General features: G+C 72.0%; 102 protein-coding genes, 1 tRNA gene and 6 pseudogenes (2 of these 109 only partly in view). 53 read left to right on the forward strand and 56 right to left on the reverse strand.

The window, feature by feature from the left end; translation table 11 throughout:
- On the reverse strand, positions 1-450 hold the start of the coding sequence (locus ACFYO5_RS30000; RefSeq protein ID WP_388714649.1) for an MFS transporter. Its footprint begins 1,155 nt before the window's first position; 450 of the gene's 1,605 nt are visible here — the first part of the coding sequence; the start codon lies at positions 448-450; the stop codon falls past the left edge of the window.
- 62 nt (positions 451-512) lie between these two features.
- On the opposite strand from ACFYO5_RS30000, the gene ACFYO5_RS30005 reads away from it, so the two are divergent.
- On the forward strand, positions 513-1,661 hold the full coding sequence (locus ACFYO5_RS30005) for a helix-turn-helix transcriptional regulator (protein WP_388714652.1): 1,149 nt from the start codon (positions 513-515) through the stop codon (positions 1,659-1,661).
- Between the two features lie 467 nt (positions 1,662-2,128).
- Here ACFYO5_RS30005 and ACFYO5_RS30010 read toward each other — a convergent pair.
- A pseudogene (locus tag ACFYO5_RS30010) lies at positions 2,129-2,557 on the reverse strand (TetR/AcrR family transcriptional regulator); the annotation flags it as partial.
- Positions 2,558-3,437: 880 nt separating this feature from the next.
- Positions 3,438-4,433 (reverse strand): RNA polymerase sigma factor RpoD/SigA, encoded by a 996-nt coding sequence (locus ACFYO5_RS30015; protein WP_388714655.1) that lies wholly within the window; start codon positions 4,431-4,433, stop codon positions 3,438-3,440.
- 203 nt (positions 4,434-4,636) lie between these two features.
- Here ACFYO5_RS30015 and ACFYO5_RS30020 point away from each other — a divergent pair, with 203 nt between their 5' ends.
- Complete coding sequence (locus ACFYO5_RS30020) at positions 4,637-5,155, forward strand: GNAT family N-acetyltransferase (protein ID WP_388714658.1); 519 nt, start codon at positions 4,637-4,639, stop codon at positions 5,153-5,155.
- A gap of 61 nt (positions 5,156-5,216) precedes the next feature.
- Here ACFYO5_RS30020 and ACFYO5_RS30025 read toward each other — a convergent pair whose 3' ends face one another.
- A complete protein-coding gene (locus ACFYO5_RS30025; RefSeq protein ID WP_356565222.1) occupies positions 5,217-6,026 on the reverse strand; it encodes a class III extradiol ring-cleavage dioxygenase in 810 nt (269 codons plus the stop codon).
- A 157-nt stretch (positions 6,027-6,183) separates the two neighbouring features.
- Here ACFYO5_RS30025 and ACFYO5_RS30030 point away from each other — a divergent pair, with 157 nt between their 5' ends.
- Complete coding sequence (locus tag ACFYO5_RS30030) at positions 6,184-6,693, forward strand: MarR family transcriptional regulator (RefSeq protein WP_356565220.1); 510 nt, start codon at positions 6,184-6,186, stop codon at positions 6,691-6,693.
- Between the two features lie 27 nt (positions 6,694-6,720).
- Here ACFYO5_RS30030 and ACFYO5_RS30035 read toward each other — a convergent pair whose 3' ends face one another.
- On the reverse strand, positions 6,721-8,256 hold the full coding sequence (locus tag ACFYO5_RS30035) for an MFS transporter (RefSeq protein WP_388714661.1): 1,536 nt from the start codon (positions 8,254-8,256) through the stop codon (positions 6,721-6,723).
- Between the two features lie 337 nt (positions 8,257-8,593).
- Positions 8,594-9,241 (reverse strand): TetR/AcrR family transcriptional regulator, encoded by a 648-nt coding sequence (locus tag ACFYO5_RS30040; protein ID WP_388714664.1) that lies wholly within the window; start codon positions 9,239-9,241, stop codon positions 8,594-8,596.
- 385 nt (positions 9,242-9,626) lie between these two features.
- Between ACFYO5_RS30040 and ACFYO5_RS30045 the strand changes: the two genes are divergently transcribed.
- The 3 genes from ACFYO5_RS30045 (at position 9,627) to ACFYO5_RS30055 (ending at position 12,862) form a co-directional block, all read left to right on the forward strand.
- Positions 9,627-10,955 (forward strand): M6 family metalloprotease domain-containing protein, encoded by a 1,329-nt coding sequence (locus ACFYO5_RS30045; protein WP_388714667.1) that lies wholly within the window; start codon positions 9,627-9,629, stop codon positions 10,953-10,955.
- Positions 10,956-11,145: 190 nt separating this feature from the next.
- Entirely contained in the window at positions 11,146-12,726 is a 1,581-nt protein-coding gene (locus ACFYO5_RS30050) for a helix-turn-helix domain-containing protein (RefSeq protein ID WP_388714670.1), read from the forward strand.
- Between the two features lie 60 nt (positions 12,727-12,786).
- Positions 12,787-12,862: transfer RNA gene (locus tag ACFYO5_RS30055), tRNA-Arg, on the forward strand.
- Positions 12,863-12,936: 74 nt separating this feature from the next.
- Here the strand turns inward: ACFYO5_RS30055 and ACFYO5_RS30060 are convergent.
- The 7 genes and pseudogenes from ACFYO5_RS30060 to ACFYO5_RS30090 form a co-directional block, all read right to left on the reverse strand.
- Positions 12,937-14,034, reverse strand: coding sequence for a tyrosine-type recombinase/integrase (locus tag ACFYO5_RS30060; protein WP_388715275.1), 1,098 nt, complete (start codon positions 14,032-14,034; stop codon positions 12,937-12,939).
- A pseudogene (locus tag ACFYO5_RS30065) lies at positions 14,028-14,240 on the reverse strand (IS5/IS1182 family transposase); the annotation flags it as partial. The pseudogene ACFYO5_RS30065 and the gene ACFYO5_RS30060, both read right to left, overlap by 7 nt.
- A 30-nt stretch (positions 14,241-14,270) precedes the next feature.
- Entirely contained in the window at positions 14,271-14,759 is a 489-nt protein-coding gene (locus ACFYO5_RS30070) for a hypothetical protein (RefSeq protein ID WP_388714673.1), read from the reverse strand.
- Between the two features lie 59 nt (positions 14,760-14,818).
- A complete protein-coding gene (locus ACFYO5_RS30075; RefSeq protein ID WP_388715278.1) occupies positions 14,819-16,555 on the reverse strand; it encodes a tyrosine-type recombinase/integrase in 1,737 nt (578 codons plus the stop codon).
- Positions 16,556-16,574: 19 nt separating this feature from the next.
- Complete coding sequence (locus ACFYO5_RS30080; RefSeq protein WP_388714676.1) at positions 16,575-17,072, reverse strand: hypothetical protein; 498 nt, start codon at positions 17,070-17,072, stop codon at positions 16,575-16,577.
- An 83-nt stretch (positions 17,073-17,155) separates the two neighbouring features.
- Positions 17,156-18,226: a tyrosine-type recombinase/integrase gene (locus ACFYO5_RS30085; protein ID WP_388714679.1), complete on the reverse strand. Its 1,071-nt coding sequence runs from the start codon at positions 18,224-18,226 to the stop codon at positions 17,156-17,158.
- 76 nt (positions 18,227-18,302) lie between these two features.
- Positions 18,303-18,508, reverse strand: a pseudogene (locus ACFYO5_RS30090) (transposase); the annotation flags it as partial.
- A gap of 237 nt (positions 18,509-18,745) precedes the next feature.
- Here ACFYO5_RS30090 and ACFYO5_RS30095 point away from each other — a divergent pair.
- The 3 genes and pseudogenes from ACFYO5_RS30095 to ACFYO5_RS30105 all read left to right on the forward strand — a co-directional run.
- Positions 18,746-18,895, forward strand: a pseudogene (locus ACFYO5_RS30095) (GntR family transcriptional regulator); the annotation flags it as partial.
- A gap of 163 nt (positions 18,896-19,058) precedes the next feature.
- Positions 19,059-19,622: an AAA family ATPase gene (locus ACFYO5_RS30100; protein WP_388714682.1), complete on the forward strand. Its 564-nt coding sequence runs from the start codon at positions 19,059-19,061 to the stop codon at positions 19,620-19,622.
- A gap of 741 nt (positions 19,623-20,363) precedes the next feature.
- The gene (locus tag ACFYO5_RS30105) at positions 20,364-20,675 is read left to right on the forward strand and encodes a hypothetical protein (protein ID WP_388714685.1); all 312 of its coding nucleotides are present in this window, start codon (positions 20,364-20,366) and stop codon (positions 20,673-20,675) included.
- 626 nt (positions 20,676-21,301) lie between these two features.
- Here ACFYO5_RS30105 and ACFYO5_RS30110 read toward each other — a convergent pair.
- Positions 21,302-21,730: a type II toxin-antitoxin system VapC family toxin gene (locus ACFYO5_RS30110; protein WP_388714688.1), complete on the reverse strand. Its 429-nt coding sequence runs from the start codon at positions 21,728-21,730 to the stop codon at positions 21,302-21,304.
- Positions 21,727-21,999, reverse strand: a complete 273-nt coding sequence (locus ACFYO5_RS30115; protein WP_388714691.1) for a hypothetical protein — start codon at positions 21,997-21,999, stop codon at positions 21,727-21,729. The genes ACFYO5_RS30110 and ACFYO5_RS30115 overlap by 4 nt, the downstream gene beginning before the upstream one ends.
- A gap of 223 nt (positions 22,000-22,222) precedes the next feature.
- On the opposite strand from ACFYO5_RS30115, the gene ACFYO5_RS30120 reads away from it, so the two are divergent.
- Positions 22,223-22,564 carry a hypothetical protein gene (locus ACFYO5_RS30120; protein WP_388714694.1) on the forward strand — a complete coding sequence of 114 codons (342 nt, stop codon included), beginning with the start codon at positions 22,223-22,225 and terminating at the stop codon, positions 22,562-22,564.
- A gap of 103 nt (positions 22,565-22,667) precedes the next feature.
- On the opposite strand, the gene ACFYO5_RS30125 is transcribed toward ACFYO5_RS30120, so the two are convergent.
- Both ACFYO5_RS30125 and ACFYO5_RS30130 read right to left on the reverse strand, forming a co-directional pair.
- A complete protein-coding gene (locus tag ACFYO5_RS30125; RefSeq protein WP_388714697.1) occupies positions 22,668-24,005 on the reverse strand; it encodes a hypothetical protein in 1,338 nt (445 codons plus the stop codon).
- 289 nt (positions 24,006-24,294) lie between these two features.
- On the reverse strand, positions 24,295-24,663 hold the full coding sequence (locus tag ACFYO5_RS30130) for an amphi-Trp domain-containing protein (RefSeq protein WP_388714699.1): 369 nt from the start codon (positions 24,661-24,663) through the stop codon (positions 24,295-24,297).
- Positions 24,664-24,910: 247 nt separating this feature from the next.
- Here ACFYO5_RS30130 and ACFYO5_RS30135 point away from each other — a divergent pair, with 247 nt between their 5' ends.
- The 12 genes and pseudogenes from ACFYO5_RS30135 to ACFYO5_RS30190 all read left to right on the forward strand — a co-directional run.
- Positions 24,911-25,237 (forward strand): carboxymuconolactone decarboxylase family protein, encoded by a 327-nt coding sequence (locus ACFYO5_RS30135; RefSeq protein WP_388714702.1) that lies wholly within the window; start codon positions 24,911-24,913, stop codon positions 25,235-25,237.
- A gap of 135 nt (positions 25,238-25,372) precedes the next feature.
- Entirely contained in the window at positions 25,373-26,803 is a 1,431-nt protein-coding gene (locus ACFYO5_RS30140) for a DUF2252 domain-containing protein (RefSeq protein ID WP_388714705.1), read from the forward strand.
- Positions 26,804-27,151: 348 nt separating this feature from the next.
- Complete coding sequence (locus ACFYO5_RS30145; protein WP_388714708.1) at positions 27,152-29,878, forward strand: LuxR C-terminal-related transcriptional regulator; 2,727 nt, start codon at positions 27,152-27,154, stop codon at positions 29,876-29,878.
- A gap of 183 nt (positions 29,879-30,061) precedes the next feature.
- Complete coding sequence (locus ACFYO5_RS30150; protein ID WP_388714711.1) at positions 30,062-31,690, forward strand: MFS transporter; 1,629 nt, start codon at positions 30,062-30,064, stop codon at positions 31,688-31,690.
- 18 nt (positions 31,691-31,708) lie between these two features.
- Positions 31,709-32,242, forward strand: a complete 534-nt coding sequence (locus ACFYO5_RS30155; RefSeq protein ID WP_356565196.1) for a hypothetical protein — start codon at positions 31,709-31,711, stop codon at positions 32,240-32,242.
- Positions 32,243-32,399: 157 nt separating this feature from the next.
- Positions 32,400-32,597 (forward strand): hypothetical protein, encoded by a 198-nt coding sequence (locus tag ACFYO5_RS30160; RefSeq protein ID WP_356565195.1) that lies wholly within the window; start codon positions 32,400-32,402, stop codon positions 32,595-32,597.
- A 307-nt stretch (positions 32,598-32,904) separates the two neighbouring features.
- Complete coding sequence (locus tag ACFYO5_RS30165; protein ID WP_388714715.1) at positions 32,905-33,564, forward strand: HdeD family acid-resistance protein; 660 nt, start codon at positions 32,905-32,907, stop codon at positions 33,562-33,564.
- A 279-nt stretch (positions 33,565-33,843) separates the two neighbouring features.
- Positions 33,844-34,038, forward strand: coding sequence for a hypothetical protein (locus tag ACFYO5_RS30170; RefSeq protein WP_388714718.1), 195 nt, complete (start codon positions 33,844-33,846; stop codon positions 34,036-34,038).
- Between the two features lie 68 nt (positions 34,039-34,106).
- Positions 34,107-34,970: a YhjD/YihY/BrkB family envelope integrity protein gene (locus ACFYO5_RS30175; RefSeq protein WP_388714721.1), complete on the forward strand. Its 864-nt coding sequence runs from the start codon at positions 34,107-34,109 to the stop codon at positions 34,968-34,970.
- Positions 34,971-35,145: 175 nt separating this feature from the next.
- Complete coding sequence (locus tag ACFYO5_RS30180; protein WP_356565187.1) at positions 35,146-35,610, forward strand: SHOCT domain-containing protein; 465 nt, start codon at positions 35,146-35,148, stop codon at positions 35,608-35,610.
- 21 nt (positions 35,611-35,631) lie between these two features.
- Positions 35,632-36,120 carry a hypothetical protein gene (locus ACFYO5_RS30185; RefSeq protein WP_388714725.1) on the forward strand — a complete coding sequence of 163 codons (489 nt, stop codon included), beginning with the start codon at positions 35,632-35,634 and terminating at the stop codon, positions 36,118-36,120.
- Between the two features lie 155 nt (positions 36,121-36,275).
- Positions 36,276-36,399 (forward strand): annotated as a pseudogene (locus tag ACFYO5_RS30190) (cold shock domain-containing protein); the annotation flags it as partial.
- Between the two features lie 155 nt (positions 36,400-36,554).
- Here the strand turns inward: ACFYO5_RS30190 and ACFYO5_RS30195 are convergent.
- From ACFYO5_RS30195 to ACFYO5_RS30210, 4 genes are all read right to left on the reverse strand, one after another.
- On the reverse strand, positions 36,555-36,680 hold the full coding sequence (locus tag ACFYO5_RS30195; protein WP_388714728.1) for a hypothetical protein: 126 nt from the start codon (positions 36,678-36,680) through the stop codon (positions 36,555-36,557).
- Positions 36,681-36,932: 252 nt separating this feature from the next.
- A complete protein-coding gene (locus tag ACFYO5_RS30200) occupies positions 36,933-37,310 on the reverse strand; it encodes a helix-turn-helix domain-containing protein (RefSeq protein ID WP_356565181.1) in 378 nt (125 codons plus the stop codon).
- Between the two features lie 52 nt (positions 37,311-37,362).
- Entirely contained in the window at positions 37,363-37,854 is a 492-nt protein-coding gene (locus ACFYO5_RS30205) for a hypothetical protein (RefSeq protein ID WP_388714731.1), read from the reverse strand.
- Positions 37,855-38,052: 198 nt separating this feature from the next.
- Positions 38,053-39,243 carry an MFS transporter gene (locus tag ACFYO5_RS30210; protein ID WP_388714734.1) on the reverse strand — a complete coding sequence of 397 codons (1,191 nt, stop codon included), beginning with the start codon at positions 39,241-39,243 and terminating at the stop codon, positions 38,053-38,055.
- 252 nt (positions 39,244-39,495) lie between these two features.
- Between ACFYO5_RS30210 and ACFYO5_RS30215 the strand changes: the two genes are divergently transcribed.
- The 4 genes and pseudogenes from ACFYO5_RS30215 to ACFYO5_RS30230 form a co-directional block, all read left to right on the forward strand.
- Positions 39,496-40,515 carry an ArsR/SmtB family transcription factor gene (locus tag ACFYO5_RS30215; RefSeq protein ID WP_388714737.1) on the forward strand — a complete coding sequence of 340 codons (1,020 nt, stop codon included), beginning with the start codon at positions 39,496-39,498 and terminating at the stop codon, positions 40,513-40,515.
- Positions 40,512-40,697, forward strand: a complete 186-nt coding sequence (locus tag ACFYO5_RS30220; protein ID WP_388714740.1) for a hypothetical protein — start codon at positions 40,512-40,514, stop codon at positions 40,695-40,697. Before ACFYO5_RS30215 ends, ACFYO5_RS30220 begins: the two co-directional genes overlap by 4 nt.
- 9 nt (positions 40,698-40,706) lie before the next feature.
- A complete protein-coding gene (locus ACFYO5_RS30225; RefSeq protein ID WP_388714742.1) occupies positions 40,707-41,207 on the forward strand; it encodes a glutathione peroxidase in 501 nt (166 codons plus the stop codon).
- Between the two features lie 85 nt (positions 41,208-41,292).
- A pseudogene (locus ACFYO5_RS30230) lies at positions 41,293-41,476 on the forward strand (MerR family transcriptional regulator); the annotation flags it as partial.
- Positions 41,477-41,641: 165 nt separating this feature from the next.
- Here the strand turns inward: ACFYO5_RS30230 and ACFYO5_RS30235 are convergent.
- The 3 genes from ACFYO5_RS30235 to ACFYO5_RS30245 all read right to left on the reverse strand — a co-directional run bounded on the left by ACFYO5_RS30235 (position 41,642) and on the right by ACFYO5_RS30245 (position 44,069).
- Positions 41,642-41,833, reverse strand: a complete 192-nt coding sequence (locus ACFYO5_RS30235; RefSeq protein ID WP_388714745.1) for a DUF397 domain-containing protein — start codon at positions 41,831-41,833, stop codon at positions 41,642-41,644.
- Between the two features lie 324 nt (positions 41,834-42,157).
- Positions 42,158-43,015 carry a helix-turn-helix transcriptional regulator gene (locus ACFYO5_RS30240; protein ID WP_356565175.1) on the reverse strand — a complete coding sequence of 286 codons (858 nt, stop codon included), beginning with the start codon at positions 43,013-43,015 and terminating at the stop codon, positions 42,158-42,160.
- 295 nt (positions 43,016-43,310) lie between these two features.
- Positions 43,311-44,069: a GPP34 family phosphoprotein gene (locus ACFYO5_RS30245; RefSeq protein ID WP_356565173.1), complete on the reverse strand. Its 759-nt coding sequence runs from the start codon at positions 44,067-44,069 to the stop codon at positions 43,311-43,313.
- A gap of 237 nt (positions 44,070-44,306) precedes the next feature.
- On the opposite strand from ACFYO5_RS30245, the gene ACFYO5_RS30250 reads away from it, so the two are divergent.
- Positions 44,307-47,195 (forward strand): D-alanyl-D-alanine carboxypeptidase, encoded by a 2,889-nt coding sequence (locus ACFYO5_RS30250; RefSeq protein ID WP_388714748.1) that lies wholly within the window; start codon positions 44,307-44,309, stop codon positions 47,193-47,195.
- 170 nt (positions 47,196-47,365) lie between these two features.
- Positions 47,366-49,282: an MFS transporter gene (locus tag ACFYO5_RS30255; RefSeq protein ID WP_388714751.1), complete on the forward strand. Its 1,917-nt coding sequence runs from the start codon at positions 47,366-47,368 to the stop codon at positions 49,280-49,282.
- 111 nt (positions 49,283-49,393) lie between these two features.
- Here the strand turns inward: ACFYO5_RS30255 and ACFYO5_RS30260 are convergent, their stop codons facing one another.
- A complete protein-coding gene (locus tag ACFYO5_RS30260) occupies positions 49,394-50,293 on the reverse strand; it encodes a hypothetical protein (protein ID WP_388714754.1) in 900 nt (299 codons plus the stop codon).
- A gap of 88 nt (positions 50,294-50,381) precedes the next feature.
- On the opposite strand from ACFYO5_RS30260, the gene ACFYO5_RS30265 reads away from it, so the two are divergent.
- A complete protein-coding gene (locus ACFYO5_RS30265) occupies positions 50,382-51,167 on the forward strand; it encodes an SDR family oxidoreductase (protein ID WP_356565165.1) in 786 nt (261 codons plus the stop codon).
- A gap of 126 nt (positions 51,168-51,293) precedes the next feature.
- A complete protein-coding gene (locus ACFYO5_RS30270; RefSeq protein ID WP_356565163.1) occupies positions 51,294-52,871 on the forward strand; it encodes a sodium:solute symporter family protein in 1,578 nt (525 codons plus the stop codon).
- A gap of 67 nt (positions 52,872-52,938) precedes the next feature.
- Here ACFYO5_RS30270 and ACFYO5_RS30275 read toward each other — a convergent pair whose 3' ends face one another.
- Positions 52,939-54,057: an ADP-ribosylglycohydrolase family protein gene (locus ACFYO5_RS30275; RefSeq protein ID WP_388714759.1), complete on the reverse strand. Its 1,119-nt coding sequence runs from the start codon at positions 54,055-54,057 to the stop codon at positions 52,939-52,941.
- Between the two features lie 123 nt (positions 54,058-54,180).
- On the opposite strand from ACFYO5_RS30275, the gene ACFYO5_RS30280 reads away from it, so the two are divergent.
- Positions 54,181-54,678: a DUF2165 domain-containing protein gene (locus ACFYO5_RS30280; protein WP_388715282.1), complete on the forward strand. Its 498-nt coding sequence runs from the start codon at positions 54,181-54,183 to the stop codon at positions 54,676-54,678.
- Between the two features lie 34 nt (positions 54,679-54,712).
- On the opposite strand, the gene ACFYO5_RS30285 is transcribed toward ACFYO5_RS30280, so the two are convergent.
- From ACFYO5_RS30285 to ACFYO5_RS30305, 5 genes are all read right to left on the reverse strand, one after another.
- On the reverse strand, positions 54,713-55,288 hold the full coding sequence (locus ACFYO5_RS30285; RefSeq protein WP_356565159.1) for a hypothetical protein: 576 nt from the start codon (positions 55,286-55,288) through the stop codon (positions 54,713-54,715).
- A 74-nt stretch (positions 55,289-55,362) separates the two neighbouring features.
- Complete coding sequence (locus ACFYO5_RS30290; protein ID WP_388714762.1) at positions 55,363-57,948, reverse strand: bifunctional FO biosynthesis protein CofGH; 2,586 nt, start codon at positions 57,946-57,948, stop codon at positions 55,363-55,365.
- 55 nt (positions 57,949-58,003) lie between these two features.
- On the reverse strand, positions 58,004-58,849 hold the full coding sequence (locus ACFYO5_RS30295; RefSeq protein ID WP_356565155.1) for an LLM class F420-dependent oxidoreductase: 846 nt from the start codon (positions 58,847-58,849) through the stop codon (positions 58,004-58,006).
- Positions 58,850-58,968: 119 nt separating this feature from the next.
- Positions 58,969-59,382 (reverse strand): cytidine deaminase family protein, encoded by a 414-nt coding sequence (locus ACFYO5_RS30300; RefSeq protein ID WP_388714765.1) that lies wholly within the window; start codon positions 59,380-59,382, stop codon positions 58,969-58,971.
- A 136-nt stretch (positions 59,383-59,518) separates the two neighbouring features.
- Entirely contained in the window at positions 59,519-59,953 is a 435-nt protein-coding gene (locus ACFYO5_RS30305; protein ID WP_388714768.1) for an ATP-binding protein, read from the reverse strand.
- A gap of 203 nt (positions 59,954-60,156) precedes the next feature.
- Here ACFYO5_RS30305 and ACFYO5_RS30310 point away from each other — a divergent pair, with 203 nt between their 5' ends.
- Both ACFYO5_RS30310 and ACFYO5_RS30315 read left to right on the forward strand, forming a co-directional pair.
- A complete protein-coding gene (locus ACFYO5_RS30310) occupies positions 60,157-61,008 on the forward strand; it encodes a helix-turn-helix transcriptional regulator (RefSeq protein ID WP_356565143.1) in 852 nt (283 codons plus the stop codon).
- 11 nt (positions 61,009-61,019) lie between these two features.
- Entirely contained in the window at positions 61,020-61,253 is a 234-nt protein-coding gene (locus ACFYO5_RS30315) for a DUF397 domain-containing protein (protein ID WP_388714771.1), read from the forward strand.
- On the opposite strand, the gene ACFYO5_RS30320 is transcribed toward ACFYO5_RS30315, so the two are convergent.
- The gene (locus ACFYO5_RS30320; RefSeq protein ID WP_388714774.1) at positions 61,240-62,049 is read right to left on the reverse strand and encodes an endonuclease/exonuclease/phosphatase family protein; all 810 of its coding nucleotides are present in this window, start codon (positions 62,047-62,049) and stop codon (positions 61,240-61,242) included. The two genes, ACFYO5_RS30315 and ACFYO5_RS30320, sit on opposite strands and share 14 nt — an antisense overlap.
- 85 nt (positions 62,050-62,134) lie before the next feature.
- Here ACFYO5_RS30320 and ACFYO5_RS30325 point away from each other — a divergent pair, with 85 nt between their 5' ends.
- Positions 62,135-62,527 carry a nitroreductase/quinone reductase family protein gene (locus tag ACFYO5_RS30325; RefSeq protein ID WP_388714777.1) on the forward strand — a complete coding sequence of 131 codons (393 nt, stop codon included), beginning with the start codon at positions 62,135-62,137 and terminating at the stop codon, positions 62,525-62,527.
- Positions 62,528-62,556: 29 nt separating this feature from the next.
- Here the strand turns inward: ACFYO5_RS30325 and ACFYO5_RS30330 are convergent, their stop codons facing one another.
- The 6 genes from ACFYO5_RS30330 to ACFYO5_RS30355 form a co-directional block, all read right to left on the reverse strand.
- Positions 62,557-64,005, reverse strand: coding sequence for an aldehyde dehydrogenase family protein (locus tag ACFYO5_RS30330; RefSeq protein WP_388714780.1), 1,449 nt, complete (start codon positions 64,003-64,005; stop codon positions 62,557-62,559).
- Positions 64,002-65,732, reverse strand: a complete 1,731-nt coding sequence (locus ACFYO5_RS30335) for an amidohydrolase family protein (RefSeq protein WP_388714783.1) — start codon at positions 65,730-65,732, stop codon at positions 64,002-64,004. Before ACFYO5_RS30335 ends, ACFYO5_RS30330 begins: the two co-directional genes overlap by 4 nt.
- 52 nt (positions 65,733-65,784) lie before the next feature.
- Complete coding sequence (locus ACFYO5_RS30340; RefSeq protein ID WP_356565132.1) at positions 65,785-66,903, reverse strand: LLM class flavin-dependent oxidoreductase; 1,119 nt, start codon at positions 66,901-66,903, stop codon at positions 65,785-65,787.
- 125 nt (positions 66,904-67,028) lie between these two features.
- Entirely contained in the window at positions 67,029-67,799 is a 771-nt protein-coding gene (locus tag ACFYO5_RS30345; protein WP_388714787.1) for an SDR family NAD(P)-dependent oxidoreductase, read from the reverse strand.
- Between the two features lie 9 nt (positions 67,800-67,808).
- Positions 67,809-68,717: a TIGR03619 family F420-dependent LLM class oxidoreductase gene (locus ACFYO5_RS30350; protein ID WP_356565129.1), complete on the reverse strand. Its 909-nt coding sequence runs from the start codon at positions 68,715-68,717 to the stop codon at positions 67,809-67,811.
- Entirely contained in the window at positions 68,714-69,946 is a 1,233-nt protein-coding gene (locus ACFYO5_RS30355) for an amidohydrolase family protein (protein ID WP_356565127.1), read from the reverse strand. The genes ACFYO5_RS30350 and ACFYO5_RS30355 overlap by 4 nt, the downstream gene beginning before the upstream one ends.
- Positions 69,947-70,390: 444 nt before the next feature.
- Between ACFYO5_RS30355 and ACFYO5_RS30360 the strand changes: the two genes are divergently transcribed.
- The 3 genes from ACFYO5_RS30360 (at position 70,391) to ACFYO5_RS30370 (ending at position 74,535) form a co-directional block, all read left to right on the forward strand.
- Positions 70,391-73,357, forward strand: a complete 2,967-nt coding sequence (locus ACFYO5_RS30360; protein ID WP_388714791.1) for a BTAD domain-containing putative transcriptional regulator — start codon at positions 70,391-70,393, stop codon at positions 73,355-73,357.
- 292 nt (positions 73,358-73,649) lie between these two features.
- Complete coding sequence (locus tag ACFYO5_RS30365; RefSeq protein ID WP_356565124.1) at positions 73,650-73,838, forward strand: hypothetical protein; 189 nt, start codon at positions 73,650-73,652, stop codon at positions 73,836-73,838.
- A 244-nt stretch (positions 73,839-74,082) separates the two neighbouring features.
- Positions 74,083-74,535, forward strand: coding sequence for a phospholipase (locus ACFYO5_RS30370; RefSeq protein WP_388714795.1), 453 nt, complete (start codon positions 74,083-74,085; stop codon positions 74,533-74,535).
- A gap of 53 nt (positions 74,536-74,588) precedes the next feature.
- Here ACFYO5_RS30370 and ACFYO5_RS30375 read toward each other — a convergent pair whose 3' ends face one another.
- Positions 74,589-76,211 carry a FadD3 family acyl-CoA ligase gene (locus ACFYO5_RS30375; protein WP_388714797.1) on the reverse strand — a complete coding sequence of 541 codons (1,623 nt, stop codon included), beginning with the start codon at positions 76,209-76,211 and terminating at the stop codon, positions 74,589-74,591.
- A 93-nt stretch (positions 76,212-76,304) separates the two neighbouring features.
- On the opposite strand from ACFYO5_RS30375, the gene ACFYO5_RS30380 reads away from it, so the two are divergent.
- The 3 genes from ACFYO5_RS30380 to ACFYO5_RS30390 are packed head-to-tail and all read left to right on the forward strand — an operon-like array spanning position 76,305 to position 78,641.
- Positions 76,305-77,453 (forward strand): lipid-transfer protein, encoded by a 1,149-nt coding sequence (locus ACFYO5_RS30380; RefSeq protein WP_356565119.1) that lies wholly within the window; start codon positions 76,305-76,307, stop codon positions 77,451-77,453.
- 1 nt (position 77,454) lies between these two features.
- Positions 77,455-77,871 (forward strand): Zn-ribbon domain-containing OB-fold protein, encoded by a 417-nt coding sequence (locus ACFYO5_RS30385; protein WP_388714800.1) that lies wholly within the window; start codon positions 77,455-77,457, stop codon positions 77,869-77,871.
- On the forward strand, positions 77,868-78,641 hold the full coding sequence (locus ACFYO5_RS30390) for an enoyl-CoA hydratase/isomerase family protein (RefSeq protein ID WP_388714803.1): 774 nt from the start codon (positions 77,868-77,870) through the stop codon (positions 78,639-78,641). Before ACFYO5_RS30385 ends, ACFYO5_RS30390 begins: the two co-directional genes overlap by 4 nt.
- 419 nt (positions 78,642-79,060) lie before the next feature.
- Here the strand turns inward: ACFYO5_RS30390 and ACFYO5_RS30395 are convergent, their stop codons facing one another.
- Complete coding sequence (locus ACFYO5_RS30395; protein ID WP_388714806.1) at positions 79,061-81,430, reverse strand: PQQ-binding-like beta-propeller repeat protein; 2,370 nt, start codon at positions 81,428-81,430, stop codon at positions 79,061-79,063.
- A 255-nt stretch (positions 81,431-81,685) separates the two neighbouring features.
- Positions 81,686-82,408, reverse strand: a complete 723-nt coding sequence (locus tag ACFYO5_RS30400; RefSeq protein ID WP_356565112.1) for a VOC family protein — start codon at positions 82,406-82,408, stop codon at positions 81,686-81,688.
- A gap of 134 nt (positions 82,409-82,542) precedes the next feature.
- On the opposite strand from ACFYO5_RS30400, the gene ACFYO5_RS30405 reads away from it, so the two are divergent.
- Entirely contained in the window at positions 82,543-83,178 is a 636-nt protein-coding gene (locus ACFYO5_RS30405) for a TetR family transcriptional regulator (RefSeq protein WP_356565318.1), read from the forward strand.
- A 164-nt stretch (positions 83,179-83,342) separates the two neighbouring features.
- On the opposite strand, the gene ACFYO5_RS30410 is transcribed toward ACFYO5_RS30405, so the two are convergent.
- Positions 83,343-83,795 (reverse strand): Lrp/AsnC family transcriptional regulator, encoded by a 453-nt coding sequence (locus tag ACFYO5_RS30410; protein ID WP_073493728.1) that lies wholly within the window; start codon positions 83,793-83,795, stop codon positions 83,343-83,345.
- 82 nt (positions 83,796-83,877) lie between these two features.
- Here ACFYO5_RS30410 and ACFYO5_RS30415 point away from each other — a divergent pair, with 82 nt between their 5' ends.
- A complete protein-coding gene (locus ACFYO5_RS30415) occupies positions 83,878-84,501 on the forward strand; it encodes a LysE family translocator (protein ID WP_388714811.1) in 624 nt (207 codons plus the stop codon).
- Here ACFYO5_RS30415 and ACFYO5_RS30420 read toward each other — a convergent pair.
- Positions 84,485-84,988 carry a nitroreductase family deazaflavin-dependent oxidoreductase gene (locus ACFYO5_RS30420; RefSeq protein ID WP_388715285.1) on the reverse strand — a complete coding sequence of 168 codons (504 nt, stop codon included), beginning with the start codon at positions 84,986-84,988 and terminating at the stop codon, positions 84,485-84,487. The two genes, ACFYO5_RS30415 and ACFYO5_RS30420, sit on opposite strands and share 17 nt — an antisense overlap.
- Positions 84,989-84,993: 5 nt before the next feature.
- Positions 84,994-86,181 carry an acyl-CoA dehydrogenase family protein gene (locus tag ACFYO5_RS30425; RefSeq protein WP_388715288.1) on the reverse strand — a complete coding sequence of 396 codons (1,188 nt, stop codon included), beginning with the start codon at positions 86,179-86,181 and terminating at the stop codon, positions 84,994-84,996.
- A 113-nt stretch (positions 86,182-86,294) separates the two neighbouring features.
- Here ACFYO5_RS30425 and ACFYO5_RS30430 point away from each other — a divergent pair, with 113 nt between their 5' ends.
- Together ACFYO5_RS30430 and ACFYO5_RS30435 are read left to right on the forward strand one after the other, a co-directional pair.
- Positions 86,295-87,467 carry an acetyl-CoA acetyltransferase gene (locus tag ACFYO5_RS30430; protein WP_388714814.1) on the forward strand — a complete coding sequence of 391 codons (1,173 nt, stop codon included), beginning with the start codon at positions 86,295-86,297 and terminating at the stop codon, positions 87,465-87,467.
- A gap of 241 nt (positions 87,468-87,708) precedes the next feature.
- Positions 87,709-88,374, forward strand: coding sequence for a pyridoxal 5'-phosphate synthase (locus ACFYO5_RS30435; protein WP_388714817.1), 666 nt, complete (start codon positions 87,709-87,711; stop codon positions 88,372-88,374).
- 463 nt (positions 88,375-88,837) lie between these two features.
- Here ACFYO5_RS30435 and ACFYO5_RS30440 read toward each other — a convergent pair whose 3' ends face one another.
- The 3 genes from ACFYO5_RS30440 to ACFYO5_RS30450 all read right to left on the reverse strand — a co-directional run bounded on the left by ACFYO5_RS30440 (position 88,838) and on the right by ACFYO5_RS30450 (position 90,408).
- Positions 88,838-89,443 (reverse strand): GNAT family N-acetyltransferase, encoded by a 606-nt coding sequence (locus tag ACFYO5_RS30440; RefSeq protein WP_388714820.1) that lies wholly within the window; start codon positions 89,441-89,443, stop codon positions 88,838-88,840.
- Between the two features lie 4 nt (positions 89,444-89,447).
- Complete coding sequence (locus ACFYO5_RS30445; RefSeq protein WP_388714823.1) at positions 89,448-89,885, reverse strand: Zn-ribbon domain-containing OB-fold protein; 438 nt, start codon at positions 89,883-89,885, stop codon at positions 89,448-89,450.
- A 73-nt stretch (positions 89,886-89,958) separates the two neighbouring features.
- Positions 89,959-90,408 (reverse strand): DoxX family protein, encoded by a 450-nt coding sequence (locus ACFYO5_RS30450; protein WP_388714826.1) that lies wholly within the window; start codon positions 90,406-90,408, stop codon positions 89,959-89,961.
- A gap of 247 nt (positions 90,409-90,655) precedes the next feature.
- Between ACFYO5_RS30450 and ACFYO5_RS30455 the strand changes: the two genes are divergently transcribed.
- Both ACFYO5_RS30455 and ACFYO5_RS30460 read left to right on the forward strand, forming a co-directional pair.
- On the forward strand, positions 90,656-92,257 hold the full coding sequence (locus ACFYO5_RS30455; RefSeq protein ID WP_388715291.1) for a subtype B tannase: 1,602 nt from the start codon (positions 90,656-90,658) through the stop codon (positions 92,255-92,257).
- A gap of 286 nt (positions 92,258-92,543) precedes the next feature.
- On the forward strand, positions 92,544-93,737 hold the full coding sequence (locus ACFYO5_RS30460) for a flavin-containing monooxygenase (protein WP_388714828.1): 1,194 nt from the start codon (positions 92,544-92,546) through the stop codon (positions 93,735-93,737).
- A gap of 110 nt (positions 93,738-93,847) precedes the next feature.
- Here ACFYO5_RS30460 and ACFYO5_RS30465 read toward each other — a convergent pair whose 3' ends face one another.
- Positions 93,848-94,045, reverse strand: coding sequence for a hypothetical protein (locus tag ACFYO5_RS30465; protein ID WP_388714831.1), 198 nt, complete (start codon positions 94,043-94,045; stop codon positions 93,848-93,850).
- 654 nt (positions 94,046-94,699) lie between these two features.
- Here ACFYO5_RS30465 and ACFYO5_RS30470 point away from each other — a divergent pair.
- The 4 genes from ACFYO5_RS30470 to ACFYO5_RS30485 all read left to right on the forward strand — a co-directional run bounded on the left by ACFYO5_RS30470 (position 94,700) and on the right by ACFYO5_RS30485 (position 100,501).
- On the forward strand, positions 94,700-96,214 hold the full coding sequence (locus ACFYO5_RS30470) for a flavin monoamine oxidase family protein (RefSeq protein WP_388714833.1): 1,515 nt from the start codon (positions 94,700-94,702) through the stop codon (positions 96,212-96,214).
- Between the two features lie 322 nt (positions 96,215-96,536).
- On the forward strand, positions 96,537-98,762 hold the full coding sequence (locus ACFYO5_RS30475; protein ID WP_388714835.1) for an acetate--CoA ligase family protein: 2,226 nt from the start codon (positions 96,537-96,539) through the stop codon (positions 98,760-98,762).
- A gap of 160 nt (positions 98,763-98,922) precedes the next feature.
- Positions 98,923-99,762: an enoyl-CoA hydratase/isomerase family protein gene (locus ACFYO5_RS30480; RefSeq protein ID WP_388714837.1), complete on the forward strand. Its 840-nt coding sequence runs from the start codon at positions 98,923-98,925 to the stop codon at positions 99,760-99,762.
- Positions 99,763-99,916: 154 nt separating this feature from the next.
- Complete coding sequence (locus tag ACFYO5_RS30485) at positions 99,917-100,501, forward strand: flavin reductase family protein (protein WP_388715294.1); 585 nt, start codon at positions 99,917-99,919, stop codon at positions 100,499-100,501.
- A 146-nt stretch (positions 100,502-100,647) separates the two neighbouring features.
- Here the strand turns inward: ACFYO5_RS30485 and ACFYO5_RS30490 are convergent, their stop codons facing one another.
- From ACFYO5_RS30490 to ACFYO5_RS30500, 3 genes are read right to left on the reverse strand one after another with little or no spacing between them, the layout of a single operon-like run.
- A complete protein-coding gene (locus tag ACFYO5_RS30490; protein ID WP_388714840.1) occupies positions 100,648-101,439 on the reverse strand; it encodes an ABC transporter permease in 792 nt (263 codons plus the stop codon).
- On the reverse strand, positions 101,436-102,392 hold the full coding sequence (locus ACFYO5_RS30495; protein ID WP_388714844.1) for an ATP-binding cassette domain-containing protein: 957 nt from the start codon (positions 102,390-102,392) through the stop codon (positions 101,436-101,438). The genes ACFYO5_RS30490 and ACFYO5_RS30495 overlap by 4 nt, the downstream gene beginning before the upstream one ends.
- 52 nt (positions 102,393-102,444) lie before the next feature.
- Positions 102,445-103,110 (reverse strand): DUF4097 family beta strand repeat-containing protein, encoded by a 666-nt coding sequence (locus tag ACFYO5_RS30500; RefSeq protein ID WP_388714847.1) that lies wholly within the window; start codon positions 103,108-103,110, stop codon positions 102,445-102,447.
- 234 nt (positions 103,111-103,344) lie between these two features.
- Between ACFYO5_RS30500 and ACFYO5_RS30505 the strand changes: the two genes are divergently transcribed.
- Positions 103,345-104,100 carry a helix-turn-helix domain-containing protein gene (locus ACFYO5_RS30505; protein ID WP_388714850.1) on the forward strand — a complete coding sequence of 252 codons (756 nt, stop codon included), beginning with the start codon at positions 103,345-103,347 and terminating at the stop codon, positions 104,098-104,100.
- Positions 104,101-104,308: 208 nt separating this feature from the next.
- Here the strand turns inward: ACFYO5_RS30505 and ACFYO5_RS30510 are convergent, their stop codons facing one another.
- Positions 104,309-105,688, reverse strand: coding sequence for an MFS transporter (locus tag ACFYO5_RS30510; protein WP_388715297.1), 1,380 nt, complete (start codon positions 105,686-105,688; stop codon positions 104,309-104,311).
- Positions 105,689-105,774: 86 nt separating this feature from the next.
- On the opposite strand from ACFYO5_RS30510, the gene ACFYO5_RS30515 reads away from it, so the two are divergent.
- Positions 105,775-106,776: a GlxA family transcriptional regulator gene (locus ACFYO5_RS30515; protein WP_388714852.1), complete on the forward strand. Its 1,002-nt coding sequence runs from the start codon at positions 105,775-105,777 to the stop codon at positions 106,774-106,776.
- On the opposite strand, the gene ACFYO5_RS30520 is transcribed toward ACFYO5_RS30515, so the two are convergent.
- From ACFYO5_RS30520 to ACFYO5_RS30530, 3 genes are all read right to left on the reverse strand, one after another.
- Complete coding sequence (locus ACFYO5_RS30520; RefSeq protein WP_388714855.1) at positions 106,766-107,815, reverse strand: Zn-dependent alcohol dehydrogenase; 1,050 nt, start codon at positions 107,813-107,815, stop codon at positions 106,766-106,768. The genes ACFYO5_RS30515 and ACFYO5_RS30520 overlap by 11 nt on opposite strands.
- Positions 107,815-108,969, reverse strand: coding sequence for an acyl-CoA dehydrogenase family protein (locus ACFYO5_RS30525; RefSeq protein ID WP_388714858.1), 1,155 nt, complete (start codon positions 108,967-108,969; stop codon positions 107,815-107,817). Before ACFYO5_RS30525 ends, ACFYO5_RS30520 begins: the two co-directional genes overlap by 1 nt.
- 122 nt (positions 108,970-109,091) lie before the next feature.
- Positions 109,092-109,958, reverse strand: a complete 867-nt coding sequence (locus ACFYO5_RS30530) for an SDR family oxidoreductase (RefSeq protein WP_388714861.1) — start codon at positions 109,956-109,958, stop codon at positions 109,092-109,094.
- An 86-nt stretch (positions 109,959-110,044) separates the two neighbouring features.
- Between ACFYO5_RS30530 and ACFYO5_RS30535 the strand changes: the two genes are divergently transcribed.
- Positions 110,045-110,971 carry a cyclase family protein gene (locus ACFYO5_RS30535; RefSeq protein WP_388714864.1) on the forward strand — a complete coding sequence of 309 codons (927 nt, stop codon included), beginning with the start codon at positions 110,045-110,047 and terminating at the stop codon, positions 110,969-110,971.
- Positions 110,972-111,635: 664 nt separating this feature from the next.
- Here the strand turns inward: ACFYO5_RS30535 and ACFYO5_RS30540 are convergent.
- A protein-coding gene (locus tag ACFYO5_RS30540; protein WP_388715300.1) for an ATP-binding protein crosses the window boundary here: on the reverse strand, positions 111,636-112,066 show its 3' portion. The gene runs 82 nt beyond the window's last position; 431 of the gene's 513 nt are visible here — the last part of the coding sequence; the start codon falls outside the window, past its right edge; its stop codon occupies positions 111,636-111,638.

Genomic DNA, 112,066 nt, shown 5'->3' on the forward strand with positions numbered 1-112,066 from the left:
GTGCACGATCGACAGCACCTGCGGCACCATCAGCGCCGCCATGCCGCCCTGGAGGAGGCGGGAGGCGACCAGCATCTCCGGGTTCGCGGCGAAGCCGCACAGGGCGGAGGCGAGGGTGAAGCCGCCGATGCCGAGCAGGAACACCCGCTTACGGCCGTGGATGTCGCCCAGGCGTCCGCCGGTGATGAGGCCGGCGGCGAAGGCGAGCGCGTAACCGGCGGTGATCCACTGGATCTGGCTGTCGGAGGCACCCGCGTCCCGCTGCATCGCCGGGATGGCGATGTTGACGATGGTGACGTCGACGAGGTCCATGAAGGCCGCCGTCATCACGATCGCCAGGGCGAACCACCGGCGGCGGTCGGTCACGTACCCGGTTGCGCGGACGTGCGCCCCGTCGGGGTGCTCGGCCGGACCGGGACCGGCGGGAGACTTGGTCTCGTTGGAGGTCATGTGAGGACACTAGGACCCCACTAGGCCAGAACGTGTCCTAGTGGTGCGGCATCCTCGGACGCATGACGACGGACACCCCGGCTCGGCTGCTCCAGCTCCTGTCCCTCCTCCAGACGCCCCGCGAATGGCCCGGCGGTGAACTGTCCGACCGGCTGCGGGTGTCCCGCCGCACGGTCCGGCGGGACATCGACCGGTTGCGGGAGCTGGGCTATCCCGTTCAGGCGACCAAGGGCTCCGACGGGGGGTACCGGCTGGTCGCGGGCAAGGCGATGCCCCCGCTCGTCCTCGACGACGAGGAGGCGGTGGCGATCGCGGTCGGCCTGCGGGCGGGCGCCGGGCACGCGCTGGAGGGCGTGGACGAGGCGTCCGTACGGGCGCTGGCGAAGCTGGAGCAGGTGCTGCCGACCCGGCTGCGCCACCGGGTCTCCACCCTCCAGGCCGCGACCACCCCACTGACCAGCGGGGACGGGGCCAGCATCGCGCCCGAGACGCTCACCGTCATCGCCTCGACGGTGGCCGGACACGAACGGCTGCGGTTCGCCTACCGCGCGAAGGACGGCACCGGCTCGCGCCGCCTGACCGAGCCGTACCGCCTGGTCTCCACCGGCCGCCGCTGGTACCTCGTCGCCTACGACCTCGAACGCGACGACTGGCGGACCTTCCGCGTCGACCGGATCGGCGAGCCCTTCGCCACCGGAACCCGGTTCGCGCCGCGGGAGGTGCCGCAGGGGGACGCGGCGGAGTACCTGCGCCGGTCGATCCAACGCCGCCAGGAGACGTACGAGTTCGATGTCACCTTCCGGGCCCCGGCGGAGGCCGTCGCCGCACGGCTCCCGTCCTGGTCCGGCACCCCGGAGCAGACCCCCGACGGCTGCCGCCTGCGCTCCGTCACCGGCGACCCCGTGGAATGGCTGGCGGTCCGCCTGGCCATGCTGGGTCACGAGTTCACGGTCCACTCCCCGAGCGAACTGGTGCGGTGCGTGAACGAGTTGGGGGGACGGATGGCACGAGCGGGGGCGGGAGCGCAGACGGGGACGGGAGCGCAGACGGAAGCAGGGGCGCAGGCGGAGGCGGGGGCGGGGGCGGGGGCGGAGGCCAACGTCGATGCGGAGGCGGAGGCAGAGGCAGAGGCCAACGTCGATGCGGAGGCGGAGGCCAACGTGGATGCCGGGGATGTCGGTCGGGGTGCGGAGCCGGGTCGGAGGGGTTAGCCGGAGGCGCTGCTCGCGCTCCCCCACTCCATCCCGCGCACCGCTTCCAGGTTCCGCAGGGCCAGCTCCGCCGGGCCCCGCGGGCCGTTCGGGGGATCGTTGGTCGTGGCCCAGCTCTCGACGGCGACCCGCACCGCGGCACTCGCGACGGCCGCGAGAAAGCGCTGACGGGGGGTCGGGACGGCGGACTCGGCGCGTTCGGTGGGAGGCGTGCGGTCGGTGAACCCGGCGCGTTCCGTGGGACGGGTGCGCTCGGTGGGGTCGCCGCGCTCCACGAGATGCGTGTGCTCGCCGGACTCGGTGGGGTCGCCGCGCTCCACGAGATGCGTGTGCTCGCCGGACTCAGGATGCGCGTGCTCGCCGGATTCGGTGCGCTCGCCGGACCGCGCGCCCGGGGCGGGCCGTGTCCCCTCGGTGAGCTGCGTACCCTCGGCGCCCCGTACGCCCTCGCCGGATCCGGGGTGGTCGGCAACGTTGTCGAACATGCCGTCACCCGCCTCCGCCCGCTGCCTGAGCACCTCTCCCAGGGCCCCCTCCGTCGCATGACAGACCTCGGCCCAGACCTTGCCCAGGGCGGGGCTGGTGGAGGCGAGGCGGATGAGGGTGCGGACCCACTCCCAGGACGCCGCCGACACCCCGACGCCGGGCGTGAGGGTCTGCCGTACCGCGTACTCCAGGGCCTCGGGCAGGGACAGGTGGGGCGGGGCCGCGCGCACCGCCTCCGCCCAGCGCTGGGCGCCGGCCGCGTAGAGGGGGGCGATGGCCTCTTCCTTGGTGGCGAAGTACCGGTAGAACGTGCGCGGCGCGACACCGGCCGCCTGGGCGATGTCCTCGGCGCGGGTGGCCCTGAGGCCGCGACTGACGAAGAGTCCGGCGGCCGATCGGGCGATCTCCATCCTGGTCGCCGCCTTACGTCGCTCGGTCAGCGAGGCCGAGGCCGGCGGGGTGGACGAGGAGGGAAGCGGTGCGGGGGTGGAGCTTGTCACATCGGCAGGCTATGCCCATGTGGCACAATCTGCCATCCAGGCGGGCCACCCCGGGGTTCAGGTACGGGGTGCCCCGCCCCTAAGCGTGCCGCTACGGCCGCTGGGCCGCGCCCCGGCGAGCAGCGCACAGGCCCACCCTCGCCGCCGCAGCCACCCTGCCGCTCGGCCACCCAACTTCTTCGGCCACCCAGCCCCTTGACCTCTTGGCCCCTCTTTTGGCCTCGCGGCCCCTGGGTAGCGGCGGTCCCTGGCGCCCGCGGCGCCGACGCCGGCGCCGCAAAGACCGACTGCAAGGCCCTGCGGACCCGCACGGGCCCGCGCACGAAAAGAGCCGGGCCCCGGCGCCGGGGGGGAGGCGCCGGAGCCCGACTCGGGAGAGTCCCGGCGCCGGGGGGGTGTGCGTCGGGACGTGGTTCAAGGGTTGTCGTTCATGAGTTGCCACCCGGGGCATGGCCACGGGAGTGAGGAGAAGGGGTCGTGCCAACGCCGTGGGGCCAGGGGATCAGGACCGGTCCGGTGGGTCGGTCCGCGCTGTCGGTGCCCGAACTTCCGTGCCGTCCTGAAGTCCTTTTTCCCTCGGTGTCACCGGTTGAAGCGACCTTCTCCGCCATGTTTTGCGCGTACTTTCGCCACCCGCGTACGCCGGTGGCGAATCCGCACCCGTCCGCCGGTGGTGCATACCGCACCCGCCGGGACCCCGGCCCGGCCCGATCCTCGCCGGACGCGGAGCCCTTACGGGGGACGCGGAGCCGTTACAGGTGCGGTACCGCCCGCACCCGCGTATCCCGCCCTACGCCGCCGCCTCGAACCCGGTGTCGCGGGCCAGCTTCTTCAGCTCCAGCAGCGCGTGCTTCTCGATCTGCCGGATCCGCTCACGCGTCAGACCGTGCTCCTTGCCGACCTCGGTCAGCGTGCGCTCGCGGCCGTCGTCGATGCCGTACCGCATCTTGATGATGGAGGCGGTGCGCGGGTCGAGGCGGTCGATGAGGCCGTCCAGTTCCTCGCTGCGCAGCAGCGTGAGGACGGACTGCTCCGGTGAGACGGCCGAGGTGTCCTCGAGCAGGTCGCCGAACTGGGTCTCGCCCTGGTCGTCGACCGCCATGTTCAGCGAGACCGGGTCGCGCGCCCAGTCGAGCACGTCGATGACGCGCTCCGGTGTGGAACCCAGCTCGGTGGCGATCTCCAGGGGCTCCGGGTCGCGGCCGTGCTCGCGGTTGAACTCCCGCTGCACGCGGCGGATGCGGCCCAGCTCCTCCACGAGGTGGACGGGCAGCCGGATGGTGCGCGACTGGTCCGCTATGGACCGTGTGATGGCCTGGCGGATCCACCAGGTGGCATAGGTGGAGAACTTGAAGCCCTTGCGGTAGTCGAACTTCTCGACCGCTCGGACCAGGCCGGCGTTGCCCTCCTGGATGAGGTCCAGCAGGGGCAGACCGCTGCGCGGGTAGCGGCGGGCGACCGCGACGACCAGCCGGAGGTTGGAACGGATGAAGACGTCCTTGGCGCGCTCTCCGTCGGCGACGAGCGTCTCCAGCTCCTCACGGGAGGCGTCCGCCTCGGACTCCTCGAATCCGTCGAGGAGCTGGCGCGCGAACACACCCGCCTCGATGATCTGCGACAGCTCGACTTCCTTGGCGGCGTCGAGCAGAGGCGTGCGCGCGATCTCGTCGAGGTACATGCCCACCAGATCGCGGTCGGCGATCTCTCCGCCGTGGACGCGAGCGCTGCTTGCCGCGCCGGTCTCGCCTGAGGCGGACTGACGACGGGCGACGGCACGGGTTGCCATGCGTGCTCCCTTGCGATGATGGGGTCAGCGGTGGTCCTTGGACACCGGCGCACTGACTGGGGTCCTCCCGGGACTCTCTCGGGACTCTCCTCGGGTGCCCTGCATCCGATGGAAACAACGACTGGAATCAGGACAGAATTCCCCACCCGTCCCCCGAATTTTCTGATCATGCAGTACCCTGTCGCACCCCACGAGGAGGACGAATGCGGTCGGAACGTAGAGAAGTGCAGGTCAGGCCGGGAGTCGAGGGGGACCTGGAAGCCCTGACCGACCTCTACAACCACTACGTACGTGAGACGCCGATCACATTCGACACCACGGTTTTCACTCCGGAGGAGCGCCGCCCCTGGCTGCTCTCCCACCCTGAAGACGGGCCGTACCGGCTGATGGTTGCCACGGACGCGGACGCACAGGAGATTCTGGGGTACGCCACCTCCAGCCCCTTTCGCGCGAAGCCCGCCTACGCGACCTCCGTCGAGGTGACGGTCTACCTCCGCCCGGACGCCGGCGGTCGCGGGATCGGCACGCTCCTCTACGAGGCGCTCCTCAAGGCCCTGTCCGGCGAGGACCTGCACCGCGCGTACGCGGGCATCGCCCAGCCCAACGAGGCGTCCGTGCGGCTGCACGAACGCCTCGGTTTCCGGCACGTGGGCACGTACCGCGAGGTGGGCCGCAAGTTCGGCCGCTACTGGGACGTGGCCTGGTACGAGAGGGACCTGTAGCGGGCGGACGGGGCACCGGTCCGGCGGGGCAACTGGTCCGGCGGGCCAACAGGCCCCACGGTCAGCCGAACTGCACCGAACGCTTGGCCATTCCCAGCCAGAAGCCGTCGATCACCGACTTCTGCGTGTCCAGCTCGCCGGAGATCTCCGCGGCGCCCATGGTGACGAACAGCGGGGCGAAGTGCTCGGTCCGCGGATGGGCGTAGCGGCCGGCCGGGGCCTTGTGCAGGAAGTCCAGCAGGGCGTCCCAGTCGCGGGTCTCCAGCGCGTGCCGCCCCCAGTCGTCGAACTCCGAGGACCAGGTGGGCACTCCCCCGCCGGTGTGCCGTAGCGCGGCCAGGTTGTGGGTGAAGAACCCGGAGCCGACGATGAGCACGCCCTCGTCGCGGAGGGGGGCGAGCCTGCGGCCGATCTCCATGAGCCGGACGGGGTCCAGGGTCGGCATGGAGATCTGCAGGACCGGGATGTCGGCCGCCGGGAACATCTCGACGAGCGGGACGTACGCGCCGTGGTCGAGGCCCCGGTCGGGGATGTCCTGCACGGGGGTCCCGGGGGCGCGCAGCAGCTTGCGCACGCTGTCGGCGAGCGCGGGTGCGCCCGGGGCGTCGTAGCGCACCTTGTAGTAGTGCTCGGGGAAGCCCCAGAAGTCGTACACCAGGGGGACGGGCTCGACCGCGCCGAGCGCGAGGGGCGCCTCCTCCCAGTGGGCGGAGACCATGAGGATCGCCTTGGGGCGGGGCAGGTCGGCGGACCAGGCGGCGAGCTGGCCGGGCCAGACGGGGTCGTCCGCGAGGGGCGGGGCGCCGTGGCTGAGGTACAGAGCGGGCATGCGCTCCCGCGGAACGGCACGCTCCTGGGTGGCGGCGGACATGGCGGCGACTCCCTCGACGGCTCGGATCGACACATGCGATCGACCCACGTGATCGACACACACACCGAACTTGCTTGAACTCTAAATTTCCTCCTGCCACATCACTGTAGGCGCCACTTGTTTAAAGTTCAAGGACGGAGCCCGTAGAGTGGAGGGCATGACGAAGGCAGCCGCATCCGCTTCCGAGCCGCACTGGCTCACCGCAGAGGAGCAGCGCATCTGGCGCTCGTACCTGCACGCCACCACCCTTCTCGAGGACCACATGGACCGGCAGTTGCAACGCGACGCCGGCCTGCCGCACGTCTACTACGGCCTCCTCGTCAAGCTCGCCGAGTCCCCTCACCGCCGGCTGCGGATGACCGAGCTGGCGATGGACGCGAAGATCACCCGCTCCCGCCTCTCGCACGCCGTCGCGCGCCTGGAGAAGAACGGCTGGGTACGGCGCGAGGACTGCCCCTCCGACAAGCGCGGCCAGTTCGCGGTGCTGACCGACGAGGGCCTGGACGTCCTCAAGGGCGCGGCGCCGGGCCATGTGGCCGCCGTGCGCAACGCCCTCTTCGACCGGCTCACCCCGGAACAGCAGAAGTCCCTCGGCGAGATCATGCAGATCGTCGCCGAGGGACTCCAGCCCAACGAAGTGGGTGCCGACCTGCCCTGGCTGCGCTAGCCGCTACAGCCCGGGCAGTACGTCAGGTCAGTGAGCGACCACCGGGACCGGGACGGCGTCCTCGGCGTCCTCACCGGCGCCCATGACCGCGCTCATGTCCGGCTTGCCGGCGTTGACGAAGGTCAGGGCGATCGTGGCGGCGACGACCAGGATGCCGACGGCGAACCAGATCGCGCTGGTGTAGCCCTTCACCATGGCCTCCAGCTGGACCAGCTGCTGCTGGGAGCGGGTGGCGGCGCCGCCCATGTGGTCGGCGATGTACGAGGTCGTGGCCGAGGCGGCGATCGTGTTCAGCAGCGCCGTACCGATCGCGCCGCCCACCTGCTGCGAGGTGTTGACCATCGCGGAGGCGACACCGGAGTCGCGCGGCTCGACACCCTGGGTGGCCAGGGACATGGCCGGCATGAACGCCGTACCCATGCCGAGGCCGAGCAGCAGCATCGCCGGCAGCAGCAGGGCCGCGTACGAGGAACCGATCTCCAGCTGGGTCAGCAGCAGCATGCCGAGCGCGGCGACCAGGAAGCCGGGGCCCATGAGCAGCCGGGGCGCGACCCGGGTCATCAGACGGGTGCCGATCTGGGTCGAGCCCGTGATCATGCCCACGATCATCGGAAGGAACGCGAAGCCGGTCTTGACCGGCGTGTAGCCCTTCACGATCTGCAGGTAGTAGGTCAGGAAGAGGAACAGGCCGAACATCGAGATGATCGCGAGACCGAGCGAGAGGTAGATGCCGCCGCGGTTGCGGTCGGTGATCACGCGCAGCGGCAGCAGCGGGGACTTGACCTTCGCCTCGACGGCCACGAAAGCCGCCAGCAGCACGGCGGAGGCGACGAACATGCCGATGGTGACGGCGTCGCTCCAGCCGTCGGACTCGGCGCGGGTGAAGCCGTAGACCAGGGACACCAGGCCGAGGGTCGACAGGATGACGCCCGGTATGTCGAGCGGGGAGCGGTTGCGGCCGCCCGCGGGCTCACGGATGACGAAGTAGGCACCGGCCGCGGCGACGATCGCGAACGGGATGTTCACGAAGAACGTCCAGCGCCAGTCCAGGTACTCGGTGAGGAAGCCGCCGAGGATGAGGCCGACCGCGCCGCCACCGCCGGCGATGGCGCCGTAGATGCCGAACGCCTTGGCGCGCTCCTTGGCGTCCGTGAACATCACGGCGAGCAGGGAGAGGGCGGCGGGCGCCAGCAGCGCGCCGAACACGCCCTGGAGGGCGCGGGAGCCGAACATCATCGCCTCGTTGGTGGCCGCGCCACCGAGCGCCGAGGCGGAGGCGAAGCCGACCAGGCCGAGGACGAAGGTGCGCTTACGGCCCCAGAGGTCGGCGATGCGGCCACCGAAGAGGAGGAGTCCGCCGAAGGCCAGGGCGTACGCCGTGACCACCCACTGGCGGTTGCCGTCCGAGATCCCCAGATCCTGCTGGGCGGAGGGCAGGGCGATGTTCACGATGGTGGCGTCGAGGACGACCATCAGCTGGGCGAGCGCGATGAACGCGAGCGCTTTCCAGCGGGCCGGATCCGCCTGGCGGAGGCCGGGAGCCAGGGTGGCTGTATCAGACATGGAGGTACCCACTTCGGAGCTTCGTGACGGAAATGTCGTGACTTGATAAGAGAAAACGGGCGGAGCGAGAGAGCGGCTCGTCGACGGTGACGGCCGTGGCGGGATATCGGTCGATCAGTTCGGTGACGTCGTCGGCGACGGCTCTCTGTCCGAGCGTGGTCGCCGGTGGCTTGCGGAGACTCGTGGTCTTCTTGCGGCGGGTCGTTGTGCTTGCGGTGCTTGCGGTGCTCGTTGTGCTTTGCGGTGGCTCGTAGTGGCTGGTGGTGCTCGGAGTTCCTGCGGTGGCCTGCGGTGACCTTCGATGGCTTGTCGCGCCTTGTGGTGCCCTTGCGATGGCTCAGGCCTGGCGCAGGTCCTCCATGGTCACGGCCGTACCCGGCAGGACCGACCGGGCCGGGGCCCGCAGTCCGTCCAGGAACAGTTGGAGATGGCGGTGGAGAAAGCGGTCGGCGTTAAGGCAGACGGTGCCCGCCGGGGGCCGGCTGAGCTGGGCGACGGCGACCATCAGGTCACCGAAACCGACGTCGCCACGAAGCTGCCCGGCCTGCCGGGCGCGCTCCATGACCTCCTCGACGAGCTGCTCGACCCGCATGCGGGCCGCCAGGAGATCCGGATGGTTCTCGTCGAACGTGCTGGCCATCATCGGGCAGAGCGCGCTGATGCGTTCATCGGCGGCCACGTGCACGAAGCGCTCCAGCGCGCCGAAGGCGTCGCCCGTCTCGGCGAGCGCCTGGGCGGCCGCCTGAGCCGTGCGGTCCATGACGGAGCAGACGACCTCGCGAACGAGCGCCTCCCGGTCGGGGAAGTTGCGGTACACCGTGGCATTGCCGACACCGGCCCGGCGGGCGATGTCGTCCAGCGGCACCTCGGGGCCGAGTTCGACGAACATCTCGCGGGCGGCGGTGACGATCCGCTCCCGGTTGCGCAGGGCGTCGGCGCGCGGCCGGGACACCTTGCGCTGCGCGGGGGCGGTGGCGGTCTGCACGGCGTACTCCTCTGGTCGATGCGTGACGGTGGTGCGGTGTGGTGCTGGTGGTGATGGTGGTGCTTGCGGGAAGTGCTTTTACTGGTGCTTCTGATGTTTCGGGTACGTGGTGCTTCTGGTGCCGGTGGTGCTGGCGTCCTGAGCGATCCGGGGAAGTGATCCCCGTTTCCGTCGGACACATGGCTAAACGGGGAGACGGTCCCCGGTTATTTCCGGGACGGCGATTCTTTTGACGTGACCTGGGTCACAGGCAAGCCGACCCGTCCCCTACCGCCCGGTAACCCACGATCGGCCGCTTCAGCGCGCGCCCCCGCCCCCGCCCGATCAGGGTGTTCGAAAGGGTGCAGCCGGTGACCGGTGGCTGCCTGGCGCGAAGGGTTCCTGCATGCAGCCGCAGCCTGAGCGACCTGGGGCAGGCCACCACGGCATGCCCACGGAGCCGCTCCGCCGACGCATACGTCGGCGCCGTACGGCCGGCCTCGTCTGTGTGACCGCGCTGACCTTCGCGGTCAGCACCTCGGCCGGCACCGGTCACCTCTCGGCGCGCCCTACCCGGGCAGGCGCCGGCCCGATCTCGCTGGCCCGCTCCGCCGCCCTCTCCCCCTGCCTGATCACCGCCGGCTCCGCCGTCCAGATGTCCGAGGGCGTCCCCACGACCGGCGGCTACGCCCGCTCCACCGGCACCGTCCGCGCCCTGACCCTGATGATCGACTTCTCGGACGCACGCGGCCGCGGCAAGGCACGTGACCGCTTCCACGAGTTCTTCCCGCAGACCCGGGACTGGTTCCGCACCGCCTCCTACGGCCGTCTCGACTACCGCGCCGAGACCCCCGTCCCGAACTGGCTGCGCATGCCCAAGCCGTTCAAGGCGTACGGCATAGAACGCGGCGCGCCCTTCGACCCCGGCTACCGCGAACTGGTCCAGGACATCGTGGCCGCCGCCGACCCGGTCGTCGACTTCCGTGCGTACGACCTCCTGAACGTGCTGGTCACCCCGAACGCGGGCCCCTCAGCGCTGGACACCGTCCTGTCGGTGACGTTCGCCGGCAACCAGGAGGCCCCGGTCGCCGACGGCGTCCCCGTCGCGAACGCGTCCTTCGTCTACTCCCGCCAGGACGACGGCTCCGGCTCCTACGACCGCACCGGCTACCGCGTCCTGCCGCACGAGAACGGCCACGTCTTCGGCCTGCCCGACCTCTACACCCAGGAGGGCGGCGGCGCGGTCGGCCACTGGGACATCATGAGCGAGGACTGGGGCGCCAACAACGACTTCCTCGGTTGGCACAAATGGAAGCTGGGCTGGCTGGACGCCGACCAGATCGGCTGCGCGTCCGCCTCCGGCACCAGCGAGCACGTCCTCACCCCCCTCTCCGAGCGGGGCGGCCCCAAGCTGGTCTTCGTCCCCCTCGACAGCCGCCTCGGATACGCCGTCGAACTACGCACCCGCGGCGGCAACGACGAGGCGGTGTGCCGTCCCGGCGTCCTCGTCTACAAGGTCGACGCGAACATCGAAACCGGCATGGGCCCGGTCACGGTCCACGACTCCACGCGCGACAGCGGCGGCTGCACCCGAAGCCCGAACGTCCACGCCGAGCTGTCGGACGCGCCGCTCGTGCCGGGCGAGACGTTCCGGGACACGGCGCGAGGGGTGCGCATCTCGGTGGTGTCGGCCGACCTGAAGGGCGAGTACCGGGTGCGGATCACCCGCGAATAGCCGGCGGGCCCCGGGGGGCCGTGGGGCCGGCCTGCCACGGGGGGCCGTGGGACCGGCGGGCCCGGGGGGGGGGCCGTGGGACCGGCGGCCTCAGGTGGCCGTGGGGCCGGCGGGGGCGCGGGCGGCCGTGGGACCGGCGGGGCCGCGACTACCGTAGGCGGCCTGCCGCGACCGCCGTACCGGAGAGACGATGCCCGCCAGGACGACCCCGACCGCCGCCGCCCCGGACAGCCAGGTACCGGAGGAGGCGGTCACGCCGCTCATCCGCGGGATCGCCGTGCTGGAGGAGCTGACGGCGGCGGGCGGCACGATGAGCGCGAGCGCCCTGGAACACGCCACCGGACTGGCCCGCTCCACGGTCGACCGGATCGTGGCGACCCTGGCCCGCATGGGGTACGTCCGCCTGGAGGGCCGGGAGGCGGTCCTGACCCCGCGCGTGATGGAACTCGGCAACGCCTACCTCGCCGCGCTGCGCCTGCCCGCCCTCCTCGGCCCGCGAGCCGATGCCCTCGCCGACGAACTCGACGAGTCGGTGTCCCTGGCGGTCGCCGACCGCGACGGGATCCGCTTCATCCACCAGGCGACCCGCCGCCGCGCGATGTCCCTCAGCTTCCGCATCGGTGACCTGCTCCCGGCCGAACGCACCGCCCCCGGACCGCTGTTCGCCACCGAGTGGACCGACGCGGACTGGTCCCGCTGGCGGACCCGCCGGTCGACGGACCCGCAGGACCGCGCCTTCCCGGCCGTGCCCCCGGCCCGGCACACCGGCCCGGACGACGCGTTCGTACGCCGGACCGAGCGGGCGGCGACGGACCGCTGGTCCCTGGACGACCAGCTGATCGAGCCGGGCCTGGTGGCGGTCTCCGCGCCCGTACGGGACCCCCGCACGGGACGCCTGGCCTGCGTCGCCAACGTCGTCAGCCACACCAGCCGGCACACGGCGGCCGACCTGCACGACACCCTCCTCCCCCGGCTCCGTACGGCCGTCGCGGCGATGGAGGAGGACCTGCGCCAGGCCCCGCCCGCCGAACCGGGACCGCCGCCCGGAGGCCTGGCCGCCTGGACGGGCGTGTCGAAGCAGGAACTGGGCCGCGAGTTCGTCGAGTCCCTGGCCCGCGGCCTGACCGTCCTCACCGCCTTCGGGGAAGGACGGGCGGCCCTGACCCTGACCGAGGTGGCGCAGGCGACGGGCCTGGCGAGGGCGACGGCCCGCAGAGCCCTGATCACCTACGAACACCTGGACCTGGTGACCCGGACCGCCACCGACCGCACGTTCGCCCTCACCCCCCGAGTCCTCGGCGTCGGCTTCCCCCCGCTCTCCGGGACCTCCCTCCCCCGCCTCGCGGAACCCCACCTACGGGCCCTGACGGACCGCATCCAGGAAACGACCTACCTCGCCGCCCCCACGGAAACGGGCACCGAGATCCAGTACACGGCCCGCGTGACCGCCCGCCACGTCATGCGCGTCGACATCGGCATCGGCACACGGCTCCCGGCCACGACCGCCACAGCGGTGGGCCGCGTCCTCCTGGCCGACCACGACCACGCCCTGGGCGACGAGGAGTGGGAACAGGGCGTCCGCACCCTCGCCGTCCCCGTCCACGACCGCACCGGCCGCACGGTCGCCGCCCTCACCACCTCCACCCACACCGCCCGCCGCACCGCCGAGGACTGCCTCGACACCCTCCTCCCCGCCCTGACCACCACAGCCGCCCACATCGAAGCCGACCTCCACACAGCCTCCCGCTTCACCCCCGTCCCCCCGACCTGACCCCCACACCCCCAACCGATTCCGGTACGCTGACGCCTGGACCCACACAGGTGGGCCCACGCCTTCGTAGCTCAGGGGATAGAGCACCGCTCTCCTAAAGCGGGTGTCGCAGGTTCGAATCCTGCCGGGGGCACCAGGTCAAAGGCCCTTCACCTCCGGATTTCCGTAGGTGAAGGGCCTTTGACGGTAGTGGTTGACGGCAGTCGCCTCTCAGGCGGCGGGCAGACGGCGCTTGAGCAGCCGGTCCACGTGGCTGATCGCCTCCCGCCGGGTGTCGTGGACGACGTGCGTGTGGACGTCCATCGTGATGCTGATCTGGCTGTGGCCGAGGATCTCCATGATGACCCGTGGCGCGACGCCGGCCGCCGTCAGCAGCGTGGCGCAGCCATGCCGCGCGTCGTGCAGCCGGACCACCCGCAGCCCCGCGTCAGCCGCGACCCGCGTGAAGGACCGGTAGACGTTCCGCGGCTCCACCGGCCGGCCGTTGCGCGTGGCGAAGACGTAGCCGGTCTCGGACCAGGTGACGCCCGTGCGCGCGTACGTCTCGCGCTGCCGCAGCCGGTGCCACCGCAGCGGTGCGAGGCACAGCGCGGGCATCGGCACCACGCGGATGCGACGGCTCTTGGGATCGTCGTCGTACAGCGTTCCCCTGCGGCGCTGCGTCTGTTGGCGGACGTGCACGAAGCGGTTGTCCAAGTCCACATCGGACCAGCGCAGGCCCCCCAGCTCGCCGCGCCGCAGCCCCATGGCAATCGCCAGCACGAACGCCGCGTACAGCGGATCGCTCCGCGCCGCCTCGAGGAAGCCCAGCGTCTCCTCCAGCGACCAGGGCCGGATCTCCCGCTGCTTGTCCACCAACGACGCCACGTTCCGCGTGATCAGCTCCTCGCGTACCGCCGCTGTCAGGGCCGTGCGCAGCACCCGGTGCGCCTCCTTCGCCGTCGCAGCCGTGTGGGCGTTCTGCACGCGGGTGATGAAGCGGCGCACGTCCGCAACGCTCAGCGTCTCCAGCCGCCTCGTGCCCAACAGGGGCACGAGGTCGAGCCGCACCTGCACCTCGTACTTGTCGTACGTGCTGTGCTTGCGGCGCGGTTCGACGTAGTGCTCCAGCCAGTACGGCAGCCACTCGGAAAGCTTCGCGGACCGGGTGGGCGTCGGGATGCCCTGGCGGTCGCGCAGGACCAACTCCTGACGTTTGGTGTCGCACTCCTCCCACGTGGCGCCATAGACGGTCTTGCGCTTGCAGGTGCCGTCAGGCTGGGGAACGTAGACGCGCGCTTCGTAACGTCCGGCCTTGCGCTGCCAGATGCCCTGCCGACGATCTTCTTCCCCGCGTCGATGCCCTGGCCTGCGGCGGGGACGCTGGTGGAGGTCTTGACGCTCTGGGCGTCGATCACGCAGGCCGTCGGCTCGGCGTCCCTGCCTTCCTTCTCTCGTAGAAGCTGCCGGAGCAGGCCGTTGAGCTGGGCGAACACGCCCTCGTCGGCCCATTTGGCGAAGTAGCCGTAAACGGTGTTCCAGTGCGTTCTGTGGAATCAAAGATGTCAAGCGGTGTGCGTATAGATCACGCCCAGGTAGAGGCGCTCGTGATGGGGCACGTGGTCGTCACGGCCAGGCGCGAAGAACACCGCGCAGACGTTCGCGGGTTGGGTCAGGATGCTGGACTGCTCTCCGAACGTGAGGCGGTCGTTGACCTCGTGGCGGCAATCGACGGCGTCAAGGCTGGCGATCAGGTCTTCTCGGAGCACCGTGGACGGGTGGGACTCTGAGTCTGGCAAGACCAGGGGCGGCAACTTGGTCGTCGAGCCCGGCCGAAGCCTGATATCGATTCCGCTTACGACGCGTTGGGTGACAACCAGCTCCAGGCCGTTCCAGGCGTAGGGGTAGCCGTCGATGTCCGGCCTCATCCGGATGGCTGGGTGCGGGCGTCCTGGCCCCAGGAGATCCTCGGCCTCGGCCAGCGGCATGCCGCAGTGAAGCGGGCCGATACGGCCGGTCCGGGCGAAGTCGACGAGCACGTTCATCAAGGTCACGATGGTGACTCTGGCATCTCCTCGTGCCAGCTCACACCTGGATAATGCCCGAGGAGTCCTCAGCACGCCTCACCGGGTCGGCACGATCGGGTGCGGGTGGTGAGGTCGATGACCGGCAGCAGTGTCGCAGTCGCGGGTGCGCCGATCTGGCTCGGTGTCGGCCCTGCGGGGGTAGGAACGTCGGCGAGTCGTTGGAGGAGCTTGTCGAGGGCGGTCTGCCCGTCATCGACGGCGGCGCGTTCATCGTCGGTGAGCGGGATATTGGCCAGCATCTTCTGCAGGTTGTCTTTCGCCTCCAGCAGTTGGCCCTTGCTGGATCCTTTCGGGGTGTAGAAGTCGCAGCGTGCGCAGGCCATGCGGTGCTGGCACTGCTCGAAGAAGGTGTAGGTGCACCAGCCGTGGCCGAGGTCGTAGTACTGCCAGGGCTCGCCGCTGGCGGCGGCGCCGGAGGTGACCGCGTCGCGGTCGACGAGGACTTCGATGGTGCGTACGTTCCTAGCGAAGTAGCCGGCGTCGTTGTAGGCCCTGGCCAGGGTGTTCGGAGTGAGCTTCGCGTAGTGCGTGGTCGCCTCGGGAGTCCGGTGGCCCAGCCATTCCTGCAGCTCAAAGAGGGTCATGGGCTCCTTGGCGTTGTAGAGCTGGCTCGCGATCGTGGACCGGGCCCGGTGACTGGTGATGTTGCCGCGGACGTCGGAGTTGGGGACGCCGGCCTTGCGGCAGAGCATCGGGATGATCGCCGTGTTGATGTAATGCTTGGCGACCCGGCGGGCGCGGTGGGCGAACAAGAAGTCGGCGTACTCGTTTGTCTTGCGGTCGAGCATCGGCGGCTGAGCGGGTCTGACGGCCTGCCATGCTTCGATGGCCTGGCCCAGGAGTGGATCGACGGGTTTGGTGAACGCGGTACCTGTCTTGTGTGTCGGGACATCCAGCAGGCAGACGGCGTCGCGAGCGAGGACCTCTCCGGAGTCGCCGGGGATGGGCAGGCCGTCGTGCTGCCAGCGGATGCAGCCCACCCGGAGGCGGGCGATCTCGTCGCTGCGTTGACCGGCAAACAGCCAGGTCAGTGTGATTGCCCGGATGAGCTCGACCGGGTAGGTGCGGCCGTCTGTGGTCGGCAGGTCGCCGGGCTCGAGGTTCAGGCCCGCCCAGAGCAGCTTGGCCCAGATGTCATCGGCGATCACCCGCGGGTCCGGGCCCATCAGAGCGCGAACGCTTCGTGGTGTTCTCAGGGCATGGGCGGGGTCGAACCGGCGCGGGATCACTTCCCATTCGTGCAGGTCACGGAAGAAGGCACGGGGCACTTTGAGATAGCCGGACTTCGCCTGCGGCGTGAGCGGTTTGCCCAGGCGGTTCTGCGATCGCATGCCGTGGGTCCACTGGGAAAAGTCTCCGACGCTCATCCGGTCCACGGCCGCGACCCAGGACGCGCACGTCTGGCGGGTCCACTGGCCGGGCTCGGTGATCTCGGCGTGTTCGGCGGCCAGCCAGCGACCGATCTTGGCGAGCACGCTGCGGTAGCCGCTGCGGATCTTCGGAGTCAGCGTCGATGTCGCGTACCAGTGCTCGACCGAAGCCGCCCAGGCCGCTGAGACGCCCTCCATCGCAGTCGGTCCGGGCGCGTGCCGTGAGGGTGGCGGGTCCGCGTGGCCGAGTGCCGCGATCGCCCGCTGGAGGCCGTAGAAGTCCTTGCCCCACTGTCCGCTCATCGCCGGGTGAACGCGCAGCGCGGCCAGGGCCTCGGTGGACAGGTCCTCCAGCAGCGGACTTCGGTTCAGCAGCAGCGTCTGGCAGATCACGGCAGCCAACTTGTCGGCGTCACGACGATAGCCCCAGTCGGCCAGAACTGTGCAGATCCGACGGACGGCATCGTCTACGGGGACCGGCCCCGAACACCCGACTGGCCAGGGCCGGCCGCTGGAAGCGACCGAGCCGATCGAAGGCGGTGAACTCGGCGAGCAGGAAGGCAAGAGCCAGCACGAACGGCCGGGCATTGGGGCCGATCTGGCCTCCCCACGAGCGTCGGAAGTCGGCGGCGCTGGTGTCGATAATGTCCACCCAGTCATCTGTTGACCAGCCCCAGAAGGCCCGGCGAAGCTTGCCGCAGCGGATCAGCACCAGACCGGCCGCGTCCCGTGCGAACCGCTGCTGGTGTCGGTCGTCCGGCGGCCCGTGCAAGCTGGCGAGAGCGTCCGCCAACGGCCGCACCAACCGCGCGATCGGCCGAAGAGACCCCGCATCGAGGCTGAGGCCGTCTCGCCGGAGCTGGTCGACGCCGAGTGCGAGGAGTGCTTCTGCCTCAGCCTCAGTGAGCAATCCGCGACGGTCATAGCGTGCAAGGTCGATGGGCGATGCCCAGGTCGGGCGGCTTGTCCGGCCCGCCGTTCTCGGTTTGGCGGTCACTCGGAGACCGCCGCAGAGGCATGGGCGCCTCGGGTCAGCATGTCCACGCGCCAGGAATGGATCTGCTGCATACCCCGGTTCAGCTTCTCGGCCAGGTCGCGGCCCGAGAGATGGATGTAGGTCAGCGTCGACTCGGTGTTGCGGTGTCCGGCGAAGGAGGCGATTGCGTGCAGTTCCCAATCCATCCTGGCCAGGTCCGTCAAGCACAGATGCCGCGTGGTGTGGGTCGAGAATCGCGGCAGGTCGGCGGCGAGCGCGACGCGCCGGATCACCTTCGACCAGGTCCACAGGGTCAGCGGCTGGCCGTAGTTGCGGCGGGACTCGGACAAGAACAGCGGCCCGCGGGCCCGGCTGATCGTGGCCCGATGCTTGAGGTAGTCGGACAGGAGGACGCCGGTCGCCGCCGAGTAGGGGACGACGCGTTCGCGCCGGGTCTTCGTCGTCTCGGCCCGGATTCGGAGGGTCCGGTGGGCGGGGTCGAGATCATCAGTCCGCAGGGAGCACAGCTCCTCCCGCCGCAAGGCCGCGTCGTAGGCGAGAGCAAGCATGACCCGGTTGCGTACAGGCTCGTCACGCGCGACAGCCAGTAGGTCGAGCCACTGCTGTTCGCCCGGGATCCACGGCAGCTTCGTAAGCCGGGGCACCAGCCCCCGCTGGTGGCCTCCGAAATTCCGGCCGGGCGTGTAACGACCGCGGCCGACCGGGTTCGACTCCCGCAGGCCTTCCTCGATGAGGTAGTCGTAGAACAGTCGAACCGGCACCAGCCGCTGCTGCAGCGTTGCGTTCGCCAGACCGGCCCCGGAGTCCAGAACGACGACGTTGCCTCCTCGTCGGCTCGGCCGCGTGCTCAGCTCCTTCACGAACGCCGCCACGTGCAGACGCTTCGCGGCAACGGGGTCGACCCCGTCCCGCTCGCAGACCAGCAGATACTCGGCCAGTCCCCGCGCGTACGCGTCGATCGTCCGGGGTGCCCGCCCGAGATCCGTCCACACTTGCAGCCACTCGGCCGCCCGCTCATGCCGGCCCAGGACCGGCCACTTCTCCTCCAGCACCATCGCGCTGCCCAACGGAACTCCTCAGTACGTGGGGACGCCGCAGGATACGAACTTCATCCTGCGGCGCGTGATTCCACGTAATTAATAGGAAGTCGTGCGGAAGATAGCGCCACTGGACCCCGGTGCGGTCCACGTACAAGATCGCGTCCATGATGTCGCGCAGGTCGTGCTCGGGCGGCCGGCCGAAATCCAGGGCCCTGCCACGGCGCTCGAAACGCCACGCAGCCAGGACTGGCTCGATCAACTCCAGCGTGCATCGGACAGATCACTTGGATACGGACGTCGCTTCGGCATGCTTCCGGCGTACCGCGCCGGAGCGAGTGCGCCCAGGCGCACAGCGATGACGACAGAAGCACACGACCGCGGAGACCGGGCATTCTGGGATGAGACAGAAGTGCGTAGCCTTTCACCCCATCCGCAACTCCACCCGCCCCGCAGGCATCGGCGGCCGCCTCCACAACCTCACCTGCACCGCAACCCAGCACTTCGAGAGTCCATCGATAAGCGGGCAGGGCAGGTGAAAACGACTTCTTAGAGCTGGATCCTGACAACCTGCCGGTGGAACCAGTAGTTGTGATGACGGCCAAGTTCGTCGACAGCGAGGGCAACATCCTGGAGTACGGCGTGGACCTCGGAGGGCCCGGCCGGACATGGCGCACGGAATCGGAGGTCTCCCCGTGACGGTCGTGGATGACACGCTTGCGAGTGTGCTCGAAGACCGACTGGACGCCCTGCTTGCGGCTCGCAGGGCTGGCACAATCGCGCCTGACGCCGAAGCAGAGATGGCCGCCATCTCCCGAACCATGACGAGACCGATGCCCCCACGCCCCCGTTCTGTGTCCTGATGGCCGGGCTCCCCGGGTCTGGCAAGACGACGTTGTCCCGCGCTCTAACGGCTCACGGGTTCGTACGGCTGTGCCCGGATGAAGAGATGTTCCGCCGGCATGGCGTTTATGGGGTGGACTTCCCGCGCGGCGTCTTCCCTGCCCTTGAGCGGCCCGTCCTCGAAGAGATCTCCGTCGAGTTCCGACAGCAACTCCAGGCCGGGCGAGACGTTGTCGTCGACCACGGCTTCTGGACCCCGGACGACCGTGCTCGATGGCGAAAGATCGCAACCGATGCAGGTGCAACCACGGTGCTGGTTTATCTTGAGGCCAGTCACGAGGAGCTTTGGTCGCGTGTGAGTCGGCGGAATGCTCGGCATGAAGCTGATCCCAACTCGATCTACTTCTCCGAGAGTGACCTCCAGCGGTATCGAAGCCGGTTCATCCCCCTTGAGGCAGAGAACCGCACCTGCTGTACGAAGGTGACCCCGCGGAAGTGTTCGCGCTCTTGGATGCCCCTCACCACTAGCGGCCAGACACAGAGGCCCAAGGATCCAGCGCGCGATGACGACTGCAAACAGTGAGGAGGGTCGATCCCACTTTGTCCTATACCGGAGTCAACGTCCTTCACGAGATAGACCGCAGCCTCTACGCTGGCCCGGTGACGTGGTGGAGCGCGGCGCACGCACGCAATAGACAGGGCTCACAAGCATCATGGCGGCGAACACTGTCGTGCACGACGTCAGGGTGCTGCAATACCCCAAAGTCATCATTTTGATTGATGCATTTCAGTCCTAGTCAGCCAAACTGAACCTCACATGCAGGTACCCATTCCGCGAGCCTATACAGGACGGAAGAAATTGAAGAATGAAATTGTGCACAATACCGTTCCCGGAGTGGATCATGCGGCCGGCCCAGGCTGCATCTGCCCTAAAGCGCCCTGCGGTGGATCAATGCACGATGACGAGATCACCCCAACGTGCCCGTATCACCGCCTTGAACCGGTTCAAGCGATGCATTATTCGAGCGATTGTCCGGGTCCGCCGGAAGGGAAGAGCAGTGGAATGGTTGGTTTGATGCGAATTTTTAAGAGCCAAAGCTAGAATTTATTCGGGCGTCCGAGAAGTCGTGGCTTCCCTCCCGGGCATGAAAAGCGTCAGGCCCCGATTCTTCCGATGGGGCAACAAGGCTGAAACCCTTCGGTCGTGGCTGGATTCCACGTGACCGATTGGCCGATATTCAACACGAACAGAGCGGTTAGCCGTGCAATGATGCGTAGGTCCAGCATAGGCATCACTATGCACTTTCACGCTTGGAGGCGTTCGATGAAGAAGCGGGCGAAAACTCTATCTGTCGGATTTTCCGTCGGATTGTCCGCCTTTGCGATAGCTGTTTTGGCTGCGGCTCCTGCGTCGGCCGCTCTCCACCCCTTGTCGTGGCACATCAATAAATCCAGGGCCTACATTGCCGACCTGCCTACCCGAACGGCTGTGCAGCAGATGTATAAGGCACAGGAGGAGAGCGCGTTCATGGCCCTGCAGGCAGACATCGCAACGAAGTCGATCCAGCAGGCTATGACTGCTAGCGAGATTACTCGTTATGCATCGAGTAAGAATTGGCCCGGTCCCGGCCACTGAGGTTCCGAGTGTCCGGCAAATTCGCAATAACTCGCACCTACGAATTGCGAATGACGTACCGCTACCATGTGATGCTCGACGCCGTCGTGATCGACGACGGTCTGAGGATCGATGTGGAGTTAGTCCGCCGCTACCGCTGACGACAGTAGGTCAAGGGCATGGCTAACCACGATGAGCGGACCTGACCGTTTCCCCCAGGTGTTCCCAGTGTTGGACTGACGGGCAGAAACCGCAGGTCACGCAGGGTAACCTGAGCCCGCTGTAAATCTGCTGGCTCGTCTTCCCAGGTTCGAATCCTGATGCCGCCACGTGGAGGTAGACCCCCTCCGACCCGTGGGAGCCACGGAACCAGCCCGGACAGCTCGTAATGAGCGGGTCTGACGGCACCGACTGACGGCAACGTGCGTGGACAAAGCCGTACTCGGATAGACGACTCAGCACCGAGCAAGCCGCCATGGCCGAGCAGCGTCCGAGCCGAGGAGTCTGCGGCCGGAACTCCTAAAGCGGGTGTCGCAGGTTCGAATCCTGCCGGGGCACAGAGAGCACCTGGTCGGAGGCTCTTCCGTCCGTCGGACGGAAGAGCCTCTGCGGTGACAGCACATATACGGCACCGACGCCGCGGCCACCTACAGTCGCTGGTCCCACGGATTGACCACCAGAGCGCCGGTTCGGGCCAAGTGCTTGATGTTGCGTGTGGCAACCGTCCAGCCGTTGGCCAAGGCAGTGGCGGCGATCAGGGCGTCCGGTGGGTCGATGCTGGTGCCGGCGGCCTTGAGCGCCTTGTGCATGGTGAGGTAGGCGGCCGCCTCCGGTTCGCCGATCGGTGCGATGCGGTCACGGAATTCGTGCCGTACCGCAGCGAGGGCTTGTGCGTAGCGGGCTTGCCTTACGGGATCCGGGGCGGCGGCAACGCCGGCCTCGATCTCGGCCACGGTGATCACGCTCAGGAAGCGGTTGGGGCGGGCCGTGGACCGGAACCAGGTCAGGACGCGCGGGTCCGGCTTCACCCGGGTCGTGAGCTCGGCGACGACATTCGTGTCGAACAGGTAGATCACTCGGCGTCCGACTGCCCATCGTAGGAGCGGGCGCCGAATTCCAGACCCTCGAAGGGCCGGGAGAGCAGGAATTCCTCGAAGCCGTCGTTACTCAGCGCCACCCAGCGGTGAAGCATCTCGGGCAGAGCCTCGATCTCCGTGTCGGCGAGTTCCGCGTCGAAGTGCCGACGCTGGTCCTCAGGCAGGGACTCCCGGATGTCACGAATGGTCCGCAGCGGATGCGACGACGGGCGCGGCATGTGAGGTACACCGCTCGGAGCTGTGGTCATCGGCATCCCCTCCGCATGCATCGGGCTGCGTACTGCTGCTGGTCCTCAGGCTACGGGTTTCCGCCTGCCCGCTCACAACTTTGGGACGAGAGCGGAGCAGCCGTCAACCTGGCCGCCGAGCGAGTCTTGCCATGGAGGGTGCGCGCAGTCGTCCCTGTCTACTCGCCTGGGCAGTGAGGAGCCGTCCGCCCCCGCTGTCAGTACCGTCCGTCAGAATCCGGCCATGCTGATAGCGACAAGCGGCGGGGGCCACGTGGTGAAGCGCCCCTCGAAGCCGGCCATCGGGACGATGCTCGCCAACCTGCGACGCGGCAACGAGCACATGGTGCTGGAGCGTCAGGCAGAGGATTTCGAAGGGGACTGGTACATCCAGGTCCTGTTCCGCGAGAACAACACCTACCAGCTGGAGTACCGGGACGGGGTGCCGGCCGAGCATTACCGGACGCAGACCGTTTCGCGGGAGAAGGTGCGGGTGGCGCTCATCGGCTGGGCGACCGGCAAGCCGGACTGGCGCGACGGCTTCATGTGGAACAACATCGGCGACATGTTCACACCGGACGCCTAGCACCTCACCGGAGCTGGTACGACAGGACGTGCGCGTCCGCGGCGTTGACCGTGTCGCAGGCCTCGACGGGCCGCCCCTCGGCGTCGGAGGACCAACGCACCGTTCACTCGCCGCCCTCCGGCCGCTGTGCCGTCCGCTCGGCCTCGGCGGTGGCGCGGCCGGTCGCGGCGAGGAGGGCGAGCAGCGCGAGGAGGGCGAGGAGGATGACGACCAGCAGCAGGATGGTCAGGGCCGTCGGGTGGTTCCAGAGGGCGAAGAGCAGGGCCACGATCAGCAGGGCGGCCAGGGCGATCGACCGGCGGTGGGCCTGGGTCCAGGTTCCCGCCGGGCCGGTGCGGACCTGGTGGGCGTAGGCCCACTGGGCCGCGGACCCTGCGGCGCGCTCGGAAGTGCCTCGGATCGCGCGCGGGAGTCGTCCGGGGCCGATCAGGTAGGCGCCCAGCGCGATGACCACACCGAGCACGATCGCCGTGCGCAGGCTGACCCTGAGGAAGTGCAGCAGGGTGTCGAAGACGGCTGCCGCGGCGGCTTCCGACTGGATCTGGGGCGGGAGGTGGTCCAGGTAGTAGCGGCGGGCGACGACCAGGGCGACGGCGACGACCAGGCAGGCGAAGGCCGCGCCGAGAGCCGTTCGCGCCAGGGCGCGGCGGCGCCGGTGCGCCAGCAGCACGCCGGCCGCGCCGATCGCCACCACGAGCACGGGAAGCCAGTTCCCGATCACATCCAGCGCATGGGCGCCCTTGCGGACCTTCTCCAACTCGTCGGACTGGAAGAGCACCATCTGCCTGTCGACTTCGGGGATCTTGGCAGCCGGGGAGAGCCCGGCGTCCACGAGCGCCTGTTTGACCTGGTCGACGGCTTCCCCGACGTCGAGGGTGACCGTCCCGCCTTCCACCCCCACGGCGCCGCGGCCCTCGCCGGTGAGCGCGTGTACGACGGCGTTGTGGGCGGCCCGGTTGGCGTTCGTCCAGATCCGCTCGAAGCGGTCGCTCCGCACGAAGCGGGAGGCCACCTTCTCGACCGTGTCGTTGACCGCGGTATCGAGCTGTGGGCCCAGTCCCTTCACCGCCTGCGCGGCGCGTGCCGGCAGCCCCTCTGCCCGCAGCCACGCGGCGATGTCCGAGGCGGCCCGGCTGCCGTCCACCCGCACATCCGCGGCCTGGGTGATGCGTTTGACCGCCGCGTCCTCGATCGCCGGATCCGAGGCCAGTGGCGAGACCGTCTCCACGTAGCGGTCGGTGTCCAGCGCGATGTCGTGCACCCAGACCGTGAGAAGTGCGACCGGCACGAGGATGCAGGTGAGCACGATGAGTACCGCGGAGGCCGTCTTCCGCGTGATCCGCGTGGCCGCCGAGCCGTGCTGGGGGCCGCTCCCCTTCGTCTCATCCCCGCCCGCTCGCGGGACGGCAGCGGGCTCGGGCGGGTCGGGCAAGCTGGTCATGGGGTCTCCGGGGCTCTGGCGGACTGGCCTGCCTCCATTTCCGCCGCTGCACGGCGAGACGGCCCGCCCAGGTGGGCCGTACGGACGAAACTCGGTCGCCCCGAAATGGCAGGCCCGGCCGGCAGGTGCCAGGAAGGGGCGCGCCGGAGGGGAGAAACCCGTGGGAGAGACCCGTGGGAGAAACCCGTGACGGGCTCGTCCGCGAACGCCATCCGCCGACCGGCCCTCAACGGGGTCCGGCTGCGCGCCGATCAGGGCATGGCGGTCAGCACGAGGTCTCCGGCACCACTCAGAGCGCTTTCGTGGCGGACCGCTTCATGCCCTTGTTCCTGCTGGCGCCCGTGCCGCTCCCCGCAGGCTTGGCGGCCGCGTTCTTCCGCCCCGTGACCTTCTCCGTGCCCGCGACCGTCCGCGACGGCGCCGTCCGGGTCGATGCGGTCGGCCACCTGAACTCGATCTCCAGCTCGATCTCGCCGTCACCGATCTCGACCTCCACCTCGCTGCGAAGGTCGTCGGGGATCCGCAGGCTCAGCGTTCCGGGCCCGAGTTCCAGTTCGGCTTCCCCGCCCTCCCTCAGCGCGGTCGCGAGTGCCGTGAGCTGGTCAGCCGCCTCAAGACGTGAGAGCGAGCGCTTCTGCTGGAACTTCAGGTCCTTCATGGACGTCTCCGATCCGGAACAAAGGGTGGATAGAGACCATTCTGGTGCTATTGAGCCGGTTCGGACATCCTCATGGGCAGGCGAAGAGGTGCCTGACCGGGCGGCCGGGGTCTCCGCGAAACATCCGCCTCCCTGCGCGAAAGCCGGATGCGTTCTACGGTTGAGGAGAACTCCCGAGCTCGCGCAACGTGGTTCCTCCCGCCTCGTACATCCCTCGGGCTCGAAACCCACCAGGAGGGCATGAGACATGGCCACTGCATCGGAAACCCCTGTCCTGGACACCCTCGCCGCCATGACGGTCGACTCGCTGGAGCGTTGCGGACTGCCCCCGGACATGCTCATCCTCACGCGCATCGCGGCGCTCGCCGCCTCGGACGCCCCGCCCCTCTCCTACGTGGCCCATATCGACCCCGCCCTCAGGACCGGCCTGACCGCCGAACAACTGCAGGACGTCCTGGTCGCCGTCGCCCCCATCGTGGGCACCGCCCGCGTCATGACGGCAGCGGGCAACATCGCCACGGCACTCGGCATCGCCATCGCCGTCGCCGATACCGAGATGGGGTCCCAGGGCTGAGAGCGGCCGCCGACCCGGCATCGCTGTGCGGCCACGTCGGGCGGACAGGCCACGGAGTCCTGCTGTCCGACGTGCCCTGCGCCGGGCGGGCACCGGGCGTCCCCACCGCCGCAGGGCCAGGCAGGAGGGTCTTCGATGTCCCAGAACGCGACCACGGCGATGCGCGCCGCGCCTCGCACCACACCCGAGGAGCGCGCCGCTCTCGGCAAGGAGGCGCGCCGCCGCTCGCCGCGCTCCGACCACGCCGTGTACAAGCCGTCTCCCGACCGGCCCGATCCGCTGTCGATCCTGGAGGCGCAGTCCGCGGCGAGGGTGCCCGAACTCGTCCCGATCCGCTACGGCCGGATGACGGAGTCCCCGTTCCGTTTCTACCGGGGCGCCGCCGCGATCATGGCGTCCGACCTGGCCGACAGTCCGCGCTCGGGACTCACCGCCCAACTGTGCGGAGACGCCCACCTGCTGAACTTCCGTCTGCTCGCCTCGCCGGAAAGGCAGTTGGTGTTCGACATCAACGACTTCGACGAGACGCTGCCGGGCCCCTGGGAGTGGGACGTCAAGCGGCTGTCGGCGAGTCTCGTCATCGCGGGCCGGGCGAACGGCTTCGACGACGCCGAGCGCGCCCGCATCGTGAGCGCCACGGTCCGTTCGTACCGCGAGGCGATGATCCGCTTCGCGGAGACCGGCAACCTCGACGTCTGGTACGCGAAGATCGGCGCGGACCTCCTCGAGTCCCTGGCCGCGGACCGGCTCCACAAGCGGGGTCGGAAGAACCTGGCCCGTGCCCTGGAGAAGGCCCGTACCCGCGACAGTCTGCAGGCTTTCGACAAGCTGACCGAGACGGTCGACGGCCGCCCCAGGATCGCGGCGGACCCTCCGCTGCTCATCCCGGCCGGCGACCTGCTGCCGGACCTCGAACGCGGCGCCCTGGAGCGCCAGTTCCGCGGCCTGCTCGAGCGGTACGGCAGCACGCTGGCCTCCGACCGACGCACGCTCCTGGCGGACTACGTACTGGCCGACGTCGCCCGCAAGGTGGTCGGCGTCGGCAGCGTCGGCACCCGATGCTGGATCTTTCTCCTGCTCGGCCGGGACAACCAGGACCCCCTCTTCCTCCAGGCCAAGGAAGCCGACACCTCCGTACTCGCCGCACACGTCGGCCCCAGCCGCTACCGCAACCAGGGCGAGCGGGTGGTGGCGGGCCAGCGGCTGATGCAGGCCACGAGCGACATCTTCCTCGGCTGGGAACGGGTGGACGGCATCGACGGCGAACAGCGCGACTTCTACGTCCGTCAGCTGCGCGACTGGAAGGGCATCGCCATGCCGGAGACGATGCGGCCGAAGGGCATGCGGGCGTTCGGCGAACTGTGCGGGGTCACGCTGGCCCGTGCGCACGCGCGGTCCGGCGACCGCGTCGCGATCGCCGCGTACCTGGGGCGCGGCGAGGCGTTCGACCGGGCACTCGCCACCTTCGCGGAGGCGTACGCCGACCAGAACGAGCGCGACCACCAGGCCCTGGTCGACGCGGTACGCGCGGGCCGACTACCCGCGGAGGAACTGCCCGCGGCCTGACGGGGAACAGCGCGCCCGGCCCGCCCCGCGAAGCGACTCGGCCCGGGGCTGACGAGCACCGCGCTGCCGTCCTCGTCGGGGCCGTGTTTCGACCGGTGATCTGCCGTCCTCGTCGGGGCCGTGTGTCGGTGGTGAGCTGCCGTCTTCGTCGGGGCCGTGTGTCGACGGTGAGCTGCCGTCCTCGTCGAGGCGGTGTCCAGACGGTGACCGACCACCACCGTGCTCCTGCGGCAGGGCACAAGGGCTGGTCAGCGGGCCGGCATCCCGGTGCGCCGCGCGCCCGGGCAGGAGCGCTGACATGCTGGGGAGAGAGGGCCGCCCATGACGTGGCCCTGACGGACAGGGGTGATGAGCGCCGTGGCCGAGATCTACGAAGACGCTCAGGGACCGGCCGTTCCGGCCGTTCCGGCCGTTCCGGCCGTTCCGTTCGCCGATCCCCTGGGGAACCCGTTCCTGCGCACCAGGTTCGCCCTCCCGGCGAGGCCCGCCACGTTCCTGCGGCGGCAGCGGCTCGTCGACCATCTCGATCAGGCTCTCGGGACACCGCTGACGCTGCTCAACGGCGCGGCCGGGGCCGGCAAGACCCTGCTGGCCGCCGACTGGGCCGACAGACGGCGGCCGGCCGTCGCCTGGCTCACCGTGGAGGTGGGGGACCGGCGTCCCGGAGTGTTCTGGGCGTACGTCGTACAGGCCCTGCGCGCCTGCGGTGCGCTGCCGCCCGGTCCGGTGGGGTTCCCGGCGGCCGCGTCCCTGGCGGACGGCAGGCTTCTGGCGGTGCTCGCCGCCGAGCTGAACGATCGCGGTCGGCCCGTGGTCCTCGTCCTCGACGAGTTCGACCGCATGACCGCCGAGGTCGCCGAGCAACTGGAGTTCGTGCTGCACCACGCCGGTCGGGGTCTGCACCTCGTCCTCGTCACCCGCACCGAACCGCTGCTTCCGCTGCACCGTTATCGCGCGGCCGGCGAGCTGACGGAGATCCGCGCCGCCGAGCTGGCCTTCACCCCCGAGGAGGCCGTCGCGCTGCTGGAGCTGCACGGTCTGAGCCTTCCGGTCCACGCCGCCCGCGCCCTGGTGGACCGCACCCGGGGCTGGGCCGCCGGCCTGCGCCTCTCCGCCCTGGCCGCCCGGACGAGCGGCGACCCGGAGGCGTATCTGAAGGAGTTCGAGGCGGACCGGAGTACGATCGCGGACTTCCTGCTGGCCGAGGTCCTCAACGGGCAGACGGAGGAGAGACAGGACCTCCTGCTGCGTGTCAGCGTCCTGGAGCGTTTCTGCCCGGACCTGGCCGACGCGCTGACCGGCCGGGCCGATGCCGAGCCCCTTCTCGTCGAGCTGCACCACGCGAACGCGTTCGTCGAGCACCTCGGGCGCTCGTGGTACCGCCTCCACCCGCTGTTCGGTGAGATCCTCCGGGCCCATCTGCGCGTGCGCCTGCCCGGTCTGGAGCCGGAACTCCATCGGCGGGCCGCGCGGTGGCTGCGTCGTTCCGGATTCCTGCCGGAGACGCTCGCCCACGGCGCCGCGGCGGGCGACTGGGACTTCACCGCCGGCGCGCTCGTGGACGACCTGGCGATCGGCCAGCTCTTCACCGGCCTGCGCTCCGAGGATCTGACCCGGTTGTTCTCCCGTATGGGGCCCGAAGCCGGGAGTCCCGCCACGGACCTCGTGCGGGCGGCCCGCGACCTGGCCCGGTGCGACGTCGACCGTGGTGCGGCTCGCCTGCGCCACGCGGAGGAGCGTCTGGCCTTCGAAGCGTCCGAACCCTCGCCCGGCATGGTGCCCGACCAGGCGGCCGCCCAGCTGAGCTGTGCGCTGCTCGAGGCCCTCGCCGCCCGGCTGACCGGGTCTTCCCCGCGGGCCGAGAAGGCCGCCCGAGCCGCCGACGAGCTGCGGAGGGAGGTCCCCGCGCAGCTCCTGGCGGAGCATCCCGAACTCTCCGCTCTGCTGCTGACCCATGTGGGATCGGCGCGCCTGTGGGCAGGGCGCTTCGAGGAGGCGCGCGCCGCGCTGACCCTCGTGGCCGGCACCCCCGGCGGCGACTCCACCCTGCTGCCCCGGGAGGAGTCGATGGGCCACCTGGCCCTGCTCGACTATCTGAACGGCTGGCTCGGCCGGGCCGAGCGCAAGGCACTGGCGGCGGTGTCCGAGACGGAACGGCTCGACCTGTCCCAGCCGTCCGGCTCCGGCCTCGGGCGGCTGGTCCTGGCCGCCGTGGCCGTCGACCGCCATGAGCTGGACCGGGCCCAGGCCCTCCTCGACGAGACGGTCCGGCTCCCGTCGGGCGCCCGGGATCCGGTGCCGGCGGCGGGGCGAGCCCTTGCCACAGCTCGCCTCCTGTTGGTCAGGGGCAGGACACGAGCCGCCGTCGAGGCGGCGGACCCGGTCGTCTCCGCCGCCGTGGCCTCACCTTGGGCGGCAGGCCATGAGGCGCTCGTCGCGTCCGCCGTCCACCTGGCCGAAGGGCGGCCGGACGAAGCCGCCGAGATGCTCCAGGGCGTGTCGGGCGACCAGCCGACGTGTGCGGTGGAGGCCGCGGCGATCCAGCTCGCCGCAGGTCGTCCCAAGGCGGCCATGGACCTGCTCGACAGCATCCACACCCGGAGCGGGACGGGTCCGGCGGTGACCGTGAGGGCGGCGCTGGTGAGGGCTCAGGCCGCGGAGCGGGCGGGAGACACCGCCACCGCCCGCAGGCTCGTGGCACAGGCGCTCCTCGACGCCCGGCGGGAGCGGCTGCGGCGTCCCTTCCTCGATGCCGGACCGTGGATCGGGCCTCTTCTGGCCACGGCTCCGCTGCGGGAACTGGCGGCGGGCTGGCTCACGCCCGGCCCGCCGCGACGCGGTGAGCGCCCCGGCCCGGAACCCCCGCCCTCGCTGCCCGTCGCGGTGGAGCTGAGCGGACGCGAGCGCGAGGTCCTGGGGCGACTGGCCCGGATGAGGTCGACGGAGGAGATCGCCGCCGACCTCTACGTGTCCGTGAACACGGTGAAAACCCACCTCAAGAGCGTGTACCGGAAGCTGGCGGTGAACCGGCGAAACGACGCGGTGCGCCGCGCGCGCGACCTCGGGCTCCTGTGAACGCACGTCGGTGAGTACGGTCGGCGCCCCCTCGGCAGGACACCACGGGGTCCAGCCCTCCCCCGTGGCGGGTGAGGCGGGAAGCGCGTGCTTCGGATGCCATGGGAGGAACGGCGGGCGGGTGTCGGCCGCCGCCCGGCCGGCTCCGTCGGCCTACCGGGCCGATGGAGCGAGGTGGACGGTGTGAAGCACTGGCGGGCTCTGATCGTCCTCGGTACCGCCCAGTTCCTGATGGTCCTGGACACCTCCGTCATGAACGTGTCCATCAGTCAGCTGGTGGAGGACTTCGACACGGAGGTCACCGCCATCCAGGCCGTCATCACGCTGTACGCACTGGTCATGGCGGCCTTCATGGTCATCGGCGGCAGGTTCGGGGACATCCTGGGGCGGCGCCGCATGTTCCTTCTCGGGCTGGTCGTCTACGGCGTGGGCTCGGCGCTGACCGCCGCGGCACCCACTCTGTGGGTGCTCACGCTGGGCTGGTCGGTCATCGAGGGACTCGGAGCCGCCATGGTGCTGCCGGCCATGGCCGCGCTCATCGCGGAGTCGTACCACGGGCGGGACCGGGCCGTCGCCTACTCGGTCATCGGCGGGCTCGCCGGCGCCGGAATCGCCGTCGGCCCCCTGTTGGGCGGCTGGGTGACGACGTACCTCACCTGGCGGCTGGTCTTCGCCGGCGAGGTCGTGGTCGTCGCGGCCGTCCTGCTGTGCCGCCGGGTGATCGCGACGCCCGCCCCGACCGGCCGGCGCCCCCGGCTGGACGCGGTCGGCGCGGCCCTGTCCGCGGCCGGGCTGGGGCTGGGCGTGCTCGGGGTTCTACAGAGCAGCACCTGGGGATGGGTTCAGCCCCGCAACCCTCCCTTCACCGTCCTCGGCTTCGCCCCGACGCTGTTCGTCATCGGCGCCGGGGCGGCCGTCCTGGCCCTGTTCCGGTACTGGGAACGGCGGCGGGAGCACCAGGGCGCCGACCCCCTCGTCCACCTGTCCCTGCTGGGCAGGCCCGTGCTGCGGTCCGGTTTGATGACGCTGCTGAGCCAGAACCTCATCCTGCTGGGGCTGTTCTTCACCATCCCGCTCTACCTACAGGTGGTTCAGGGGTTCAACGCCTTCGAGACGGGCCTGCGCCTGCTCCCGGTGTCCGTCACCATGCTCGTGACCTCCCTGTCCGCGTCGCCGCTCGGGCGGCTGTGGGGGCCGCGCCGGGTGGTCCGACTGGCCCTGGTGACCCTGGCGGCGGCCATCGTGTGGCTCCTTGCCGCCATCGACCCGCTCATCGACGACGCGCAGTTCGCCGGAGCCATGGCCCTGCTGGGCGTGGGCGTCGGCCTGCTCGCCTCGCAGCTGGGGAACGTCGTCCAGTCCAGCGTCGGCGAGCAGGAACGCAGTGAGGCCGGGGGACTCCAGTTCACGGCACAGAACCTGGGCTCGGCGCTCGGCACCGCCCTCATCGGGTCGATCCTCATCGGTGCGCTGGCCCACGCCTTCACCACGCAGGTGGCGGACGACCCCCGGCTGTCGGCGGGGGCCCGTGATCAGGTCGGTGTGTCCCTCGAGGCCGGGATCACGTTCGTCCCCACCGATCAGGTGCGTTCGGCGGCCGAGCGCGCCGGCCTGCCGCCGTCCGAGGTCGACGCCGTCGCGGACTCCTACGCCTCCGCTCAGCTGGACGGTCTCAAGGCGGCGATCCTGGCCACCGGCGGCATCGCCCTCGCCAGTTTCCTGGTCACGCCGCACCTCCCGACCGCCGGGGCAGGCCGTCCACGGCGGCCGGACGCCGAAGCTCCTGCCGGAGCGGCCCGATCGACGCCTTGAGTTCCGAAGGAGCCACCTGTGCCCAGGACCAGAGCCACGAAAGGCCCGGCCACGGCCCGCGGGGCGCGCCGCGCCGAACGCCGGGCCCGCGCGGACTACACGGGCGGCGTCTACGGATCCATGCTCGCGGCCTCCGTGGTGATCGGCGCGGGCTCCCTGGGCTCGTCCCCCCGGACCGAACTGGTGCTGCTGCTGTTGCTCACCGGAGCGGTGTTCTGGGTCGCGCACGTGCATGCCCAGCTGTTCGGGGCGCGCCTGGCACAACAGGCTCTGGACCGTCAGGTCGTCCTGCGCGTCTGCCGTGAAGAGTGGCCGATCGTCAAGGCCGCCGTCCCGCCGGCCGTCGCGGTGGCCGCCAGCCCGCTCCTGGGGATCGACGTGCGAGGCGCCCTCTGGCTGGCTCTCTGCGTCGCCGTGGCCGGCCAGGTGGGCTGGTCCCTGGCGGCGGCACGCCGCGCCGGTGCTTCGCCGCGACTCATGGCCGCCACCGCGTCGGTCAACCTGCTGCTCGGCCTACTGATCATCTCTCTCAAGATCGTTCTGACGCACTGATCCGTGGCGCACGGTCGCCGGGCGGCGGTCACCTGTACCGGGTGAGGTCCGACAGGGCACGGAGGCGCACGATCGCAGGGAAGGGCGCCGTCCGCCTGCCCCGAGCAGCCACGGAAGGACGTCCGCCCGCCCGAAGCAGTCCACGGAAGGACAGCTCGTGCGCTACGAGATCCGAGTCGAGGGACACCTGTCGGACACCCTGGCCGCCGCCTTCCCGGAGCTGGGCCACGTGGTGATGTCCGGCCAGACCATCCTGTTCGGCCCCGTCGTGGACGAAGCGCACCTCTTCGGACTGCTGGCGCGCTGCCAGTCACTGGGACTGCGGGTCCTGGAGATGCGCCAGCTGCCGGAGTGACGGGAGCGGGCGCGGGCGCGCGGTCCGTCCGTGCGTGCTCGGATCACTCCTCCCATGTCTTCTCCTTCCGTGTCTTCTCCTTCCGTGTCCTCTCCTTCCGTGTCCTCTCCTTCCGGCCGGAAGGCCGACGGGCCGGGCGCCGAGGACTGTCGGCTCACCGCCACGGCGGCGTCGATGGATCACCCGCGCTGGGTGAGCCGGCCACCGAGCGGCACGCGTGACCCTGATCCGGTCAGGTGCTCGCACACCGCCCCGTCACCGCGCCCCGTCGGCTTCGGAGGCGACGGCTCATCACGAGGAGGAGCCCATGACCATGTCACCCGGTCCGGCGTCGCGCACAGGACAGGAACACGAGCGCGACGGGGCGTTCCCCGCTCACCCGGGCGACTCGGCGTACATGCTCACGCGGCTCGGCCGGTCATGGACCTGGCTCCTGGGGTCGGCCGCCGCGACGCTGGTGCCGGGCGTCCTGATCCTGGTATGGCCGGAGGCGACCCTGCACGTCCTGGCGGTCCTCATCGGCCTGTACCTGCTGGTGACCGGGGCGTTCCGGTTCGTGGCCGTCTTCGCGCGGGAGGGGCACGAACGGCTCCCGGGACTGCTCCTGGCCGTGCTGTACGTCCTGGCCGGGGTGCTGTGCCTGCGGAACCCGTTGCAGACCATCGCCGCGCTCTCGCTGATCACCGGGGTCGTCTGGCTCGTGTCCGGCATGCTCACCCTCTACACGGCCATCTGCGCCGCGGACCTGCCGCACCGTGGCGTCGTCACGGTCGCCGCCGTCCTCGGCATCGTCGCGGGGATCGTGGTGCTCGCCCTGCCGACCGAGTCGGCCCGCGCCCTGACCCGGCTGCTCGGCCTGTGGCTCGTCCTGCTCGGCCTGGCCGAGGCGGTGGTCGCCCTCGGGTGGCGGGCCGCGCTCCGCAAGACGTACACCGGCGGGCCGCACGCCCCCGCTCCGACGGCCTGACACCGCACGCGCCGCTCCGCCGCGGCTGCCGCCACGACCGTCATCCCGGTCGGCACGTCAGGGCCACCGCGGCGGCGCATGCGAAGAGGAGATCCCATGAACCCGGCCGCGCCCCCGGATCCGCCGGACTCCGGCGGATCCGTCATCCGGCAGCACGTCATGACCGCCGAGAAACGAGCGGGAGGGGACCGAGCGGAACACGAGCGGCAGCGCCGTCACGCGGTGGTACGCCGTCGGCGGGTAGGCCGGGCCGGCTCCGCGGTTCCCCTCTTGCCGGCCTTGCCGCTCCCGCCCCTGGCCGTCGTCGCGGCCTGGGCCCAGCGCACGGCCTGCGACACCGGCACCGGCACCGGCACCGGCACCGGCACCGACAGGTACGGGGAGACCGTCGCGCCGCCGGCGTGGGAGCCGCCCGTGCTCCTCGCGGCGACCGGCCGGGTGGCGGACCGGGCGACGGGACAGGCGGCTCCGTGAGTCAGGGTCGGGAAGCCCGGCCCCGGCTCCACGCCCCGCAGACACACGGCCGCGCGGGTGCGTGAGTCATGGTCGGGAAACCCGGCCCCGGCCCCGCGCCCCGCAGGCACACGGCCGCGCGGGTGGCCGCGGGTCTGCGGTCCGGGGGCGCGGCCCGCCTGCTGTCCCGCCTGTCGGCGCTCAACGTCGTGGAGGGCTCCGTACGGCTGGCCGCGCAGGCGTTCCTCACCGCGCTCCCGCTGCTGATGACCGTCGCGGCGTTCGCCCCCGGGTGGATGCAGAACCTGCTGGCCGACTCCCTCCGGGCGGTTCTGGGGGTACGGGGGGACACCCTCGACGAGATGCGCGAGGTCTTCTCCGCGACCGGCACCACGGGGACCACCACCGGAGCCGTGGGCGTGGTGGTGACGGTGGTGTCGGCCACGGCGTTCAGCAGGGCCCTTCAGGCGGTGTGCGAGCGGTGCTGGCACCTGCCGCGTGCCCCGGTACGGACCGCCGTCTGGCGCTGGCTGCTGTGGCTGGTCGTCTGGCTGGCCTTCCTCCTGCTCCAGGCGCCGCTGCGGAGCGGGTTCGGCGCCGGCGCGGTGACCGGACTGGTGCTGTCCCTGCTCTCGGCGACGCTGCTGTGGTGGTGGTCCCAGCATCTGCTGCTGGGCGGCCGGATCGGCTGGCGGAGCCTGCTGCCGGGAGCGCTGCTGGCCGGTGCCGGTACGGAGCTGCTGAGCGGGGCCGCCCGCGTGCTGGTGCCGGCCGCCATGGAGCGCAGCCTGGACGAGTTCGGCCCCCTGGGCCCCGTCTTCACGTTCCTCTCCTGGCTGATCGTCGTGTTCCTGGTGGCCGTCTCCGGCCTGGCCCTCGGCGAGTACGTCGCCTCCACCTCCTGGTACCGGACGGCCGCCGCTCCCCGCAGCCGCGGGGAGAGCGGCCCCTGATCCGACGACGGGAGCGCGGCGGCCGATGGTGTGCCCGCGCCGCGCGCAGGCCGATGGTGTGCCCGCTCCGCGCGCACACTCACCCGCGCCGGGTGAGGCGCCGGGCGCTTGCCGTGAGCACGCTGAAGGCGGTACACACCCGCAGCCGGGCGAAAGCTCGAGACGGAGGACGGACATGAGCGCACAGACCTACCTGGCGTACGACTATCCGCTGCTGAGCGCCTTCTGGACCATGTTCGTGTTCTTCCTGTGGATCATGTGGTTCGTCCTGCTCTTCCGGATCATCACCGACATCTTCCGTGACGACACCATGAACGGCTGGGCGAAGACCGGCTGGCTGGTGTTCTGCATCGTCCTGCCCTTCCTGGGCGTGTTCGTCTACGTGATCGCCCGCGGCAAGAACATGGGCCGCCGGGAGGTCAGGCAGGCGCGTGCGCAACAGGAGGAGTTCAACTCCTACATCAGGCAGACCGCGGCCGGCGGCCGGGCCAGCAGCGTCGACGAGCTCGCCAGGCTGTCCGAGATCCGCTCCCGCGGCGACATCACGGACGAGGAGTTCCGCAAGGCGAAGGACCTGGTCCTGACCGGCCACGGGCCGGCGGAGCACTCGGGCGCCACCTCGCACACCCCCGGTCGCTGAACACACGAATCGAGGCGCAGGATGACCGCGACACACACGCGTGCGGACCACACGGCGAAGCAGGAATGGGCGACCGGCCTGACGGTCTTCGCGGCCGTGATGCTCTTCCTCGTCGGCCTGCTCGACATCTGCCGGGGCATCATGGGCATCGCCGAGGACGACATCTTCGTCACGACCCGCAACTACGTGTTCGAGTTCGACCTGACCGGCTGGGGCTGGATCCATCTCGCTCTGGGCGCGGTCGCCGTGATCGTCAGCGTCGGACTGCTCCGGACCGCGACCTGGGCGCGCGTCGCCGGCGTGGCCATCGCCGGACTCGTCATCATCGCCAACTTCCTCTCCCTGCCGTACTACCCGGTGTGGTCGGTCGTGATGCTCTCCATCTCGGGCTTCATCATCTGGGCCCTGTGCGTGGTCCAGCGCGGCAACCTCTACGACCTGTCCGAGGAACGTCCCAGGTCCGAGGCGCGCCCGCCGGAGAGGAGGTCGTATCCGCGCGGGCCCGCGTGAGCGCACAGCGGTCAGGGCGTGAGGCGCAGGAGAAGGGCCGACAGGTGGAATCACCCGGCGGCGACACGAGCCCATCGAGCAGGGCAGGACCCCCGACCGGACGCGACGGCCGTGCCGGACGGGCCCTGCTCGCCCTGCTGGGCAGCTCCGCCGACATCCGGACGAAGGGCTTCCGCACCCTGTCGCCGGGGCGACGTGTGGATCTCCAGTGGGAAGCTTCCGGCTCCGAGCAGGACGGCTACGACTACCGGGCAGTGATGAGTGCCTCGGCCGGCCTGACAACCACGTCCGGCATCGACGACGTGCCCGTCACGGCCGGGAGTGGGCACAGTGCTCCGGGCGGTGCGTGGCCGCGTCGAGCGGTGCGGCCGGACGGAGGCGGGGCGCGGTCCCCGGCCGTGGCGGGCCGCCCGCCGGGGGCCCCTCGCGCCGCGTCAGTAGACGCTGACCCGCCACCGCTCCACCCACCGCAGCCACACGCCGCCCGACCCCCGTACCTGGACACGGTCGGCCTCGACCTGCCAGGCGGTGCCGTAGAGGGTGGCGTCGGGGAGGTCCACCCGGACGGTGTCGAGGGTTTTCCAGATCGTCGTCGATCGGGCGGGACCAGGCGTGCGCGCAGTGGGCGCAGGTGTAGGCGACGGCCGTGCAGGGGCCCGACTCCGGGGTGGGGGTGCCGGGGCGGAACGCCCGGGTGCGGCAGCGGGGGCACGGGTCGGCCGTCCGCGTGCCTGCCGTCCGGAACACTTCTCGATCCTCCGGTACGCGGCGGGCGGACGGCCACCTCCTCCCGCTCCACCCCCACTGCTGCCTCACGCCCTCCTCGCGTCGTACGCCTCGCGGGCCTTCTCCACCGCGGGCATGCGTTCGTCGACCCACTGGCCCAGGGCCCGCACCTGTTCGGCGGCCTCTCGGCCGAGGGGGGTCAGGGAGTAGTCCACGCGGGGCGGGATCACGGGCTTGGCGTCGCGGTGGACCAGTCCGTCGCGTTCCAGGGTCTGGAGGCTCTGGGTCAGCATCTTCTCGCTGACCTTGCCGATCGCCCGACGCAGCTCGCTGAACCGGTAGGAGCGGTCCAGCAGCGCGATCAGGATGAGGGTGCCCCAGCGGCTGGTGACGTGCTCCATGACCAGTCGGTGGGGGCACGCGCCCTCGCCCCCCTCGCCGCGCACACGGTCCACGAGCGTCATGTCACTTCCTTCCACGGACATACCGTACGACGCGGTCGGCACTGTCCACCAGTTAGTGCCCGGGCCGTGCCGCGGGCTCCGCCCGATGCCGTCGGGCGGCGGCCAGGGCCTTTCCGCCGCCGGCCATGCCCGCCGCCGCCAGCGCCAGCGCCAGGACGCCCGGATTGACGTATCCGGGCACGGTGTCGCTGCGGTAGCTTCCGCCGCCGGACGTCTCGCAGACGAAGCGGAGGGGGACGTAGGACACGGTGTGGTCGACGACGTGCGACGCCCGTTCCTCCTGGCCGGGGGTCAGACAGGGGGGCAGGGGCGCCGAGCCGGTGCCGCCCTCCCACGTCTCCACGGTCGCTCCGACGACGTGCAGCAGGCCCCAGGTGTAGAGCAGGGCCGCCGCGGCGGCGGCGAGTGCGGCGGTGCTGCGGAACCAGGCCGTACGGTCGGCCGAGCGCGGGCCGACGCGGCCGAGGGAGCCGACGGCGTAGCCGGTGAAGGCGAAGGCCGCGACCAGGCCGCCGGGGACGATCAGGAGGAGCAGGTACGCCATCCGCCGAGTTGAGCAGTGACACCACCCCGCAAGCTGTGACGCGTCTCACTTTCCGGGCAACGACCGTGCTACAGGGCGTCGTTGCTCAGAGCGGGGACGCGGCTCACTGTTGGCGCCAACGCGCAGGGTGTGGGGAGCCGTTGGCCTGCGACCCGGTCTTCGCCGACCGGGTGGCGCCGACGGCTCGGCCCGCCCGTCTCAGTTCCCGGCGGGGGCTTCGACGGGCCTGTCCGCCTGCCGTCGGGAGGCCGCCGCCAGGGTCAGGGTCACCGTGACCGACATGACGGCCATCACCGTCATCGCCGTGGCGGGTGAGGTGAGTTGGGCCGTCACGCCGGCCACGGTCGCGCTGACGCCCTGGAGGGTGAGCATCCCGGCCGAGTGCAAGCCGAGGGCGTGTCCGGTGAGTCGGGCGGGCGTGAGAGCCATCAGGCGTTCCTGTTGGACCAGGCTCGCGCCGAAACCGACCGAGGCGAGCGTGACGCAGAGCACGGCGACGGGGAGCGGTGGGCGCAGGGCGAAGAAGACGTACGGGAGGGCGAGGAGCAGCAGGAGCGGGGTGGCCAGGCGAGTGCGTACGGCGGGCGGGAGCAGTCGGCCGACGGCGAGGTCCCCGGCCAGCATCCCCAGCGCCCCGCACGCGAACAAGGTGCCCGCGGCGCCGGGGTCGTACGGCACGAAGAGCGCCTCGCAGCCGACGACGAGGCCGTTGGGGAGCCACAGGCCCAGGTAGACCAGGCGGCGCGGGCGGGAGGACCACAGGACGGCGTTGACGCGCCAGGTCGCGGCGACCGAGGGGCGGCCCGAGGCGCGGGGTGGGCGTGCGGTCAGGCCGAGGCGGGCGGCCGCGCTCGCGGTGGCGTGCAGCAGGGTGGCCAGGAGGAGGACCGTGTGCGGGGAGAGGGAGGTGACGAGGGCACCGCCGACGGCGAAGCCGGTGATCTGCATCAGCCCGCCCATCATGTTGAAGATCGAACGGCCGGGCAGGTAGCCGTTCTCGGGGAGGATCTCGTTGAGCAGCCCCCAGCGGATCCCGCCGCCGAGCGCCGCGACCAGCCCCTGTGCGAGGACCATGGCGAATACGGCCGCGAGCGGCAGGCCGGGGACGGCCAGGACGGCCGTGACGGTGGCGAAGGCGAGGGAGAGACCGGCCAGGGCGGTCCTCGGCGGCAGGCGGTCGGCGCCCGAAAGGAAGAAGGTCGCGCCGAGCACCTGGGCGAGGGACGGGCCGAACATGCTGACCGCCGACAGCAGCGGGGAGCCCGTGGCGCGGTGCACGAGGGTACCGAGGGCGAGTCCCGCGACCGTCTGGGCGGCGGTGTGGGCGGCGGCGGAGAGCAGGAGCGGGGTGAACTCGGGGGTGCGCAGCAGTTGTCGGTAGCCGGTCATGCGAGGAGTCTCGGGCGGACGCGGACGCGGTCGTTATTGTTTCGCGGCAGCGCGAAACGTCGTGGGTGCCGGAGGGCCCGCCTCACGGCGGCGCGCGACGTAGCGGGTGCTACAGGGCTTCGTGGGGGCGCGGAACGTAGCTGGTGCTCCAGGGATTCGCGGGGGCGCGGGAGGGCGTGGGCGCCGCTGAACGTCGTCGGGGGCGGCGGAAGGCCGTGGGCGCCGCGGGGATTCGTGGAGGGCGGAGGCTTCGTGGGCTGGTGGCAGGTGAACGCCGACACGCTGGCGGGCAGTCGGTTCGTGGTCTCGCCGTTGGCGGAGACCTTCGCGTGCCTGAAGCTCCTGCACGCGGGGACGGGCGCGCATCCCGGCGAGACGGCGTGGCTGCGGGAGTGGCTGCCCGCCCACCGCGCCCGGCTCGCCGCCGATCCGGTGACCGCCGCGCTCGTACGGGCCGGGCTCGGCCGGGACTGGATCGCGGACTTCCTCACCCCCACGCCGAGGGACGGTGAGAGTTTCGAGGACGGCGTCGCCCGCGTCCGCGCGGTACCGCCCGCCGACGCCCGCGCCCACCTGCGGACCTCCCTCGCCGGACCGCTGCCGGGCACCCTGGACCGCGATGACCTGCCCGACCGCGCGGCGGACCTGCTGACGTGGGTGTGGGAGAACGCGGTACGGCCCACCTGGGAGCGGCGACGCAGGGTGCTGGAGGCGGATGTCGTCGCGCGGATCGCGCAGGTGGGCAGGGGCGGGTGGGCGACCGTCCTGGACTCGCTGCGGCCGGGGACCCGATGGCTCGGGGAGAGCCGCTTCCAGGTCAACGCGCACGAGTATCCGCCGCGCGAGATCTCCGGCGCCGAGTTGCTGTTCGTGCCGGTCACGCCCCGGGCGGGGTGGGTTTCGTGGGAGGAGCGGCAGCGGTACGCCGTCGTCTACCCCTGCACCGGGGTCCTCGCCGCCGATCACCGCCGGCGGGACGTGCCGGCCGCGCTGAGCGCGCTGCTCGGGCCCGGCCGGGCGGCCGTTCTCGTCCTGCTCGGGCAGGGGCCGCTGAGCACGACGCAGTTGGTCGCGCTGACCGGGCAGGGGCTCGGCTCGGTCGGACGGCATCTGCGGGTGCTGTGGGACGCGGGGCTGGTGGAGCGGGGGCGGGTGGGCCGGTCGGTGCTGTATTCGCGCAGTGGGGCGGGAGAGGTGCTGGTGCGGGCCCGGCAGGAGCCGGAGGCGAAGGCGAGTGACGCGAAGGAGACGGAGGTGAAGGAGCCGGGGTGAAGGCGCCGGAGGTCAAGGCGCCGGAGGTCAAGGCGCCGGAGGTCAAGGCGCCGGAGGTCAAGGCGCCGGAGGTCAAGGCGCCGGAGGTCAAGGCGCCGGGGGTCAAGGCGCCGGGGGTCAAGGCGCCGGGGGTCGGAAACGGGGACAGCCCCCGTAAGCCGCCCGTCGCCCGGCGGAGCTAGCATCCGGGGATGACTACTGATGCCGCTTCCCCCCTCAATGTCGAGATCGGCGCCCTCAAGGGCGGTTCCGCGGACCTCTCGCAGTACGCGGGCCAGGCCGTCCTGATCGTGAACGTGGCTTCCAAGTGCGGTCTGACGCCCCAGTACAGCGGGCTGGAGCGGCTCCAGGAGCGGTACGCCGCCCAGGGCTTCACCGTGCTCGGAGTGCCCTGCAACCAGTTCCTCGGGCAGGAGCCCGGCAGCGCCGAGGAGATCGCCGAGTTCTGCTCGGCGACGTACGGCGTGACCTTCCCGCTGACCGAGAAGGCCGAGGTGAACGGGGACGGGCGGCACGCGCTGTACGAGCGGCTCGTCGGGTTCGCCGACGGTGAGGGGCACACCGGGGACATCCGCTGGAACTTCGAGAAGTTCCTCGTCGGCCGGGACGGCACCGTCGTCGCCCGGTTCTCGCCGCAGACCGAGCCGGAGTCGGCCGAGGTCGTTGCCGCCATCGAGAAGCAGCTGGGCTGACCCGCCCGCTCGGCCTCGCCCCTGGGGCGGAGCCGAGCGTCCTGGCGTCGCCGGGCGGAGCTGGCCGCCCGGCGACGGAGGACGAGTGATCAGGACGAGGGACCAGGTGGACGACGGGACACTGCCCACCGTCGGCCGCGTTCGCCGCGCGGGCCCGGCTTCCGGCCGGGGCGCTGCGGCTGTACGACCGGCTCGGGCCGCCGGCGCCGGCGCAGGTCGACGAGGTGAGCGGTTGCCGCTGTCACCGCGCCGGGCAGGTGGAACGCGCGCCCGGCTGCGGGGAAAAGCCGAGCCCTCTCGGCAAGGACGGCGAGCTCGACGAGAGGGCTCTTTCGGTGCTGCGTGTGAAGTTGTACCGCTGTGAAGTTGTACCGCGTATGAAGTTGTACCGCGCGGGAGTCGGGCGGCTTGTGGAGTCGTACCGCGGGTGGGACCTACGCCTTGACCGAGGCGACGAAGAGGTTCCACGCGTCGGCGGGGAAGCCCAGCACGGGCCCGTCCTGAACCTTGGAGTCCCGTACGGCCATGGCGGCGACGACCGGCGACTTGATCTCGACGCACGCGCCGTTGCCCGTCGAGTACGAGGACTTGGTCCACGCGTCGGTGATGCCCTGACGAATTGCCATTTTTGCTCCGGATTGCCAGATCTGATGAGTTGCTGTCGCCGCGCGAAAGGCCTGATTACGGGCCCGCAGCACGGTTTCCGCCAACGCTGTTGCTCGGTGGCGTGATCGACGCTACTCGCCAACATCGGCGTACGAAGCGACTATTCACTCGACTGGATGGCATATTCCAGGTGGGACTTCCATCCCGGGCGGGTGAGGGTGTACGGTGCGGCACTTTTCCGGCTGAGGGCTCCCGACAGGGCCCCGGACCCGGAGCGGTGAGCAGTGGGTCCTGGACCGTGAGCCGCGAGCCGTAGGGCCTGGACCGTGAGCCGCGAGCCCGCCCTAAAGCGTGTACTGCTTGGCGATGTCGGCGATGAACTGGCGGGACTGGTCCACGTTCAGGGCCTGCGCCCGCAGGTGCTCGTACATCACGCTGTACTTCTGGACGTCGTTCGGCTTCTCGAGGTACAGGTCGCTGGTGACACCCTCGATGTAGACCACGCTGGAGTCGGCCGCGTCGGGGAACTCCAGGATCGCGTACTGGCCGTTGAGACCGGGATGCGCGCCCATCTCGAACGGAATCACCTGCACGGTGACGTGCGGCAGCCGGGACTGCTCGACGAGATGCTCCAACTGGTCGCGCATCAGGGACTTGTTGCCGACGACCCGGCGCAGCGCCGCCTCGTCCATCACCGTCCACAGACGCAGCGGGTTCTCCTCGGCGCTGATTCGTTCCTGCCGGCGCATGCGCACCTGCACACGCTTCTCGATCTCGGTCGCCGCGGTCTCCGGCAACGCCCCGGAGATCAGCGTCTCGGCGTACTGACGGGTCTGCAACAGGCCGGGCACCACCTGCGGGTCGTACACGCGCAGGCTCGCCGCGTCCGTCTCCAGGCCGATGTACACGCTGTACGGGACATCGCCGAACGCGTGCCACCAGCCCTGCTGCCGGGAGTCCTTGGCCATCTGCATCAGCGACTCGACGATGCGCTGGTCCTCCACCTCGTAGACCCCGCACAGGTCGCGCACATCGCGCTGGCTGATGCTGCGTCTGCCGTTCTCGAGGCGGCTGATCTTCGACTGGGACACCAGCAGGCGGTCGGCGACCTGTTCGGCCGTCATGCCCTTGTCCTCGCGGAGCTTGCGCAACTCCTGCCCCAGCCGACGCCTCCGGACGGTGGGATTGACATTCGACGCCACGGGACGTGCACCTCCGGCTGCGTGCCTGTAGTTGACACTTTGCGTATCTGCTGTTGAGCAGACTGCCACCAAGGTGCTTTCTACCGCTGGAAAACAAGGGATATGCGGGCGCCGCCCCGGGTCTCGCCGCTCCGGCGGCCCGACGGACCGGTTCCCGGGCACGCGTCCGCGCGGGGCGGTGGGCCGTACGTCACGGGGACGTACGGCAGCACCCGCCCCGCGCGGGCCGCTGCGGCTCCCGAACGGGTCTTGGGGCCTTCACGGCCTTACGGCTGCGGTGTCGTGGGACCGCGGCTCAGTGCGCCACGACACGTGCCATGGAACCTCGGTGCGGTTGCGCCGGAACGCCATGGGCGGGTTCCGGAGCGGACCGGCCTCCCGGTCCGGCCTGACGGCCGGGGGCCTGGGCCGGGTTGCGACGCGGCTGTACGACCGCGCCGTTCTGGACGTCCATCACGGCGTGCGCCACGAGGCCGCCCATGGGGTCGTGTCTGATCAGGTCCCGCAACCGGGATCGGGACGAGCGCCCCTCGTTCCCCGGGTACAGGTGCTTGCCGAGACCGACCGCGTGCGCCAGCGCGGCGAGCGCCGCCGTCCGCGGGTCCGGCGGGACGCCGGTGCGGATGGCGGTGTCCAGCCGGGCCTTGATCTCCCGGCTGATCGCCGTCTCCGTCGCCTGGTAGCGAGTCGTCGGCAGCACTCCGCACATCTGACCCGCCACGGCATGCACCATGCCGCACCGCTCCAGATGCGAGAGATACGTCTGACGGAGCCCCAGTCGGGGTCCGCCTATCCAATGGACCGCCCGTACGGGAGCGCCACGCCTTCGCAGCAACTCCAACGCGCAGTCCAGCGTCGGATCTCCGGTCGGCCGTGGGGACACCACGGCGATACGATCCCCGTCCGGGGCTATCCGTCCGGCCATCGCCAGCTCCACTAGCTGTGCTCCGGCCAGACCAAGGTCGAGCGACTGCGGCTGTGCAGTGGTACCCGTGGCCGGGTCCAATGCCAGCAGAAGAAGCTCTTCCGGAATTGTTCTGCGGCTCCTGCCCATCCATGCCTCCCCGCGTGGATGAGTGACAGGGTGACCCCTCTCACATTCATCTGTCGAGAGTGCGTGACCGGTTCGTAGTGGAACCAGTAGGTATGTCGTTCTCGTCTACCGCAGGAGCCAAGCCCACTACACAGGACACTGGTACACGGTTCGGACACTGTCGCGAGGCGGGTCCAGGGCGGGCGGTTCACGGTTGGCAGGCGCGCGGTCGGCGCGCGGCACAGCGAGGAGGCATCGGTGGCGGGCGAGTCCCCCGACAGGTCGAAGCAGCGCGAGTCGTCGGCAGAACCGACGTCGGGGAGCGCGGGCGCGGTTCCCGAGGCACGCGATCCGCGGCTCGCGGTGACACGGGACGGCGACAGCGCGTCCACGACGTCCTCGGCCGCGTCCCGGGGCGGGGTGGACACGGCGACGCGGGTGTTCTCCGTACGGGAGCTGACGGCCGAGGAACCGGACGGCGAATCGGGCGACCAACCGGACGAGGAACGGGACGAGCGCTCGGCCGGGGAAGCGCGGGATACGGCCGGCAGGCCGGCGAACGGCTCGACGGGGTCCGAGAAGGCCGCTGAAGGCTCGAAGGGCTCTGAGGGCTCGAAGGGTCCGGAGGGCCCGCAGGAGGCCGCTGAAGGCTCACCGGTGGCCGCTGAGGCCTCGGATGACGCCGAGGGCGCCGGGACGGCGGCCGACGGCGCCGCGGGCGGCGACGATCGGCTGCGGGCGGCCGTGGCCCAGTGGGTCGCCTCGGCGGACGAGAAGTCGGACGAGGCGGACCTGGAGAAAGGTTCCGGGACGTCCGAGGAGGGCCCCGACGCGGCCGGCGCTTCCCCGTCCGCCGACGGTGCGGACTCCGCCGGCGAGCGCTCGTCCAAGCCCGCGCCCAGGTGGGCGACGGGCGACGGGACGACACCCGAAGCCGCGACCGACCGTAGCGACACCGCGGCCGTGACCGGCCCGGCCGACAAGGCCCCGTCGACCGCCGCAACCGCCCCGAGCGGCGAGAGCGGCGACGACAGCGACGACAGCGACGACAGCGACGACAGCGACGGTGACGACGCTGTGCGGCCCGACGCCGCCTCCGCCGGCCGTGACGACGTGCCCGAGAGCCGTACAGGCGGCAAGGCCGCCAGGTCCGCAGAGACCCCAGCAGCCGCAGCCGCAACCACTGCCAAGACCAAGACCAAGGCGGAGGATCCCAGGCTCGGCACCGCCAAGGCGGCACCCGCTGCCGCCCCCACCCCCGAGACCGACGCCGACGCCGAGGCCGGCAGCGCCAGGGCCGAGGCCGACGCACCGGCAGCGCCGGAGAAGACCGACAAGCCGAAGGCGGAGGCGGCGGACAAGCCCGGCGCCGCCGACGAGCCCGACGCTCCCGTCGACCAGCCCACCGCCGTCTTCAAGGCCCTGCGGTCGCCTGCCGGGCGCGGCGTCGATCAGCCGACCACCATGCTGAAGCTGGGGGACGTCCCCAAGGCCGGGAAGCCCGGCACCACCGACCGCGACACCGCCGACCCCGACACCGTCGACCCCGACGCGAAGCCGACCCCGGCGGACGCCAAGCCCCGAGCCGACACGAAGACCCCGGACGCCAAGCCCCACCCCGAGGCGAAGCCGGCCGCGGCGGACGCCAAGCCCCGCACCGACACGAAGCCGGCCGCGGCAGACACCGAGCCCCGAGCCGACGCGAAGCCGGCCCCGGCGGACACCAGGTCCGAGCCCGAACCTCCCGCCGAGCGGACCAGCAGGTTCGTCGCGCTCAAGCCGCTGGACGACGCGGCGAGGCCCGCCGCGGAGTCGACCGCCGTCGTGCCGCAGATCGGGCCCGAGCGGACGACGCAGCAGCCGTTGCCGCCGAAGCCGCCGCTGGATCTGCTGGCCGAGCTGACGAACACCCCGCCGCCTCCGCCGACCCCGCTGCGGACGCTGGGTCGCCGGGTCAAGATCTGGACGCCGCTGGTCCTGCTGCTGATCGTCGTGTTCGCGATCGTGCAGGCCGTTCGGCCGTTGCCGGCGACCGCGCTGACGCTCACGGCGCAGGACTCGTACACCTTCGAGGGCGGCAAGCTCGCCCTGCCCTGGCCGTCCGAGGGCCAGGGCTGGATGGACGTCGACGGCACCGGTGTGATGGGCAGTGTCGGCGACCAGAAGCCGGTGGCCATCGGCTCGGTGGCCAAGACGATGACCGCGTACGTCGTCCTCAAGGGCCACGCCCTCAAGACGGGCGAGGACGGTCCGGGCATCACCGTCGACGCCATCGCGGAGAAGGAGGGCGGCTACAACCAGAGCGGCGAGTCGACCCTCAACACCGTCAAGGCCGGCGACAAGCTCACGCTCCAGCAGGCCCTCTCGGCGATCATGATCCCGTCGGCGAACAACATCGCCCGGCTGCTGGCCCGCTGGGACGCGGGCTCGGAGGCGGCCTTCGTCGAGAAGATGAACGCCGCCGCCAAGGAACTGGGGATGACGAACACGACGTACACCGACCCCTCCGGGCTGAAGGAGACCACCGTCTCCACGGCCGAGGACCAGGTGAAGCTCGGCAACGCGGTCGTGAAGATCCCGGCGCTGGTGGCGATCACCAGCGCGGCCAGCTGGACGGACCCCTCCGGATACAACTGGCCGAACTACAACGAGCTGCCCTACCACATGGGCGCGATCGGCATCAAGACCGGCTCCACCAGCGCGGCCGGCGGCAACCTCCTCTTCGCGGCCCGCAAGAAGGTCGGCGGCGAGACGGTGACGATCGTCGGCGCGATCCTCGGCCAGCACAAGCCGACCATCCTCAAGACGGTCAACGAGGTCAGCGAGACGGCCCTGACCGCCGCCCAGGACGCGTTGGTCCCGGCGAAGATCCTGAAGAAGGGCGACGTCGTCGGGTACGTGGACGACAAGCTCGGCGGCCACACCCCGGTCGTCGTCACCGAGGACGTCTCGGCGGTCGGCTGGGCCGGGCTGACGGTGAAGCTGTCGTTCGCCGGCGGCGAGGTCCCGCACACGGCGAAGGCCGGCACCCAGGTCGGCACGCTGACGGTCGGCGACGGCTCGGGCGACGCGGTCAAGGTGCCGGTCTCGCTCCAGCGGGAGCTGGCCGAGCCGGGCTTCTCGGACAAGCTGACGCGCATCGGCTGAGCCGCCGCGCGAGCGGCGTCCTGCACGCACCCCGCCGGGCAGCCGCCCGGCGGGGTGCGTGCTAGCGTCACGAAACGGGACAGGTCGGCGGCCGCGGCGACGCGGCCGTGAAGCGGTCGCGAACGGGACGCGTCCGCCAGCAGGAGACGGGACACGGGGAGTGCCTTCAGGTGGCCACTGCGGAGCCGACACGCGCCGACGAGAGCGGTCCGGACCCGGACGCCGGCCGGCGGGTACGCCTGCCCGCGCCCCAGTCCGGTGACCATGACCGCGACAGCACGGCCGGAACCCCGGCCCCCGCTCCCGCGTCCGCCCCGGAGGCAGGTGAGCGGGAAGCGGCCGCCGGGGAGTCCCGCGTGAGAGCGGTCGCCGACCGGGTTCGCGACCGGCTCCGCGGACATCTCGTGCTCTCGGTCATGGCCCTGTCCGGCGTCCTGCACGTCGCCTGGTTCTTCGCCTTCGCGAACAGCGGCGGGGATCTCGCCGCGCAGGACGCGTGGGCCGAGTTCGTCGGCCGGCACCCCGACTCGGCGTACAACCTCGCCTGGTACGGCGGTATGCACCCGGTGTCGTACAGCGTGGTGTCGCCGTATCTGATGTCGGTGCTCGGTGTCCGTACGACGATGATGATCGCCGGGACGATCTCGGCCGGACTGCTGACGCTGATCCTGCTGCGCTGCCGTCCGGTGAAGCACCCGGTGTGGCCGGCGCTGGCGGGGGTGTTCGCGCTGCTGTGCAACGCGGCGTCGGGCCGGGTGACGTTCGGGCTCGGCAACATGTTCGCGCTCGGCGCGGTCGCGGTCGTGTTCTGCTGGCCGCACCGCTGGCGCTACAAGCGGTGGGCGAAGGCGCTGTGCGCGGCGCCGCTCGCCGCGCTCGCCACGATGGGGTCGCCGGTGGCGGGCCTGTTCCTGGGCCTGGTCGCGGTCGCGCTGTTCCTGCAGAAGCGGCGGCCGGGCGCGTGGGCGCTCGGGCTGGCCCCGACCGCGGTCGTCGCGGTGTCCGCGTGGGCGTTCCCGTTCTCCGGCACCCAGCCGATGTCCTTCGGCTCGGCGGCGCTGCCGCTGGTCTTCTCGGTGATCGTCTTCGCGGCCGTGCCGCGCGACTGGAAGACCGTGCGGATCACGGCGGCGGTCTACGGCCTCGGGGTGCTCGGGGCCTGGCTGATCAATTCGCAGATCGGGTCCAACATCACCCGGCTCGCCATGCTGTTCTCGGGCGTGGTGCTGATGGCGGCGCTGCCCTTCGCGGTGCCGCGCAGCCGCAAGTGGTACGCGATCGTGGTGTCCTCGCTGGTCTTCGTCGGCTGGATCGGCTTCAAGTCGGTCGACGACGTCTACCGGACCACGCCGACCGCGTCCTGGGCGCGCGAGCTGGCGCCGCTGGTCAACGAGTTGCAGGAGGTCGGCGCGGAGAAGGGCCGGGTGGAGGTCGTCCCGGCCCGCTCGCACCGCGAGGCCTCCGCGCTCGCGCCGTACTTCAACCTGGCGCGCGGCTGGAACCGGCAGGCCGACATGGAGCGCAACCCTCTCTTCTACGACGACACCCTCAACTCGGCGAACTATCACGACTGGCTCAAGCGGTGGGCCGTGCACTTCGTGGTCGTGCCCAAGGACGAGCCGGACGGGGACGGCGGGCAGCGGGAGCGGGAGCTGGTGCAGCGGGGGCTGCCGTACCTGGAGCAGATCTGGGGCGATGCCAACTGGCAGCTGTTCGAGGTGAGGGCCCCGGCGTCGCTCGCCGAGCCGAACGCCATCGTGCAGCGGGCGGCGCAGGGTGAGATGACGATCGATGTGCGCAGGGCGGGCCGGGTCCTGATCCGGATCCCGTACTCGCCGTGGCTGAGCATCGTCGACGCGAAGGGCAGGAGCCTGGAGCCGCCGCAGGAGACGAAGGCGTCCAAGAACCGGTCCGAGGGGGAGCCGAAGGCGTACGACAACGTCAACGGCTGCCTCTTCGAGACGGAGGAGGACGCGGACGGCGACAGGTGGACGATGCTCGTCGCGCCGGAGGCGGGGACGTACCGGCTGGCGGCGCCGTACCAGCTGCCGCGGGGTACGCCGTGCCCGGACGAGCTGAAGAAGTAGCCGGGCCCGCGCACACCGGGCCCGCCAGGGCCTGGCCCACCGGAGCCGGGTTCACCGCAGCCGGGCCCGCCGGAGCCGGGTTCACCGCAGCCGGGCCCGCCGGAGCCGGGTTCAGCGCAGCCGGTCGACGTACCGGTCCGTGCCCGGCACCGTCGGGACGAACGGGGCGAGCAGTTCCACCCGCCCGAGGCCGGTCCCCGTCACCGCCTCCTCCAGGCCGGTGAAGTGGCTCTCCCAGCAGTCGCGGGGGTCCGTCTCCAGGAACCAGAGCAGGGTGAGGCGGGTGTCGACGCCCTCGACCTGGCGGACGTAGGTCATGCGGTCGCCGGGCAGGGGGGTCGGGCGGAAGACGGTGACGAGGGCGGTCGGGGAGCCGGCCAGGCGGCCGGGGAGGTGGCGGGTGCGCAGCCACTCCAGCAGGTCGGCGCGGCGCTCCGGGGTTTCCGCGTCGACCACCTGGAGGACCAGGCCGGCGTAGGGGTGGTCCAGGGCGTGGAAGTCGCGGGGACCGGCCGCGCCGTCGCGGTACACGGTCGCCTCGTGGTCCTGGAACGCGGTGAAGACGTGGGTGCGGTCCCGGTAGACACGGGCGTCCCGGTTGAGGCGCTTGTTGATGGCGACCGTCCAGCGCATGTGGTCGTCGTAGCGGCCGTCGGTGATCCAGTAGGTGGAGAGGTAGCAGCCCGCGGTGACGGGCTGGGCGACGGCGGACTTCTCGGGGCGGCGCAGGAGTTGGAGGTCGCGGGTGGCGACCCAGCGGCGGCCGGCGTACATCCAGGGCATCGCCATGGCGCCGGCGTAGTAGTGGTCGTCCTCGTACCAGCGGTTGTAGGCGTACTCGTGGCCGGGGTGCGGTTCGACCATGGTGATCAGGGCGTGGCCGGGGCGCACCCCGTACGGGCCGACGGCGGCCAGCTCCGCGTACGTCTCGCCGGGGGCGCGGTCACCGGGTGCGCCGGGGGGTCCGCTGTCGGGTGCGCTCCGGGGTTCGCTGTGGGGCTCCTCGGTCATGGTCCTGCCCTTCCTCTTCTCCTCGCCCGGTGGGTCGCCCATACTCTGACGCCCCGTCAGTTGATGCGCCAGGGTCAGGGAGGTCCTCATGCCACCACTGGTCGGCAAGACCGTCGTCGTCTCGGGAGTCGGGGCCGGGCTCGGCCATCAGGTCGCCGCGGCCGTCGTACGGGACGGCGGGAACGCCGTGCTGGGGGCGCGGACGGAGGCGAACCTGGCCAGGAGCGCGGCCGGGATCGACCCGGACGGCATGCACACGGCGTACCGGGCGACGGACATCACGGACGAGAGGCAGTGCGAGGCGCTGGCGGGGCTGGCGCGGGAGCGGTTCGGGCGGATCGACGCGGTGGTGCACGTCGCGGCCCGGGACTCCTACTTCGGCGGGCTGGAGGACGCGGACCTCGACACCTGGCGGTCGGTGCTCGATGTGAACCTGCTCGGCTCGCTGCGGATGACGCGCGCCTGCCTGGGCGGGCTGAAGGAGCGGGGCGGGTCGGTGGTGTTCATCGGGACGCAGTCGTCGGTGGCGGCTCCCACCCAGGTGCGGCAGGCGGCGTACGCGGCGTCGAAGGGGGCGTTGACCAGTGCGATGTACTCGCTGGCGCGGGAGTTGGGGCCGTACCGGATCCGGGTGAACACCGTGCTGCCGGGGTGGATGTGGGGGCCGCCGGTGCAGGCCTACGTCCGGTTCACGGCGGCGTCGGAGGGGGTGGCGGAGGAGGTCGTGCTGGGACGGCTCACGGAGCGGATGGCGCTGCCGGAGCTGGCCTCCGACCGGGATGTCGCGGATGCGGCGGTGTTCCTGGCGTCGGACCGGTCCCGGTCGATCACCGGACAGTCGCTGCTGGTCAACGCCGGGGAGTTGATGAGGTGAGTTCATGTAGGTGAACGAGGACCACTATACCGAATGATTTTGCCTCCCCTTGACCTTACGCCGACTTGTCGTGTTCACGCGCCAGCGCCCACGATGAGCGCCGGGCTGAACCCTGGGAGGACGCACATGAACGGTCTCGACTGGGCCGTGCTGATCGGCTATTTCGGCGTGATGGTCGCCATCGGTGTCTGGTCCCACAAACGGGTCGACGACGTCAGCGACTTCTTCACCGCCGGCGGCAAGATGCCGTGGTGGCTGTCGGGCATCTCGCACCACATGTCGGGCTACAGCGCGGTCATGTTCACCGGTTACGCCGGCATCGCCTACACGTACGGCGTCACCTCGTTCATCACCTGGTCCTTCCCGATCGCTCTCGGCATCGCGATCGGCTCCAAGCTGTTCGCGCCCCGTATCAACCGGCTGCGCTCCCGGCTGCACGTGGCCTCCCCGCTGGAGTACCTGAAGAACCGGTACGACCTCAAGACGCAGCAGGCGCTGGCCTGGTCCGGGATGCTGCTGAAGATCGTGGACGTGGGCGCCAAGTGGGCCGCGATCGCCACCCTGTTGTCCGTGTTCACCGGCATATCGCTGAACCAGGGCATCCTCATCACCGGTGCCATCACGGCCGTCTACTGCACGATCGGCGGACTGTGGGCCGACGCGCTCACCGAGTTGGGGCAGTTCATCATCCAGCTCCTCGCCGGCGTCGCGATGTTCATCGCCGTGGTGATGGAACTCGCCGACCGGGACATCGGTTTCCTCGGCGCGTGGGACGAACCGGCGCTCCAGGGCCACGGGAAGCCGCTGGTGGGGCCGTACGGCACGGTGTTCCTGCTCGCGTTCCTCTTCATCAAGCTGTTCGAGTACAACGGCGGCATGCTCAACCAGGCCCAGCGGTACATGGCCACCGCCACCCCGAAGGAGGCCGAGCGGTCGGCGCGGCTGTCGGCGGCGCTGTGGCTGGTGTGGCCGCTGGTGCTGTTCTACCCGATGTGGATGTCGCCGCTGCTGGTCGAGTCGCAGAAGCCGGACGGCTCCGACTCGTACGGCCTGATGACCGAACAGCTGCTGCCGCACGGGTTGTTGGGTCTGGTCATCGTCGGGTTCTTCTCCCACACGATGGCGATGTGCTCCTCCGACGCCAACGCCATCGCCGCCGTCTTCACCCGTGACTGCGCGCCGGTGATCTCGGCGCGGGCGCGGGCCTGGAACCAGCGGTCGGGGCTGATCGCGGCGCGGATCGCGACGGTCGTCTTCCTGGGCCTGTCCATGGCGGCGGCCACGCAGGTCAACTCACCCGCGTTCAAGGACATCATCACCGTCGTCATCAAGTGGGTGGCCGGTCTGATGGGCCCGATGGCGATCCCGATGATGCTCGGTCTGCTGCGGCCGTTCCGCCGCTCCGGCCCGACGGCGGCGCTGGTGAGCTGGTCCATGGGCCTGCTGGCCTTCTGGCTGGTCAACTACCCGATCAACTGGAACGTCGACGGCGGTGTCCCGCTCCAGTACCAGGTGTCCGTGCCGCTCGCGGTGTCCCTGGTCCTCTACATCCTCATCGGCTTCCTGAAGCCTGAGGACACCCCGGAACGGCTCGCGATCATCGAGCGGATCAACACCGACGGGGGCGGCGGGACGGCGTCGGCGGCGGCCGGGATCCCCGAGCCGCGGGACACCGTGCCGACCCCGGCGCCGGCGAAGGACTAGGGTCTTCCGTTCGCGGCGAGGTGCGGCACCGGACCCGGCGGGACCGGCCTGGTCCGGACGGAAGGGCCTACGCGCCTCGGGGATACCGGGCGAGCCAGCCCGGGGACGCCGCCGCCGGGGTGTGCAGGGCCAGGCCCTGCGTCATCTCCATCGCGAAGTCGTCCGCCAGTTCCAGGATCGTGGGACGGCCCTCCAGCTCGGCCAGCCAGGCCGGCGGGAGGGCCGTCTCGCCGTGCAGGGCCCCGAGCAGCCCGCCGGCCAGGGCGCCGGTGGCGGCCGAGCGGGCGCCGTGGTTGACGGCGAGGCGCAGCCCCTGCCGTACGTCCTCGGCGACCAGGGCGCAGTACACGGCCGCCGCCAGCACGGCCTGGGCCGTCCCGGCTCCGGCCAGTTCCGCCACGCGCGCCGGTCCGGGGACCCCCTGCCGTACCGCGCCCAGCGCGTTCCGCAACGCCTCGGACACCGGTTCGTGGCCCGGCCTGGCGGACAGCAGCGCGAGCGCCTGCCGCACGGCGCCGTCGAGGCTGTCGCCGCGGGCCAGGGCGTGCACGGTCACCGCGTAGGCACCCGCCGCGAGGTATCCGCCGGGGTGGCCGTGGGTCTGCGTCGCGCACTCCACGGCCAGCTGTGCCACCAGGTGCGGCTCCCAGCCCACGAGCAGTCCGAAGGGCGCCGAGCGGGCGGCGGCCTCGGGACCGTCCTCGCCGGGGCTCTTGGGTGAGTCGAGGGTCCCCATGATGTCGTCGCCGAAGCCGAGCAGCAGGGCGCGGGAGGGGTCGCGGCGGACGTACAGCCACTCCTCGTGGGCCAGCCAGCCGTCGTCCTCGCGGCGCAGGTCGGGCCCCCAGTCGCGCTGGGTGGCGGCCCATCTGAGGTAGGCCCGGTGCAGATCGGTGGGCGGGTGCCAGGCGCCGGTGTCCCGGCGCACCTGGGCGCGGATCAGTCCGTCCACGCTGAACAGCGTCAGCTGGGTGAGGTGCGTGACGGCACCGCGCCGCCCGTAGGCGGGCGCCAGGTCGACGAGCCCGTCGGGCCCGTGCGCCTGCCGTATCTCCTCCAGCCCGAGCCGGTCGACGGCCGCTCCGAGGGCGTCCCCCACGGCGGCGCCGAGCAGCGTGCCGCGCACCCGGCTGCGGAAGTCCTGCTGCTCGGTACGTCCCCAGACGGCACCGCCTGTCGCACCCACCTAGACCTCCCGGGCGCCGTCCGTACGTACGACGTTCGTCACTGTAATCGACCACGGCCGGGGTATTGCGTGGCCGTGGACATGTCAGAGGCGTTTTCCGGGCAGACCTCCCCCATGGCAGCCATGACCTCCGCACCCGCCGCACGCGCCCTTCGTCTCGCCGTCACTCTCCTCACCGCCTCCGTCGCGCTCTACACCGCGTTGGTGGCCTTCGGGAACATCACCGACTTCGGGACCAACCAGCAGTTCGTGCGGCATGTGCTGGCGATGGACACCACGTTCCGGGACAACGACCTGATGTGGCGGGCCATCACCACGAAGGGTCTCCAGGACACCGCGTACGTGCTGATCATCGTCTGGGAGACCGCCGCCGCGCTGGTGCTGGCCGCCGGGACGTGGTTCTGGGCGCGGCGGGATCCCGGCAGGGCCCGGCAGGTGTCGACGTACGGGCTGCTGATGGTGATGCTGCTGTTCGGGGGCGGGTTCATCGCGATCGGTGGGGAGTGGTTCGCGATGTGGCAGTCGGACACCTGGAACGGGCTGGACGCGGCGACCCGGGTGTTCGTGTTCGCCGGGGTCGTGCTGCTCGCTCAGTACCTGCCGGCCGACGGCGAGGCCTGACCCGCCGGCCGACGGCGCGGGCCGAGCGTCCCGGTCACTCGACGACCCGGACGTTCGTGCCCGTCGCGCCGAACGCCCACAGGGCCGCGCCGTCCGCCTTCGGCATGCGGATGCCGCCGGTGCGGGCGCCGGAGGCCGGAGGCGGGGAGGAGCCGTCGACCGCGTTGGAGAAGGCGATGTTGACGCCCGACTGCGCGGAGAAGTAGATGATGTGCTCGATCGCCACGCCGTCGGAGCCGGTCGTCGCGTCCTTGCGGAGGGACACCGTGTAGCTGCCGGAGGCCGGGTCCACGGTGCCCGGCCAGACCGTGAAGGTGCGCCGGGCCGCGTCGTCGGCGTCGACCAGCCAGACCCGGTCCTGGCCGAGGGAGTAGACGATACGGCGCCCCGTGCCCGAGCCGTCGGGGACGGGCGCGGTCTTCGGGGTCGGGGACGGGGAGGCCGAGGGCCTGACGTCCGCGGAGGCCGACGCGGACGGCTTCGCCGCCGTCGCCGTCGGGTGCGGGCCCTTGTCGGCCTGCACCGTCAGGGCGCCGACCACGACGATCGCGCCGGCCGTCAGACCGGTGACCCAGGCCCACGAAGGAAGCCGTCGGGCAGGCACGGACACGCTTCTCCTCAGTCTCGGGCCCCCGACACCGGGAGCCCGATCATCGTACTGCGAGGCCCCCGGTCCCCCGGCCCTCAGTCCAGGACCGGCAGCAGCTCCGGCAGGTGGCCGTCGGACGCCGCGGCGGCCCGCTGCCGCTCCTCGGGGACCTCGCCGTACAGGGTCGTGCGGGGCCTCGCCGGGCGGCCCGCCGCCTCGGCGACCGCGATCAGGTCCCGGACCGACTTGTAGGAGCCGTAGGAGGAGCCCGCCATGCGGGAGATCGTCTCCTCCATCAGGGTGCCGCCGACGTCGTTCGCCCCGGAGCGGAGCATCTCGGCCGCGCCCTCGGTGCCCAGTTTCACCCAGCTCGTCTGGATGTTGGGGATGTGCGGGTGGAGCAGGAGGCGGGCCATCGCCGTGACCGCGCGGTTGTCCCGCATGGTCGGACCGGGCCGCGCGATCCCCGCCAGGTACACCGGCGCGTTGGTGTGGATGAAGGGAAGCGTCACGAACTCCGTGAAGCCGCCGGTGCGTTGCTGGATCCCGGCGAGGGTCCGCAGGTGGCCGAGCCAGTGCCGGGGCTGGTCGACATGGCCGTACATCATCGTCGACGAGGAGCGGAGGCCCAGTTCGTGGGCCGTGGTGACGACCTCGATCCAGGTCGCCGTCGGCAGCTTGCCCTTGGTGAGGACCCAGCGGACCTCGTCGTCGAGGATCTCCGCCGCCGTGCCGGGGATCGAGCCGAGCCCGGCCTCCTTCGCGGCGGTGAGCCACTCGCGGACGGACATCCCGGTGCGGGTGGCGCCGTTGACGACCTCCATCGGCGAGAAGGCGTGCACGTGCATGCCGGGCACCCGCTCCTTCACCGCCCTGGCGATGTCGAAGTACGCCGTGCCGGGCAGGTCCGGGTGGATGCCGCCCTGCATGCAGACCTCCACCGCGCCCACCTCCCAGGCCTGTTGGGCCCGGTCGGCCACCTGGTCGAGGGAGAGCGTGTAGGCGTCGGCGTCGGTGCGGCGCTGCGCGAAGGCACAGAACCGGCAGCCGGTGTAGCAGACGTTGGTGAAGTTGATGTTCCGGGTGACGATGTAGGTGACGTCGTCGCCCACCGCCGACCTGCGGACGTCGTCGGCGATGCGGCACAGGGCGTCGAGCGCGGGCCCGTCGGCGTGCAGCAGGGCCAGCGCCTCGTCGTCCGTCAGCCTCGTCGGGTCGTCCGCCGCGGTGGCCAGCGCCTGCCGCACGTCCGTGTCGATGCGCTCCGCGACCATGCCGGGGGCGGCGGCCTCCCGCAGGGCGCCCCAGTCGCCGTACACCTCGTCGAAGTCGTCGCGGCGGTCGGACGTACGGCCGTCGGTGTCGATGGTCCGGTGCAGATCCGTACGGCCGGTGGCCTCGAAGGCCTCCTCCGGTTCCTGCCACGGGCGGCCCTCGACGACCGCGTCCGGCAGGGCCAGGCCCGTCTCCGGGTCGGCGAGCGCGCGGACGTGCGGCAGCAGGCGCGGGTCCAGCCAGGGCTCGCCGCGCCGGACGAACTCGGGGTACACACAGAGCCGTTCGCGCATCTCGAAGCCGGCGGCAGCCGACCGCTCCGCGAGTTCGTCGATCCGCGGCCAGGGGCGTTCGGGGTTGACGTGGTCGATGGTGAGCGGGGACACCCCGCCCCAGTCGTCGATACCGGCGCCGATCAGCCGCTCGTACTCGCTGTCGACCAGGTTGGGCGGGGCCTGGAGGCAGGCGCTCGGGCCCATGATGAGGCGGGCGACGGCCACCGTCGCCACCAGCTCGTCGAGTTCGGCGTCGGGCATGCCGCGCATCGCCGTGTCCGGCTTGGCGCGGAAGTTCTGGATGATCAGTTCCTGGATGCCGTGGTAGGCGCGGGCGACCTTGCGGAGCGCGAACAGCGACTCCGCGCGCTCCTCGTACGTCTCCCCTATCCCGATCAGGATGCCCGAGGTGAAGGGGACCGACGAGCGGCCCGCGTCCTCCAGGACGCGCAGCCGCACGGCGGGTTCCTTGTCCGGGGAGCCGAAGTGCGGGCCGCCGGGCTGGGACCACAGCCGGGTCGCGGTCGTCTCCAGCATCATGCCCATCGACGGGGCGACCGGCTTGAGCCGCTGGAAGTCGGTCCAGGTCATGACGCCCGGATTGAGGTGCGGGAGCAGGCCCGTCTCCTCCAGGACGCGGATGGAGATGGCGCGGACGTAGGCGATGGTGTCGTCGTAGCCGTGCGCGTCGAGCCACTCGCGCGCCTCCGGCCAGCGGTCCTCGGGCTTGTCGCCGAGGGTGATCAGCGCTTCCTTGCAGCCGAGGGCCGCGCCCTTGCGGGCGATGTCGAGCACCTCGTCCGGCGACATGAACATCCCGTGCCCGGCGCGCCGCAGCTTGCCGGGGACGGTGACGAACGTGCAGTAGTGGCACTTGTCCCGGCACAGCCGGGTCAGCGGGATGAAGACGCTCTTCGAGTACGTGATGACACCGGGGCGACCGGCCGCCTCCAGGCCCGCGTCCCGCACCCGCGCGGCGGAGGCGGCCAGGTCGACGAGGTGCTCCCCACAGGCCTGGAGCAGCACCGCCGCCTCGAAGACGTCGAGGGCGACGCCGTCCCTGGCACGTTTGAGGGCGCGACGCAGCGAGTTCTCGGTGGGGCCGGTTCCGGAGGTCGCGGAAGTCGTCATTGTTTGAGCATACGTTCGCGCTGATCAGGCCAGGCGGGGGCGCCCGGTTCGTCCCTCAGAGGTAGGGGGCGTACGCGTCGAGGGCCTTGAGCACGTCCGCCTCCCCCGCCGGAGGCAGCTGCACCACGACCTCGTCGATGCCCAGTTCGGCGTAGTGCGCGAGCTTGCCGGGCGAGGGGTGGACGGCGTACGGCACGATCTGGAGGGCCGCCGGGTCGCGGCCCGCGTCCGCCCACGCCGCGCGCAGGACGGGCAGCGACTCGGACAGGCCGCGCCCGCCGATGGGCAGCCAGCCGTCGGCGTACTCGCAGATGTGCGCGAACAGCTTCGGGCCCGCGGCGCCGCCGACGAGGGTGCGGGGGCCGGTGACCGGGCCGCGCGGCTTCCGCACGGGCTTGGGATGGGCCTCGCTCGCCCGCACGCTGCCGAACTCGCCCTCGTAGGCGGTGGGCTCCTCGCTCCACAGCGCGCGCATCAACGCCATCCGGTCGCGGACCAGGTCGCGGCGGGTACCCCACCGCACGCCGTGGTCGGCGGCCTCCTCCACGTTCCAGCCGAAGCCGACGCCGAGGGTGAGACGGCCGCCGGAGAGGTGGTCCACGGTGGCGATCTGCTTGGCGAGGTCGATCGGGTCGTGCTGGGCGACCAGGGTGATCCCGGTGCCGAGACCGAGCCGCTCCGTCACGGCCGCCGCCTGGCCGAGGGCGACGAAGGGGTCGAGGGTACGGCCGTACTCGCGGGGCAGGTCGCCACCGGCCGGGTACGGGCTGGTCCGCTCGACGGGGATGTGCGTGTGCTCGGGCAGGTAGAGCCCGGCGAAGCCGCGCTGCTCCAGCTCGCGGGCGAGGCGGGTGGGGGTGATCGTCTCGTCGGTGAGGAAGACGGTGACGGCGATGCGCATGGGGGGCCTTTCGACGCGTACGGCTCTTTCGACGCGGGTGACGTCCTCATCTGTACCGGGAGACGGAGCCGGTGTCCATACCGACCGGTCGGCATCGCATGGGACGCCCCCGGCGAGGCCTACTCGGCGTCGAGCTGGTGGTCGGCCCAGACGTAGCTCTCGGGCAGCAGGTCGGCGACGGGAACGGCGCGGAGGCGGTCGCCCTCGCCGACGACGACCTCGAGGGCGGGAAAGTAGTCGAGGAGAACTTGCCGGCACCGGCCGCACGGGGGGACGACCCCGCGGTCGCGGTCGCCCACGGCGACGATCGTGGAGAGTTCGTAGACGCCCTGGGCGGCCGCCGCGCCGATGAGGACCAGCTCGGCGCAGGGGCCTCCGGTGAAGTGGTAGGCGTTCACCGCGGTGACGATCCGGCCGTCCCGGGCGCGGGCCGCCGCCGCCATGGTGTGGTTGTCGCCCCGACAGCGGGTGCGGGCCACGTCCGCTGCGGCCTGGACGAGTTCGTGGTCGACATGGGGGATCTGCGAGGTCATCGGGCGAGGTTGACCCGCGTGACGCGGGTGCGCAACCGGATTCGGCGGACCCGCCCCTGGACCGCCTGCCCTCCCCGGCCGGGTGGGGCAGGCATCCGATCGACTCAGTCCACGATCCGGCACGGGCGGCTCGCCTTCACCACTGCGCCCCGCCCCCGCAGTCCGCCCACAGCAGCTTGCCGCCCTTCGGCGCGCCCGGGTGTCCGAGCACGGACACCCCGACCTCGTCCGCGCAGGCCCGTACGAGGTGCAGGCCCCTGCCGTGTTCGGCGTCCGGGGGCGAGGCCCCCTTGTCCTGCGAGAAGCCGGGCGGAACCCTCGGGTCCGTGTCCCATACGGCGACGCGGACCCGGCCGGGCTCCGGCGACAGGACCCTCAGGGCGTAGCGGCCGGTCGTGTGGCGGTGCGAGTTCGTCAGCAGTTCCGCCGCGAGAAGCTCCGCGGCGGGGGTCAGTTCGGGTACCTCGTGGGCGGCGAGGATGAGGCGGAGGGTGCCCCTGGCGATACCCGGTGCGCGTGGATCTCGCGGGAGGTGCAGGGTGTAGTTCCAGGGCGGGGATACGGTGGCCATGAGAAGTCTCCGGTCACTGAGGGGAGTTGGACGGGTGCCTGGTGTCTCTGCCGTGGCGTCCCACGGTGCGCTTCCAGGAGGGGCGCCGTGCAAGCAGCGTAGGGCTACCGCAAGGAATCCTTTCACCGATTGACCGGATTCCTTTAGAGTTCCACTCGTGTGGGTGACGTACCAACTCGGCACATTCCAGGGAGAAAACCGACATGGCAGGCAGAGCAGCTCCGACCGCCCGCCGCATTCGGCTTGGTACAGAGCTGCGTAAGTTGCGCGAGCAGGCCGGGATGACCACCACGCAGGCGGCCAGTCTGTTGGGGACGAGTTCGGGTCAGCTGAGCAACATCGAAGTGGCCCGGTTCGGCGTGAGCGCGGACCGGATTCGGGTGATGGCCCGCGTCTACTCCTGTACGGACCCTGCCCTGATCGAGGCTCTCGTGGAGATGACGGGAGAACGTAAGCGGGGCTGGTGGGAGGAGTACCGCGAGATCCTTCCACCCAGGCTCCTCGACCTGGCCGAGGTCGAGCATCACGGCACCCGTCTGCATGCCGCGCACAGCATGCACGTCCCGGGGCTCCTCCAGACCGTCGACTACGCGCGCGAGATCTTTCGTCAGGCCGTCCCGGAACTGTCCCCGCCCGAGATCGAGCACCGCGTCTCGTTCCGCGTCAAGCGACAGACGGTGCTGTACCGCAGCGACGCGGTTCCGTACCGCGCGGTCATCCACGAGGCGGCTCTCCGGATGAAGTTCGGCGGACCGAAGGTGACCCGTGCCCAGCTACAGCACCTGGCCGAGATGTACGACCGTCCCCATGTGGCCATCCGTGTGATTCCGTTCGACGCGGGCTCCTACCCCGGTTCCGGGCAGTCGGTCTATTTCGTCGGGGGCTCCGTGCCGACACTCGACACGGCACAGCTGGACCAGTCCCACGGCCCGGTCTTCATCGACTCCGAAGCGCAACTGGCGCAATACCGGCTCCTTCTGGAGCGCCTGGAATCCGCCGCGCTCACACCCGCCGACTCGCGGAACCTGATCCACGATGTCGCGAAGAACCTGTGAAGGAACCCTGCATGCCCACCACTGTCTGGCAGAAGTCGTCCTACTGCGCACAGGGCGAAGCCTGTGTCCACGTCGCCGCAACCGCACAGAAGTCGTCCTACTGCCAGGAAGGCGACGCCTGCGTCCACATAGCCGCCTCCCCCGCCACCATCCACCTCACCGAATCCGCCGACCCCGCCCGAGCCGTCCTCTCCGCCAGCCCCGCCGCCTTCGCCGCGCTCCTGACCGCCGTCAAGGAAGGCTGAGGTCCGCCACCACCGCCGCGTGGTCCGAGGGCCAGACGCCGTCCACCGGACCGTCCCCCGCCCGTCGCACACCCCGTACGCGGACCGGTCCGCCCACGCCGATGTGGATGTAGTCGATGCGGGAGCTGGGCATGCCGCCCCGCGCCACGTACGGGTTCGCCGCGTCCCAGGTGGCCCACGGGGCCGTCGGGTCGGCGTACTCCCAGGCGTCGAGGAACACCTGGCCCGGGACGGGCGGGGCCGTCCTGTGACCGCCGAAGAGGCGGATCTCGTCGGAGTCGGGCCAGGCGTTGAAGTCGCCGGTGACGAGGGGCGGGAACGGGGTGCCGTCGCGGTGCCGGGCGACGAACTCGGCGAGGGCCGCGACCTGGCGGCAGCGCACCGCGGAGGCGTGGAGCTGGGAGGTGAGGTGGGTGGTGAAGAAGGGGATGTCGTGGGCGGGCGCCGCGAGGCGGGTGTGGAGGGCCAGGCGGCCGTCGGCGACGTCGGCGGGCGTCGGGAGCGGGAGGACGTCCTGGGCGATCACCGGCCAGCGGCTGAGCACGGCGTTGCCGATCTCCACCGACGCGTCGCCGATCCGCCGCTGCCACCGTTCGGGGGCGTGGTACGGCACCCAGGCCGAGTGCAGGCCCAGTTCGCCGGCGAGCCACTCGGCGAGGTTCTCGCCACCGGCGGCCCACACCTCCTGGAGGCCGACGACATCCGGGTCCAGGTCCCGCAGGACCGACAGGATCGCCTTCTGCCGTGCCTCCCACGGCCCGAAGCGCCACCACAGGTTCCAGGTCACGACCCGCATCCGCAGCCACCGTCCTCGTCGCTCACGCGTCCGCGACCATTGAAGCAACAGTTCGAGCCCTTTGCGTGAAGGAGTCGCCCCGCCGATGTCCCGCCTCAACGACCGACGATTCCGCGCCACCACCGCCGTCCAGCGCCGCCTCAACCCGCTCCTGCGCCGCCTCCCCTTCCAGACCCTCATCGAGACGACCGGCCGCACGTCCGGGCTGCCGCGGCAGACGCCGGTGGGAGGCCGGCGGGTCGGAAACGTGTTCTGGCTGGTGTCGGAGTTCGGGGAGCTGTCCCAGTACGTCCGCAACATCAAGGCCGATCCGCGGGTGCGGGTGCGGATCGGCGGGCGGTGGCACACGGGCACGGCGCATCTGCTGCCCGACGACGGCGCGGTGGCACGCCTGCGCGGCCTGCCACGGTTCAACAGCGCGGCGGTACGGGCCCTCGGCACGAACCTGCTGACGGTGCGGGTGGATCTGGACGGTTAACGGCTGCCGGGAGACCCGTCAGGGAACCCTCACCCCGGCCACACCAGCGACTGCACCTCGCTGTACGCGTGCAGGGCGTAGGAGCCGACGTCGCGGCCGACCCCGCTCCTCTTGAAGCCGCCGAACGGGGCCTCCATGTTGCGGCCGACCGTGTTGATGCCGACGCCTCCGGCCCGTAGGCGGCGGGCGAGGCGGAAGGCTCTCGCGACGTCGCCGGACCAGACGTAGTCGATGAGGCCGTAGTCGCTGTCGTTGGCCAGGGCGACGCCCTCCTCCTCGTCGTCGAAGGGGATGACGACGACGACCGGGCCGAAGATCTCCTCGCGGGCCACCCGCATCTGGTTCGTGCAGTCCGCCAGGAGGGTGGGGGGAACATAGAAGCCCCGGTCGGGGAAGGCGGGGCGTTCGCCTCCCGTCACCAGCACCGCGCCCTCCTTGCGCCCCAGCTCCACATACGACTCCACCCGGTCCCGGTGGGCCGCCGAGATGAGCGGTCCGACGACCGTGTCCGGGTCGCGCGGGTCGCCCACCTTCAGGCGGCGGGCGTACGCCGCGAGGCCGTCCACCAGGCGTTCGTACACGCCCCGTTGGGCCAGGACGCGGGTCGGGGCGGTGCAGATCTGGCCGCTGTAGAAGGAGAACGTCGTCCCGATGCCGGCGACGGCCGAACCGAGGTCGGCGTCGTCGAGGACGAGGGCCGCGCCCTTGCCGCCCAGCTCCATCAACTGCCGTTTCATCGACCGGCCGCACACCTCGGCGATGCGCCGCCCGACCGCCGTGGAGCCGGTGAAGCTCACCATGTCGACGTCCGGGGAGGCCACCACCGTCTCCCCCACCTCCACCGAGCGGCCGGAGACCACGTTGACCACGCCGGGCGGCACGCCCGCCGTCTCCAGCGCCTCCGCCATCCGGTAGACGGACAGGGGGTCCTGCGGGGCGGGTTTGACGACGACCGTGTTGCCCATGGCGAGCGCCGGGGCGATCTTGCCGGCCGGGTTCGCCCACGGGTTGTTGTACGAGGTGACGCAGGCGACCACGCCGACCGGCTGGCGGACGGCCAGCGCGCCCATCACGCCCGCCTTCCCCATCGGCCCCGCGTCGTTGATCTGGGGCTCGATCGGCCACTCGGCGGGCTCCGGGCGCGCGTACCGCCGGAAACGGGCGGCGGCGACGCCCACCTGCATCGCCCGCGCGGTGGCCGTCGTCGCGCCGGTCTCCGCCTGCGCGAGGTCGGCGTACGGCACGAGGTGGCCGCGGATGACGTCCGCGGCTCTCGCCAGTACCGCCGCCCGCTCGCCGGGGGCCGTGCGCGACCACGGGCCGAGGGCCTCGCGGGCCGCCGCGCAGGCGGCGAGCACCTGGTCCGGCGAGGCCTCCGGCGCCCGTCCGACGGGCTCCTCGGTCGCCGGATCGGTCACCTCGTGGTGACCGCCGTCCGGCTCGACCCACCGGCCGCCGACGAACAGCCGCTGGTTCACCGGGTGCCCACCGTCCGCGTGTCCCGCCCGGAGCGCAGCACCTTCCCCGGTACGGCGCCGGTCACCACGTCGTCCCGGATCGCCGCCACCCCGTTGACCCACACCGCCCGCACGCCGAGCGCCCTGGAGTCCAGCCGGGGGCTGTCGCCGGGCAGGTCGTGCACGAGGGTGGCCGGGCCCGCCCCGATCCGCTCGGGGTCGAACAGGACGAGGTCGGCGTGGAAGCCCTCCTCGATCCGGCCCCGTCCGCGCAGTCCGAACAGCCGTGCCGGCTCGTCCGTCAGCATCCGCACCGCCCGCTCGAGCCCGATGAGCTTCCGCCCGCGCAGACAGTCCCCGAGGAACCGGGTGGTGTACGGCGCCCCGCACATGCGGTCCAGGTGCGCGCCGGCGTCGGAGCCGCCGAGCAGCACGTCCTCGTGCTGCCAGGTCTCGGCCCGCAGCGCCCAGGACGCGGGGTCGTTGTCCGTCGGCATGGGCCACAGGACCGTCCGCAGCTCGTCGGCCGCGCAGACCTCCACCAGGCAGGCGAAGGGGTCCTGGCCGCGTTCGGCCGCGATGTCCTTCACGACCCGGCCGGACAGACCGCGGTTCGCCTCGCTGTACGTGTCACCGATGACGTACCGGCCGAAGTCGGCCAGTCGCCGGAACACGCCCGCCTCCCTGGAGTCGGCGTGCCGGAGCAGTTCCGCCCGGACCCGCGGGTCGCGCAGGCGCGCGATGCGGTCGGGGACCGGGAGGCCGAGGACGGGGCCCCAGCCGGGGATCAGGTTCAGGGCGCAGAAGGTGCCCAGGGACATGTTCATCGGCGTGAGGATCGGCATGGTCAGGGCGACGACCCGGCCGCCTGCCTTCCGCGCCCGCTCGCTCGCCGCGAGCTGCCTGGGCACCCGCTCGGGGACGGCCGCGTCGACGGTGAGGACGTTCCAGTTCAGGGGCCGTCCGGCCGCCGCGCTCAGCTCCGCGAGCAGGTCGATCTCGGCGTCGCTGAACTGGTCCAGGCAGCCCGCGACGATCGCCTCGATCTGTGTGCCCTCGTGCTCGCCGACCGCCTTCGCCAGCGCCAGCAGCTCCGCCGGGCGCGCGTGCCGGGAGGCGACCGGCTGCCCGTCGCCGTCGGAGTGGGTGGACGACTGGGTGGTGGAGAAGCCCCAGGCGCCCGCGTCCATCGCCTCGTGCAGCAGCCCCACGATCCGTGCGAGCTGCTCCGGGCTCGGCTGCCCGCCGACCGCGTCCGGCCCCATCACGTACCGGCGCAGCGCGCAGTGCCCCACCATGAAACCGGCGTTGACGGCGATCCGCCCCTCCAGGGCGTCCAGGTACTCGCCGAACGCATGCCAGCTCCAGGGCGTCCCCTCCTCCAGCGCCACCAGCGACATCCCCTCCACCTTGGACATCATCCGGCGGGTGTAGTCGGCGTCGTCGGGGCGGGCGGGGTTGAGCGGGGCGAGGGTGAAGCCGCAGTTGCCCGCGGCGACGGTCGTCACCCCGTGGTTCAGGGACGGGGTGGCGTAGGGGTCCCAGAACAGCTGGGCGTCGTAGTGCGTGTGCGGATCGACGAACCCGGGTGCGAGGACGAGCCCGGAGGCGTCCTCGGTCGTCGCCGCCTCCTCGGTGATCCTCCCCACGGCGGCGATGCGCCCGTCCCGGACACCGACGTCGGCGACGCGGCCCGGCGCACCCGTCCCGTCGACGACGGTCGCGCCGGTGATGACGTGATCAAGCATGGGGGTGCCTCCTCAAGCGTCCACATCCGTCACCCGCGGCCGCCGGCGAGGCTCAGCCGGCCCGCCGGAAGCGCGTGGTCCGATGCACGGGATCCGTGTCGATCTTCGGAATCACGTGCTCCCCGATCAGCCGGATCGTCTGGAGGGTCTCCTCCTTCGGCACCCCGACGGGGAGTCCGAAGCTCAGCTGGTCGGCCCCGGCCTGCTCCCACCGCTTGCACTGCCGCAGCACCTCGTCCGGGTCCCCGCAGATCAGCAGCTCCTCCTCGACGAGGAGTTCGACGAACTCGGGGGTGTACTCCGGCAGCGTCTCCGGCCACTCGGGGAACCCCTCGGGGCGCGGGAACGTGTCGTGGTACCGGAACACCAGCGACGGCAGGTAGTGCAGTCCGCCGCTCACCGCGATCCGGATGGCCTCGTCGTGGGTGGGCGCGCAGATCGCCGTGGTCGTCACCATCACGTTGTCGTTGACGAAGTCGCCGATCGGTTCGGCGTTCACGATGGCCGTCTTGTACTGCTCCAGCACCCACTCCATGTCGGCGACCTTCTGGATGCTGAAGCCCAGCACCCCGAGCCCCTTGCGGGCGGCCATCGCGTACGACGGCGGCGACCCGGCGGCGTACCACATCGCGGGGTGCGAGCCGCCGTACGGCTTGGGCAGGATCTTCCTGGGCGGGAGCTGCCAGTGCTTGCCCTGGAAACCCTCGTACTCGTCCTGGAGCCACATCTTGGGGAACTCGCCGATGGTCTCCTCCCAGATCTCCTTCGTGTGGTTCATGTCGGTGATGCCGGGGAGGAAGCCGAGGATCTCGTGCGAGCCGGCGCCGCGTCCGGACCCGAACTCGAAGCGGTTGCCGGTGAGGTGGTCGAGCATGGCGACCTTCTCGGCGACCTTCACCGGGTGGTTGACCTGGGCGAGCGGGTTGAAGATGCCGGAGCCGAGGTGGATGCGCTCGGTGGCGTGGGCGAGGTAGCCGAGGAAGACGTCGTTGGCGGAGAGGTGGGAGTACTCCTCCAGGAAGTGGTGCTCGGACGCCCAGGCGTACTTGAAGCCGGAGCGGTCGGCCTGGATGACGTACTCGGTCTCCTCCATCAGTGCCTTGTGCTCGGCGAGTGGGTCGGTCTCGGCTCGCTTGCCGACGTATCCCTGTACAAAGAGCCCGAATTCCAAGGAGGTTCACCGTCCCGAGTCTGGTTGTCGTCCCGGCCGTCCCGCCCTTTTCTGACGGTCCGTCAGATCGGGGCTGTCGCCGACTGTGGCACCGGGCGCATGCACCGTCAATAGCTGACGGCAAGTCAGATCACGGACACCCCCGCCAGCCACCCGCCGTCGATCACGAACGGCTGCCCGGTGATGTAGGAGGAGTCGTCCGAGGTGAGGAACAGCGCCAGCCGGGCCACCTCCTGCGGGCGGCCGATCCGGCCCAGCGGCACGAGCTTGCGGTACAGCCCGTCCAGGGCCTTCGCGGTCTCCTCGGCGTCCGCCGTCGGATCCAGCGCGGCCGGGTTGGACATCGGTGTGTCGATCGCGCCGGGGCACACGGCGTTGACCCTGATCCCGCGGGGGGCGAGTTCCAGGGCGGCGACCCGGGTGAGCCCGACGATCGCGTGCTTGCTCGCCGCGTACGCCCCGACCGCCGCCATGCCCGTCAGGCCGGTGTACGAGGCCGTGTTGACGATCGTGCCGCCGTCGGCCAGCACCGGGGCGACCGTCCTGATCCCGAGGAAGCAGCCGACCTGGTTGACCCGCACGACCTGCATGAACTCGTCGAGGGGTGTGTCGGTGAGGGCGTTGAAGCGCAGGATGCCGGCGTTGTTGACCAGCCCGTCGAGACGGCCGTACGCCCGTCCGGCCTCGGCCACCGCGTCCCGCCAGTGCGCCTCCTCGCCGACGTCGAGGTGGACGTACAGCGCGCCGATCTCCTCGGCGAGGGCCGCGCCCTGCTCGTCGAGGACGTCGGCGACGACCACCCGCGCGCCCTCCTCGGCGAACAGGCGCGCCTCCTGTTCGCCCTGGCCTCGCGCGGCGCCGGTGACGAGGACGACGCGGCCCTGGAGCTTGCCCATGTGTTCTCCTCAGAGGTGGGGGGCGACATCGGAGCCGAACGCCGCCATCTGGTCCGTGAGTTCGGTGCGGCCGCGGGAGCGGAAGCGGACCTGGATCTGGTGCACGCCCATCACCCGGTAGGCCCGCAGCGACTCGGCGATCGACTCCGGGGTGCCGTGCAGGGTGCGGCGGCCGACGTCCCAGCCGGGGGTGCCGACGTAGAGGGGTTCGGTGAGCGCGCCGATGGTGAGGGGGGTGCCCCCGCGCAGGCGTCGGAGGCGGTCGATCTGGGCGGGGAGCCGGTCCCGGGGGTCGCCCTGGGGCAGCCAGCCGTCGCCCTTGAGGGCGGCCCTGCGTACGGCGGCCGGTGACGAGCCGCCCACCCAGATCGGGACGCGAGGCTGCGCGGGTCTCGGCCGCTGCCCGAGTTCCTCGAAGGCGTGGGCCCTGCCGTGGTGGGCGGGGAACTCCTCGGGGCCGAGCGCGGCGCGCAGGGCGTCGATCGTCTCGTCGAGGAGGGCGCCGCGCCGCCCGAAGTCGACGCCGAGCGCCTCGAACTCCTCCGGTACGTGTCCGGCGCCCACCCCGAGGATCAGCCGGCCCCCGCTGAGGTGGTCGAGGGTGGCGTACTGCTTGGCGGTGACGAGGGGGTGGCGCAGGGCGACCACGGCGACGTGGCTGAGCAGGCGTACGCGCTCGGTCGCGGCGGCGAGGAAGGCGAGGGTGGCGACCGGGTCGTACCAGACCGTGCCCATCGCGGCCGCGAGCCGGCGCGGGACGGCGACATGGTCGCAGCAGGCCACGTACGCGAACCCGGCCGCCTCGGCGGCACGCGCGACGGCCTTCAGGTCCTCCGGGCCGGCGGCGCTCTCCCAGGGCTCGGCGAAGAGCGTGCTCTGGGACTGGACGGGGAGCTGGATGCCGTAGGCGAGGGTCACCGGGAGCCGCTCCACAGGCCTTCGGGGGTGAGCCCGAGCAGTTCGATGGCGTTGCCCCGCACGATCCGCTCCACGACGTCCGGCGCCAGGTGCCCCATCTGCGCCTCGCCGACCTCGCGGGACTTGGGCCAGGTGGAGTCGGAGTGCGGGTAGTCCGTCTCGTAGAGCACGTTCCCGACGCCGATGGAGTCGAGGTTGCGCAACCCGAAGGCGTCGTCGAAGAAGCAGCCGTGGACGTGCTCGGCGAACAGTTCGGACGGCGGGCGGTGGACCTTGTCGGCGACGCCGCCCCAGCCGCGGTTCTCCTCCCAGACGACGTCGGCGCGCTCCAGGATGTAGGGGATCCAGCCGATCTGGCCCTCGGCGTACATGATCCTCAGGTTGGGGAAGCGTTCGAACTTTCCGCTCATCAGCCAGTCGACCATCGAGAAGCAGCAGTTGGCGAAGGTGATGGTGGAGCCGACGGCGGGCGGGGCGTCGGCGGAGGTGGAGGGCATGCGGCTCGACGAGCCGATGTGCATGGCGATGACGGTTCCGGTCTCGTCGCAGGCGGCGAGGAAGGGGTCCCAGTCGTCGGTGTGGACGGACGGCAGGCCGAGGTGCGGGGGTATCTCGGAGAAGGCGACGGCACGGACCCCGCGGGCGGCGTTGCGGCGGACCTCGGCGGCGGCCAGTTCGGCGTCCCACAGGGGGATGAGGGTGAGGGGGATCAGGCGGCCGCGGGCGGCGGGCCCGCACCACTCGTCCACCATCCAGTCGTTGTAAGCGCGCACGCAGAGCAGGCCCAGGTCGTGGTCGGCGGCCTCGGTGAACGTCTGCCCGCAGAAGCGGGGGAAGGTGGGGAAGCAGACCGCGGACTGGACGTGGTTGACGTCCATGTCGGCGAGGCGGGCGGGCACGTCGTAGGAGCCGGGACGCATCTGCTCGTAGGTGATCACCTCCAGTTTGATCTCGTCGCGGTCGAAGCCGACGGCGGTGTCCAGGCGGGTCAGGGGGCGGTGCAGGTCCTCGTAGACCCACCAGTCGCCGAGCGGGCCGTCGTCACCGGGCTCCCCCATCACGGGCTTGAAGCGGCCGCCGAGGAAGGTCATCTCGCGCAGCGGGGCGCGGACGACGCGGGGGCCGGTGTCGAGGTACCTCTTCGGCAGGCGGTCCTGCCAGACGGTGGGGGGTTCGACCGTGTGGTCGTCGACGGAGATGATCTGCGGAAAGCTCTCACGGGTCTCCATGAGGGCACGGTAGCGCCGATCTGACGGACCGTCAGTAACTTCGTCCCGGCCTTCGGCGCGCATCCGTGATCCACCGTGTGCGGAGAGCGTGTGACGACGGTGTGGACTCCTGCGCGCACTCCCGCGCCCGCCCCTGTGATCGGCGTCTCCCACAGCTGACGGTCCGGGCACGCGCAGGGCAAACTGACATAGTTGGTCATCATGCCCAGGGCGTTTCTTTCGGATCAGCCTGACCCGGAGACGCGGTGCCGGTCTCACGCCGTGAGCGGGGCTTGGTGCGTGCAGCCGCACGGCGGAGACGGCGTCGACGCGAGGGGGGTCCCCCGCGCGAGCGAGGCCGAGCGTGGGGGAGGAGTACCACGACGACGCCGCCGCCGCGGATGTGCGTGCCGAGCCGCGCGGCCCAGGGTGATTTCCGAAAGAGACGACCGTAGGGGGAGCCCGATGGACGACCGTGTACCGCGCGTGCCGGAGCAGAAGCGTCCCGGCTCCCTCCGGGAGCCGGTGGCGCTGCGCTTCGACGTGCTCGGCCCGGTGCGCGCCCGGCGCGGCGAGCAGCCGCTGGCCACCGGCTCACCCCAGCAGCGCGCCCTGCTCGCCGCCCTCCTGCTCCGGGAGGGCCGTACGGCCACCGCCGCCGAGCTGATCGACGCGCTGTGGGGCGAGGACCCGCCGTCGCAGGCGCTGGCGGCGGTCCGCACGTACGCCTCCCGGCTGCGCAAGGTGCTCGACCCGGGCGTCCTGGTCAGCGAGTCCGGCGGCTACGCCGTGCGCGGGCTCGGCGAGGGCGCCCTGGACCTGGCGGTGGCACAGGAGTGGGCGGCCGAGGCGGAGAAGGCGAGGGCGACCGGCGCCCTGGGCCGGGCGCGGGAGCTGCTGAACCGCGCTCTCGGCCTGTGGGACGGCGAGGCGCTGGCCGGCGTGCCCGGACCGTACGCGGAGACGCAGCGCGTCCGGCTGGAGGAGTGGCGGCTGGGGCTGCTGGAGTCCCGGCTGGACATGGACCTGGAGCAGGGCTGCCACGCGGAGGCCGTCTCCGAACTCACGGCGCTGACGGCGGCGTACCCGCTGCGCGAGCGGCTGCGCGAGCTGCTGATGCTGGCGCTGTACCGCAGCGGCCGGCAGGCGGAGGCCCTCGCCGTGTACGCCGACACCCGGCGGCTGCTGGCGGAGGAACTCGGCGTCGACCCGAGACCGGGCCTGCGCGAACTCCAGCGCCGCATCCTTCAGGCCGACCCGGACCTGGCGGAGCCCGCGGCGCCGCAGTCCGAGCCGTCCGCCGCACCGGTGCGGCCGGCCCAGCTACCGGCGACGGTGCCCGACTTCACCGGACGCGCCGCCTTCGTGACCGAGCTGAGCGAGGTGCTCGCCGGGGCGTCCGGCGACGACGGTGACGGCGGCCGGGTGATGGCCGTGTCGGCACTGGCGGGCATCGGCGGTGTCGGCAAGACGACCCTCGCCGTGCACGTGGCCCACCAGGCCCGCCCCGCCTTCCCCGACGGGCAGCTCTACGTCGACCTCCAGGGCGCCGGCGCGCGGGCCGCCGAACCCGTCACGGTCCTGGGCGCCTTCCTCCGCGCCCTGGGCACCCCCGACTCGGCCGTCCCGGACTCCCTGGAGGAACGGGCGGCGCTGTACCGCTCGGCGCTGGACGGCCGGCGCGTGCTGGTGCTGCTGGACAACGCCAAGGACGCCGCGCAGGTACGTCCGCTGCTGCCCGGCACGGACGGCTGCGCGGCCCTCGTCACCGCGCGCGTGCGGATGGTGGACCTGGCCGGGGCCCACCTCGTCGACCTGGACGTGATGTCGCCGGAGGAGGCGCTCGCGCTGTTCACGAAGATCGTCGGCGGGGAACGGGTGGCGTCGGAGCGCCAGGCGGCGCTGGACGTGGTCGCCGCCTGCGGATTCCTGCCGCTGGCGATCCGCATCGCCGCGTCCCGGCTGGCCGCCCGGCGCACCTGGACGGTGTCCGTCCTCGCCGCCAAACTCGCCGACGAACGCCGCCGCCTCGACGAACTCCAGGCAGGTGACCTCGCCGTCAAGGCGACCTTCGAACTCGGCTACGGCCAGCTGGAACCGGCCCAGGCCCGCGCCTTCCGCCTGCTCGGCCTCGCCGACGGCCCCGACATGTCCCTCGCGGCGGCGGCGGCCGTACTCGACCTGCCCGCGGAGGAGACCGAGGACCTGCTGGAGTCCCTGGTCGACACCTCTCTGCTGGAGTCGGCCGCACCGGGCCGCTACCGCTTCCACGACCTGGTCCGCCTCTACGCGCGTGCGTGCGCCGAACGGGACGAGTCGTCGCCGGGCGAGCGGGGGGCGGCGCTGGAGCGGTTGCTGGACTTCTACCTGGCGACCGCGGCGGGGGTGTACGCCATCGAGCGGCCGGGGGACCGGCTGGTGGACCACCTGGAGCCGACGGAGTACCCCGGACTGCGGTTCACGGACGGCTCCGCCGCGCTGGACTGGCTGTACGCCGAGGCGGCCTGCCTGCTGGCCTGTGTGCGACAGGCCGTGGGCACCAGCCGGCTGCGGCACGCGGTCGACCTCCTCTGGGCGGCCAAGGACCTGACCGAGTCGGGCGCCAACTCGCATCAGTACGAGACGACGGCCAGGGCCATGTGCGAGGCCACCCGGGCCGCGGGCGACGGCCGCGCCGAAGGCCGGGCCCGGATGATGCTCACCAACGTCCTCCTGGTCTCCGGCCGCATCCTGCAAGCCGGGGAACAGGCCCAGCTCGCCATGGAACTCGCCGCCCTCGCCCAGGACGACGCCATCAGCTGGGTGGCCAACGACCGGGGGCTCATCTCCCTGCACCAGGGGCGGCACGCGGACGGCAGGACCTTCTTCGAGCAGGCCATCGACGGCTACCGCGCCACGGGCAACCGGCTCAACGAAGCCGTCACGCTGGCGAACCTGTCCCGCGCCTACCTGGGCATGGGCAACACCGCGAAGGCGGTCGAGATCGCCCAGCACAGCCTCGCGGTCCACGCCGAACTGGACCGGCCGATGCGCCGCGCCAACGCGCACTTCGCCCTCGGCCTCGCCCTCACCGGGGCCGGCCGGCACAGCGAGGCCCTCGTCCAGTTCGCCGACGCCCAGAGCGTCTTCACCGAACACCGGCAGCGGCTGTGGGTCGGCAACACCCACTTCCGCATCGCCGAGGTGCACCTCACCGACCGGCGCCCCGCCCAGGCCGCCCAGCACGCGGAGCAGGCCCTCGCGCTGGGGTGTGTCGGCGGTGACCGGATGCGGGGCAACGTCCTGAAGCTGCTGGGCCGGGCCCTGTCCAGCCTCGGCCAGGTGGACCGCGCCAGGGCCTGCTGGAACGACGCGCTCAAGCTCTACGAGGACTGCGGCGCCCCGGAGGCCGCCGAGGTGCGCGCCCTGCTGGCGCCCGTGCCCGCGGGCTGACCGACGGTGCGCACAGGCTGATCGACGGTGGACACGGACTGAACCACGGTCCGCACAGGCTGACCGACGGTCCCCACGGACTGAACGACGCCCCCCGCGAGCGGCGTTCAGCGTTCGTTTATCCCGGCCCGGCACTCTCGTGTCTGTCGGACCGTCGCGTCGGGGGGCAGACGGTTCGGCCGGGAGCGCGACCAGTTAGTGTGCCGCTCCGAACGCCCGTCCGGCGGCACCTCGGGGGAGCTTCCGGGCGGGCGTTCCCACCTGACACACCACAGCAGAGGAACTCAAGGCCATGACCGACAAGTTGAGGGACGCGGACGCCACTCCGCAGGACAACAGCATGCCGAGCGAGCCGGCCGAGGCCGGGGAGATCACCACGCTCGACAACAGCATGCCGGCCCCGCCCGCCCTGTCCGGGGACATCACCACGCTGGACAACAGCATGCCGGCCCCGCCGGCCCTGGACCTGGACGGCAGGTAGGCCGGAATCCCGACGGGGACCGATCGACCGCGGCGGCGCGGAGGGGGGCCGCCGCGGTCGAGGCGCGTCCGGTGGCCGCCGATCCGCTTGGGCGCAACGGTGCTTGACGTTCCGTTCGTCTCGCGCATCCCGGAGTTCAGGGATCGTTCGGGCTGACGGGGTGTGAGCGACCCCCGCGGACGGCAACCATCTTGACATGAACCTGTTGCCCGACGAGCGGGTGACAGCCTCGTGGAGGTGTGGGATGCACCGCAGACCCGGTACCACTCTTGCCGCCTCGGCCCTCGCACTCGGAGCCGTGTTCGCCGCCGCGACCGCGGCCGAGGCCGCTCCCGCCGACAAGCCCCAGGTCCTCGCGAGCTGGACGCAGACCAGCGCGTCGAGCTACACCCAGTGGACGGCCGCCCGTTCGAACCAGTCCGCCTGGTCCGCGTACGGCTTCGACTGGACGACCGACTACTGCTCCTCCTCGCCGGACAACCCGTTCGGCTTCCCCTTCTCCACGTCCTGCGCCCGGCACGACTTCGGCTACCGCAACTACAAGGCGATCGGCGCCTTCGACGCCAACAAGTCCCGCCTCGACAGCGCCTTCCACGAAGACCTCAAGCGCGTGTGCAACAACTACGGCGGCGCCGCGAAGACCGCCTGCACCAGCACCGCCTGGACGTACTACCAGGCGGTCCGCGCCCTCGGCTGAGCCGCCCGCGGGGCGCCCGCGGTGGGCGCCCCGCACCGGCCGCGCGGCCTCCGTCAACGCGACGGCGACCGCAGCTCCCCCTTCACCACCTTCCCGCTCGCGTTGCGCGGCAGCCCGTCCACGAACTCCACCGCCCTGGGCACCTTGTAGTTCGCCATCTCGCGCCGCGACCAGGCGATCAGGTCGTCGCCGGTCAGCACCGCGCCGGGGCGCCGGACCACGTACGCCCGGCCCACCTCGCCGAGCCGGGCGTCCGGGACGCCGACGACGGCCACGTCGGCCACGTCCGGGTGCAGGCCCAGGAGTTGCTCTATCTCGGCCGGGTAGGCGTTGAAGCCGCCGACGATGAACATGTCCTTGACCCGGTCGGTGATGCGGAGGTTGCCGGCGTCGTCCAGGACGCCCACGTCGCCGGTGCGCAGCCAGCCGTCCGGGGTCAGCACCTCCGCGGTGCCCGGCTCGTCCCGGTAGTAGCCGCTCATGACGTTGAAGCCGCGGACCAGGACCTCTCCCGGCTCACCGGGGCCCGGTTCACCCCCTGTCGCCGTGACGAGCCGTACCCGCGTGCCGGGGATCGCCCGGCCGGACGTCGACGCGATCACCGAGGGCTCGTCGCCGCGGCGGCACATGGTCACGATGCCGCTCGCCTCGGACAGGCCGTACGCGGTGAGGACCGTGTCCACGCCCAGTTCCTCCCGCAGCCGCTCCACCAGCCGCAGCGGCACCACGGCCGCGCCCGTGACCACGAGCCGCAACGTGGAGAGGTCGTAGGCGTCCCGCGCCGGGTGGTCGAGCAGGGACTGGTGCAGGGTGGGCGGGCCGGGCAGCACGGAGACCCTCTCGAAGGCCACGTTGGCCAGCACGGTGTCCACGGTGAACACCGGCTGCGGGATCATCGTCGCGCCCCGCATGAGGCAGGCGATGACCCCCGCCTTGTAGCCGAAGGTGTGGAAGAAGGGGTTCACGATCAGGTAGCGGTCGCCGCGGCGCAGGCCCGCCAGGTCGCACCAGATGTCGTAGGCCCGCAGGGTCTGGGCGTGGGTGATCACCGCGCCCTTGGGGCGGCCGGTCGTGCCCGAGGTGAAGACGATGTCCGACGGCGACGAGCCGGAGACCTCCGCCGAGCGGGCCCGCGCCTCCGCCGCGCTCACCCCCTCCCCGCCCGCCAGGAACTCCCTGAAGGTCCGAAAGCCCACCGGCGCGTCGTCCGAGAGGACCACCACCGTCTCCAGGGCGGGCAGTCCCGGCAGCGGCCCCGTTCCCGGCCCCTCCTCGGGCCCCCCGCCGGCCGCCCGCCGCAGCGAGGCGACGTAGGAGGTGCCGAGGAAGGTGCCGGTGACGAAGAGGAGCCGGGCGCCGCTGCGCGCCAGGACGTCCGCCGCCTCGCCGCCCTTGAAGCGGGTGTTCAGCGGCACCAGCACCGCCCCCGCGGACACCGCGCCGAGCGCGGCGACGATCCAGTCCAGCGAGTTCGGCGCCCAGATCGCGACCCGGTCGCCCGTCCGGACGCCGTGCGCGAGGCAGGCGGCGGCCGAGCGTTCGACGCGCGCGCCGAGTTCGCCGTACGAGACGCGGGTGCGGCCCTCCACCACGGCCTCGACGTCGGCGTACCGGTGCGCCGCCCACCGGACCAGCTCCGGGACGGTCCCCCACTTCCCGGCACCCGCACCGCGCATGACGACCTCCCCGCTGCATGAGCTGACTGACCGTCAGATTAGCTGTAACCTGACGGGCTGTCAGCAAGCGCGGCTTCGCCTGGAGGTGACCCCGTGGCCGGTCTCAAGGACGCCACCGCCATCGTCGGCATAGGGCAGACGCCCTTCGCCAAGCACCTCCCCGAGGACGAGAGGACCCTCGCCTGCCGGGCCGTCGTCGCCGCGCTCGACGACGCCGGGATCGCGCCCGGCGAGGTCGACGCCCTGGCCTCCTACACCATGGAGGAGACGGACGAGGTCGAGCTGGCGAAGGCCGTCGGCTTCGGGGACCTGACCTACTTCGGCCGCGTCCCCTACGGCGGCGGCGGGTCCTGTGCGACCGTGGCCCACCTCGCCGCCGCCGTCGCCACCGGCCAGGCGAGCGTGGGCGTGGCCTGGCGGTCGCGCAAGCGGGGCAGCGGACCGCGACCGTGGACGAACACCGCCGTCCAGCTGCCCACCCCGGCCCAGTGGACCCGCCCGTTCGGCCTGCTGCGGCCCGTCGACGAGATCGCCCTCCTCGCCCGCCGCTACATGCACGAGTACGGGGTGACCCGCGACCACCTCTTCAACATCGCCCTCGCCTGCCGCAACCGGGCCAACCAGAACCCGGCCGCCGTCATGTACGACCGCCCCCTGACCCGCGAGTCCTACATGACCTCCCGCTGGATCAGCGAACCCCTCTGCCTGTACGACAACTGCCTGGAGACGGACGGCGCGCTGGCCTGCGTCATCGTCGGCCGGGAGCGCGCCCGCGACTGCGCCCGGCGGCCCGTGTACGTCCACTCCGCCGCCCAGGGCCTGCCCGCCCAGCACCACGGCATGGTCAACTACTGGAACGACGACCCGCTCACCGGCCCCGCCTGGACCGCCGCCAGACATCTGTGGAAACACGCCGACCTCACCCCGCAGGACATCGACGTGGCCCAGATCTACGACGCGTTCACGCCCCTGATCCCCCTGTCCCTGGAGGGCTACGGCTTCTGCGGCCGGGGCGAAGGGGGCGCCTTCACCGAGGGCGGCGCCCTGGAGACCGGCGGCCGGCTGCCCCTCAACACCGGCGGCGGCGGACTCTCCGAGGCCTACGTCCACGGCTTCAACCTCATCACCGAGGGCGTGAAGCAACTGCGCGGGACCAGCACCGCCCAGGTGCCGGACGCCACCACCTGTCTCGTCACCGCCGGAGAGGGAGTCCCCACCTCCGCGCTGCTGCTGAGGAGTTGAGATGCTCGAACCGGTCGTCGACGCCGACGGAGCCCCCTTCTGGCGGTACGCCGCCCTCGGCGAACTCCGCGTCCAGGCCTGCGCCGACTGCGGCGAACCCCGCTTCCCGCCCCGCCCCTGCTGCCCGCACTGCCAGTCCTTCGCCCGCGAGTGGCGGCTCACCTCGGGACGCGGACACATCTGGTCCTACGCCGTCCCGCACCCGCCCCTGCTGCCCGACTACGCGGCCTACGCGCCCTACAACGTCGTCCTCGTGGAACTGGCCGACGCGCCCCGCGTCCGGCTCGTCGGGAACCTGGTCGCCGAGGCCGGCGCACCGCTCGGCTCCCTCCCCGCCGACCGGGTCCGCATCGGCGCCCGCGTGCGGGCGGTCTTCGACGGGCGCGGCCTTCCCCAGTGGGTCCTGGAGCGCCCGTGAGCCTGCGCGTGGCCACCGACAAGGACACCGGCGTCGCCGTCGTCACCCTCGACCGGCCCGACCGGCTCAACGCCGTCGACCTCGACACGGCCCGCGAACTCGCCGACACCTGGAAGGCGTTGCGCTTCGACGACACCGTACGCGCCGTCGTCCTCACCGGGGCCGGGCGGCGGGCGTTCTGCACGGGCATCGACCGGGACGCCGTCGTACCGCAGCCCGCCTCCCCCTACATGCAGGACGATCCGCTCCTCACCGTCGGCCCCAAGGCCAACGACCTGTGGAAGCCGGTCGTCGCCGCCGTCGAGGGGATGGCCTGCGGTGGCGCCTTCTACCTGCTCGGGGAGTGCGAGTTCGTGGTCGCGGGCGCCGACGCCACCTTCTTCGACCCGCACACCACGTACGGCATGGTCAGCGCGTACGAGTCGGTGCTCATGGCGCAGCGGATGCCGCACGGGGAGGTCGCGCGGATGATGCTCATGGGGACGGCCGAACGGATGTCGGCCCGGCGGGCCCACGAGATCGGCCTGGTGTCCGAACTGACCGGGACGGGCGACGCCCTGGCGGCGGCCGTGGCCTGCGCCACGACCATCGCCGGACATCCGCCCGCCGCCGTCCAGGGCACCGTCCGGGCGCTGTGGGCGGCGCGGGAGACCTCCCTCGCCGCCGGGTTCGCGCAGGCGCCGCACCTCATCGCCCTGGGCAACCTGCCCGCCGGGGATCAGGCGGAACTCTTCGCCGGGCGGCGGTCCCAGGGCTTCCGGGTGCGCTGAGGACGTGCCCTCCGTGGGCGGTCACGGACGGCACGGGCGGGTGGACGCCTCGATCGTCAGGTCGACGCGTCCGAACGGGTGATGCCGTCCCGGTGCACCGGCTCGGCCCTGCTCGGGGCGGCGTGGCCCGCACCCCGGCCCACGACGGCGGCGGGCCCCCAATCGTCGCGGGCCCGGCGCCGCTCGCGCCGAGCGGGGTGATGCCGGTCCCGCTGCCGGTCCCGGTCGACTCGCGCGTCACCACCTGGTCGTCCGCGGGCGGGCCCGCGGACGGAAGCGGCAGATGGGGGTGGGACCGGCTCCGCCTCGTCCGCGTCCGCGTCGTCGTGCCCGCCGTGGCGCGGGCCGCCGCCCTGGTACGAGCGGGCCGTCCCCGTCCTCACGCCCGCTCCGGGTGGGAGCGGGGTGGTGGAGCGGGCCTACGCCGTTCTCGCCGTCCCGGTGCCCTTCTCCGCGTCCAGGGCGTAGACGCAGCGGTCCTTGCTGCACGCGTAGACGACGCCGTCCCGGACCACCGGGGAGCCGGTGATCTCGCCGCCGGTCGCCAGTTTCCAGCGGAGGCGGCCGTCGTCGGCCTTCAGGGTGTAGAGCAGGTGGTCGGTGGAGCCGAAGTGGATGCGGCCCTCGGCGACCGCGGGGGCGCCGACGATGTCGCCGCCCGCCTGGAAGCGCCACTTGGGCGTGCCCGTGACGGCGTCGAGGGTGTAGAGGCCCTTGCCGCTGCCGACGTGGACGTGGCCCGCGGCGACCAGCACCGGGTCGATCGAGGAACGGGCCTCGGTGGCGATGCGCCAGCGGTCGCGGCCGTCGGTGGCGTCGAGGGCGTAGACCGTGCCCAGGTAGTCGGCGAGGTAGACGCCGCCGCCGGTGACCGCCGGCCCGGGCACGAAGGTGGGCGGGGAGAGGAAGACCGCGGGGGCCTCGAAGTGCCAGCGCACCATGCCGCTCGCCGCGTCGACGGCGAGGACGCGGGTGCCGGCCGAGATGTAGACGTAGCCGTCGGGGGCCGCGGTCACCCGGACCGGGACCCCGCCGCAGGATGCGGAGTCGCCGATGGGGTACGACCAGCGCTCGTCACCGGTGCGGGCGTCGAGGGCGCGCAGGCGGGCGTCCTGCCAGAGGTATACGGTGCCGTCGTGGAGGGCGGGGCCGGCCTCCGGGGACTCGAAGTCGGTCTGGCAGCCGGTGGCCTCCCACAGCTTCTGCCCGGTGGAGGCCTCCCAGGCCTGGATGCCGCCGCCGCGGGTGCCGGTCACGACGGTGCCCCGGTCGGCCTTGAGGCAGTACACCCAGGAGTCGGTGGGCAGCCGCCACAGGTCGGTGCCCTCGCGGGCGTCCAGCGCGAACAGGGTCGGACCGTCGGAGGCGTGGACACGGCCGTCCGCGACCGCCATCGACCAGGCCACGTCACGCGTCTTGAAGCGGCGGCGGCCGGTGGCCACGTCCAGGGCGTGCACCTCGAAGGAGGTGACGTAGACGAGGTCGCCGGCGACGGCCGGGGTGCCCCACACGTCGTTGGACATGCGGAACCGCCAGGGGCGCCAGCCCGCCGGGGTCTCCCCGGCGGGCTGGGGCGCGGCCGTGGGCGCCGGGTCGGCGCCGTTGACGCCGGGGCGGGGCCGGGACCAGGAGGCGACCAGGCCGGGCTCGGGCAGGGGGGCCTTGACGGCGGCGGTCGCGCGCACGTCGGCGACCCGCGGGCCGGGCCCGATCGGCACGGCCGCCCCGGCGAGCCGGACGGGTCCGGTGTCGGGGGCGCCGACCGAGACGGGCGCGTGCGCCGGGCGGGGGCGCACCACGGGGTCGTGCGAGGGCGGCGGCGGAACGGCGGGCCGGGCCATGCCCACGCCGCCGCCGCGGGGGGTCGCGGGTGCCGCCGACTTGACGGGCGGCCGGCCGCCGCGGCGCGTCTCTATCATGGCGACCGCCTTCTCGGGCAGCCACGCCGACGCCGTACCGCTGTCGTCGGAGCCGGAGCCGAAGAGGTGCGGGGCCAGTTGGGACTGGAGGTCGGCGGGGCTGGGCCGGCCGGTGGCCTCCATCTGCATGCAGGAGTCGATGAGCGGGCGCAGCTCGTCGGGCAGGCCCTCCAGGTCGGGGCCCTCGCGCAGCAGCATGAAGACCGTCTCGACCGGATTGGCGCCGTGGAAGGGGGGGTGTCCGGTGGCGGCGAAGACGAGGGTGGAGCCGAGGGAGAAGACGTCGCTCGCGCCGGTGACGCTGCGCGAGTCCTTGGCCTGCTCGGGAGACATGTAGGCGGGGGTGCCGACGGCGACGTTGGTCATCGTCAAACGGGTGTTCGAGACGCCGGACGCGATGCCGAAGTCGATCACCCGGGGGCCGTCCTCCACGACGAGGACGTTGGAGGGCTTCAGGTCGCGGTGGACGAGCCCGGCGCCGTGGATGGACTGGAGGGCCTCCGCGATGCCCGCGGCCAGCCAGCGCACCGCCTGCGCCGGGAGCGGACCGCAGTCGTTCACTATCTCTTCGAGGGAGGGCGCGGGCACGTAGGCGGTGGCCAGCCACGGCACGGCGGCACGCGGATCGGCGTCGACGACGGCGGCCGTGTAGAAGCCGGAGACCGCCCGCGCCGCCTCCACCTCGCGGGTGAAGCGGACCCGGAACAGCTGGTCCTCGGCCAGTTCCGTGCGGACCGTCTTGATCGCCACGCGGCGGCCGGAGGCCGAACGCGCGAGATAGACCAGCCCCATGCCGCCGGCCCCCAGCCGTCCCAGCACCTCGAACGGCCCGATCCGCCGCGGATCGTGCTGCGTCAGCTGATCCACCACTTGCCTGCCACCTCCCCGTACGGGCCACGTCACCCATATGTGTACGCGACCCCGTGCAGCGTCTCACCACCGCACCGCCGTGGCGGCACGCACCCTGATTCTTCCTGGCCCGGCCACCGGTTGCGAACCCCGGGACAATCGGGGTGTCTCATGTCATACACGCGCAATGAGGCACCGGTAGCCGCGCACGACCCGCACGCATGCCCCCATGTCTGCCCGCTCCCCGCCCCGCACCGGTCCGGCGCACGGGAGCGTTCAGCGCTGGAGCAGAGCGAACGACGCCCCCTGATTGTCGGTGACGACGGCCACCGTTCCGTACGAGGCGGTGAAGGGGCCCGCCTGCACCCGCCCGCCGAGCCGGCTCACCGCGCCGAGAACCGCCTCGCAGTCGTCGACGCCGAAGTGCACGAGGAAGTGCGGCGGCATGACCTCGGGGAAGACGTCCGAGACCGGCGCCCGCCCGAAGTCGGGCTCCGCGCCCGGACCGAAGAGGGCCTCGTGGAAGAGGTGGCCGTAGAAGGTGTTGGCGGCCCCGGTGTCACGGGCGTACAGCTGCGCCCAGGCGAACGTGCCGGGCCGGTGCCGCACCCCGAACCCGGGGTGGCTGCCCGCCTGCCACAGGCCGAAGACCGCGCCCTCGGGATCGGCGGCCAGAGCCGCGACCCCCGCCCCGTCGACCGGCACCGGCGCCATGACCACCTGCCCGCCGGCCGTCCGGATACGGCGTACGGTCGCCTCCGCGTCCGGGGTCGCGAAGGACACCGTCCACACGGTGGGCATCCGGCCGTCCGTCTTGCGGCCGAGGGCGGCGACCGGGGCCCCGTCCAGCCGTGCCCACACCGAGGAGCCGTAGGCCTCCTCGAAGGCCCACCCGAACAGCTCCCCGTAGAACCGCCTGCCCGCGTCCACGTCGGGGAGCTGCGCGTCCACCCAGCAGGGGACGCCCTCTGCGTACACCGATGCCCTGTTTTCGGCCATACAGCCAAACTAACGGCGCTTCACGCAAGCCGCAGACCAGGCACACCCGCCTCCAGGTCCCCGCGCACCCCATTTGCAGTCGGCCGAATCGCGCTCCGATCACCCCTCGGTAAGCTGACGGCATGACAGGACAAGTGCGTACCGTCGACGGCCGCGTGGCCGGTCGGCGCGGGCAGGCGACGCGGCAGAAGTTGCTCGACTGCCTCAGCGAGATGCTCAGCTCCTCGCCCTACCGGGACGTCAAGGTCATCGATGTCGCCCGGAAGGCGGGCACTTCGCCCGCGACCTTCTACCAGTACTTCCCGGACGTCGAGGGCGCCGTCCTGGAGATCGCGGAGCAAATGGCCGCCGAGGGCGCCGGGTTGACCGAGCTGCTGGAGGGGCGGTCCTGGGTCGGCAAGGCCGGCTGGCAGACCGCGCAGGAACTCGTCGACGGGTTCCTGGAGTTCTGGAAGCGCAACGACGCGATCCTGCGCGTCGTCGACCTCGGCGCGGCCGAGGGCGACAAGCGCTTCTACAAACTCCGCATGAAGATCCTCAACTCGGTGAACAACTCCCTCGCGGACGCCGTCGCCGAGTTGCAGTCCAAGGGCAAGGTCGACAAGGACGTGAACCCGGGCGCGATCGCCGGTTCCCTGGTCGCCATGCTCGCGGCGGTCGCCTCGCACCAGAAGGGCTTCGGCACCTGGGGCGTCAAGCCGGCCGAACTCAAGCCCAACGTCTCGCTGCTGGTGTACCTGGGCGTCACCGGCAGGAAGCCGACGAAGTAGCCCGCGGCAGCGCGATCCGTCTTTTTTCCCACGTCTCAAGTCCTGTCTGGCAGGCGGTGGTTCATCCGGTCGTCCGGATGAACCACCGCCTGTCGCGCTATGCGGGCGCTTGACTCGGAGGCGCGGGCACGCACGCGGGGACGCACGGAGGAACACCAGGCGGGTCAGCCCGGCAGGGGCCGGTCGCGCACCACGTGCTTCATCACCAGCGTCGAGGTGAGCCGCTGCACCCCCGGCAGCGTCGCCAGCCGCTCGTCGTACAGCCGCTGGAAGGCCGCGAGGTCGGCGGTGGCCACCCGCAGCAGATAGTCCGGCTCCCCGAACAGCCGCTGCGCGTCCAGCACGTGCTCCACCTCGCCGACGGCCCGCTCGAACTCGGCGACCGTGTCCCGGTCCTCCTGCCGCATGGAGACGAAGACGAGCGCCTCGAAGGTCAGCCCGACGGCCGTCGGCTCCACCACCGCCCGGTAGCCGCTGATCGCCCCGGACCGCTCCAACTCCCGCAGCCGCCGGTGGCACGGCGAGACGCTCAGCCGCACCCGTGCGGCCAGCTCGGTCACGGTCAGCCGCCCGTCCTGCTGCAACTCGGCAAGAATCTTCCGGTCCACGTCGTCCATGAGGCAGATCCTTTCCCGGTCGACCCCCTTTCGGGCAAACTTCGGGAACACCTTCGCCCGTATCGCGCCTAATGTCCCCTCCATGGACTCCGGAACGCTGCTCTCCTTCCTCGCCGTGGACCTGCTGCTGGTCTGCGTACCGGGTGCCGACTGGGCCTACGTGATCGCCGCCGGACTGCGCGGCCGCTCGGTGGGCCTGGCCGTGACCGGCCTGGTCGGCGGCTACGCCCTGCACACGGCACTGGCCGCGGCGGGTCTCGCGGTCCTGGTGGCCGGCTCACCCCGACTGCTCACGGCGCTGACGATGGCCGGAGCCGCGTACCTGGTGTGGCTGGGGTGGGGCGTGCTGCGCCGCCCGGGGGTGCCCCGGGCGGGGGAAGCGGTGGAACGGGGCGGGGGGCGGGTCCTCCTGCGCGGGGCGACGATCAGCGGCCTCAACCCCAAGGGCCTGCTGCTCTACCTCTCCGTCCTGCCCCAGTTCCTCACCACCCGCGACGCGCGCCTGCCGGTCCCGGCGCAGACCGTCACCCTCGGACTGCTGCACATGGCGTGCTGCGCCGCCGTCTACGCGACGGTCGGCGTCCTGGCCCGCAGGCTCCTCGGCGCCCGCCCGGCGGCGGCCCGCGCGGTCACCCGGACGTCGGGGGCGGCGATGCTGGGCATCGGGGCGTTCCTGCTGGTCCAGCGGCTCACTCTCGGCGGCTGACCCGGAAGAGGCGGATCTCCCGCTCCACCCGCGCCTGATAGGTCGCGTACGGCGGCCAGAAGGCCAGCGCCGCCCGCCAGGCCGCCGCCCGCTCCTCGCCCGTCAGCAGCCGGGCCGTCACCGCGATGTCGGCGCCCTTCCAGCTGACCTCGGCGTCCGGGTGGGCGAGCAGGTTGGCGGTCCAGGCCGGATGGCCGGGCCGACCGAAGTTGGAACCGACCAGGAGCCAGCCGCGCCCGCCCTCCTCGGGCATGCAGGCGAGCGGGGTGCGCCGGGGCCGCCCGCTGCGGGCACCGGTCGCGGTGAGGACCAGCCCCGGCAGCAACTGGGCGCTGAGCAGCACCCTTCCCCCGGTGAGGCGGTGGACGGCCCGGTCGAGGGCGGGGACCAGGTGGGGGGCGACCTTGGCGAAGGCGGGGGTGGCGGAGACCTTCTGGACGAGACGGACACCGAGGCGGGGGGACGGCCGCGTTCGGCCGCTCCGCAAGCGGGTCACACCGTCACCTCCTCGCGCGTGAACAGACGGGCCCGGTCGGCCGCGTGGGCGCGCAGCCGGTGCGCGGGCCCGAACAGCAGCTCGTCCCCGGCGGCGCGCTTGAAGTACAGGTGGGCGTCGTGCTCCCAGGTGAAACCGATGCCGCCGTGGAGCTGGATCGCCTCTCCGGCGGCCGTGCGCAGGGCCTCCAGCGCCTGGGCGAGGGCGAGCCCGCCGACGCGTGCGTCCCGGCCGGTCGCCCAGGCGGCGTAGTAGGCGGCGGAGCGGGCCGCCTGGAGCTGGACGTGGACGTCGGCGAGCCGGTGCTGGACGGCCTGGAAGGAACCGATGGCCCGACCGAACTGCTCGCGCCGGCCGACGTACTCCACGGTCCGCTCCAGCGCGCGGTCGGCGGCGCCGACGGCTTCGCAGGCGAGGACGGCGGCGGCCCGGTCGCCGAGCGCGGCGAGGGCCGCGAGCACGTTCCGCTCGTCGTCGCCGCCCAGCAACTCCGCTGTCACATGCCGGAGTTGGACGCATCCCTGGGGCCGGGTGGCGTCCAGCGCGGTCTGCCGTACGCGGACGAGCCCTTCGCTCTCCCCCGGGACGAGGAAGAGGAGGGTGCGGGAGCGGACGTACCCCCCGGTGTGGGCGGCGACGAGCAGCAGGCCGGCGCTGTGCCCGTCGAGCACCTGGGCCGCCTCGCCGTACAGCCGCCAGGCGCCCGCGACCCGCCGGGCCTGCACGCCGCCGGCCCGCCCGCCGCCGGCCCAGTCACCGTCGTTCCCGCGGGTCAGCGCCAGGGCGGTGGCGAGGGCGGGGGCGGGGACGGCGAGGGTGGCGGTGAGGGTGCCGGCGGCGATCCGCGGGAGGAGGGCGGCACGCTGGGCGTCGGTGCCGAGGGCGAGGATCAGGGGGGCGGCGAGGACGGAGGTGGCGAGGAGCGGGGAGGGGGCGAGGACGCGTCCGGTCTCCTCGCAGGCGAGGGCGAGGTCGGCGACGGGGCAGCCCACACCGCCGTACGCCTCGGGGAGGGCCAGGCCGGGCAGGCCGAGGTGGTCGGCGAGGGCGGCCCACAGGGCGGGGTCGTGGCCGGCCGGGGTGTCGAGGGCGGCGCGCAGTTCGTGCGGGCCGGAGCGTTGGTGCAGCAGTCCCCGCAGCGTGCGGCGGATCTCGTCCTGTTCGGCGGTGAAGCCGGGGTCCATGAACGGCACTCCCCTCACTATCTGACGGGGCGTCATATTAGGGGCCGGGAGCCGGGATTCCCAGGCGTCCGACACCTGCCGCCCTCCGTGACATCTGATGTACCGTCAGATTTATGACCGTGGGGAAGCGGAAGGTGGCCGTGGTCGGGGTGGCGCTGTCCGACTGCGGCCGGGTGGACGAGGCGACGCCGTACGCGCTGCACGCCCAGGCGGCCCGTCGCGCGCTCGCGGACGCGGGCCTCGACCGCGCCCGGATCGACGGTTTCGCCTCGGCCGGCCTCGGCACGCTCGCGCCGGTCGAGGTGGCCGACTACCTGGGCCTGCGCCCCACCTGGGTGGACTCGACCTCGGTCGGCGGCGCCACCTGGGAGGTGATGGCGGCGCACGCGGCGGACGCGATCACTGCCGGACACGCGAACGCGGTGCTGCTGGCGTACGGCTCGACGGCCCGCGCCGATGTACGGGCGGGCCGCCGCACCGGCACGTACGCGTTCGGCGCGCGCGGCCCGCTCCAGTTCGAGGTGCCCTACGGCCACACACTCATCGCCAAGTACGCGATGGCGGCCCGCCGTCACATGATCGAACACGGCACGACGATCGAGCAGTTGGCGGAGGTGGCGGTCCAGGCACGGGCCAACGCGGCCCTGAACCCGGAGGCGATGTTCCGCACCCCCCTGACGGTGGGCGAGGTGCTGTCCGGGCCCATGATCGCGGACCCCTTCACGAAACTGCACTGCTGCGTCCGCTCCGACGGCGGCGCGGCGGTCCTGCTCGCGGCCGAGGAGTACGTCCGGGACTGCCGCGCCGAACCGGTGTGGATCCTCGGCACCGGCGAACATGTCTCCCACGCGAGCATGACGGAGTGGGACGACTTCACCGTCACCCCGGCGGCGGTCAGCGGCCGGGTCGCCTTCGAACGGGCGGGGGTGCGGCCGGCCGAGATGGACTTCGCGCAGATCTACGACGCCTTCACCTACATGACGCTGGTGACGCTGGAGGACCTCGGCTTCTGCGGAAAGGGCGAGGGCGGTCCGTACGTCGAGAAGGGCCGCTTCCGGGTCGAGGGCGGCGACCTCCCGGTCAACACCGACGGCGGCGGCCTGTCCTCCCAGCATCCGGGCATGCGGGGCCTCTTCCTCCTCGTGGAGGCGGTGCGGCAACTGCGGGGCGAGGCGGGGGCCCGGCAGGTACGGCGCCGGGACGGGGGGCTGCCCCGGCTGGGGGTGGCCTCGGGGACGGGCGGATGGTTCTGCTCGTCGGGGACGGTGGTGCTGGGCCGGGGGTAGGGATCCGGTGCCGTGACACCGACCGGCCCACGATCCCCCGCTCGCGGCGGACCCGTCCGTGCCGGCCGCCCTGTCGACCGTGCGCGACGGCGTGCCGGCCGCCCTGTCGACCGTGCGCGACGGCGTGCCGGCCGCCACGGGGACCGGCACACGGCGGAGCGGCCCCAGCCGGTGGGCCCTCCGGCCGGGTACCGGGCCCTGCCCTGCCCTGCCCTGCCCTGCCCTGCCCGATACTCGGACCATGGGAACGGATCTGCACGAGGTGCTGAGGTCGCTGCGGGTGTGGGACCCGGAGGTGACCGAGCTGCCGCCCTTCGCCCCGGAGGCGGCCCCCGCCGAGCCGCTGGCGCTGTTCACGTCCTGGTTCGCCGAGGCGGTCGCGGCGGGCGAACGGGAGCCCCACACCATGACCCTGTCGACCGCGGACGAGGGCGGCCTGCCGGACGCGCGGATCGTGATGCTGCACGGCGCGGACGAGGACGGCTGGTCCTTCGCGACGCACGTGACCAGCCGCAAGGGCCGCCAGCTCGACGCCCGCCCGTTCGCGGCCCTCACCTTCTACTGGCCCGCGCTGGGCCGCCAGGTCCGGCTCCGCGGCCCGGTGACCGTCGCCCCGGCGGCCGAAGCCCAGGCCGACCTGCGCGCCCGCTCGACGGGAGCACTGGCGGCCGCCCTCACCGGCCACCAGAGCGAAGCCCTGCCCTCGCTGGAGACCCTGGCGACCGCGTCGACCGCCGCCTGGGACGAGGCCGGCTCGAACCCCGCCGCCGAGTCCCCGACCTGGACGCTGTACCGACTCCGCCCGGACGAGGTGGAGTTCTTCCAGGGCGACGCGCGACGCCGGCACGTACGGGTGGCCTACCGGCGGGCGGAAGGAGGCTGGACGCGGGGGCTGCTGTGGCCGTGAGGCGGGGGTGGCGGGGGCGGGCCGCGGGTTCCTCCGCGTCATCAGGGGGTCCGAAATCACAGACTCCCGCCAGAGATAGTATCGACAACGACAGTATCTCGAATGTAACCATTGTCGTCGCATAGGCACCGACACCACCGGCAACGCCTAGATCCCCGTCGCCGGACAGGAGGACACCCAGCTCACCGGCAGCCGCGGAGCCCTCCGCACCCTCATCCTGGAGATGACGGCCCGGAAGGCCGACCACCTGCTGTGAGCGCTCCGCGCACACCGATCACCGTCACCGGCGTGCACGACGCGTAGAAGGGTCCCTCCGACAGTCCCCCGGGCCAGCAGCGGCCGCGCGCCTCGTGTGGCCCTCGGTGAGGGCTCGTTGGAGGTCGCGGCGAGGGTATGGCCGGTGTCGGCGAAGCCCCGGAAGACCGGGCCCGTCGCGGTGACGTGGATGCCGTAGGGCACGGGGTCACCTCGGCCCGGCCGGGTCGGGGTCGGTCGCGAGGCGGGCGTGGCGGTGGACGTCTCGCCAGGCGTCCCGGCGGCCGGCCTCCCACATCGCGCCGCGCAGGGTGCCCTCGTAGCGGAACCCGCAGCGCTCTGCGGTCCGGCAGGACGCCTCGTGGCCGAGCGCGTGCCCCAACTCCAGCCGGTGGAGGCCGATCCGGGCGAAGAACCAGATCGTGGCCAGTCGCAGCGACCGGGTGGCCACCTGCCGACCGCGCGCCTCGGGCAGCACCCAGTAGCCGACGCCGGCGGAACTCTGGACGCGGTCGATCGCGTTCAGGCCGATCTGCCCGAGGATCGTCCCGTCCTCGGCGTCCGTGACGCAGAAGGTCACGCCGATCCCGGCCGCCATGGCCGCCGCCTTCCCGTGCAGCGACTCCCGCGCAGTGGTGGTGTCCGTGATGTCCCGCAACGGGGTGTTCCAGCGCCGGAACTCGGGGTCGACGTGCCCGCGCAGCCACGCGTCGACGTCGGTGGCGGACTCGGGGTCCCAGGCGCGCAGCCGGAGGCCGTGGCCGTCGAGCACCGGGGCGGGCGGGCCGGCGTACGGCTCCGGGAGGTCGGTCATCCCGTCATTGAACACCGGCCCCTCGCGCACCGGCGCCGGATCTGTCCCTCGTCTCCGCGAAGGGGATCCGGAACACCGGCACCCCCTCCCGGAACGCCACCTCCAGTTCCGCCCCCGCCCGCGGCTCGGCCTCACCGACCAGCTCCGTCGCCATCCGCGGCCCCTCCGCGAGATCGACCACGGCGGCGACGTACGGCGTCCGCTCCCCGAAGGGCGGCAGGTCGTTGCGGTGGACGACCGACCAGGTGTAGAGGCGTGCCCGGCCGCTCGCCTCCTCCCAGCGCACGTCCTCGCTCCAGCAGTGCGGGCAGAACTCCCGCGGGTAGTGATGGGCCCGCCCGCACGCCCCGCAGCGGCGGATCAGCAGCCGGCCCCCGGCCGCCGCGTCCCAGTACGCGCGCGTGAAGGCATCGGTCTCCGGGATGTCGTACCGCGCGGTCATCGACACCGTCCCCTCGGAACCCTCGGCCGGCCGTCGGAAACACCGGCCGACCGTCGGAGCCGCCGGCCGGCCGTCAGAACCACCCCAGCGCGCTGTCCAGCGACCAGTGCTGCCAGGCCATCGCGAACAGCGCGACCGCCGAGATCAGCGCCATCATCGCGTTCTGCCCCTGCTCCGCCCAGTCGTGGATCATGAGGGTGAGGTAGAGGAGGTTCAGCAGCAGGCCGCCCACCAGGGCGATCGGCGTGAGGAACCCGAGGACGAGGCCCAGGCCGAGCGCCAGCTCCGCGTAGACGACGACGTACGCCACCACGCGCGGCCTCGGCGCCACCACCGCGTCGAAGCCGGACCGTACGGCGCTCCAGCGGTGCTTGGCCGCGACGTCCGCCGCCCAGGCGATGCCGGTACCGCGCTCGAACCAGCCCTTCCGGTCCTTGTGCCGCCAGCTCTCCAGCCACCACAGGCCGAGCCCGATCCGCAGCACGGCCAGCCATTCCGCGCCGGTGAGCCAGATCGTGTCCATGCATCTGACGGTACGTCAGATGCGGCGGGGCGGGAAGCCCGCGAGCAGCCCCTCGGTGACCGCCGGACGGGAGAGCGGCGCGGTCGCGCCCGGTCCGTGAACCTGTGCATCCCCCATGAAGTCCCGCAGAAGTCCACGGATTGTTGGCAATTTTGTGCACGATCTGGATACCGTCGCTGACGGAAGCCACCCGCAGCGAGGGAGTCGCATCGTGAAGCACAGGGCAGTCAAGCGCAGGTCGCTCGTCATGGGCATCGGGGCCACCGCCGGTGTCGCCGCCGTGGGCGGCCTCGCCTTCAGCGCTCAGGCGTCGTCCGGCACCACCTCGTCCCCGTCCGGCTCGGCCCCCCTCGGCTCCCTGGCCTTCGACCCGGACGCCTACACCGAGCTGACGACGACGGTCACGGACGCGGCGGGCACCGAGCACTCCGTGACCTACCACTTCTGGAAGGCGGTCACCTACGTCGCCAAGCCGGTGGACGAGAAGTACCAGAGCCTCAACGTCAGCGCCCCGGTGAAGATCGACGGCACCGCGGTGGACGCCTCGAACGCTCCGATCCTGTTCGCGAACTCCGTCGGCGGATACATGCCGTCCTCCGTCGCGGACGCCACCGGGATCGGCGGCGGCGCCGGCGGACCCCTGGGCGGTGGCGGCGCGCCCGGCGGCTCGGCCACCCCGACCGCCGCGCCCAGCCCCTCCGCCTCCGACGCGACGGGCAACACCAACCCCACCGGCGGTGCCAGGAGCACCAACCAGCTGCTCGCCCTGGCCGCCGGTTACGTCGTCATCGAGCCCGGCGCCCGGGGCCGTAGCCTCAAGAACTCCGCCGGCGAGTACTACGGCGTCGCCCCCGCCGCGATCGTCGACCTCAAGGCCGCCGTCCGGTACGTACGCGCCAACAAGGGCCGCGTCCCCGGCGACACGGACCGGATCGTCTCCGCCGGCACCAGCGCGGGCGGCGCCCTCTCGTCACTGCTCGGCGCCTCCGGCGACAGCCCGATATACGCCCCGTACCTGAAGGAGATCGGCGCGGCCGACGCCTCCGACGCCATCTTCGCGACCGGCGCCTGGTGCCCGATCACCGACCTGGAGCACGCCGACGGCGCCTACGAGTGGAACTGGGGCGGCAACGCCACGTCCGCCGGCACGGTCGTCGACCAGACGGTGTCGAAGGAGTTGCGCGCGCAGTTCGCCGAGTACCAGGCCTCCCTGAAGCTCAAGGGGCTCAGCGGCTTCGGCACGCTCACCGCCCGCAACTACGACGCGTACCTGGTCGAGCAGTACCTGCAACCGTCGGCCACCAGCTTCCTCGCCGCCCTGTCCGACTCGGCGCGGGCGACCTACCTCGCCGCCCACACCTTCATCACCTGGAAGAACGGCAGGGCCTCCTTCTCCTGGGCCGACTTCCTCACCCACGTCGGCGCCCGCAAGAAGAACGTCCCCGCGTTCGACCCCTTCGACCTCTCCTCGGGCGAGAACAACGAGTTCGGCAAGGGCACCACCCTCGCCCGGCACTTCACGGCGTACGGCCAGAAGCACGACACGACCGGCCTCACCGCCAAGCGGGTCGACAGCGACATCCCCGAGCCGCTGCGGCTGATGAACCCGATGTACCACCTGGTCGACAAGCCCAACTCCGCTCGCAGCAGGCACTGGTGGATCCGGCTGGGCACCAAGGACTCCGACACCTCGCTGACGGTCTCCGCCAACATCGCCGCCGCCGCGCACGGTCTCGGCGACGACGTGGACCACCTCTACTACTGGGACCAGGGCCACGGCGCCAACACCGACCCGGGCGACTTCATCAAGTGGATCGCGAAGGTGACAGGGCACAAGGCCGTCAGGTAGCCCTGCCGGGCGGCCCTCGCGCCGGCCACCCATCCCTGAACGGCGGCGGCGTCCGGCTCCGGCCACCCACCCTGAACGGCGGCGTCCTCTTCCCGTCATAAGAAAAGGACGCCGTCTCCCGCGACGCCGGGCCCCCGCGCACCCGGGCCCGGCGTCGCGCCATGTCCACGACCGGATGACCGGCCTCACCCACCGCGCACACCATTCGTGCAGACGTGATCGATCCGCAACCAATTCCCGTCTTGACCGAGACCCATCAATGCCGCGCGTGATTACGCTCGCGCTCATGGAAGACTCCGCACCGCAGGCGAACCCCTCCGCGACCGGCGCCGCGAACCCCGCCGACCGGCCGGTCTACGTCATCGGCGGCGGCCCCGGCGGCCTCGCCACCGCGTACGCGCTGCGCGCCCAGGGCATACGCGCCGTCGTGGTGGAGAAGTCCGACCGGGTAGGCGCGTCCTGGCGGCGCCACTACGACCGGCTGCGTCTGCACACCACCCGGCGCCGCTCGGCCCTGCCCGGTCTGCCGATGCCCCGCCGCTTCGGACGGTGGGTGGCCCGCGACGACGTGGTGCGGTACCTGGAGAAGTACGCCGAGCATCACGAGCTGGAGATCGTCACCGGCGTCGAGGTCTCCCGCGTCGAGCGGACCCCCGACGGCACGGGATGGCTGCTGCACGCCTCGGGCGGACGGGAGCTGACCGGCGCGGCGGTCGTCGTCGCCACCGGCTACAACCACACCCCGTCGCTGCCGGACTGGCCCGGGCGATCCACGTACACCGGCGAACTGACCCATGCCTCCACGTACCGCGACGGCAGCCCGTACACCGGCCGGGACGTCCTCGTCGTCGGCGTCGGCAACACCGGCGCCGAGATCGCCGTCGACCTGGTGGAGAGCGGCGCCGAGCGGGTACGGCTGGCCGTGCGGACCGTCCCGCACATCGTGCGCCGCTCCACCGCGGGCTGGCCGGCGCAGTACAGCGGCATCCTCGTACGGCGGCTGCCCGTCGGCCTCGTCGACCGGATCTGCCGGGTACTGGCCAAGGTCAGCGTGCCGGACCTGTCGGCGCACGGGCTGCCGCGGCCCGACACCGGGCTGTACAGCCGCGTCCGCGAAGGGGCGATCCCCGTCCAGGACGTCGGTCTGCTCGACGCGGTGCGCAAGGGGAAGGTCGAGATCGTGGCCGCCGTGGAGGGCTTCGAGGACGCCAAGGTGGTCCTCGCCGACGGCACCCGCGTCCAGCCGGACGCCGTGATCGCCGCCACCGGGTACGCGCGCGCCCTGGAAGACCTGGTCGGTCACCTCGACGTCCTCGACTCCCGAGGCAGACCGACCGTCCACGGCCCCCGCACGGCGGCCGCCGCCCCCGGCCTCCACTTCACCGGCTTCACCACCCCCATCAGCGGCACCCTCCGCGAACTGTCCCTCGACGCGGAACGCATCGCGAAGGCGGTACGCCGGGAGCTGCGGCGGAACTGAGGAGGCGGGGCCCGTCCCTCACCTACGGGCCCGGTTCTCCTCACGGCTCCGGTTCTCCTCACGGACCGGTTCCGCTCACGCCTCTGGCCTACTCACGGCTCCGGGCCTGCTCAAGGCTCCGGTTCCGCCTCCGCCGCCGGTCCACGTCCGACGGTCATGGACCAGCGGACGGCGGAGGGCGCCTCGACGAGGACCGTGCCCGCGCCCTCGACCCCCGCGACACCGAGCTGGTTCTGCACGGTGGTCACCTCCGCGGCCCGGCACGCCGGCGCAAAGGACATCGCCGCCGGCCGCACGGTGACTTCCACGGTCCCCTCCCCCTGGCACCGCACGGCGACGATCAGCGCGTCGCCCCTCCTCCCCGCCCCGAAGCCGACATGGCGACCGCCCCGCGTCACACCCTGCCGGACGGCGACGGTCTCCGAGCCGTCCAACTCGGGCGGCCGGTCGACGGGGGGGTTCAGGGGAATCGGCCGAAGGGGGCGCGGGCGCGGTCACGGAAGTCGTCGGGCCGGGAAGGCCCGCCCGCGCAGGCGGCCACGCCTGCGGGTCGTCCGTCGAGCAGCCGGTGGCGGCCGACAGCCCGGCCACGGCGGGCAGAAGCAGCACGGCACATCGCCACACGCGCATGACAGTTCTCCTGTGTCGAGGGTGCCGGAGAGGCCGCGGAGCAGTGGGCGCCGCAGAGCACTGGGAGGGGCGGGAGCAGGCGAAGAGGTCCTCCGTCGGCTCTTTCGATCATGGCAGTGTGCCGCGCCGGTACCACCCCTTTGCGTCGGTTCTGAGCAGAACATGAGCTTCAACAGCCCGAATAGCGGACGCAGTTGCGACCGTTGCCCACTCCCCGAGCGTTGTCCCGGGACCCCGTGCACCCCCAGAATGTGAGCACTGTTCATCTTTTGGTTCCACCCCATCCACCCCCTCTCGCTCTCGAAGCGCTCGCAGCACGACGGAGGACGCACGTGGCACGTGGAAGACAGATACCTGGACGTCAGCTCTCCCGCCGCTCCCTGATCGGCGGCACCGCCGCCCTCGCCGGGGCCGGCACCCTGGCCGCGGCCGGCACGGGGACCGCCGCCGCGGCGGCCGCCACGGCCTCGCGGACCGTGGACGTGGCGATCGTCGGCGCCGGCCTCGCCGGGCTCACCGCCGCGCGGGATCTCGTGGCGACCGGGCGGACCGTCGCCGTCCTGGAGGCGCGGGACCGGGTCGGCGGCCGGGTGGTGAACCTGCCGCTCGCCAACGGCGGGGTCACCGAGGGCGGCGGCGAGTTCATCGGCCCCACCCAGGACCGCATCAAGGCGCTCGCCGACTCCCTGGGCGTGACGACCTTCGCCACCTACAACACCGGCAAGAACCTGCTGTACAAGGACGGCAGGAAGACCGCGTACGCCACCGACGGCCTGCTCGGCTCCGTGCCGCCGGTCGACGCGGCCGGGCTCGCCAACGCGGCGATCGTGCAGGCCTCGCTGGACGACATGGCCCGGCAGGTGCCGGTCGACGCCCCCTGGACGGCCGCCAAGGCCGCCGAGTGGGACCGGCAGACCTTCGAGTCCTGGCTGCGCGCCAACGCCGTGATCCCGTCGGCCAAGTTCCTCCTCGACGTCGCCTGCACCTCGATCTTCTCGGCCGAGCCCCGCGAACTCTCCCTCCTGTTCGTCCTCTTCTACATCGCCGCCGCCGGCAACGAGCAGACCCCCGGCACCCTGGAGCGCCTCACCGAGACCGCGAACGGCGCCCAGGAACTGCGCTTCGTCGGCGGCTCGCAGCTGGTGCCGGTCAAGCTCGCCGCCACCCTCGGCGACCGGGTCGTCCTGAACGCCCCCGTGCGCACGATCAGCCGGTCCGGCTCCTCTTACGTCGTCACGGCCGACGGCGTCACCGTCACCGCCAAGCGGGTCGTCGTCGCCGTACCGCCGCCGCTCGCCGCCCGCATCTCCTACGATCCCCTCCTCCCCGCCGGGCGCGACCAGCTCACCCAGCGCCTGCCGATGGCCTCGGTCGGCAAGGCGATCGCCGTCTACGACACCCCCTTCTGGCGGGCCGACGGCCTCAACGGCCAGGTCGTCAGCGACACCGGCGCGATCAGCTCGACCTTCGACAACTCCCCGCCCGACGCCTCCTACGGCGCGCTGATGGGCTTCATCGAGGCCGACAAGATGCGGGCGCTGGACGCCGCCCCGGCCGACACGGTGAAGGCCGCCGTCCTTGCCGACTTCGCCACCTACTTCGGCGACCGGGCCAAGTCCCCCACCTCCTTCGTCCTCCAACGCTGGAACAACGAGGCCTACACCCGCGGCGGCCCCGTCTCCATCGCCGCGCCCGGTGTCCTGACCCAGTACGGTCCGGCCCTGCGCGAGCCGGTGGGCGGCATCCACTGGGCCGGCACGGAGACCTCCGTCCACTGGATGGGCTTCATGGACGGTGCCGTGCGGTCGGGCGAGCGGGTGGCGAAGGAGGTACTGGGAGCGCTGTAGGCCCCGGCCCGGCCGGTCCGGTCCGCCCGGTCCACCCGACGTGCCCGGCCCGCCGGGTCCACCCGGCCCGCCGGGTCCGCCGAGCCCCCCGGGTCCGCCGAGCCCCCCGGGTCCGCCGGGTCCGCCGGGTCCGCCCGCGGTTCTCCGCCTCGACCGGTCCACCCGCACTCGTCCGGCATCGCCCGTCCCGCACCGCTCGTCCTCCCGCACCCGTCCGCCCACGCCGCACATCCGACGTGCACGCCCATTCCTGACGTCTCGTCAGTTCTGTAATCTGACAGAGCGTCAGTTACCAGGCAGTCACACACAAGCGGGCGGACCGATGCTTGGATCAACCCACGGCACCCTCACCACCGACTCCCGCCGGGCCCGGGTTCTCGCGTGCGACGAGCGACCCGGGCCCGCCGTCCACGGCCGGCCCGCCGAGGCGGGCGACCTGGATGTCAGCGGGCGCCCGCTGTATGCCGAGGTCCCCGATCTCGACCGGTTCTTCCGGCCGGGTTCGGTCGCGGTGATCGGCGCCTCGGACGCCGAAGGACGCCCGAACACCGGTGTCACCCGACAACTGGTGGGCTGGGCCGAGCGGGTGGGGGCACGGCTGTACCCGGTGCATCCCACCCGTACCGCCGTCTTCGGCATTCCCTGCTGCCCGTCCGTCGCCGACCTGCCCGAAGAGGTCGACCTGGCGGTGCTGCTGGTCGCCGACCCGCTGCCGGTGATCGAGGAACTCACCGAGGCGAAGGTGAAGTTCGCCGTCGTCTTCGCCTCCGGCTTCGCGGAGACGGGCGCCGACGGCGCCGCGGCCCAGGAACGGCTCGCGGCGGCCGTGGCCCGCTCGGGGGTGCGACTGCTGGGGCCCAACACCAACCTGAACGCCTTCGAGCACTTCCGGGACGATCTCGACGGGCCGGCGATCGCGTTGATCACCCAGTCCGGCCACCAGGGGCGCCCGGTGTTCGCCCTCCAGGAACTCAACATCCGCCTCTCCCACTGGGCACCCACCGGCAACGAGGCCGATCTGGAGACCGCCGACTTCCTCTCCTACTTCGCGGAGCGTCCCGAGGTCGGCGCCATCGCCTGTTACGTCGAGGGCCTCAAGGACGGCCGGGCCTTCCTGCTCGCCGCCGACCGGGCCGCCCGCCGCGGGGTGCCGGTCGTCGCCGTGAAAGTCGGCCGCACCGACGCCGGCGCCCGCACCGCCGCCACCCACACCGGCAAGCTGACCGGCGCCGACGAGGTGGTGGACGCGGCGATGCGCCAGTACGGCGTGATCCGCGTCGACGGACTCGACGAACTCCAGGACACGGCGGCCCTGCTGGCCCGCGCGAAGCCGCCGCGGGCGGACGGTGTCGTGGTGTACGCGATCTCGGGCGGCACCGGCGCCCATGTCGCCGACCTGGCGACGGCAGCGGGGCTGCGGTTGCCCGAGCTGTCCGCGGCCCGCCAGGCGGAGCTGCACCAGTGGATACCGGAGTACCTGAACGTCGCCAACCCGGTCGACAACGGCGGTCATCCGGTCGGTGACCGACGCGGCCGGAAGATCATCGACGCACTCCTGGACGACCCGGAGGTAGGCGTCCTGATCTGCCCGATCACCGGCCCCTTCCCCCCGCTGAGCGACCGGCTCGTGCGGGACCTGGTGGACGCCGCCGAGCGGACGGACAAGCTGGTCTGCGTGGTGTGGGGGTCGCCGGTCGGCACCGAGCCCGCGTACCGGGACGTGCTGCTCGGCTCCTCCCGCGTGGCGACCTTCCGCACGGTCGGCAACTGCCTGACCGCCGTGCGCGCCTACCTCGGCCACCACCGGTTCGCGGCCGCCTACCGCTCCCCCTTCGACGAGGCCCCCCGCACGCCGTCGCCCTCCAGCCGCAAGGCGAGGATGCTGATGCGCCCGGGTCAGCAGCTGAGCGAGCACGCGGCCAAGCAACTGCTGCGGGCGTACGGCATCCGGGTGCCGCGCGAGCACTTGGTGACCAGCGCGGCGGCGGCCGTACGGGCGGCCGGGCTGGTCGGCTACCCGGTGGTGATGAAGGCGTCCGGTGAGCGCATCGCCCACAAGACGGAGCTGGGCCTGGTCAAGGTCGGCCTGACCTCCGCGAGCCAGGTCCGCGACGCCTACCGCGACCTGACCGACATCGCCCGCTACGAGGGCGTGGCGCTGGACGGCGTCCTGGTGTGCCAGATGGTCGAACAGGGCGTGGAGATGGTCGTGGGCATCACCCACGACGAGCTGTTCGGGCCGACGGTGACGGTCGGGCTGGGCGGGGTCCTGGTGGAGGTCCTGCGGGACGTGGCGGTACGCGTGCCGCCCTTCGGGGAGGAGCAGGCCCGCTCCATGCTCGACGAACTGCGCGGGCGGGCCCTGCTGGACGGGGTCAGGGGGCGCCCCCCGGCCGACCTGGACGCACTGGTGGAGGTCGTCCTGCGGGTGCAGCGCATGGCGCTGGAACTGGGGGACGACCTCGCGGAACTCGACATCAACCCCCTGGTGGTCCTGCCGTGGGGGCAGGGAGCCGTGGCGCTGGACGCGCTGGCGGTCTGCCGCTGAGCGACGGCCGAACGCCACGGTCACCGAGGCCGAGGCCGACCCGGAATCGGGGGCGGGGGCGGACGCCGTCCCCGGTGCCGCCACCGCCGATGCCGCCGATGCCGCCGACGTCGCCGATACGGCCGACGCCGCTGTTACCGCCGAGCGGAATGAGATGAACATGGCTGATTACCCCCGTGTGTCGTCATTGACCGACAAGCCGGAAAATTCCGTTGGGTCATTGGTACGGCACGCCACTGACAACCACGTCTCGACCTTCACCCTCAACCGCCCCGAATCCCTCAATGCCATCACCGATGACCTGCGGGAACAGCTGATCCGACTTTTTTCGGAGGCCTCCGCGGACCCGGAGGTGAGGGCGGTCGTCCTGACCGGAACGGGCCGCGGCTTCTGCGCGGGCGCGGACCTGCGGGGCGGTGCCGCGACGGGCGAGCGGATCCCCGGCGATGTCGCCCGCACCCTGCGCCTCGGCGCTCAGCGTCTGATCGCCGCCGTTCTCGACTGCGAGAAACCGGTGATCGCCGCCGTGAACGGCACGGCGGCCGGACTCGGCGCGCATCTCGCCCTCGCCTGCGACCTCGTCCTCGCCGCCGAACCGGCCCGCTTCATCGAGGTGTTCGTCCGCCGGGGCCTCGTCCCCGACGGCGGCGGGGCCTACCTCCTGCCCCGCCTTCTCGGCCCGCAGCGCGCCAAGGAGCTGATGTTCTTCGGCGACGCGCTGACGGCGGCGGACGCCGAGCGCCTCGGCCTGGTCAACCGGGTCGTCCGGGCGGACGAGTTGGCGAAGACGGCCCGCGCCTGGGCCGCCCGTCTCGCCGCCGGGCCCACCCGTGCCCTGGCCCTGACCAAACAGCTCGTCAACGCGTCCCTGGACAGCGACCGCGCCAGCGCCTTCGCCGCCGAGGCGGCCGCCCAGGAGATCAACATGACCACCGCGGACGCCCAGGAGGGCGTGGCGAGTTTCGTGGAACGGCGGGAGGCCCGGTTCCGGGGCCGGTGACGGCGGCCGGGACGAACACCGCCGACAGCCGTGCCACCCCCGCCACCGCTCCGCCACACCCGCCACACCCGCCACTCCAGCCACCGCTCCGCCGCGCCGCCGGCCTCCCCGCCCCTTCCCATCTGACGTGCCGTCAGTTTCAATGAGGGGCATGATGGGACACGCAGGAGCGGCGGCCGCGGCCGTCCGGCACCTTCGGGCGGGACCGGTCGAACCGCCGCCCCGCCCGGTGCTGCGCTGCGTCCGTGAGGACGAGCGGGCGCCGGTCGACCAGGGGGAGTTCCGGCGGGTGCTGGGGAACTTCGCGACAGGGCTGACCGTTGTCACGGCACCGGCCACCACCCCCGGCGGACCCCCCGCCGGCTTCGCCTGCCAGTCCTTCTCCTCCCTCTCCCTCGACCCGCCCCTCGTCGCCTTCATGGTCGGCCGTACGTCCACGACCTGGCCGCGGATCGCCGCCGCGGGCGTCTTCTGCGTCAACGTCCTGGGCGCCGGTCAGCGCGAGGTGTGCCGCGCCTTCGCCGTCAGCGGCGCCGACAAGTTCGCGGGCGTCGCCCACGAGCCCGCCCCGGTCTCGGGCGCCCCCCGCCTCACCGGCGCCCTCGCCTGGATCGACTGCGCGATCCACGCCGTCCACACGGGCGGCGACCACCTCATCGTCGTAGGCCGTGTGCACGCGCTGGGGGCGGCCGACGGGGACGAGGCACCGCTGCTGTTCCACAGGGGGCGGTTCCTCTAGCGCGTCGTCCGGCCGGTCGTCGGCACGGCACCGGGGGAGAACGCCGACAGGGCGGCGTACCCGACGCGCTGTCGGAGTACGCCGCCCTGAGGTGGGGCGGGTCGGGTGGAGCGGGTCGGGCGCGCAGGCCCGCGTCGTCCTGTCGGTCACTTCGGGTCGCGGTCGAACACCGACTTCGACCACAGGTAGCCGAGGACGGTCAGCGCCAGGCACCAGGCGAGGGCGAGCCATCCGTTGTGGCCGATCTCGGTGCCGAGCAGCAGGCCGCGCAGGGTCTCGATGGCGGGGGTGAAGGGCTGGTACTCGGCGATCGGCTGGAACCAGCCCGGCATCGAGTCCACGGGGACGAACGTGCTGGAGATGAGCGGCAGGAAGATCAGCGGCAGCGCGTTGTTGCTGGCGGCCTCGGCGTTCGGGCTGACCATGCCCATCCCGACGGCGATCCAGGTGAGCGACAGGGCGAACAGCGTCAGCAGCCCGAACGCCGCGATCCATTCCAGCGCGGTGGCGTCGGTGGAGCGGAAACCGATGGCCAGGCCGACGGCACCGACCAGGACGACGCTGACGACCGACTGCAGGACGCTGCCGACGACGTGTCCGACGAGGACGGAGCCGCGGTGGACGGCCATCGTGCGGAAGCGGGCGATGATGCCCTCGGTCATGTCGTTGGAGACGGAGACCGCGGTGCCGATCGTGGTGCTGCCGATGGTCATCAGCAACAGGCCCGGCAGGAGGTAGGCGATGTAGGCGGAACGGTCGGCGTCACCGCCGCCGATACCGGCGCTCATCGTGTCGCCGAAGATGTAGACGAACAACAGCAGCAGCATGACCGGCGTGAGCAGCAGGTTCAGGGTCAGCGACGGATAGCGCCGGGCGTGCAGCAGGTTGCGGCGCAGCATCGTGGACGAGTCGCGTACGGCGAGGGAGAGGGTGCTCATCGGGCGGTCTCCTTGGACTGGTGGGGGACGGCGGCGCCGCCGGTCAGGGCGAAGAACACGTCGTCGAGGTCGGGGGTGTGCACCGTCAGTTCGTCCGCCTCGACGCCGGCGGCGTCCAGCCAGTCGAGGATGGAGCGCAGTTCGCGCTGGCTGCCGTCCGAGGCGATCTGCAGGGCGAGGGCCGTGTCGTCGCGGGTGGCCTCGCCGAGGGCGGTGGCGGCCGTCTCGTAGCTCCGCGGGTTCTCGAAGCGCAGCCGGACGTATCCGCCCGGGATCAGCCGCTTCAGTTCGCCGGCGGTGCCCTCCGCGGCGATCCTCCCGTCGTTGAGGACGGCGATCCGGTCGGCGAGCTGGTCGGCCTCCTCCAGGTACTGGGTGGTGAGGAAGACGGTGACGCCGTCGGAGACCAGCCCGCGGATGATCTGCCACATGTTGTGCCGGGAGCGGGGGTCGAGTCCGGTGGTGGGCTCGTCGAGGAAGATGATCCGCGGATCGCCGACGAGGGTCATGGCGATGTCGAGGCGGCGCTTCATGCCACCGGAGTAGGTGGAGGCGGGCTTCTTCGCGGCATCGGTGAGGTCGAAGCGCTCCAGCAGTTCGGCGGCGACCCGCCTGCCCTCGCTCCTGGAGAGGTGGTTCAGGTCCGCCATGAGGAGCATGTTCTCCTCGCCGGTGATCAGGCCGTCGACGGCGGAGAACTGCCCCGTGACACCGATCGCGGCCCGCACCGCCTGCGGGTCGTCGGCCAGGTCGTGGCCGCCGACCCGCAGTTCGCCGGCGTCGGCGGTGATGAGCGTGGAGAGGATCTTGACGGCGGTGGTCTTGCCGGCGCCGTTCGGGCCGAGCAGGGAGAAGACCGTTCCTTCCGGGACGGCCAGGTCGATGCCGTCGAGGACGACCTTGTCGCCGTAGGACTTGCGCAGCCCGTGCGCCGCGATGGCCAAGCTGGTCATGATGGAGGCTCCTCTGTGTGCGGGCGGCGGGGTCCGTGCGGGCGGGCGGGTGTCACAGGCTGCGGGCGGTGATGTCGCCGTGGGGCGTGGTGGCGCGGATGTCCAGCGCGGTGGTGCCGTCGTTCTTGAGGGCGTTGTGGATGCGGCCGTGGCCGGTGCCGGCGTTCAGGGCGGCCGAGACACCGGCCGCGGCGGCGACCGAGATGCTGCCGGACCGGGTGCTGAGCACGACCGTGCCGCGCACGGCCTCGGCGATGCGGATGTCGCCGCGTGCGGTGCTGATCTCCGCCGGCCCGCCGAGGCGGCCGATCTCGACGTCGCCGTCGATCGCGGTGAGACGGACGCCCGCCGCCTCGTCGATCTTGATCTGGCGGTGGGCGCCGTCGAAGACGACCTCGCCCAGGCGTCCCACCCCGCGCAGCTCGGCGCTCGCGGCCCTGGCCTCGACACGGGACCCGGCCGGCAGCTGGACGGTGACCTCCACAGAACCGGAAGGGCCGGTCAGCCGGTTGCCGACGCCCGAGGCCGTGATCCGCAGGACACCGTCGGCGTAGACCACGGTCGCCCGCTCGGCGGTTCTGGCGTCCCCGCTCCTGAGGGGGTCGGCGGGCCGGACCTCGACGGTGGTGTCGGCGCGGTCCGCCGCGATGAGCTGGATGCGTCCGGAGGGGATGTCGAGGACGGCGGAGATCGGGGCGGTGGTGGCAAAGGTGTGCATCGTGTTCTCCCTGCGGGTCGTTGTTTCTGACATCGCAAACGCTACGTTGCGTTCACTGGTCGCACAACGAAGTTGTTGCACGCGATTCAGCTACATGCAGCTCAACGCGGATATATCGTTGCATCAACTCTCGACGTTAACGCAACGACTCTCCCCTATCGTTGCAATGGAATGAGAGTGAACGCTATGCTCGACGCACCGGGGGCCACACCACAGAGCACGAGGGAGACCGTGATGCCGGGAGGCAGACTCACCCAGGCCGAACGCCAGCGGATCGCGTCGGGACTGGCCGACGGCCTCGCCTACGCCGAGATCGCCCGCCAGCTCGAGCGCCCGACCTCGACCGTCACGCGTGAGGTGATGCGCAACGGCGGCCCCACCGGCTACCGCGCCGACCTCGCCCACCGCGCGACCGAACACCGCACCCAGCGCCGCAGGTCCGCCCCGCCCCACGGCACGCAGGCGCCTTCGCCGGTCGACGGGCGTGACATGGAGGCCGTCGGCGCGTTCGAGGAGACGTTCACCACCGTCCTGATGGCCTCGGGCATGCCGAAGATGATGTCCCGGGTCATGGCCTGCCTCACCCTCACCGACAGCGGGAGCCTCACCGCGGCAGAACTCGCGCAGCGCCTCCGGGTCAGCCCGGCCTCCATCTCGAAGGCGGTCGCGTTCCTGGAGAGCCAGGCCATGGTGCGCCGCGAACGCGACGAGCGCCGCCGCGAGCGCTACATCGTCGACGACGACATCTGGTACCAGTCCATGATCGCCAGCGCCCGTTCCACCGCTCAGATCGTCGAGATCGCACGGCAGGGCGCCGCGGTCCTCGGCCCGCAGACCCCCGCCGCCACCCGCCTGGAGAACGTCGCCCGCTTCCTCGACTTCGTCACCGAGAGCATCACCCGCGCCGCCGAACAGGCCCGCGCGGTCCTGCACACGCCGACCGCACCGCCCCCGACCGGCACCGGCACGCCAGGCCCGGACCGCGGTTAGACGGCCGTCCGCCCTCCGTCACCGGGGCCGTCGCGTCCGGCGGGGGCTCTCCCCGCCGGACGCCATCCCCTTCTCAGACCGCCGCCGGACCGGCAGGGACACCCCCGCCGGACGCCGTCCCCTCCTCAGACCGCCGCCAGGCCCGGCGAGGACGCCCCCGTCAGGCGCGATCCCCTCCTCAGACCGCCCCCGCCGGGCGCCACCCCCTTCAGACCGCCGCCGGCCCGGCGGGTACAGCGGGCGCGGGAGTCCCGGCGCGCGCCCCCGGCACCGTGGGCCTGCGCCGGATCACCAGGGCCATCAGCGCCGCCGCCGCGCACAACGCGCCCGAGGCGTACCAGACCACGTCGTACGAGCCGAAGGCGTCGCGGGCCACGCCGCCGAGGAAGGCGACCAGGGCCGCGCCGACCTGGTGGGAGGCGAGGACCCAGCCGAAGACGATGGCGCTGTCCTCGCCGTAGTGCTCGCGGCACAGCGCCAGGGTGGGCGGTACGGTGGCGACCCAGTCGAGGCCGTAGAAGACGATGAAGAAGACCATCGGCGGGTGGACCGTGGGGGCCAGCAGGATCGGCAGGAAGAGGAGCGAGACGCCGCGGAGCGCGTAGTACACCGCGAGCAGCCGGCGCGGTTCGAAGCGGTCCGTGAACCAGCCGGAGGCGATCGTGCCGACGACGTCGAACACGCCGATCACCGCCAGCAGGGAGGCCGCCGCCGTGATCGGCATGTGGTGGTCGTGGGCGGCCGGCACGAAGTGGGTCTGGACCAGGCCGTTCGTGGAGGCGCCGCAGATCGCGAAGGACCCGGCCAGCAGCCAGAACGGGCCCGTACGCACCGCCGAGACCAGGACCTTGACCGTGCGCCGCGCCGCACCCCGCACCGGAGGCGGCTTCGGCACGAACTCCTTCGCCCCGTACGGCATCTGCCCGACGTCCGCCGGATGGTCGCGCAGCAGCAGCCAGACGAAGGGGACGACCGCGAGGGCGGCGAGAGCGACCGTCACCGCGGCCGGCCGCCAGTCGTACCGGGTGATCATCCAGGACAGCAGCGGCAGGAAGATCAGCTGGCCGGAGGCGGACGCCGCGGTGAGGATGCCGCTGACCAGGCCCCGGCGCTCGGTGAACCAGCGATTGGTGACCGTCGCGGCGAAGGCGAGCGCCATCGAGCCGGACCCCAGGCCGACCAGCAGACCCCAGCAGAGCAGCAGTTGCCAGGCCGCCGTCATCCACACGGTCAGGCCGGAGCCGACCGCGATCACGGTCAGCGCGACGGCGACGACCCGGCGGATGCCGAAGCGGTCCATCAGCGCCGCCGCGAAAGGCGCGGTGAGGCCGTAGAGAGCCAGGTTGATCGACACGGCCGCGCCGATCGTCCCGCGCGACCAGCCGAAGTCCTCGTTCAGCGGCTCGATGAGCAGGCCGGGCAGGGAACGGAAGGCGGCCGCGCCGATGATCGTGACGAAGGTGACGGCGGCGACGAACCACGCCCGGTGGATCCGCGCCCGCCGCTTCCCGGCGCGGGGAGCCCCGCGGACGGAGTCCACCGTGTCCGTGGCGGATCCGCCTGTCCGCGTCGCGTCTGCCGGGGTCATGTCTGCCTGAGTCACGTCATAGAGCTTCGGGTCCGCACTCCTGGCGAGCGAGTGGCCCGGGGGACGATGTTCGTTAGGATCCGGCCATGAGCCCTTCCCCCGGCTTCCGGCCGCACCGCGTCGTCGTCCTCGCCCTCGACGGGCTCCTCCCCTTCGAACTGGGCATCCCGCACCGCATCTTCGGCCGCCCCAGGGACCCCGAGGGGCGGCATCTGTACGAGGTCGTGACCTGTTCGGTCCGCCCGCCGGGCCCGGTCGAGACGGACGCGGACTTCGCCGTCCAGGTCGCACACGGCCCCGAGGCACTGGCCACCGCCGACACCGTCATCGTCCCGGCGTCGTACGAACTCGGCCCGGTCTTCGAGGAGGGCGTCCTGACCGACGACCTCGCCGCCGCCCTCGCCCACGTCCGGCCGGGCACCCGGCTCGCCTCCATCTGCACCGGCGTGTACGTCCTCGCCGCCGCCGGTGTCCTCGACGGGCGCCCCGCCACCACGCACTGGGCCGACGCCGACCGTCTCCAGCGCCTGTTCCCCAGCGTCAGGGTCGACCCCGACGTCCTCTTCATCGACGACGGCGACGTCCTGACCTCGGCGGGCGTCGCCGCCGGCATCGACCTGTGCCTGCACATGGTGCGCCGCGACCACGGCACGGCCGTCGCCAACGAGGTCGCCCGCCGCACGGTCGTACCGCCGCACCGCGACGGCGGGCAGGCGCAGTACATCGAGCGGCCCGTGCCCGATCCGCAGCTCTCCGGCACGACCGCCGCGCGCGCGTGGGCGCTCGGCCGCCTCCACGAGCCCCTCCAGCTGCGGGACATGGCCGCCCAGGAGGCCATGTCGGTACGGACGTTCACGCGCCGCTTCCGTGAGGAGGTCGGCGTCAGCCCCGGCCAGTGGCTCACCCGGCAGCGTGTCGAACGCGCCCGGCACCTGCTGGAGTCGACCGGCCTCTCCGTCGACCAGGTCGCCCGGGAGGCCGGCTTCGGCACCGCCCAGTCGATGCGCCAGCACCTCCAGGCGGCCCTCGGGGTCACCCCGACGGCGTACCGGCGGACGTTCAGGGCGGAGAGCGCCGTCAGAACGTGAGGACCCCGCGCGCCACCCGCCCCGCCTCCGCGTCCGCCGTCGCCTTCGCGAAGTCCTCCACCGGGTAGGTGCGGGTGACGAGTTCGTCGAGGAGGAGGCGGCCCGCGCGGTACAGCTCGGCGTACAGGGCGACGTCGCGCTGCGGCCGGGACGCCCCGTAACGGCAGCCCAGGATCGACTTGTCCAGGAAGAGGGAGGAGACCCGGAAGGACGCCTCGGCGGTCGCGGGCGGCACCCCGAGGAGCACCGCCTGACCGTGCCGGTCGAGCAGGTCGACGGCCTGCCGGATCAGCTCCACCCTGCCGACGCACTCGAAGACGTGGTCCGCGCCCGTCGGCAGCAGCTCCCGCACCCCGTCGGCGGAGGTGAGGAAGTCGGTGGCCCCGAAAAGCCGCGCCATCGCCTCCTTCTGCGGGTTGGCGTCGACGGCCACGATCCGCAGCGCGCCCGCGATCCGCGCGCCCTGGAGCACGTTCAGCCCGACTCCGCCCGTGCCGATGACGACGACACTGTCCCCGCGGTCCACCCGCGCGCGGTTGAGGACGGCCCCGACGCCGGTCAGCACCCCGCAGCCGATCAGGGCGGCGGACGGCAGCGGAATGTCCTTCGCGATGCGCACGGCCTGCACCGCCTTGACGACCGTGCGCTCCGCGAACGCCGAGTTGGACGCGAACTGGTACACCGGGCGACCGCCGCGCGAGAACGGCCGGCCGGGCCGCCCGATGGCCTGCCGGCACATCGTCGGCCGCCCCCGGTCGCACTCGGCGCACGTCCCGCAGCTGGCGAGCGTGGACAGCGCGACATGGTCCCCGGCCACCACATGCGTGACGCCGGCGCCCACCGCCTCCACCACGCCCGCGCCCTCGTGCCCGAGCACCACCGGCGCCGGGAAGGGAATCGTCCCGTCGACCACCGACAGGTCGCTGTGGCACAGCCCGGCCGCCGACACGGCGACGAGCACCTCCCCCGGCCCCGGATCCCGTACCTCCAGGTCGTCGACGACCTCGGCCCGCTTCCCGTCGAACAGCACGCCCCGCATCACGTCCCCCCTCCCTTGGGCTGTCTGGGCAGACCGAGCACGCGCTCGGCGATGATCGTGCGCTGGACCTGGTCCGAACCGCCGTAGACCGTGTCGGCCCGCGAGAACAGGAACAGGTGCTGCGTCTCGTCCAGTTCGTACGGCGCGGAGGGCGACCAGGTGCCCGGACCCACCCCCGCCTCCGCGCCCCGCACCCGCACCGCCAGTTCCCCGAGCCGCTGATGCCAGCCCGCCCACAGCAGCTTGGCCACACTGGGCGCGCCGGGCCCCGTCGAACCACCCAGCGTCCGCAGCGCGTTCCACCGCATGGTCCGCAGCTCCGCCCACAGCCGCACCAGCCCCTCCCGTACGACGGGATCGTCGGCGGCGCCGGTGGCCACGGCCGTGCGGACCACGCGCCCCAACTCCTCGGCGAACCCGATCTGCTGGGCCAGCGTCGACACCCCGCGCTCGAAGCCGAGCAGGCTCATGGCGACCCGCCAGCCGTCCCCCTCCGCACCCACCAGGTGCTCCGCACGCGCGCGTGCCCCGTCGAAGAAGACCTCGTTGAAGTCGCTCGTCCCGGTCATCTGCCGGATCGGCCGCACCTCGATCCGCCCCGGCTGGTCCATCGGCACGAGCAGGAAACTCAGCCCGTGGTGCCGCCTCGACCCCGCGTCGGTGCGCGCGAGCACGAAACACCAGTCGGCCTCATGGGCGAGGGAGGTCCAGATCTTCTGCCCGGTGACCCGGTACGAGCCGTCCGCCACCCGCTCCGCCCGCGTCCGCACCCCCGCGAGATCCGACCCGGCACCCGGTTCGCTGTAGCCCTGGCACCACAGCTCGGCACCGGCCGCGACGGGCGGCAGGAACCGCTCCTTCTGCTCGGCCGTGCCGTGCGCGAGCAGGGTCGGCGCCAGCAGCTTCTCCCCGATGTGCCCGGACCGCCCCGGCGCCCCCGACCGCACATACTCCTCGGCCCAGACGACCTGCTGGGTGAGGGTGGCGGTGCGGTTGCCGTACCCGCCCTCCCTCCACCCGATCCCGATCCATCCGTCGGCCCCGAGGGTCCGCTCCCAGGCGCGGCGTCCGCCGGCGTGCGGGGCATGGCGACCCAGCCATTCCCGGGCCTCACCCCGGAAGGCCTCGTCCTCAGCGGTGAATCCGAAATCCACGGGACTCCTCAAGCCGGACCGACAACTCCCCAAGGGGGGCGGGACCGTGTCGCCACGCGTCTCCGCCGCAGGGGCGCGACCAGCCCGCACCGCACCCGCACCTGACCGACGACCGAGCGCCCTCACCCCGGCGGCAGCAACGGCATCGGATCCACCCCCACCGAGCCGGGCAGGAACTCCGCGATCCGCTCCGGGGTCCAACCGCCACAGGCGTAGGCCGACCGCAGTTCCCGTGGCTGCGCCCACACCGCGATCTTCGGCCCCGCCACCGTGTACACCTGCCCGGTCACCCCCGCCTCCCGAGCCCGCTCGGACAGCAGGTACACCACCAGCGCGGCCACGTCCTCCGGCTCCCCGATCTCCGCGAGATCCATCGGCACCCCGGCGGACATCCGCGTGCGGGCCACGGGCGCCACCGCGTTGGCGGTCACGCCGTACTTGTGCAGCCCCAGCGCGGCGCTGCGCACCAGCGAGATGATCCCGCCCTTGGCCGCGCTGTAGTTGGCCTGGGAGTACGAGCCCTGGTGGCTGCCGCTGGTGAAGCCGATGAGGGTGCCGGAGCGCTGGGCGCGCATCACCGCGGACGCGGCGCGGAAGACCGTGAACGTGCCCTTCAGGTGGGTGGCGACGACCGGGTCCCACTCGGCCTCGGTCATGTTGAACAGCATGCGTTCGCGCAGGATCCCGGCCACGCACACGACCCCGTCGAGCCGCCCGAAGGCGGACAGGGCGGTGTCGACGACCCGCTGGCCGCCCGCCATCGTCGAGATGTCGTCGGCGACGGCGACGGCCCGGCCGCCGGCCGCCTCGATCTCCTTGACGACGGTCTCGGCGACCTCGCTGGAGGGCGACGCCCCGTCCACGGAGACGCCGTAGTCGTTGACGACGACGCCGGCGCCCTCGGCCGCCGCGGCGAGCGCCACCGCCCGGCCGATCCCTCGTCCGGCGCCGGTGACGGCGACGGCCCTGCCGGTCAAGAAGTTCCCCACGCCCGGCCCCTTCCCGCGGTTTCTGACGGACCGTTAGATTTTATGTCCCGTCGGATACCCGGCGACAAGCCCCGGGGAGGCATCGAATGGCATTGCCCGTCGAGTTCCACGACATCGCCGAGCGCGTCAACAACTGGGGGCGCTGGGGCACCGACGACGAGATCGGCACCCTGAACCTGATCACCGACGAGGTCGTACGACGGGCCGTCGCCGAGGTGCGCACCGGGCGCCGCGTCCCGCTCGCGCTGCCGCTGCGCGAGGACGGCGTGCAGACCGGGATGATCCCGGGTCGGGTCAATCCCCTGCACACGATGGTGCAGATCAACCAGGAGATCTTCGGGCCGGGCACGGTGGCGTGCAGCGACGACGCCGTGACGATGGGCCTCCAGGCGGCCACCCACTGGGACGCGCTGCCCCATGTCTCGCACTCGGGCCGCATCTACAACGGCCGCCCGGCCGGCACCGTCACCGCGCACGGCGGCGCCGAGTTCAGCGGCATCGACAAGGCGCGGCACGTCGTCACCCGCGGGGTGCTGCTGGACGTGGCGCGCGCGCGTGGCGTCGAGCGTCTGGACGGCGGACACGCCGTCACCCCGGAGGACCTGGACGCGGCGGAGGAGTTGGCGGGGACGCGCGTGCGGGCGGGCGACGTCGTGCTCGTCCGCACCGGGCAGATGCGGCTCTACCTCGCCGGTGACCGGCAGGGGTACGCGCACCCGTCGCCGGGGCTCTCCGTGCGCACGCCGGAGTGGTTCCACGCGCGTGATGTGGCGGCGGTCGCGAACGACACCCTGACGTTCGAGGTGTTCCCGCCCGAGATCGAGGACCTGTGGCTGCCCGTGCACGCGCTGCACCTCGTCGAGATGGGCATGATGCAGGGCCAGAACTGGAATCTCGAAAAGTTGTCCACAGCCTGTGGACAAGAGAAGCGGTACGCGTTCCTGCTCTCCGCGATGCCGGAGCCGTTCGTCGGCGGGACCGGAACCCCGGTGGCCCCGGTGGCCGTCCTGTGACGCCCGCCCGGCAGGCCGCGGGCGCTCGGCAGGCCGCGGGCGTTCGACCGGCCGGGACGCTCACGCCGGATGGCGGCGCGCCGCTGCCCGCCCCGAGCACGGCACCGCGCGCCACCATCCGACTCGGCGTACCCGCCCCGGTCTCCCCGGCCCTGAGGGACTCGACGCCGATCGCGACCCACACTCGGCGAGGGTCCCCGTCACCGGCACCCTCGTCGTCCCCTCGCGGCGAATCGCTGGCCACAAGCGTCACCAAACGGACACCTGACGTCAACACCCGATCGAGGATTTGTACCTTACGTCCCTCTTTGCGGTGGGCGCACACGGAAGCACATCCCGGCGCACCGTGCCACCCCGGCCGGCCCGACAGCGCTTTCTGCGCCGACCCCCGCGCCCCCGGCGCCGCCGGGCGGGCCGCAGGCCGGCACGCCGTCACCTGACACCCCGGCAGGCCGCGGACCGGTTGCCCGTCACCTGACACCCCCGCAGGACGCAGACCGGTAGGCCGTCACCTGACGCCCCGGCAGGCCGCAGGCCGATGGTTCGCAGGCCGATGGTTCGCAGGCCGATGGGCCGCCGGATCACCTCGCGCCTCGTCGCGGCGGGGCAGGCAACGGCCCGACACCACGCCCCGCCGCGCCACACCACGCCCCGTCGCGCCGTGTCAGACGGCTTCGTACGCGAACCCGCCGTAGAGCGGCTCCGGCGCCTGGAAGGCGGCGACCGCACCGCCGTCGACGGGACCGGGCCGATCCGCCGCACTTCCGTGGTCCGGGCCGTCGACGGGCCGGGCGCAGCGGTCGAGTTCGCACCAGATGCGCTTGCCCGGGCCCTCGACGCTCCAGCCCCAGCGGTCCGCGAGACCGTCCACGAGGGCCAGGCCCCGGCCGCCGGTGGCCTCGTCGCCCACACAGCGGGGCACGGGCGCCCGGTTGCTGCTGTCGGCCACCTCCAGCCGGACGGTGACCTCCTCCGCCGCGACGCCCGGCAGCGAGAGCCGTAGCACGGCCGGACAGCCGGTGTGCACCACGGCGTTGGTGACCAGCTCGGAGACGAGCAGGATCAGCGTCTCGGCAAGCGGCTCGTCGGCCTCTA

It is taken from the genome of Streptomyces sp. NPDC006259 (assembly GCF_042870975.1).
Taxonomy (GTDB): Bacteria; Actinomycetota; Actinomycetes; order Streptomycetales; family Streptomycetaceae; genus Streptomyces.

What these genes read in the sequence shown, in the direction of transcription:
- ACFYO5_RS30400 (WP_356565112.1), bottom strand. Translation starts at nt 82,408, where the DNA reads ATGGCCGAAAACAGGGCATCGGTGTACGCAGAGGGCGTCCCCTGCTGG.
- ACFYO5_RS30020 (WP_388714658.1), top strand. Translation starts at nt 4,637, where the DNA reads ATGCGGTCGGAACGTAGAGAAGTGCAGGTCAGGCCGGGAGTCGAGGGG.
- ACFYO5_RS30535 (WP_388714864.1), top strand. Translation starts at nt 110,045, where the DNA reads ATGGCATTGCCCGTCGAGTTCCACGACATCGCCGAGCGCGTCAACAAC.
- ACFYO5_RS30460 (WP_388714828.1), top strand. Translation starts at nt 92,544, where the DNA reads ATGGAAGACTCCGCACCGCAGGCGAACCCCTCCGCGACCGGCGCCGCG.
- ACFYO5_RS30205 (WP_388714731.1), bottom strand. Translation starts at nt 37,854, where the DNA reads ATGGCGTACCTGCTCCTCCTGATCGTCCCCGGCGGCCTGGTCGCGGCC.
- ACFYO5_RS30035 (WP_388714661.1), bottom strand. Translation starts at nt 8,256, where the DNA reads ATGTCTGATACAGCCACCCTGGCTCCCGGCCTCCGCCAGGCGGATCCG.
- ACFYO5_RS30300 (WP_388714765.1), bottom strand. Translation starts at nt 59,382, where the DNA reads ATGACCTCGCAGATCCCCCATGTCGACCACGAACTCGTCCAGGCCGCA.
- ACFYO5_RS30425 (WP_388715288.1), bottom strand. Translation starts at nt 86,181, where the DNA reads ATGGACCCCGGCTTCACCGCCGAACAGGACGAGATCCGCCGCACGCTG.
- ACFYO5_RS30490 (WP_388714840.1), bottom strand. Translation starts at nt 101,439, where the DNA reads ATGAGCACCCTCTCCCTCGCCGTACGCGACTCGTCCACGATGCTGCGC.
- ACFYO5_RS30475 (WP_388714835.1), top strand. Translation starts at nt 96,537, where the DNA reads ATGCTTGGATCAACCCACGGCACCCTCACCACCGACTCCCGCCGGGCC.
- ACFYO5_RS30355 (WP_356565127.1), bottom strand. Translation starts at nt 69,946, where the DNA reads ATGGAGACCCGTGAGAGCTTTCCGCAGATCATCTCCGTCGACGACCAC.
- ACFYO5_RS30440 (WP_388714820.1), bottom strand. Translation starts at nt 89,443, where the DNA reads ATGACCGACCTCCCGGAGCCGTACGCCGGCCCGCCCGCCCCGGTGCTC.
- ACFYO5_RS30235 (WP_388714745.1), bottom strand. Translation starts at nt 41,833, where the DNA reads ATGGCAATTCGTCAGGGCATCACCGACGCGTGGACCAAGTCCTCGTAC.
- ACFYO5_RS30015 (WP_388714655.1), bottom strand. Translation starts at nt 4,433, where the DNA reads ATGGCAACCCGTGCCGTCGCCCGTCGTCAGTCCGCCTCAGGCGAGACC.
- ACFYO5_RS30415 (WP_388714811.1), top strand. Translation starts at nt 83,878, where the DNA reads ATGGACTCCGGAACGCTGCTCTCCTTCCTCGCCGTGGACCTGCTGCTG.
- ACFYO5_RS30175 (WP_388714721.1), top strand. Translation starts at nt 34,107, where the DNA reads ATGGTCGGGAAACCCGGCCCCGGCCCCGCGCCCCGCAGGCACACGGCC.
- ACFYO5_RS30515 (WP_388714852.1), top strand. Translation starts at nt 105,775, where the DNA reads ATGAGCCCTTCCCCCGGCTTCCGGCCGCACCGCGTCGTCGTCCTCGCC.
- ACFYO5_RS30140 (WP_388714705.1), top strand. Translation starts at nt 25,373, where the DNA reads ATGTCCCAGAACGCGACCACGGCGATGCGCGCCGCGCCTCGCACCACA.
- ACFYO5_RS30200 (WP_356565181.1), bottom strand. Translation starts at nt 37,310, where the DNA reads ATGACGCTCGTGGACCGTGTGCGCGGCGAGGGGGGCGAGGGCGCGTGC.
- ACFYO5_RS30030 (WP_356565220.1), top strand. Translation starts at nt 6,184, where the DNA reads ATGACGAAGGCAGCCGCATCCGCTTCCGAGCCGCACTGGCTCACCGCA.
- ACFYO5_RS30335 (WP_388714783.1), bottom strand. Translation starts at nt 65,732, where the DNA reads ATGCTTGATCACGTCATCACCGGCGCGACCGTCGTCGACGGGACGGGT.
- ACFYO5_RS30480 (WP_388714837.1), top strand. Translation starts at nt 98,923, where the DNA reads ATGGCTGATTACCCCCGTGTGTCGTCATTGACCGACAAGCCGGAAAAT.
- ACFYO5_RS30510 (WP_388715297.1), bottom strand. Translation starts at nt 105,688, where the DNA reads ATGACCCCGGCAGACGCGACGCGGACAGGCGGATCCGCCACGGACACG.
- ACFYO5_RS30325 (WP_388714777.1), top strand. Translation starts at nt 62,135, where the DNA reads ATGTCCCGCCTCAACGACCGACGATTCCGCGCCACCACCGCCGTCCAG.
- ACFYO5_RS30500 (WP_388714847.1), bottom strand. Translation starts at nt 103,110, where the DNA reads ATGCACACCTTTGCCACCACCGCCCCGATCTCCGCCGTCCTCGACATC.
- ACFYO5_RS30185 (WP_388714725.1), top strand. Translation starts at nt 35,632, where the DNA reads ATGACCGCGACACACACGCGTGCGGACCACACGGCGAAGCAGGAATGG.
- ACFYO5_RS30120 (WP_388714694.1), top strand. Translation starts at nt 22,223, where the DNA reads ATGCTGATAGCGACAAGCGGCGGGGGCCACGTGGTGAAGCGCCCCTCG.
- ACFYO5_RS30245 (WP_356565173.1), bottom strand. Translation starts at nt 44,069, where the DNA reads ATGGGCAGGAGCCGCAGAACAATTCCGGAAGAGCTTCTTCTGCTGGCA.
- ACFYO5_RS30435 (WP_388714817.1), top strand. Translation starts at nt 87,709, where the DNA reads ATGGGAACGGATCTGCACGAGGTGCTGAGGTCGCTGCGGGTGTGGGAC.
- ACFYO5_RS30430 (WP_388714814.1), top strand. Translation starts at nt 86,295, where the DNA reads ATGACCGTGGGGAAGCGGAAGGTGGCCGTGGTCGGGGTGGCGCTGTCC.
- ACFYO5_RS30100 (WP_388714682.1), top strand. Translation starts at nt 19,059, where the DNA reads ATGGCCGGGCTCCCCGGGTCTGGCAAGACGACGTTGTCCCGCGCTCTA.
- ACFYO5_RS30125 (WP_388714697.1), bottom strand. Translation starts at nt 24,005, where the DNA reads ATGACCAGCTTGCCCGACCCGCCCGAGCCCGCTGCCGTCCCGCGAGCG.
- ACFYO5_RS30315 (WP_388714771.1), top strand. Translation starts at nt 61,020, where the DNA reads ATGCCCACCACTGTCTGGCAGAAGTCGTCCTACTGCGCACAGGGCGAA.
- ACFYO5_RS30145 (WP_388714708.1), top strand. Translation starts at nt 27,152, where the DNA reads ATGAGCGCCGTGGCCGAGATCTACGAAGACGCTCAGGGACCGGCCGTT.
- ACFYO5_RS30265 (WP_356565165.1), top strand. Translation starts at nt 50,382, where the DNA reads ATGCCACCACTGGTCGGCAAGACCGTCGTCGTCTCGGGAGTCGGGGCC.
- ACFYO5_RS30105 (WP_388714685.1), top strand. Translation starts at nt 20,364, where the DNA reads ATGAAGAAGCGGGCGAAAACTCTATCTGTCGGATTTTCCGTCGGATTG.
- ACFYO5_RS30295 (WP_356565155.1), bottom strand. Translation starts at nt 58,849, where the DNA reads ATGCGCATCGCCGTCACCGTCTTCCTCACCGACGAGACGATCACCCCC.
- ACFYO5_RS30290 (WP_388714762.1), bottom strand. Translation starts at nt 57,948, where the DNA reads ATGACGACTTCCGCGACCTCCGGAACCGGCCCCACCGAGAACTCGCTG.
- ACFYO5_RS30025 (WP_356565222.1), bottom strand. Translation starts at nt 6,026, where the DNA reads ATGTCCGCCGCCACCCAGGAGCGTGCCGTTCCGCGGGAGCGCATGCCC.
- ACFYO5_RS30225 (WP_388714742.1), top strand. Translation starts at nt 40,707, where the DNA reads ATGACTACTGATGCCGCTTCCCCCCTCAATGTCGAGATCGGCGCCCTC.
- ACFYO5_RS30115 (WP_388714691.1), bottom strand. Translation starts at nt 21,999, where the DNA reads ATGACCACAGCTCCGAGCGGTGTACCTCACATGCCGCGCCCGTCGTCG.
- ACFYO5_RS30180 (WP_356565187.1), top strand. Translation starts at nt 35,146, where the DNA reads ATGAGCGCACAGACCTACCTGGCGTACGACTATCCGCTGCTGAGCGCC.
- ACFYO5_RS30130 (WP_388714699.1), bottom strand. Translation starts at nt 24,663, where the DNA reads ATGAAGGACCTGAAGTTCCAGCAGAAGCGCTCGCTCTCACGTCTTGAG.
- ACFYO5_RS30305 (WP_388714768.1), bottom strand. Translation starts at nt 59,953, where the DNA reads ATGGCCACCGTATCCCCGCCCTGGAACTACACCCTGCACCTCCCGCGA.
- ACFYO5_RS30495 (WP_388714844.1), bottom strand. Translation starts at nt 102,392, where the DNA reads ATGACCAGCTTGGCCATCGCGGCGCACGGGCTGCGCAAGTCCTACGGC.
- ACFYO5_RS30280 (WP_388715282.1), top strand. Translation starts at nt 54,181, where the DNA reads ATGACCTCCGCACCCGCCGCACGCGCCCTTCGTCTCGCCGTCACTCTC.
- ACFYO5_RS30445 (WP_388714823.1), bottom strand. Translation starts at nt 89,885, where the DNA reads ATGACCGCGCGGTACGACATCCCGGAGACCGATGCCTTCACGCGCGCG.
- ACFYO5_RS30385 (WP_388714800.1), top strand. Translation starts at nt 77,455, where the DNA reads ATGCTCGAACCGGTCGTCGACGCCGACGGAGCCCCCTTCTGGCGGTAC.
- ACFYO5_RS30005 (WP_388714652.1), top strand. Translation starts at nt 513, where the DNA reads ATGACGACGGACACCCCGGCTCGGCTGCTCCAGCTCCTGTCCCTCCTC.
- ACFYO5_RS30505 (WP_388714850.1), top strand. Translation starts at nt 103,345, where the DNA reads ATGCCGGGAGGCAGACTCACCCAGGCCGAACGCCAGCGGATCGCGTCG.
- ACFYO5_RS30370 (WP_388714795.1), top strand. Translation starts at nt 74,083, where the DNA reads ATGCACCGCAGACCCGGTACCACTCTTGCCGCCTCGGCCCTCGCACTC.
- ACFYO5_RS30320 (WP_388714774.1), bottom strand. Translation starts at nt 62,049, where the DNA reads ATGCGGGTCGTGACCTGGAACCTGTGGTGGCGCTTCGGGCCGTGGGAG.
- ACFYO5_RS30270 (WP_356565163.1), top strand. Translation starts at nt 51,294, where the DNA reads ATGAACGGTCTCGACTGGGCCGTGCTGATCGGCTATTTCGGCGTGATG.
- ACFYO5_RS30455 (WP_388715291.1), top strand. Translation starts at nt 90,656, where the DNA reads ATGGGCATCGGGGCCACCGCCGGTGTCGCCGCCGTGGGCGGCCTCGCC.
- ACFYO5_RS30375 (WP_388714797.1), bottom strand. Translation starts at nt 76,211, where the DNA reads ATGCGCGGTGCGGGTGCCGGGAAGTGGGGGACCGTCCCGGAGCTGGTC.
- ACFYO5_RS30485 (WP_388715294.1), top strand. Translation starts at nt 99,917, where the DNA reads ATGGGACACGCAGGAGCGGCGGCCGCGGCCGTCCGGCACCTTCGGGCG.
- ACFYO5_RS30450 (WP_388714826.1), bottom strand. Translation starts at nt 90,408, where the DNA reads ATGGACACGATCTGGCTCACCGGCGCGGAATGGCTGGCCGTGCTGCGG.
- ACFYO5_RS30345 (WP_388714787.1), bottom strand. Translation starts at nt 67,799, where the DNA reads ATGGGCAAGCTCCAGGGCCGCGTCGTCCTCGTCACCGGCGCCGCGCGA.
- ACFYO5_RS30135 (WP_388714702.1), top strand. Translation starts at nt 24,911, where the DNA reads ATGGCCACTGCATCGGAAACCCCTGTCCTGGACACCCTCGCCGCCATG.
- ACFYO5_RS30360 (WP_388714791.1), top strand. Translation starts at nt 70,391, where the DNA reads ATGGACGACCGTGTACCGCGCGTGCCGGAGCAGAAGCGTCCCGGCTCC.
- ACFYO5_RS30165 (WP_388714715.1), top strand. Translation starts at nt 32,905, where the DNA reads ATGACCATGTCACCCGGTCCGGCGTCGCGCACAGGACAGGAACACGAG.
- ACFYO5_RS30260 (WP_388714754.1), bottom strand. Translation starts at nt 50,293, where the DNA reads ATGACCGAGGAGCCCCACAGCGAACCCCGGAGCGCACCCGACAGCGGA.
- ACFYO5_RS30045 (WP_388714667.1), top strand. Translation starts at nt 9,627, where the DNA reads ATGCAGCCGCAGCCTGAGCGACCTGGGGCAGGCCACCACGGCATGCCC.
- ACFYO5_RS30520 (WP_388714855.1), bottom strand. Translation starts at nt 107,815, where the DNA reads ATGCGGGGCGTGCTGTTCGACGGGAAGCGGGCCGAGGTCGTCGACGAC.
- ACFYO5_RS30365 (WP_356565124.1), top strand. Translation starts at nt 73,650, where the DNA reads ATGACCGACAAGTTGAGGGACGCGGACGCCACTCCGCAGGACAACAGC.
- ACFYO5_RS30210 (WP_388714734.1), bottom strand. Translation starts at nt 39,243, where the DNA reads ATGACCGGCTACCGACAACTGCTGCGCACCCCCGAGTTCACCCCGCTC.
- ACFYO5_RS30050 (WP_388714670.1), top strand. Translation starts at nt 11,146, where the DNA reads ATGCCCGCCAGGACGACCCCGACCGCCGCCGCCCCGGACAGCCAGGTA.
- ACFYO5_RS30310 (WP_356565143.1), top strand. Translation starts at nt 60,157, where the DNA reads ATGGCAGGCAGAGCAGCTCCGACCGCCCGCCGCATTCGGCTTGGTACA.
- ACFYO5_RS30410 (WP_073493728.1), bottom strand. Translation starts at nt 83,795, where the DNA reads ATGGACGACGTGGACCGGAAGATTCTTGCCGAGTTGCAGCAGGACGGG.